General features: G+C 60.5%; 91 protein-coding genes (1 of these 91 cut by a window edge). 57 read left to right on the top strand and 34 right to left on the bottom strand.

Annotated elements, in window-relative coordinates:
* The 4 genes from rbbA to F3H58_RS12960 all read left to right on the top strand — a co-directional run.
* Window positions 1-2649, top strand: partial view of a ribosome-associated ATPase/putative transporter RbbA gene (gene rbbA / locus F3H58_RS12945; RefSeq protein WP_149742475.1) — the 3' portion only. Its footprint begins 120 nt before the window's first position; the window shows 2649 of its 2769 coding nt (coding positions 121-2769); its start codon lies off the left edge, out of view; the stop codon is at window positions 2647-2649.
* Window positions 2646-3764, top strand: coding sequence for an ABC transporter permease (locus F3H58_RS12950; protein WP_059756311.1), 1119 nt, complete (start codon window positions 2646-2648; stop codon window positions 3762-3764). The genes rbbA and F3H58_RS12950 overlap by 4 nt, the downstream gene beginning before the upstream one ends.
* 137 nt (window positions 3765-3901) lie before the next feature.
* Complete coding sequence (locus tag F3H58_RS12955; protein ID WP_188128902.1) at window positions 3902-4504, top strand: hypothetical protein; 603 nt, start codon at window positions 3902-3904, stop codon at window positions 4502-4504.
* Window positions 4505-4714: 210 nt separating this feature from the next.
* Window positions 4715-4861: a DUF1127 domain-containing protein gene (locus F3H58_RS12960; protein ID WP_003521716.1), complete on the top strand. Its 147-nt coding sequence runs from the start codon at window positions 4715-4717 to the stop codon at window positions 4859-4861.
* Window positions 4862-5294: 433 nt separating this feature from the next.
* Here F3H58_RS12960 and F3H58_RS12965 read toward each other — a convergent pair whose 3' ends face one another.
* Window positions 5295-5738, bottom strand: a complete 444-nt coding sequence (locus F3H58_RS12965) for a response regulator (protein WP_149742476.1) — start codon at window positions 5736-5738, stop codon at window positions 5295-5297.
* Between the two features lie 477 nt (window positions 5739-6215).
* Here F3H58_RS12965 and ftsZ point away from each other — a divergent pair, with 477 nt between their 5' ends.
* From ftsZ to F3H58_RS12980, 3 genes are all read left to right on the top strand, one after another.
* A complete protein-coding gene (gene ftsZ, locus F3H58_RS12970) occupies window positions 6216-7178 on the top strand; it encodes a cell division protein FtsZ (RefSeq protein ID WP_003521714.1) in 963 nt (320 codons plus the stop codon).
* A 387-nt stretch (window positions 7179-7565) separates the two neighbouring features.
* The gene (locus F3H58_RS12975) at window positions 7566-8264 is read left to right on the top strand and encodes a GntR family transcriptional regulator (protein ID WP_031234148.1); all 699 of its coding nucleotides are present in this window, start codon (window positions 7566-7568) and stop codon (window positions 8262-8264) included.
* Between the two features lie 109 nt (window positions 8265-8373).
* Complete coding sequence (locus tag F3H58_RS12980) at window positions 8374-9339, top strand: dihydrodipicolinate synthase family protein (protein ID WP_149742477.1); 966 nt, start codon at window positions 8374-8376, stop codon at window positions 9337-9339.
* 299 nt (window positions 9340-9638) lie between these two features.
* Here the strand turns inward: F3H58_RS12980 and F3H58_RS12985 are convergent, their stop codons facing one another.
* Window positions 9639-10676, bottom strand: coding sequence for an Ldh family oxidoreductase (locus tag F3H58_RS12985; RefSeq protein ID WP_149742478.1), 1038 nt, complete (start codon window positions 10674-10676; stop codon window positions 9639-9641).
* Between the two features lie 442 nt (window positions 10677-11118).
* On the opposite strand from F3H58_RS12985, the gene F3H58_RS12995 reads away from it, so the two are divergent.
* The 7 genes from F3H58_RS12995 to F3H58_RS13025 all read left to right on the top strand — a co-directional run bounded on the left by F3H58_RS12995 (window position 11119) and on the right by F3H58_RS13025 (window position 18045).
* Window positions 11119-11925 carry an ABC transporter substrate-binding protein gene (locus F3H58_RS12995; RefSeq protein ID WP_149742479.1) on the top strand — a complete coding sequence of 269 codons (807 nt, stop codon included), beginning with the start codon at window positions 11119-11121 and terminating at the stop codon, window positions 11923-11925.
* A 71-nt stretch (window positions 11926-11996) separates the two neighbouring features.
* Window positions 11997-12662: an amino acid ABC transporter permease gene (locus F3H58_RS13000; RefSeq protein WP_149742480.1), complete on the top strand. Its 666-nt coding sequence runs from the start codon at window positions 11997-11999 to the stop codon at window positions 12660-12662.
* Window positions 12663-12674: 12 nt separating this feature from the next.
* Window positions 12675-13328 (top strand): amino acid ABC transporter permease, encoded by a 654-nt coding sequence (locus F3H58_RS13005; protein ID WP_080818941.1) that lies wholly within the window; start codon window positions 12675-12677, stop codon window positions 13326-13328.
* On the top strand, window positions 13321-14043 hold the full coding sequence (locus F3H58_RS13010; RefSeq protein WP_149742481.1) for an amino acid ABC transporter ATP-binding protein: 723 nt from the start codon (window positions 13321-13323) through the stop codon (window positions 14041-14043). The genes F3H58_RS13005 and F3H58_RS13010 overlap by 8 nt, the downstream gene beginning before the upstream one ends.
* On the top strand, window positions 14043-15284 hold the full coding sequence (locus F3H58_RS13015) for an NAD(P)/FAD-dependent oxidoreductase (RefSeq protein WP_149742482.1): 1242 nt from the start codon (window positions 14043-14045) through the stop codon (window positions 15282-15284). The genes F3H58_RS13010 and F3H58_RS13015 overlap by 1 nt, the downstream gene beginning before the upstream one ends.
* A 12-nt stretch (window positions 15285-15296) precedes the next feature.
* Window positions 15297-17006 carry a cis-3-hydroxy-L-proline dehydratase gene (lhpI, locus tag F3H58_RS13020; RefSeq protein ID WP_149742483.1) on the top strand — a complete coding sequence of 570 codons (1710 nt, stop codon included), beginning with the start codon at window positions 15297-15299 and terminating at the stop codon, window positions 17004-17006.
* 10 nt (window positions 17007-17016) lie between these two features.
* Window positions 17017-18045 carry a trans-3-hydroxy-L-proline dehydratase gene (locus F3H58_RS13025; RefSeq protein WP_020009848.1) on the top strand — a complete coding sequence of 343 codons (1029 nt, stop codon included), beginning with the start codon at window positions 17017-17019 and terminating at the stop codon, window positions 18043-18045.
* Window positions 18046-18262: 217 nt separating this feature from the next.
* Here the strand turns inward: F3H58_RS13025 and F3H58_RS13030 are convergent, their stop codons facing one another.
* Window positions 18263-19285, bottom strand: coding sequence for a LacI family DNA-binding transcriptional regulator (locus F3H58_RS13030; protein WP_112637248.1), 1023 nt, complete (start codon window positions 19283-19285; stop codon window positions 18263-18265).
* A 157-nt stretch (window positions 19286-19442) separates the two neighbouring features.
* Window positions 19443-19763, bottom strand: coding sequence for a hypothetical protein (locus tag F3H58_RS13035; RefSeq protein WP_003505663.1), 321 nt, complete (start codon window positions 19761-19763; stop codon window positions 19443-19445).
* Window positions 19764-20057: 294 nt separating this feature from the next.
* On the opposite strand from F3H58_RS13035, the gene F3H58_RS13040 reads away from it, so the two are divergent.
* From F3H58_RS13040 to F3H58_RS13065, 6 genes are all read left to right on the top strand, one after another.
* Entirely contained in the window at window positions 20058-20861 is an 804-nt protein-coding gene (locus F3H58_RS13040) for a transporter substrate-binding domain-containing protein (protein ID WP_020811663.1), read from the top strand.
* A gap of 67 nt (window positions 20862-20928) precedes the next feature.
* Complete coding sequence (locus tag F3H58_RS13045; protein ID WP_003505665.1) at window positions 20929-21633, top strand: amino acid ABC transporter permease; 705 nt, start codon at window positions 20929-20931, stop codon at window positions 21631-21633.
* Window positions 21630-22289 (top strand): amino acid ABC transporter permease, encoded by a 660-nt coding sequence (locus F3H58_RS13050; protein WP_127757127.1) that lies wholly within the window; start codon window positions 21630-21632, stop codon window positions 22287-22289. The genes F3H58_RS13045 and F3H58_RS13050 overlap by 4 nt, the downstream gene beginning before the upstream one ends.
* The gene (locus F3H58_RS13055; RefSeq protein WP_149742484.1) at window positions 22270-23001 is read left to right on the top strand and encodes an amino acid ABC transporter ATP-binding protein; all 732 of its coding nucleotides are present in this window, start codon (window positions 22270-22272) and stop codon (window positions 22999-23001) included. Before F3H58_RS13050 ends, F3H58_RS13055 begins: the two co-directional genes overlap by 20 nt.
* A gap of 23 nt (window positions 23002-23024) precedes the next feature.
* Window positions 23025-23960 (top strand): 2-hydroxyacid dehydrogenase, encoded by a 936-nt coding sequence (locus F3H58_RS13060; protein WP_149742485.1) that lies wholly within the window; start codon window positions 23025-23027, stop codon window positions 23958-23960.
* Between the two features lie 229 nt (window positions 23961-24189).
* The gene (locus F3H58_RS13065; RefSeq protein WP_149742486.1) at window positions 24190-26364 is read left to right on the top strand and encodes a putative bifunctional diguanylate cyclase/phosphodiesterase; all 2175 of its coding nucleotides are present in this window, start codon (window positions 24190-24192) and stop codon (window positions 26362-26364) included.
* Window positions 26365-26387: 23 nt separating this feature from the next.
* On the opposite strand, the gene F3H58_RS13070 is transcribed toward F3H58_RS13065, so the two are convergent.
* The gene (locus F3H58_RS13070; RefSeq protein ID WP_149742487.1) at window positions 26388-26783 is read right to left on the bottom strand and encodes a hypothetical protein; all 396 of its coding nucleotides are present in this window, start codon (window positions 26781-26783) and stop codon (window positions 26388-26390) included.
* A gap of 41 nt (window positions 26784-26824) precedes the next feature.
* Here F3H58_RS13070 and F3H58_RS13075 point away from each other — a divergent pair, with 41 nt between their 5' ends.
* The 8 genes from F3H58_RS13075 (at window position 26825) to F3H58_RS13110 (ending at window position 37338) form a co-directional block, all read left to right on the top strand.
* Window positions 26825-27892, top strand: a complete 1068-nt coding sequence (locus tag F3H58_RS13075; RefSeq protein ID WP_149742488.1) for a porin — start codon at window positions 26825-26827, stop codon at window positions 27890-27892.
* 318 nt (window positions 27893-28210) lie between these two features.
* Window positions 28211-28840: a flavin reductase family protein gene (locus F3H58_RS13080; protein ID WP_149742489.1), complete on the top strand. Its 630-nt coding sequence runs from the start codon at window positions 28211-28213 to the stop codon at window positions 28838-28840.
* A 351-nt stretch (window positions 28841-29191) separates the two neighbouring features.
* A complete protein-coding gene (locus F3H58_RS13085; RefSeq protein WP_003521693.1) occupies window positions 29192-30127 on the top strand; it encodes a LysR family transcriptional regulator in 936 nt (311 codons plus the stop codon).
* A 104-nt stretch (window positions 30128-30231) separates the two neighbouring features.
* Complete coding sequence (locus F3H58_RS13090; protein ID WP_149742490.1) at window positions 30232-30711, top strand: formate dehydrogenase subunit gamma; 480 nt, start codon at window positions 30232-30234, stop codon at window positions 30709-30711.
* Window positions 30708-32264 (top strand): formate dehydrogenase beta subunit, encoded by a 1557-nt coding sequence (locus tag F3H58_RS13095; RefSeq protein WP_149742491.1) that lies wholly within the window; start codon window positions 30708-30710, stop codon window positions 32262-32264. The genes F3H58_RS13090 and F3H58_RS13095 overlap by 4 nt, the downstream gene beginning before the upstream one ends.
* 4 nt (window positions 32265-32268) lie before the next feature.
* Window positions 32269-35151 carry a formate dehydrogenase subunit alpha gene (gene fdhF / locus F3H58_RS13100; RefSeq protein ID WP_149742492.1) on the top strand — a complete coding sequence of 961 codons (2883 nt, stop codon included), beginning with the start codon at window positions 32269-32271 and terminating at the stop codon, window positions 35149-35151.
* A 74-nt stretch (window positions 35152-35225) separates the two neighbouring features.
* Complete coding sequence (locus F3H58_RS13105) at window positions 35226-35570, top strand: formate dehydrogenase subunit delta (protein WP_065657700.1); 345 nt, start codon at window positions 35226-35228, stop codon at window positions 35568-35570.
* A 115-nt stretch (window positions 35571-35685) separates the two neighbouring features.
* A complete protein-coding gene (locus F3H58_RS13110) occupies window positions 35686-37338 on the top strand; it encodes an OFA family MFS transporter (RefSeq protein WP_149742493.1) in 1653 nt (550 codons plus the stop codon).
* A gap of 89 nt (window positions 37339-37427) precedes the next feature.
* On the opposite strand, the gene F3H58_RS13115 is transcribed toward F3H58_RS13110, so the two are convergent.
* From F3H58_RS13115 to F3H58_RS13125, 3 genes are read right to left on the bottom strand one after another with little or no spacing between them, the layout of a single operon-like run.
* On the bottom strand, window positions 37428-38324 hold the full coding sequence (locus F3H58_RS13115) for a dihydrodipicolinate synthase family protein (protein WP_149742494.1): 897 nt from the start codon (window positions 38322-38324) through the stop codon (window positions 37428-37430).
* Between the two features lie 31 nt (window positions 38325-38355).
* On the bottom strand, window positions 38356-39237 hold the full coding sequence (locus F3H58_RS13120) for an SMP-30/gluconolactonase/LRE family protein (protein ID WP_149742495.1): 882 nt from the start codon (window positions 39235-39237) through the stop codon (window positions 38356-38358).
* A gap of 58 nt (window positions 39238-39295) precedes the next feature.
* Window positions 39296-40015: a FadR/GntR family transcriptional regulator gene (locus F3H58_RS13125; RefSeq protein WP_003521683.1), complete on the bottom strand. Its 720-nt coding sequence runs from the start codon at window positions 40013-40015 to the stop codon at window positions 39296-39298.
* A gap of 301 nt (window positions 40016-40316) precedes the next feature.
* Between F3H58_RS13125 and F3H58_RS13130 the strand changes: the two genes are divergently transcribed.
* The 12 genes from F3H58_RS13130 to F3H58_RS13185 all read left to right on the top strand — a co-directional run bounded on the left by F3H58_RS13130 (window position 40317) and on the right by F3H58_RS13185 (window position 56363).
* On the top strand, window positions 40317-42266 hold the full coding sequence (locus tag F3H58_RS13130) for an ABC transporter substrate-binding protein (protein ID WP_149742496.1): 1950 nt from the start codon (window positions 40317-40319) through the stop codon (window positions 42264-42266).
* A gap of 119 nt (window positions 42267-42385) precedes the next feature.
* Complete coding sequence (locus F3H58_RS13135; RefSeq protein WP_003521681.1) at window positions 42386-43372, top strand: ABC transporter permease; 987 nt, start codon at window positions 42386-42388, stop codon at window positions 43370-43372.
* Window positions 43373-43381: 9 nt separating this feature from the next.
* Complete coding sequence (locus tag F3H58_RS13140; RefSeq protein WP_003521679.1) at window positions 43382-44506, top strand: ABC transporter permease; 1125 nt, start codon at window positions 43382-43384, stop codon at window positions 44504-44506.
* 8 nt (window positions 44507-44514) lie between these two features.
* A complete protein-coding gene (locus F3H58_RS13145) occupies window positions 44515-46239 on the top strand; it encodes an ABC transporter ATP-binding protein (RefSeq protein WP_188128903.1) in 1725 nt (574 codons plus the stop codon).
* Window positions 46240-46281: 42 nt separating this feature from the next.
* A complete protein-coding gene (locus tag F3H58_RS13150) occupies window positions 46282-47469 on the top strand; it encodes a galactarate dehydratase (RefSeq protein ID WP_059756370.1) in 1188 nt (395 codons plus the stop codon).
* A complete protein-coding gene (locus tag F3H58_RS13155; protein WP_149742497.1) occupies window positions 47456-48322 on the top strand; it encodes an aldose 1-epimerase in 867 nt (288 codons plus the stop codon). Before F3H58_RS13150 ends, F3H58_RS13155 begins: the two co-directional genes overlap by 14 nt.
* A gap of 160 nt (window positions 48323-48482) precedes the next feature.
* Complete coding sequence (locus tag F3H58_RS13160; protein WP_149742498.1) at window positions 48483-49256, top strand: FadR/GntR family transcriptional regulator; 774 nt, start codon at window positions 48483-48485, stop codon at window positions 49254-49256.
* A 75-nt stretch (window positions 49257-49331) separates the two neighbouring features.
* Window positions 49332-50840 (top strand): ABC transporter substrate-binding protein, encoded by a 1509-nt coding sequence (locus F3H58_RS13165; protein ID WP_149742499.1) that lies wholly within the window; start codon window positions 49332-49334, stop codon window positions 50838-50840.
* A gap of 68 nt (window positions 50841-50908) precedes the next feature.
* The gene (locus F3H58_RS13170) at window positions 50909-51856 is read left to right on the top strand and encodes an ABC transporter permease (protein WP_020810606.1); all 948 of its coding nucleotides are present in this window, start codon (window positions 50909-50911) and stop codon (window positions 51854-51856) included.
* Window positions 51857-51868: 12 nt separating this feature from the next.
* On the top strand, window positions 51869-52741 hold the full coding sequence (locus tag F3H58_RS13175) for an ABC transporter permease (RefSeq protein WP_188128904.1): 873 nt from the start codon (window positions 51869-51871) through the stop codon (window positions 52739-52741).
* Between the two features lie 21 nt (window positions 52742-52762).
* Entirely contained in the window at window positions 52763-54547 is a 1785-nt protein-coding gene (locus F3H58_RS13180; RefSeq protein WP_149742500.1) for a gamma-glutamyltransferase family protein, read from the top strand.
* A gap of 4 nt (window positions 54548-54551) precedes the next feature.
* Window positions 54552-56363 carry an ABC transporter ATP-binding protein gene (locus tag F3H58_RS13185; protein ID WP_149742501.1) on the top strand — a complete coding sequence of 604 codons (1812 nt, stop codon included), beginning with the start codon at window positions 54552-54554 and terminating at the stop codon, window positions 56361-56363.
* A 39-nt stretch (window positions 56364-56402) separates the two neighbouring features.
* Here the strand turns inward: F3H58_RS13185 and F3H58_RS13190 are convergent, their stop codons facing one another.
* Genes F3H58_RS13190 through F3H58_RS13215 form a run of 6 tightly spaced genes read right to left on the bottom strand, consistent with a single transcriptional unit; the run spans window position 56403 to window position 61949 of the window.
* Window positions 56403-57212: an inositol monophosphatase family protein gene (locus F3H58_RS13190; protein WP_149742502.1), complete on the bottom strand. Its 810-nt coding sequence runs from the start codon at window positions 57210-57212 to the stop codon at window positions 56403-56405.
* Window positions 57209-58045: a glycerophosphodiester phosphodiesterase gene (locus F3H58_RS13195; protein ID WP_149742503.1), complete on the bottom strand. Its 837-nt coding sequence runs from the start codon at window positions 58043-58045 to the stop codon at window positions 57209-57211. The genes F3H58_RS13190 and F3H58_RS13195 overlap by 4 nt, the downstream gene beginning before the upstream one ends.
* Before the next feature lies 1 nt (window position 58046).
* Window positions 58047-59081, bottom strand: a complete 1035-nt coding sequence (locus tag F3H58_RS13200) for an ABC transporter ATP-binding protein (RefSeq protein WP_149742504.1) — start codon at window positions 59079-59081, stop codon at window positions 58047-58049.
* Between the two features lie 9 nt (window positions 59082-59090).
* On the bottom strand, window positions 59091-59915 hold the full coding sequence (locus tag F3H58_RS13205; RefSeq protein WP_149742505.1) for an ABC transporter permease: 825 nt from the start codon (window positions 59913-59915) through the stop codon (window positions 59091-59093).
* Between the two features lies 1 nt (window position 59916).
* Window positions 59917-60801: an ABC transporter permease gene (locus tag F3H58_RS13210; RefSeq protein WP_149742506.1), complete on the bottom strand. Its 885-nt coding sequence runs from the start codon at window positions 60799-60801 to the stop codon at window positions 59917-59919.
* Window positions 60798-61949, bottom strand: coding sequence for an extracellular solute-binding protein (locus F3H58_RS13215; RefSeq protein ID WP_003521661.1), 1152 nt, complete (start codon window positions 61947-61949; stop codon window positions 60798-60800). Before F3H58_RS13215 ends, F3H58_RS13210 begins: the two co-directional genes overlap by 4 nt.
* A 268-nt stretch (window positions 61950-62217) precedes the next feature.
* Between F3H58_RS13215 and F3H58_RS13220 the strand changes: the two genes are divergently transcribed.
* Window positions 62218-62400: a hypothetical protein gene (locus F3H58_RS13220; RefSeq protein ID WP_149742507.1), complete on the top strand. Its 183-nt coding sequence runs from the start codon at window positions 62218-62220 to the stop codon at window positions 62398-62400.
* Between the two features lie 48 nt (window positions 62401-62448).
* On the opposite strand, the gene F3H58_RS13225 is transcribed toward F3H58_RS13220, so the two are convergent.
* Window positions 62449-62652 carry a CsbD family protein gene (locus F3H58_RS13225; protein ID WP_080858073.1) on the bottom strand — a complete coding sequence of 68 codons (204 nt, stop codon included), beginning with the start codon at window positions 62650-62652 and terminating at the stop codon, window positions 62449-62451.
* A 180-nt stretch (window positions 62653-62832) separates the two neighbouring features.
* Here F3H58_RS13225 and F3H58_RS13230 point away from each other — a divergent pair, with 180 nt between their 5' ends.
* The 5 genes from F3H58_RS13230 (at window position 62833) to F3H58_RS13250 (ending at window position 69195) form a co-directional block, all read left to right on the top strand.
* Window positions 62833-63159 (top strand): GCG_CRPN prefix-to-repeats domain-containing protein, encoded by a 327-nt coding sequence (locus tag F3H58_RS13230; RefSeq protein WP_020810616.1) that lies wholly within the window; start codon window positions 62833-62835, stop codon window positions 63157-63159.
* A gap of 195 nt (window positions 63160-63354) precedes the next feature.
* Window positions 63355-64050 carry a superoxide dismutase gene (locus tag F3H58_RS13235; RefSeq protein WP_149742508.1) on the top strand — a complete coding sequence of 232 codons (696 nt, stop codon included), beginning with the start codon at window positions 63355-63357 and terminating at the stop codon, window positions 64048-64050.
* A 114-nt stretch (window positions 64051-64164) separates the two neighbouring features.
* Complete coding sequence (locus tag F3H58_RS13240; RefSeq protein WP_149742509.1) at window positions 64165-65157, top strand: Bug family tripartite tricarboxylate transporter substrate binding protein; 993 nt, start codon at window positions 64165-64167, stop codon at window positions 65155-65157.
* A gap of 457 nt (window positions 65158-65614) precedes the next feature.
* Entirely contained in the window at window positions 65615-67405 is a 1791-nt protein-coding gene (locus F3H58_RS13245; RefSeq protein ID WP_149742510.1) for an ABC transporter ATP-binding protein, read from the top strand.
* Window positions 67406-67587: 182 nt separating this feature from the next.
* Window positions 67588-69195 (top strand): ABC-F family ATP-binding cassette domain-containing protein, encoded by a 1608-nt coding sequence (locus F3H58_RS13250; RefSeq protein WP_149742511.1) that lies wholly within the window; start codon window positions 67588-67590, stop codon window positions 69193-69195.
* Here F3H58_RS13250 and F3H58_RS13255 read toward each other — a convergent pair.
* The 4 genes from F3H58_RS13255 to F3H58_RS13270 are packed head-to-tail and all read right to left on the bottom strand — an operon-like array spanning window position 69189 to window position 73784.
* On the bottom strand, window positions 69189-70139 hold the full coding sequence (locus F3H58_RS13255; protein ID WP_125146242.1) for a Csu type fimbrial protein: 951 nt from the start codon (window positions 70137-70139) through the stop codon (window positions 69189-69191). The genes F3H58_RS13250 and F3H58_RS13255 overlap by 7 nt on opposite strands.
* Window positions 70136-72574 (bottom strand): fimbria/pilus outer membrane usher protein, encoded by a 2439-nt coding sequence (locus tag F3H58_RS13260; RefSeq protein ID WP_149742512.1) that lies wholly within the window; start codon window positions 72572-72574, stop codon window positions 70136-70138. The genes F3H58_RS13255 and F3H58_RS13260 overlap by 4 nt, the downstream gene beginning before the upstream one ends.
* A complete protein-coding gene (locus F3H58_RS13265; protein ID WP_149742513.1) occupies window positions 72546-73265 on the bottom strand; it encodes a fimbrial biogenesis chaperone in 720 nt (239 codons plus the stop codon). The genes F3H58_RS13260 and F3H58_RS13265 overlap by 29 nt, the downstream gene beginning before the upstream one ends.
* A 21-nt stretch (window positions 73266-73286) precedes the next feature.
* A complete protein-coding gene (locus F3H58_RS13270) occupies window positions 73287-73784 on the bottom strand; it encodes a Csu type fimbrial protein (protein WP_149742514.1) in 498 nt (165 codons plus the stop codon).
* A 359-nt stretch (window positions 73785-74143) separates the two neighbouring features.
* Here F3H58_RS13270 and F3H58_RS13275 point away from each other — a divergent pair, with 359 nt between their 5' ends.
* Together F3H58_RS13275 and catB are read left to right on the top strand one after the other, a co-directional pair.
* A complete protein-coding gene (locus F3H58_RS13275; protein ID WP_149742515.1) occupies window positions 74144-76933 on the top strand; it encodes a bifunctional aconitate hydratase 2/2-methylisocitrate dehydratase in 2790 nt (929 codons plus the stop codon).
* A gap of 331 nt (window positions 76934-77264) precedes the next feature.
* Window positions 77265-77900, top strand: coding sequence for a type B chloramphenicol O-acetyltransferase (gene catB / locus F3H58_RS13280; protein WP_149742516.1), 636 nt, complete (start codon window positions 77265-77267; stop codon window positions 77898-77900).
* Window positions 77901-77964: 64 nt separating this feature from the next.
* Here the strand turns inward: catB and F3H58_RS13285 are convergent, their stop codons facing one another.
* Together F3H58_RS13285 and F3H58_RS13290 are read right to left on the bottom strand one after the other, a co-directional pair.
* Window positions 77965-78291 (bottom strand): tetratricopeptide repeat protein, encoded by a 327-nt coding sequence (locus tag F3H58_RS13285; RefSeq protein ID WP_149742517.1) that lies wholly within the window; start codon window positions 78289-78291, stop codon window positions 77965-77967.
* Window positions 78292-78372: 81 nt separating this feature from the next.
* Window positions 78373-79452 carry a LacI family DNA-binding transcriptional regulator gene (locus tag F3H58_RS13290; RefSeq protein ID WP_149742518.1) on the bottom strand — a complete coding sequence of 360 codons (1080 nt, stop codon included), beginning with the start codon at window positions 79450-79452 and terminating at the stop codon, window positions 78373-78375.
* A gap of 238 nt (window positions 79453-79690) precedes the next feature.
* Here F3H58_RS13290 and F3H58_RS13295 point away from each other — a divergent pair, with 238 nt between their 5' ends.
* The 8 genes from F3H58_RS13295 (at window position 79691) to F3H58_RS13330 (ending at window position 87911) form a co-directional block, all read left to right on the top strand.
* A complete protein-coding gene (locus tag F3H58_RS13295) occupies window positions 79691-80668 on the top strand; it encodes a substrate-binding domain-containing protein (protein WP_080858081.1) in 978 nt (325 codons plus the stop codon).
* 118 nt (window positions 80669-80786) lie between these two features.
* The gene (locus F3H58_RS13300) at window positions 80787-82277 is read left to right on the top strand and encodes a sugar ABC transporter ATP-binding protein (RefSeq protein WP_149742519.1); all 1491 of its coding nucleotides are present in this window, start codon (window positions 80787-80789) and stop codon (window positions 82275-82277) included.
* Entirely contained in the window at window positions 82270-83286 is a 1017-nt protein-coding gene (locus F3H58_RS13305; RefSeq protein WP_003521642.1) for an ABC transporter permease, read from the top strand. The genes F3H58_RS13300 and F3H58_RS13305 overlap by 8 nt, the downstream gene beginning before the upstream one ends.
* The gene (locus F3H58_RS13310; RefSeq protein WP_149742520.1) at window positions 83283-84278 is read left to right on the top strand and encodes an ABC transporter permease; all 996 of its coding nucleotides are present in this window, start codon (window positions 83283-83285) and stop codon (window positions 84276-84278) included. Before F3H58_RS13305 ends, F3H58_RS13310 begins: the two co-directional genes overlap by 4 nt.
* 1 nt (window position 84279) lies before the next feature.
* The gene (locus tag F3H58_RS13315) at window positions 84280-85128 is read left to right on the top strand and encodes a sugar phosphate isomerase/epimerase family protein (RefSeq protein ID WP_149742521.1); all 849 of its coding nucleotides are present in this window, start codon (window positions 84280-84282) and stop codon (window positions 85126-85128) included.
* A gap of 26 nt (window positions 85129-85154) precedes the next feature.
* Window positions 85155-85820 (top strand): nucleoside triphosphate hydrolase, encoded by a 666-nt coding sequence (locus tag F3H58_RS13320; RefSeq protein WP_149742522.1) that lies wholly within the window; start codon window positions 85155-85157, stop codon window positions 85818-85820.
* Window positions 85821-85886: 66 nt separating this feature from the next.
* Window positions 85887-86756, top strand: coding sequence for a D-psicose 3-epimerase (locus F3H58_RS13325; RefSeq protein WP_065657738.1), 870 nt, complete (start codon window positions 85887-85889; stop codon window positions 86754-86756).
* Window positions 86757-86915: 159 nt separating this feature from the next.
* Window positions 86916-87911 carry a hypothetical protein gene (locus F3H58_RS13330; protein WP_149742523.1) on the top strand — a complete coding sequence of 332 codons (996 nt, stop codon included), beginning with the start codon at window positions 86916-86918 and terminating at the stop codon, window positions 87909-87911.
* An 11-nt stretch (window positions 87912-87922) separates the two neighbouring features.
* Here F3H58_RS13330 and ehuA read toward each other — a convergent pair whose 3' ends face one another.
* From ehuA to F3H58_RS13385, 11 genes are all read right to left on the bottom strand, one after another.
* Window positions 87923-88702 (bottom strand): ectoine/hydroxyectoine ABC transporter ATP-binding protein EhuA, encoded by a 780-nt coding sequence (ehuA, locus tag F3H58_RS13335; RefSeq protein ID WP_065657740.1) that lies wholly within the window; start codon window positions 88700-88702, stop codon window positions 87923-87925.
* Complete coding sequence (gene ehuD / locus F3H58_RS13340; RefSeq protein ID WP_149742524.1) at window positions 88699-89391, bottom strand: ectoine/hydroxyectoine ABC transporter permease subunit EhuD; 693 nt, start codon at window positions 89389-89391, stop codon at window positions 88699-88701. Before ehuD ends, ehuA begins: the two co-directional genes overlap by 4 nt.
* Before the next feature lie 12 nt (window positions 89392-89403).
* Window positions 89404-90069, bottom strand: a complete 666-nt coding sequence (ehuC, locus tag F3H58_RS13345) for an ectoine/hydroxyectoine ABC transporter permease subunit EhuC (RefSeq protein WP_149742525.1) — start codon at window positions 90067-90069, stop codon at window positions 89404-89406.
* A 60-nt stretch (window positions 90070-90129) separates the two neighbouring features.
* On the bottom strand, window positions 90130-90981 hold the full coding sequence (ehuB, locus tag F3H58_RS13350) for an ectoine/hydroxyectoine ABC transporter substrate-binding protein EhuB (RefSeq protein WP_149742526.1): 852 nt from the start codon (window positions 90979-90981) through the stop codon (window positions 90130-90132).
* Between the two features lie 59 nt (window positions 90982-91040).
* The gene (doeB, locus tag F3H58_RS13355) at window positions 91041-92054 is read right to left on the bottom strand and encodes a N(2)-acetyl-L-2,4-diaminobutanoate deacetylase DoeB (RefSeq protein WP_149742527.1); all 1014 of its coding nucleotides are present in this window, start codon (window positions 92052-92054) and stop codon (window positions 91041-91043) included.
* Between the two features lie 4 nt (window positions 92055-92058).
* Entirely contained in the window at window positions 92059-93237 is a 1179-nt protein-coding gene (gene doeA / locus F3H58_RS13360; RefSeq protein WP_149742528.1) for an ectoine hydrolase DoeA, read from the bottom strand.
* Complete coding sequence (gene eutC / locus F3H58_RS13365; RefSeq protein WP_149742529.1) at window positions 93234-94247, bottom strand: ectoine utilization protein EutC; 1014 nt, start codon at window positions 94245-94247, stop codon at window positions 93234-93236. Before eutC ends, doeA begins: the two co-directional genes overlap by 4 nt.
* A complete protein-coding gene (gene eutB / locus F3H58_RS13370) occupies window positions 94244-95263 on the bottom strand; it encodes a hydroxyectoine utilization dehydratase EutB (protein WP_188128905.1) in 1020 nt (339 codons plus the stop codon). Before eutB ends, eutC begins: the two co-directional genes overlap by 4 nt.
* A 68-nt stretch (window positions 95264-95331) precedes the next feature.
* Complete coding sequence (ehuR, locus tag F3H58_RS13375; RefSeq protein ID WP_149742530.1) at window positions 95332-96780, bottom strand: MocR-like ectoine utilization transcription factor EhuR; 1449 nt, start codon at window positions 96778-96780, stop codon at window positions 95332-95334.
* 170 nt (window positions 96781-96950) lie between these two features.
* Complete coding sequence (locus tag F3H58_RS13380; RefSeq protein ID WP_149742531.1) at window positions 96951-98354, bottom strand: aspartate aminotransferase family protein; 1404 nt, start codon at window positions 98352-98354, stop codon at window positions 96951-96953.
* A gap of 13 nt (window positions 98355-98367) precedes the next feature.
* Entirely contained in the window at window positions 98368-99846 is a 1479-nt protein-coding gene (locus F3H58_RS13385) for an NAD-dependent succinate-semialdehyde dehydrogenase (protein ID WP_149742532.1), read from the bottom strand.
* 121 nt (window positions 99847-99967) lie between these two features.
* On the opposite strand from F3H58_RS13385, the gene F3H58_RS13390 reads away from it, so the two are divergent.
* Window positions 99968-100435: an Lrp/AsnC family transcriptional regulator gene (locus F3H58_RS13390; RefSeq protein ID WP_003521623.1), complete on the top strand. Its 468-nt coding sequence runs from the start codon at window positions 99968-99970 to the stop codon at window positions 100433-100435.
* Between the two features lie 23 nt (window positions 100436-100458).
* On the opposite strand, the gene F3H58_RS13395 is transcribed toward F3H58_RS13390, so the two are convergent.
* Both F3H58_RS13395 and F3H58_RS13400 read right to left on the bottom strand, forming a co-directional pair.
* The gene (locus F3H58_RS13395) at window positions 100459-101268 is read right to left on the bottom strand and encodes a cyclase family protein (protein WP_149742533.1); all 810 of its coding nucleotides are present in this window, start codon (window positions 101266-101268) and stop codon (window positions 100459-100461) included.
* Window positions 101269-101441: 173 nt separating this feature from the next.
* The coding region (locus F3H58_RS13400; protein WP_149742534.1) for an MFS transporter at window positions 101442-102078 on the bottom strand (637 nt) is incomplete at its 5' end.

The raw sequence follows: 102078 nt of genomic DNA on the forward strand, positions 1-102078 counted from the left end.
CGGATGATCGGGCTTATCGGGCCTGACGGTGTGGGCAAATCGAGCCTGTTGTCGCTCGTCTCCGGCGCGCGCGCCATCCAGAAAGGCAAGGTGGAGGTTCTGGGCGGCGACATGTCCGATCCCCGCCACCGCGAGGATACCTGCCCGCGTATCGCCTATATGCCGCAGGGTCTTGGCAAGAACCTCTATCCCACCCTGTCCGTCTTCGAGAATATCGATTTTTTCGGCCGGCTGTTCGGGCAGGGCGGCAGGGAGCGGCAGGCGCGCATTGCCGAATTGCTGAAAAGTACCGGCCTCGAGCCCTTCGCCGACCGCCCCGCGATGAAACTTTCCGGCGGCATGAAGCAGAAGCTGGGGCTCTGCTGCGCGCTGATCCACGATCCCGACCTGCTCATTCTCGATGAGCCGACCACGGGCGTCGATCCGCTGTCGCGGCGGCAATTCTGGGAACTGATCGATTCCATCCGGGCCGGGCGTCCGGGCATGAGCGTTATCGTCGCCACGGCCTATATGGAAGAGGCCGCCGGTTTCGACTGGCTGGTCGCCATGGATGGCGGCAAGATTTTAGCCACCGGCTCGCCTGCCGAACTTCTCGAGCGCACCTCCGCACCCAATCTCGATGCCGCCTTCATCGCGCTCCTTCCTGAAGAAAAGCGCGAAGGCTACCACGAAGTCCATATCGCGCCGCGCAAGGTGGCGGGTGAGGGCGATTATGCCATCGAGGCGTCGCATCTCAGCATGCGTTTCGGCGATTTCACCGCCGTCGACAATGTCAGCTTCAAAATCCCGCGCGGCGAGATTTTCGGCTTTCTCGGCTCGAACGGTTGCGGAAAATCCACCACAATGAAGATGCTGACGGGGCTTCTGGCCGCCAGCGAAGGCGAGGCCAAGCTTTTCGGGCACAAGGTGGATGCCAGCGACATGGCGATCCGTCACCGCGTCGGCTATATGAGCCAGGCCTTCTCGCTCTATTCCGAGCTGACCGTGCGGCAGAACCTCGATCTTCACGCCCGCCTGTTCAAGCTGCCGGAAGAGACCATTCAGCCGCGTATCGCCGAAATGGCCGAGCGTTTCGATCTCGGGGCGGTCATGGAGACACTGCCGGACGACCTGCCGCTCGGCATCCGGCAGAGGCTGTCGCTGGCGGTGGCGATGATCCATTCGCCTGACATTCTCATCCTCGATGAGCCGACCTCCGGTGTCGATCCGGTGGCGCGGGACGGGTTCTGGCAAATCCTTGCCGATCTCTCCCGCAACGACAATGTCACCATCTTCATCTCCACCCATTTCATGAACGAGGCGGAGCGCTGCGACCGGATTTCGCTGATGCATGCCGGCAAGGTGCTGATCAGCGATACACCTGACGCGATTACCAAAAGCCGCAATGCCGCAACGCTCGAAGAGGCTTTCGTCGCTTATCTCGAGGATGCTTCGGGCGTGAAAAAGGCGGAGCCTGCGGCAGCGCCCGTGGCGACGGCGCAGGTGCTGGCGACGCAACATGCCACCTCCGCCCGAAAGAGGTTCTTCGATTTCAGGCGCATGTTCAGCTATACCCGCCGTGAGGCGCTGGAACTGCAACGGGATCCCATTCGCGGCACGCTGGCGGTGCTCGGCAGCGTCATCCTGATGTTCGTCATCGGATACGGCATCAATCTCGATGTCGAGGACCTGACCTTCGCGGTGCTGGACCGTGACGATTCCACCATCAGCCGCGATTATGTGCTCGACATTGCCGGCTCCCGTTATTTCATCGAGAAGGAACTGATCCGCGATTATGCCGATATGGACCGGCGGATGCGCGATGGTGAACTCAGCCTTGCCGTTGAAATTCCCCCCGGTTTCGGCCGCGATGTCTTGCGCGGCAAGACGGTGGAGGTGGGCGCCTGGATCGACGGCGCCATGCCGCAGCGGGCGGAGACCGTTCGCGGTTACGTGCAGGGCATGCACCAGACATGGCTGGCGCGCAAGGCCGCCGAGATTTACGGCAGCGCGGCCACGCAAAGCAGCTTCAGCATCGAAACGCGCTATCGATACAATCCGGACGTCAAGAGCCTCGTCGCCATGGTGCCGGCGGTCATTCCGCTGCTGCTCATGCTCATTCCCGCCATGCTGGCGGCGCTCAGCGTCGTCAGGGAAAAGGAACTCGGCTCCATCGTCAATCTATACGTGACGCCGACCACGCGGCTGGAGTTCCTGATCGGCAAGCAGCTTCCTTATGTCGCCCTCGGCATGCTCAATTTCCTGCTTCTGACGGCCTTCGCCATCTTCATCTTTCAGGTACCCTTCACCGGAAGTTATCTCACCTATGCGACGGGAGCGCTGCTCTATGTCATCATCGCCACCTCCATCGGCCTTCTCATGTCGTCCTTCATGAAGAGCCAGATCGCGGCGATCTTCGGCACGGCCTTGCTGACGCTCATTCCGGCAACGCAATATTCGGGCATGATCGATCCCGTTTCGTCGCTACAGGGGGCGGGCGCCTTTATCGGCAACATTTATCCCGCCACCTATTTCATGACCATTTCGCGCGGCACCTTCTCCAAGGGGCTGGATTTCGCCGGGCTCTCCGGCTCGTTCCTGCCGCTTCTTATCGCCATTCCGTTGCTTCTCATTGCCGGCGCTGCACTTTTGAGGAAACAGGCGTCATGAAGCTGTTTTCGTCCAACATCTTCCAGCTCGGCATCAAGGAACTGCGCGGCCTTGCGCGCGACGGCATGTTGCTGCTGCTCATCGTCTACGCCTTCACGCTGCAGATCTACACCGGCTCCAGTGCGCTGCCGGAGACGCTGAACAATGCCGCCATCGCCATTGTCGACGAAGATCAGTCGCCGCTTTCCGGCCGCATCAGCACGGCTTTTTATCCGCCCTATTTCTCCCCGCCGAAGCAGATTTCCATTGCGGAAATGGACAAGCGCATGGATGCGGGCCTCGATACCTTCGCGCTCAACATCCCGCCGGATTTCCAGCGCAGGCTGATGGCCGGGCAACAGCCGGCCATCCAGCTCAATATCGACGCAACCCGCATGAGTCAGGCTTTCAGCGGCGGCGGTTATGTGCAGAGCATCGTGACGAGCGAAGTTCAGGAATATATCAACCGCTATCGCGGTGCGACTTCGGTGCCGGTGGACCTGACGCTACGCTCCCGTTTCAACCCGGAGCTCGACAAGTCGTGGTTCGGGTCGATCAACAACATCATCACCGCCATCACCATGCTGTCGATCGTGCTGACGGGGGCCGCGCTCATTCGCGAGCGCGAGCATGGCACGGTCGAGCATCTGCTGGTCATGCCGGTCACGCCGCTGGAAATCATGCTCAGCAAGGTCTGGTCCATGGGCCTTGTCGTGCTGGTGGCCTCCGCATTTTCCCTTTTCGTCGTCGTCAGGGGCCTGCTCGCCATTCCAATCGAAGGCTCGCTCTTGCTCTTCCTGCTCGGAACGGCGTTGCAGCTCTTCGCCATGACGTCGATGGGCATCTTCCTTGCGACCGTCGCAGGCTCCATGCCGCAATTCGGCATGCTGCTGATCCTGTTCCTGCTGCCGTTGCAGGTGCTCTCCGGCGCCATGACGCCGCGTGAAAGCATGCCTGATATCATCCAGTACATCATGCTCCTCGCACCCAACACCCATTTCGTCATTCTGGCTCAATCGGTGCTTTTCAGGGGTGCGGGGCTGGATGTGGTCTGGCCGCAATTGCTGGCGCTGCTGGCCATAGGCTCCGCGCTTTTCGTTTTCGCGCTTCGCCGTTTCAGACGTTTCCTGCGCTGACGGCAGCCGGATCGTGCGCTGATTCCGCCTGTTTCCGCGCAAGTTGAATTAATTGTGTTCGGTAACGGTATGTTCGCGTTCCGTGAATATGCCTATGAGGACGGCTGGGTAAGCGGGCTTTGTTCAGGAGTAGTAAAATGAATATTGCAGCACGTCTGTCACTGGCAGTCATGATCGCACTGGCGGCAACGCCATCTCTCGCGTCAGAAGATATGACGTCGGAGACGAGCGGAGCGATATTCGGTTTCGGCGGCGTCCTGACGAAAGAGGATATGCTGAAAAGTGCGGCCCTCATTCCGGTGGAATATGAGCGCAACGCCATTCTGGGCGGCGGCTATCAGTTCTACCCCTACCACATCGGCAACGTGAAACTCGGCGGCGAAATCGGCGTCGCCGCCAGGTTCGGCAAGGGTTTTACGGGTGAAGTCTGGGCGGGTCCGGTTGCACGCTACGAGCAGATCAGGCTCGGAGAGCGGCTGTTCATCACGCCGAGCTTCACGGCGGGCCTCAGCCTCGTGACCGATGCGCAGCCTGGCCACGAGCGGGAACAGGAAATCAAGGACAACGGCAATGCCAATGTCCTGTTTTATCTCGGGCCTGAGATCAACGTGTCCTTTAGCGAGGATTCCTCGACGGAATTCTTCTGGCGTCTTCACCACCGCTCCGGCGGCGGCAAGACGCTGGGCAACATGAAGGGCGCGACGAACGCCAATGTCTTCGGCGCCCGCTACAAGTTCTGAGCGGCGGGGGCGGCTCCAAGCCCGGCGAACCGTCTGAATTTTAGTCACGTTTCTTTTTCGTTGCAAAGGGGAACCCTTGCGTCTGGCGCATGGGTGGATTGCCTTATTCTGCCTGTTAATTCGTCATCGAAAAGCGCATATAGGGGGCATCAAAGGACGCCGGAACGAAAACGTTACTGACGTCACCTAAACCTCAGAAAGGGTAATGTCATGAACGTAGCACGCAGCTTCAATAACTGGCGCAAATATCGTCAGACCATCAACGAACTCGGCCGTATGAGCACCCGTGAACTGCACGATCTCGGTATCGATCGCAGCCAGATCACCAGCGTCGCCCGCGCCGCCGTTGGCAGGTAATCAAGGCGATATCGCCTCTTTTGAATGCCCAAACGCCCGCTCAGCGGGCGTTTTTGTTTTGGGGATATGGGATGCTTCCACCGCGAATATCCGCCAGATAATCCGGCGATGTCGAAGTCCGAGCCGAAGGGTGGGATTTTCTCGACGTCAGGCGATGAATATCGCCATGCAATGAATGCATATCTGTACTGCAAGCTTATGCCTGTCAAATGCGCAGAAAAATGTTATCTTCCAATCATCGAAAGGGATGTACCTCCTCCCACATCCTTTTGGTAAAGCGGGTGATCCTACTCCTCCTCCCAAAGGATTGCCCCGGGGACAGCGGTTTTCCTCCTCCCATATCGCTGTTCATCTTTTCGAAAAGCCTGCCGCACCTCCTCCCGCGGCAGGCTTTTTTGTTTTCAGAATTTTGCCTTTGTCTTCAGGAAATATCTCAGTCGAAAGCCATCATGCCGATGGGCGTCACGGCGTGGGCGCCTGCACGTTTGGCAAGGGCATAGGCGAGGCACTGCTCCACGGCATCCTGCGGCACGGGCTTGGCCATCACGCCGGCGCCGATGCCGAGATTGACGACGACTTCGGGGTTTGCCGTCATGAAGATCACCACCACGCCATGATCTTCGGAAAGCCGCCGTCCGATCTCCGGGCCGGTCTGTCCGTCGGCAAGGTTGACGTCGACGAAGGCGATATCGGCGCGGCTGCCAAGCGCCACGGCGTCTTCCAGCCGGTTGGCGATACCGATGACATCGGCCTCTTCTTCCGCCTGCAAAATGGAATCCTCTATATCCATGGCGATGAGGAATTCGTCTTCCACGATCAGCACACGCGGCTGTTCCGTGCGGAAACCCGGTTCGTTTTGCAAGACGTCTGCCAACATATGCCTGCCTCCATTCTGTGTTTCAGAGCAACGGATTGAAAACTGTATCGCGGTTGCCGATCATCCGAGGCTTCAACTAAACCCGGAGCGGCGGAACCGGTTCCGTTTTATTTCCCGCCGCTCCAGCGCGGTCGGCATGCAAACACTTCTCGGCGCAACTCGTTCCAAAGTGAGATAAACATAGTGAATGGAGTGTAAACGGTGTGCCTTTTCGGCTATCACCTTTCAAGAGCGAAGCAGTTGATTCGGTTCGGTTTTCATCCGGGGAAGGGGTCGGAGAACGTCGCCGTGGAGCATCTTTCGCCCCCTGGAACACCGTTCTTTCGCCATTATGGGGTGAAAGGCCGGCATGAAAATTCAAAGCGTTACAGCCTCTTTCCCCATCGGGGAGGAAGCGCTGGAACCTTGCCGATCATTCGCGTGCCGCAGTCAAAAGAACGGTGCGGGACCCGATGAGTTTAGAAAGAGAATAAGACGATGACCCAGTCTCCGCGCGCTACCATTGCCCGCAACACGCCCAATATCGCCGTCGTCGGCGTCGGTGGCGGTGGCGGCAACGCGATCAACAACATGATTGCCGAGGGCATCGGCGGCGTCGATTTCATCGCCGCCAATACGGATGCGCAGGCGCTGAAGAAGACCAACGCGCCGCGGCTCGTGCAGCTCAGCTCCGAGCTGACCGGCGGGCTTGGCGCAGGCGCCGATCCCGAGGTCGGCCGGCAGGCGGCGATCGATTCCCTCGACGAGATCATGGATCACCTGAGCGGTTATGACATGTGTTTCATCACCGCCGGCATGGGCGGCGGCACCGGCACGGGCGCTGCTCCTGTCATCGCCGAAGCCTGCCGGGCGAAGAACATCCTGACCGTCGGTGTCGTGACGCTTCCCTTCAGTTTCGAAGGCGCGCGCCGCATGCGGGCTGCCGAATATGGCTTCGCCAACCTGCTCAACACGGCAGATACCGTCATCGTCATCCCCAACCAGAACCTGCTGCGCATTGCCGATGCCGGCACGACCTTCGAAAATGCGCTGAAGACGGCCGACAAGGTTTTGTCGCTGGGCGTGCGCTGCATCACCGATCTCATCCTGCGCGAAGGCCTGGTCAATCTCGATTTCGCCGATGTGCGCTATGTCATGAAGAATGGCGGCCGGGCGCTGATGGGCACGGCGCAGGCCAAGGGTGAAAAGCGCGCATCGGAAGCGGCGGCCGCAGCCATTGCCAACCCGCTACTCGGCGAACCGTCGCTGAAGGAAGCGCGCGGCGCTCTTGTTTCCATTTCCGGTGGCAACGATCTGACGCTCTATGAGATCGATGAGGCAATGACGCTGGTGCGCGAGGCGGTCAGCGAAGAAACCGATGTGGTGATGGGTGCTTCCTTCGACCCGACGCTGGACGGCGCTTTCAAGATTTCTGTCGTTGCCACCGGCCTGCGCAATTGATGCTGGCTGAGGCGGCGCATTGCTGGGCGTTTCTTCTCCCCGCCGGGGAGAAGGTGGCCCGAAGGGTCGGATGAGGGGGCAACGTTGCCGTATCTTGCGACCCTTGCCCCCTCATCCCGCTGCCGCGACCTTCTCCCCGGCGGGGAGAAGAGACAAGCGGCGTGCTCTTCGCTTCTAAGGGAAATCATCCATTCTTAAGCGGCGACGCCGTATAAATAGCATCAACGCCACAAATCGCATGTTTGAAGCCGTCGCGGGCAATTTTCGCGACGGCTTTTTGTTGTTTTTGAACAATTATTCCGCCATTCGAAGAGGCTGCGGTGCTGCGCAGCGTTGATCGGGAAAAAATATAATAGTACTCTTTATGTCGACAAGAGGGATTTGATGATGACGGATATAATTGCTTCTGCCGAGCGCAAGCGCGGCTCCGGCGTGAAGATGGTCTATGATCTGCTACGCGACGAGATTCTCGATCTGGTTCTGCCGCCGGGCAGCCCCATCGACGAGGTGCAACTTGCCGAAAGGTTCAAGATGTCGCGCACGCCGATCCGCGAGGCGCTGGTGCGGCTTTCGGGTGAGGGGCTGATCGATACGCTGCCGAACCGTTCGACCATGGTGTCGAATATCGATTTCCTCAACATGCACACCTATTTCGATGCGCTGGTGTTGATGTATCGGGTAACGACGCAGCTTGCCGCGCAATATCACCGTCCGGAGGATCTGGCCGGAATCCGCGCCCATAATGCGGAATTCGCCATTGCGGTGGAGGAGCAGGATGCGCTGGCGATGATTTCCACCAATGCCGCCCTGCATCTTTCCATCGCCGAGGCCGGGCGCAACCCCTATTTTACCAGCCTGTTCAAGCGGCTGCTGGATGAGGGACGACGCATCCTTCGGCTTTATTACCAGTCCTATGACGATCGGCTGCCGAAGCGCTTCGTCGACGATCATGATGAGATCATCGCGGCGATCGCTGCGCGCGATACCGTTCTTTCCGAGAAACTGGCCCGCGAGCACGCCGAGCAGATCGTGCGGCAGGTGCAGAAACTGCTGGTGCGAAACGAGCGTTTGGAAATAAATCTGTAGCTTGTCGATTTCTTGTCGACAAATAAAATACAAGATTGTAATGTCCTTGTCGAAAGGGTGGCGCGGAGGTGCGTCCATTCCTGAAAAACATGTCCCTTAGGAGCTTGAAATGACGGCCAGCATTTTTTCCGGCGTGATTCCCGCCTTGATGACCCCCTGCAAGGATGATCGCACCCCTGATTTCGATGCGCTTGTTCGCAAGGGCAAGGAACTGATCGCCGATGGCATGTCGGCCGTCGTTTATTGCGGTTCCATGGGCGACTGGCCGCTCCTGACGGACGAGCAGCGCATGGACGGCGTAGAGCGCCTGGTGAAAGCCGGCATTCCGGTCATCGTCGGCACCGGCGCGGTCAACACGGCATCTGCCGTTGCCCATGCCGCTCACGCCCAGAAGGTTGGCGCCAAGGGTCTGATGGTCATTCCGCGCGTCCTGTCGCGCGGTTCGGTCATCGCCGCCCAGAAGGCCCACTTCAAGGCCATCCTCTCGGCTGCACCGGAAATCCCGGCCGTCATCTACAACAGCCCCTATTACGGCTTCGCCACCCGCGCCGATCTCTTCTTCACGCTGCGCGCCGAGCACAAGAACCTCGTCGGCTTCAAGGAATTCGGCGGCCCGGCGGATATGCGTTATGCGGCCGAGAACATCACCAGCCGCGATGACGACGTGACCCTGATGATCGGCGTCGATACCGCCGTCTTCCACGGCTTCGTCAATTGCGGCGCCACCGGCGCCATCACCGGCATCGGTAATGTCCTGCCGAAGGAAGTCATTCACCTCTGCAAGCTGTCGCAGGCCGCCGCCAAGGGTGACGCGGACGCCCGCGCCCGCGCGCTGGAGCTGGAACAAGCGCTCGCCGTTCTCTCTTCCTTCGATGAAGGCCCGGATCTGGTTCTCTATTTCAAGCACATGATGGTGCTGAAGGGCGACAAGGAATACACGCTGCACTTCAACGAAACCGACGCCCTGACCGACAGCCAGCGCGGTTATGTCGAGGCGCAGTTCAAGCTGTTCAACAGCTGGTATGCCGACTGGAGCAAGCTTCCGGGCGCCGTGCAGGCCTGCAAGGCTGCCTGAGATATTGCTGCTGTGAAAAAAAGGCCCGCGACTGCGGGCCTTTTTTGCATGTGATGAGGTTTGATGTCTCTCCTCCGTCATGCCGGTCCCCGGAACAGGCCCGAGGATGATCCGGCATCCAGCCACGGCGCGTCTGCGCCGTGAAAGGACTCTTCCGCGATCAAGGACTTGATCGCGCTGGACCCCGGATCTAGTCCGGCGCGGCGCGGGGATGCTATGCAGTCGCAAAAAGACGCTGAGTGACGTTGTCGCTATGACGCCCGCAATTGCGGGCCTTTTTCATTTCCCCATCCAAATGGTCAGGAAACCGCGTCCAGCCCCTTTTCCAGCAGCCGGTCTAGCCCGGCCATTTCGGCGGCGGTAAGCGTGATGCCTTCGCTTTCGGATTTGGCGCGGGCAGTGAAGCGGCGGCCCGAGGGCAGGCGGGCGCCCTGGCCGATAATGGCGTCGAACAGCACTTCCGCGCGCTGGAAGGGATCGCCGGGGCGGCCCTTGGCAAAGGCCTCAGGTGAAAAAGCGACGATCAATTCGCCATGGGTGGGGGCAAGCGTGGTGGTGCCGAGAAATTCGAGCGCTTCGGGGCTGGTGAGATCGCCGATCATGATGCCGGCGAGAAGCTCGATCATGGTGCCGATGGCCGATCCCTTGTGGCCGCCAAAGGGCAGCATGGAACCGGCAAGGGCCGCCTCTGGGTCGGTCGTCGGCTTGCCGTCGGCATCCAGAGCCCAGCCTTCAGGCAGGGGCTTTCCGGCCCGCCGGTGCAGTTCGATTTCACCGCGGGCCGCAACCGACGTCGCGAAATCGAAGACATAAGGGGAGGTGCCCTTGCGCGGCCAGCCGAATGCGAAGGGGTTGGTGCCAAGCAGAGGCTTGGTTCCGCCGGTGGGCGCGACGGTGGAATAGCTCGGGCACATGACCAGCCCGGCGAGACCGTTTTCGGTCAGCCCTTCGACTTCCGGCCAGAGCGCCGAGAAATGCGTGCAGTCATTGACGACGAGTGCTGCGATGCCCGAGCGTCTCGCCCGCTCCACCAGAACCGGCAGACCAAGTTCGAAGGCGGGGTTGGCGAAGCCGCCATGGGCATTGACCTTGACGATGGCCGTGCCGTCGTCTTCAGCCACTTCAGGTATCGCATCGGGCTTCACCTTGCCGGCCTTGACGGTGCGGAGCGCGCCTTCGATACGGTAGATGCCGTGGGACTTGCAGGCGTCCCGCTCACCGGCAGTAATGACGCGCGCCAACGCGCCCGACTGTACATCATTCAGCCCGGCCCTCAAAAAAATCGACTCGACCCGCTGGAAAAGTGCCTCAATGGTCAAGGTGGTCGTGTCGCTCATCATAGTCCTCCGATAGGGCTCGCACATTTTGAATACATAAAGTATACAAAGGTGTGAGTATTGCAACGTGTCTTTTCGATGAAGCTCAGTCAGAGCAGAAGGCCACCTGTCAAACACGAAGATACCTTAAGCCCTCATTCCTGTGCTTGTCACAGGAAACCGGTCGGCGCGCGTCTGCGCGTCGGAAAGCCTCTTTCAGCCCAAAGACTTGGGCTGGCTAGATTCCTGTGACAGGCACAGGAATGAGGGATGCTGGATGTTTCGCCCACCTTGTCCGCTCGCCGCGCGCCGGCTGGCCTAATCATCCGCGACACCTCATCAGTTCGCATGCGCACAAAATTCTTTTTGTATACTCCTTGTATTTTTATGTTGATTTATCGCTTCCATGGGGAAATAGTGACCGCGCCTTCAAGGGCAGACCAATTCTGGGAGCAAATCAAGAATGAAAAAATCGGTCATTTTCGCCGGCCTCTTGGCCGCCACTTCCGCTATCACCCCGGCCAAGGCCGACAAGCTGGACGACATCATCTCGTCCGGTACGCTGCGTTGCGCCGTCGTGCTCGACTTCCCGCCCATGGGCGCGCGTGATGACGCCAACAACCCGATCGGCTTCGACGTCGACTATTGCAACGATCTCGCCAAGGCGCTCGGCGTCACGGCTGAAATCGTCGAAACGCCGTTCCCCGAGCGCATTCCGGCGCTGATGTCCGGCCGCGTCGATGTCGGCGTTGCCTCGACCTCCGATACGCTGGAGCGCGCCAAGACGGTCGGCATGACCGTGCCTTACTTCGCTTTCGAAATGGCCGTTACCGCCAATGACAAGTCGGGCATCAAGTCCTTCGAGGACATGAAGGGCAAGACGGTCGGCGCTACCGCCGGCACATTCGAAGCCATTGCGCTCGAAAAGTCGGTCAAGGAGTGGGGAAGCGGCGAATTCCGTCCTTACCAGACGCAGGCAGACGTGTTCCTCGCGCTCAGCCAGGGCCAGATCGATGCCACCGTTTCCACCTCGACGGTTGCCCAGTCCAACGTCAAGGGCGGCAAGTTCGCCGGCATCTCCGTGGTCGGCAAGGCGCCCTATGACATCGATTATGTCGCGCTCTTCACCAACCGCGACGAATACGGCTTCATCAACTACCTGAACCTCTTCATCAACCAGCAGGTTCGCACCGGCCGTTACGCCGAACTCTACGAAAAATGGGTTGGCGGCGAAGTTCCCTCCCTCACCGTCAACGGCGTTTATCGCTAATCAGGACTTTTCGTAAACGGCGCGGTCACAGAGATCGCGCCGTTGATCGTTTCTGAAAAGGCGGGACGCCCATGTTCAATTATACATTCCACTGGAATCAGGCGCTGAAGGCTCTGCCGCAGCTTCTGGACGGTGCGGTGGTGACGCTGCAGATCGCCATTCTGTCGATGGCGATCGGTCTTGCCTGCGCCATCGTGCTGACGCTGTTCCGGCTCTCCGGCAACCGCATTCTCGGCGCTTTCGCCGCCGTCTGGGTGGAAATCGCCCGCAACACGCCGGCGCTGTTCCAGATTTACATGGCCCATTTCGGCCTTGGCAATTTCGGCATTCACCTCAGCCCCTATACGGCGCTTCTGGTCGGTATCGCCTTCAACAATGCCGGTTATCTCGCGGAAAATTTCCGTGGCGCGCTAAAGGCCATTCCCGATACGCAGACGCGGTCGGGCCGTTCGCTCGGCATGACCTCGATGCAGACCTTCCGGCTGATCATCCTGCCGCAGATGCTGCGCGTTGCGTTCCTGCCTGCCACCAACCAGATGGTCTGGGCGATCCTCATGACCTCGCTCGGTGTCACGGTTGGCATGAATACGGATCTCGCCGGCGTCACGCAGGCGCTCAATGCGCGCTCGTTCCGTACCTTCGAATTTTTCGCGCTCGCCGCGGTCATCTATTACGTGATCGCCAAGATCGTCACGCTCGCCGCTCGATTGCTGGCCGCGCGTCTGTTCCGTTATTGAGAGAGGTGAGCCATGTTTGAAACCGCTCTCACCTGGAGTGATCTCGCCTTCCTGGCCAAGGGTGCCGGCATGACGCTTGCCGTCACCGCCGTCGCCGTCACGGCGGGCACCGTCATGGGGATCATCTTCGGTATCATCCGTTTCCAGTTCGGCCCCTATTGGTCGCTGCCGCTGACCTTCGTGCTGGATATTTTCCGTTCCGTGCCATTGCTCATCCAGCTCGTTCTCGGCAATGCCTTCCAGTCGATCGCCAAGCTCGGCTGGCCGCCATTCACCACCTCCTGCGTGGTGCTGTCGCTTTATACGGCAGCCTATTGCACCGAGATCGTGCGCGGCGGTATCGACGCCGTGCCGTCCAATACGCGCCGTGCCTGCCGGTCGCTGGGCATGACGTGGTCGCAGGACATGCGCTACATCGTGCTGCCGCTCGCCACTCGCGTGTCGCTGCCCTCATGGATCGGGCTTACCCTTGGTGTGATGAAGGATTCGGCGCTGGTGCTGTGGCTCGGCCTCATCGAGCTTCTGCGCGCCTCGCAGATCCTCGTTACCCGCCTGCAGGAACCGCTGACGATCCTTATGATCTGCGGCGCCATCTACTTCCTTATCAGTTTCCCCATCGCCCGTTTCGGCGGGTATCTCGAAAGACGGTGGTCCCCCAATGATTGAGATCGAAAACGTCCGCAAATCCTTCGGCCCGCTGGAGGTTCTGAAAGGGATCAACCTCACCGTCAACAAGGGCGAGGTGGTCACCATCATCGGCGGCTCCGGTTCCGGCAAGTCGACGCTGCTGACCTGCATCAACGGCCTGGAGCCGATCGACAGCGGCAAGATCGTCATCGACGGCACGGAAGTGCATGCGAAGTCCACCGACCTCAACAAGCTGCGCCGCAAGGTCGGCATCGTCTTCCAGCAGTGGAACGCCTTTCCGCATCTGACGGTGCTTGAAAACGTCATGCTGGCGCCGCGCAAGGTGCTTGGGATTTCCAGGGAAAAGGCCGAGGAAATCGCGGTCAAACAATTGACCCATGTCGGTCTTGCCGAAAAGCTGAAGGTCTACCCGAACCGCATGTCCGGCGGCCAGCAGCAGCGTATGGCGATTGCCCGCGCGCTCGCCATGTCGCCGGAATACATGCTGTTCGACGAAGTCACCTCCGCGCTCGATCCGATGCTGGTGGGCGAGGTGCTCGACACACTGAAGATGCTGGCGGATGAGGGCATGACGATGATCTGCGTCACGCACGAAATGGCCTTCGCCCGTGATGTCTCGAACCGCGTTGCCTTCTTCCATCAGGGTGTGATGGCGGAAATCGGCACGCCGGACCAGCTGTTCGGCGCGCCGCAGCACGCTGAAACGCAGAAATTCCTGGCGAGCGTTCGGTAATGCCAGCCAATGATGTCATCGTCATCGGGGCCGGCGTCGTCGGCCTCTCGGCGGCAATTGCGGCGCAGGGCCGCGGCCTCTCGGTCACGGTCATCGACCGCGAGGGACCAGCGGCGGGCGCGTCCGCCGGCAATGCCGGCGCCTTCGCTTTCACCGATATCCTGCCGCTGGCATCGCCAGGCATTCTATGGAAGGCGCCGAAGTGGCTTCTCGATCCGCTCGGTCCGCTCAGCGTGCCGCCTTCCTATGCACTGAAGATCGCGCCATGGATGTTCCGCTTCTGGCGGGCCTGCGCTGCTTCGAAGGTGGAGCATTCCACCGCCGCCCAGACCGAGCTGATGGATCTCGCGAAGGCCGAGTTGGAGCCGTTCCTGAAAAAGACCGATACCATCGCCATGCTGCGCAAGGAGGGCAACCTCCAGGTCTATGAAAGCGAGGCGGAATTCGAAGCCTCGCTTCCCGGCTGGAAGGCGCGCGAGCGGCACGGCATCGAGTTCCGGCATCTCAATGCCGAACAGATGGCTGAGATACAGCCCGGCATCGCGCCGCGTTTCACCTGCGGCACGTTCACGCCCGGCTGGTATTCCATCGCCGACCCCAAGCTTTATACGCTGGCGCTCGCCGAGCATTTCCGCACCATTGGCGGCCGTATCGAATGCCTCGATATCGCTTCGCTCAGGCCGCTGGAAGACGGTGTCGAGGTGGTGAGCCATGATGGCCGCACCCGCAAGGCCGCCAGGGTGGTGCTGGCGGCCGGCGCCTTTTCGCATCGCATCGCCCGTTCGCTCGGGGAAAAAATTCCGCTGGAAACCGAACGGGGGTATAATACGACCCTGCCGTCCGGCGCCTTCGATCTGCGCACGCAGGTGACTTTTGGCGGCCATGGTTTCGTCGTCACGCGGCTTTCCTCCGGCATCCGCGTCGGTGGCGCGGTGGAATTAGGCGGACTGGAGCTTCCGGCCAATTTCGCCCGTTCCGAAGCGCTGCTGACCAAGGCGAAAGCCTTCCTGCCGGGCCTGAAAACCGAAGGCGGCAAGCAGTGGATGGGCTTTCGCCCCTCGCTGCCGGACAGCCTGCCGGCCATCGGGCAAGCACGGCACACGGCGCGGGTGGTCTATGCCTTCGGCCACGGGCATCTGGGGTTGACGCAATCGGCGGGCACGGCCCGCATCGTCGCCGATCTTCTGACGGGGCAAAAACCCGCCATCGATACAAGGGCATTTTCGCCGCAACGTTTCTGACGGGGATTTCCGATGTCTTCTTCCCTCTCGACAACAGCCGTTCCTGAAGCCCGCAGCATTTTGGCCGGTTCGGCTGAAGGGCCGGCGATCTCCACCACCGAAGCGCTGAGTTTCTGGGGCGGGGTCGATCCCGCCACCGGCCGGGTCATCGACGTGCACCACCCGTTGCATGGCATCTGTCTCACCGGCGGCGTGCTGTTCATGCCCACCAGCCGTGGCTCCTGTACCGGTTCGGGCGTGCTGCTTGATCTTATCCTGACGGGCCGTGCGCCCTCGGCGCTGGTCTTCTGTGAGGCCGAGGACGTGCTGACGCTGGGCGCGCTGATCGCCGCCGAAATGTTCGGCAAGCCTTTGCCGGTGCTGCGCCTCGACGCGGAAAATTTCGCCCGGTTCTCCAAAGCCGTTCATGTCCGTATCGATGAGACGGCCATCGAAGCCGATGGCGTTTCCCTTGCCATCACCCCGCCGGCGACGGCGCATCTCGATCTTCAGGATGACGACCGGGCCATGCTCGAAGGGCGCGATGGCATCGCCGTGCAGCAGGCCATGCGCATCACCGTCGCCATGGCCGCCCAGCAGGGTGCATGGGCGCTTGTCGATGTTATGCAGGGCCATATTGACGGTTGCATCTATGCCAGCCCCGCCAATCTCACCTTCGCGGAAAAAATGGCGGAGATGGGCGCGAAGGTACGGGTGCCGACGACCATGAACGCCATTTCGGTGGACAAGGCGCATTGGCGTTCGCAGGGCATGCCGGAGGATTTCGGCGACCCGGCCGCAAGGCTGGCGGATGCCTATGTGCGCATGGGCTGTCGCCCGACTTTTACCTGTTCGCCTTACCTGCTCGACAGCGCGCCGCAGGCCGGCGACATGATCGCCTGGGCCGAATCGAACGCGGTGATCTTCGCCAATACGGTGCTTGGCGCGCGCACGGCGAAACACCCGGATTTTCTCGATCTCTGCATTGCGCTGACGGGCAGGGCGCCGCTTGCCGGCGTCTATCTGGAGGAAAATCGCCGTCCTCAGCGCATCGTCAATGTGGCGCTGCCGCAGGGTGTGGATGATGCCTTCTGGCCGCTCGTCGGTTATCTGGCGGGCAAGGCCGCGCCGGATTGCATTCCGCTGCTGCGCGGCCTTGGCCCTGCGAAGCCGTCACGGGATGATCTGAAGGCGCTTTGCGCCGCTTTCGGCACCACCTCCGCTGCGCCCATGCTTCATATAGAGGGCGTAACACCGGAAGCCGGTCTTCCGCCTCTCGAAACGGCCGATATCGTTACTGTCTCACCCTCCGATATGGCCGCCGGCTGGTCGCTTCTCAATGAGGGACCGGAAGAGGTGCAACTTGTCGCCATCGGCAGCCCACACGCCTCGCTGGAGGAGTGCCACGCGCTTGCGGCTAAATTTGCCGGCCGCCGGCGTCACGCGGATGTCGCCGTCATCGTCACAGCCGGCCAGCAGGTCATCGATGCGGCCGTGCAGGACGGCACCCTGCAAAGCCTGCACGACAGCGGTGTGCAGGTGCTGCCTGATCTTTGCTGGTGCTCCATTTCCGAGCCGGTCTTCCCGACGAAGACCCGTGCCCTGATGACCAATTCCGGCAAGTACGCCCATTACGGACCCGGCCTCAGCGGTCGCGCAGTGCGCTTCGGCAGCCTTGCCGATTGCGTCGACAGCGCGCTGACCGGCCGTGCTGTTTCCCGTCTTCCTTCCTGGCTTTTCTGAGGAGTTTTGAATGCGCAGTATCAAGACCGTTCATGTCATTTCCGCCCATGCGGAAGGGGAAGTTGGCGACGTGATCGTCGGCGGTGTCAGGCCGCCGCCGGGCGAGACGATCTGGGAGCAGAGCCGCTTCATCGCCCGCGATGAGACCCTGCGCAATTTCGTGCTCAACGAGCCGCGGGGCGGCGTGTTCCGGCACGTCAACCTGCTGGTGCCGCCGAAACATCCTGATGCGGATGCCGCCTTCATCATCATGGAACCGGAAGACACGCCGCCCATGTCCGGCTCCAATTCCATCTGCGTTTCCACCGTGCTTCTCGATGGCGGCATCGTGCCGATGCAGGAGCCGGAAACCCATATGCTGCTGGAAGCTCCCGGCGGGCTGGTGAAGGTGCGTGCCGAATGCCGCAACGGCAAGGCCGAGCGTATTTTCGTGCAGAACCTGCCAAGCTTCGCCGCGAAGCTTGATGCCGAACTCGAGGTCGAAGGCCTTGGAAAGCTCAAAGTGGACACGGCCTACGGCGGCGACAGTTTCGTCATCGTCGATGCCGAAGCAATGGGTTTCAGCCTGAAACCGGAAGAGGCGCACGAGATTGCCCGCCTCGGCGTGCGCATCACCAACGCCGCCAACAAGGCTCTGGGTTTCGATCATCCCGAAAACCCGGACTGGCGGCATTTTTCCTTCTGCCTGTTCGCCGGCAAGGTGGAACGCACGGCCGAAGGCCTGCGGGCAGGGGCGGCCGTCGCCATCCAGCCGGGCAAGGTGGACCGCTCCCCCACCGGCACGGCGCTTTCGGCCCGTATGGCCGTGCTGCATGCACGCGGCGAAATGAAGGAAGGGGAAACGCTGACGGCGGTGTCGTTGATCGGCTCGACCTTCACAGGCCGTATCCTCGGGACCACAACAGTCGGCGACCGCCCGGCCATCCTGCCGGAAATATCCGGCCGCGGCTGGATCACCGGAATACACCAGCACATGCTCGATCCGTCGGATCCATGGCCGGAAGGGTATCGGCTGACGGACACCTGGGGTGCGAGGTAAATAAGGGCGTACAGGTCACTCAGGTGGCATATTGAGATATGTCGCGGCGCTGCGGCATTTTTCTTCTCCCCGCCGGGGAGAAGGTGGCCCGAAGGGTCGGATGAGGGGGCTACGTTAGCGATATTCGGAGAGCTTGCCCCTCATCCCGCAGCCGCGGACATCTCCCGGCGGGGAGAAGAAACAAGCGGTACACGCTCGTTCCAACAGGGCTAAAGCTTCACCGGCCCAACCGCTTCGTCGTCTCCCGCACGATAAGCTCGAAGCCGACATCCACCCGCGCACCCTCGGGAACAGCGGCATCCTTTTCTGCCTCCAATATCGAAAGCAACAACTCGCCCGCCCTGCGGCCGATCATCTGTGCGTCGACCCGTATCGTTGAAATCGCCGGATAGCATTGTCTGCCAATGTCAAAATCACCGAAGCCGAGAATGGAAATCTGATCTGGTACATGAATGCCGCGGCGATGACATTCCATCAGCGCACCGACAGCGGAAATATCCGACACGGCGAAGATGGCTTCGACATCGGGCGCCTTGGCCAACAGGGAGCCCAGCGTTTTCGCGCCGTGATCGTATGAGACCGGCGCGCTGCCCTCGCGGATGATGAGATCATCGGCGATGCCGGCTTCGCGCAGGGCAGACCCGAAACCGAGCAGGCGGCTTTCGCCGCGCCAGTCCTTAACGTCGCCATCGGCTCGGGAGCCAAGTGCGCCTATGCGCGTGAATCCAAGCGATATCAGGTGTTTCGCGGCGGTTCTTCCCACTTCGTAATTGGAGAAACCGACCGCGTGGTCGATCGGATGTTCGGGTACGTCCCATATTTCAACGATCGGGATACCGGCGCGCATCAACACTTCGCTAGCCATCTTGGTATGCACCGTGCCGGCGACGACGATGGCATCGGGGCGGCGCTCCATCATGGTGCGGATGACGCGTTCTTCTTCCTGCAGATCGTACATGGTGTAGCCGATCAGCAACTGGTAATCGGCGGCGCGCAGCGCATTGGCAAGCCCCTGTGCGCTATCGGCGAAGTTGGAGTTGGTGAGCGTCGGCAGGATGGCGGTAATGAAATTGGTGCGGCGGGAGGACAGCGAACCGGCAATCCGGTCTGGCACATAGCCAAGCTTCTCGATGGCTTTCATCACCTTCTGGCGGGTCTCTTCGGACACCAGGGCGGGATCGGCCAGCACCCGCGAAACGGTCATCTTGGAGACGCCCGCGAGTTTCGAGACATCGCTCATGGTTGCTTTTTTTGACGTGACTAACGCTGCGGCCAAGGGCGTGCGCTCCACCAAAGCATGTCTCCCTAAATTCGAACCGGTTCAGGACAAGACATACACGAAGACAATAAGGGAAAGCACGCCGTATGATTGCAGATCGATGCGGCGTGCACCGGATTTATGCGACGCGGCTATAGACGAGATGGTAAAAACGCCCGTCGCACATGCTCATCATCTCATCCGTCAGCACCCGACCTTCCAGCCGGACGGGGGAAACCAGCGCTTCCTCCACCGCCTCCATCGACGGATAGTCGATTTCCTGCACCATGATGATCGAGGCCGCGTCCGGGTCCGTGCGCTCGGTGCGCATCACCCGCACGGCCTGCGCATTCGGCATGCGTTTCCAGACCGGCAGCAACTTTTCCTCGACGATGCGGAAAAACTCCTCCTCCCGGCCGGGGTGAATCCTGCCTTCGAAAATTGCCGAGCGTGTATACATGTTTCCTCCCGAATGAATGCCGACCGAAACAGTTCTGTAGATCGGACTTGCAATGATACCGATAACATGCATTATTGATCCTGCCAAGAACGTGAAGCGGTGTCGAACAGAGGAAAATCGATAACCAGCCGAAATCATTGAATTTCATAGGAGATTCATCTGGTTTTGTGCTTTCGCGCCTTCTTGGGAGGAGTTTTTAGTCAATCGCGTTAAAATGTTATCGAGAACATTTTCCGGTTTGCGCAAGGCCGCTGTTCCATTCTGGGCAGCCACTATAAGGTTGGAGGAGAAACCATGAGCATATCCAGATTTCTGAAGAACATGACCGTTGCCGTCGGTGTTGCAGCAGCAACGCTTGCCGCCACCACGTCCGCCCATGCCGTCTCGATCAGCGAGATCACGGCGCGCGGCAAGGTCAAGATCGGTGTTCTGACCGGTGCGCCGCCGATGGGCATGGTGGATGAGAAGGGCAATCCTTCCGGTTACGACGTCGATGTCGCCAATCTCATCGGCTCTTACCTGTCGCTGCCGGTGGAACTGGTGCCGCTGACACCGCCCGCCCGCATCCCCGCCCTTCAGACCGGCAAGGTCGACTTCCTTGTTGCGACGCTTGCGCCGACCGGCGAGCGCGCCAAGACCGTGATGTTCACGCAGCCTTACAGCGCCTTCAACATGGACATCATTTCCGGCAAGGACCAGAAGTTCGAAAATCTCGACAGCCTCAAGGGCAAGCGCGTTTCGGTCAATCGCGGCTCTTCGCAGGAAACCGCGCTGCGCAAGGCCAATGTCGAAGGTCTCGAAATCGTCGTTTACGAAGACGATTCCACCAGCGCCCAGGCACTGCTTGCCGGCCAGGTCGATGCTGTCGCCCTGCCGTCCACGGTTGGCGAAGCGATCATCAAGCAGCGCCCGGAAGCCGGTCTGCAGGTTGGTTTCACCTTCTTCCAGCAGGGCAATTCCATGGCGACCAAGCTTGAGGACTTCGAGCTGCGCCAATGGCTGAACACCTCCATCTATCTCATGAAGATGTCCGGCGATCTCGACCGCATCTCGGTCAAGTGGACCGGCCGTCCGCTGCCGCAATTGCCAAGCTTCTGATTGAGCCTTTCAACGCGCCCGCCGGGAAGATTTTCGGCGGGCCCGGGAAATGTCAACGGAGTGACGCATGTCCTATACATTCCAATTCGGCGCGCTCGCCCAGTATCAGAACGAGATTCTGAACGGCATATGGCTGACGATCAAGCTGTCTGTCCTGTCCATCGTGCTCGGCTGCGCTTTCGGCATTCTTTTGGCCTCGCTGCGGTCCATCAATGGCGGCATCGTCCGCATCATCGTGGACGGTTATGTGGAAGTCATCCGCAATACGCCGTTTCTCGTGCAGCTTTTCATCGTCTATTTCGGCCTGCCGGGCCTCGGCTTCAGGGTAGGGGCGGATACGGCGGCGCTGATCGGCATGACGATCAACCTTGCTGCCTATTCGACGGAAATCATCCGCGCCGGCATCGAGGCGGTGCACAAGTCGCAGATCGAGGCGGGCGAGGCGCTGGGTTTCACCAAGTACCAGATCTATCGCCACGTCATCATCGTGCCGGCTATCGCCAAGGTCTATCCATCGCTGTGCAGCCAGTTCGTGCTGATGATGCTGGCATCGAGCATATGTTCGGCCATTTCCACCCATGAGCTTGCGGCCGCTGCGGCCTTCGTGGAATCGCAGACCTATCGCTCCTTCGAGGTCTATATCGTCGTCACGCTCATCTATCTTGCGCTGGCGCTTTCGCTGCGGCTCATCCTTGCCCTCGTCGGCATGTGGCTGTTCGGCCGTCGCGTTGCCCGCAAGACGATGACCGCCATGCCGGAGGTGCAGTCATGACTCTTCGAACTTTCGGCTGGAACGAATTCGGCTTCCTGCTGACCGCCCTGCAATGGACCGTGCTTCTGACGATCATTGCGCTTATCGGCGGCGGCATCGTCGGCTTCTTCGTGGCGCTCGCCCGCACCTCGAATTTCAAGGCGCTGCGCATTGCCGCCGGCACCTATATCCAGGTGATCCAGGGCATTCCGGTGCTGATGATCCTGTTCCTGTCCTATTACGGCCTCAGCCTTGCCGGGCTGGAACTGCCGCCGCTCTTTGCCGCCGGCGCCTCGATGACGATCTATACATCGGGATACCTCGCGGAAATCTGGCGCGGCTGCATCCAGGCGGTGCCGAAACAGCAATGGGAAGCGTCGGAATCGCTCGCTCTCACCCGCGCCCAGCAATATCGCTACGTCATCCTGCCGCAGGCGATCCGCATTTCGCTACCGCCGACCGTCGGTTTTGCCGTTCAGGTCGTCAAGAATACGTCCATCGCATCGATCATCGGTTTCGTCGAACTGGCGAGAGCGGGGCAGCTCATCAACAATGCCACGTTCCAGCCGTTCCGCGTCTTCGTCGCCGTGGCCGTGCTTTATTTCGTCGTCTGCTACCCGTTGTCCCAGCTGTCGCGTTGGCTGGAAAGGAGGCTTCATGCCGGAAGTAATCGTTGAAAACGTTCACAAGAGCTTTGGCGCTCTGGAAGTCCTCAAAGGCGTGTCGCTGACGGTCGGCCGCGGTGAAGTCTTCGCCCTCATCGGCCGCTCCGGCTCGGGCAAGAGCACGCTGCTGCGCTGCATGAACGGGCTGGAGAAGATCAATTCCGGCCGTATCGAAATCGCCGGTCATGCGATTGGCGAAGATGCCAGGGCGTTGCGCAAGCTGCGCACCGATGTCGGCATCGTGTTCCAGAGCTACAATCTCTTCCCGCATCTGACGGTCGGCGAAAACATCATGCTTGCGCCGCGCATCGTCAAGGATGTGGCGAAATCGGAAACGAAGGATATTGCCCGCGAGGTTCTGCAACTCGTCGGCCTGTCGGAGAAATTCGATTCCTATCCGGATCAGCTTTCCGGCGGCCAGCAGCAGCGCGTGGCGATTGCCCGTTCGCTCGCCATGCGGCCGAAGGTGATGTTGTTCGATGAGGTGACCTCGGCGCTCGACCCAGAACTCACCGAGGAAGTGCTGACCGTCATGGAAAACCTCGCCAAAGACGGCATGACCATGATCCTCGTGACCCACGAAATGGCCTTTGCGCGCCGCGTCGCGACCGAAACCATCTTCATGCACAAGGGCAAGATCTGGGAGCAGGGCCGTTCTTCCGAACTCTTCGCCAACCCGCAAACGCCGGAACTCCGGCAATTCGTCAAGGCCGATGTGAAGTAGTTCACCGGCGCAAAGGAAACTTCATGACCACTGAAATCGTGCAATTGTGCCCGCTCATCCCGGCGCTGGAAGAAGAACTCGCGCAGCGCTTCACCGTGCATCGCCTGTTCGAGGCTGCTGACAAGGCGGCGTTCCTTGCTGAAAAGGGTGCTTCAATCCGCGGCGTCGTTACCGGCGGCCATATCGGCCTGCCGGCGGATATCGGCGCTGCACTCCCCAATCTTGAAATCGTCGCCATCAACGGTGTCGGTTTCGACAAGGTCGATCTCGCCGAAGCCAAGCGACGCGGTTTCCGCGTTTCCAACACGCCTGACGTGCTGACCGCCGATGTTGCCGACCTAGCGCTCGGCCTCGTTCTGGCGCAGGCACGCAAGCTGCCGCAGGCCGACCAGCATGTGCGCACCGGCCAATGGCTGAAGGGCGATATGGGGCTTTCCACCCGCGTGGCCGGCCGCCGTTACGGCATATTCGGCCTCGGCCGCATCGGTCAGGCAATCGCAAAGCGGCTTGAAGGTTTCGATGCGCGCATTTCCTACACCGCCAGAAACCGCCGCGATGTCGCCTATGATTATTATGACAGCATCGAGGCGCTTGCCGCCAATTGCGACGTGCTGATCATCGCCGCCGCCGCTACTGCCGAAACCCGCCATATCGTCAATGCGGATGTGCTGAAGGCCCTCGGGCCCCAGGGTGTGCTTGTCAATGTGGCGCGCGGTTCGCTGGTGGATGAAAAGGCGCTGGTCGAAGCGCTTGCGAACGGCACGATCGCAGGTGCTGCGCTGGATGTCTTCGAGGATGAGCCGCGTGTGCCGGAAGCGCTTTTCGCCTTCGACAATGTCACGCTCGCGCCGCATGTCGGCAGCGGCACGCACCAGACGCGGCGCGCCATGGCCGATCTCGTTCTCGCCAATCTCGATGCCCATTTTGCCGGGAAAGAACTGCCGACGCCGGTGGTGTGACCGTCAACGAATTGCCGCCTGTGGCCTTGACGGCGCAGCTTCGGTTGCGCCGTTTTGATTCAAGCCGGCAGGGCTTCAGGGAGGCTGCTGCAAAAGGCGGGTTTCCCGGCAATCTCCCGTCGTTGTTCATATTTATATAAGACGTATAATCCTACTATTCTGCTTCCTTATAAAATGATGAGGCGGAGAGGTGCGTTCCAAAGGCCCGAAGACACCCGAAGAGAACCGGATGTCGCGAAAAAAGCGCGATCTCACGCCATCCGCCACTCCTGACATGAGCGAAAACACCAATCCTTCCGACCGGCACGCGCTTCTGGAAGCGATGATCGACCACGTGCCGGATTTTATCTATGCCAAGGATCTGGAAGGGCGCTTTCTTTTCGCCAATCGCGCCATCGTCACCGAAAACGGTTTTGACACGGTCGAGCAACTGATCGGGCTCACCGATTACGATATTAACGGTGAAGCGGCGCGACGTGCCGGCATTCCCGATACCGAGGCGCGGGTGATGCGCACCGGCGAACCGGATCTCGGTTACGAAGAGCGCGCAATGCGCGGGGATATCGACCGCTGGCTCATGATGTCGCGCGTGCCGCTGAAGGACAAGGCCGGCAATATCATCGGTGTGGTCGGCGCCTCGCGGGATATAACCCAGAAAAAGGCTTCGGAAAGACTGCTTCAGGCGCAGGCGCATATTCTGGAAATGATCGTCGCGGCGGCGCGCATCGAGGATTTTCTCGAGGAGTTCGTCAAGGCCATCGAAAATCTCGCGACCGGACTGGCCTGCGCGGTGCGGGTGTTCGATGCGGCGGAAGGGGAGCCTTCCGTTTATGCCTCGCCGGCACTGGCGCAGCAGGTGGGGCTGGCCGCGCTTGTTTCCAGCGTCAGCGATCCTGAGAGCCTTGTCCATCCGGCAGAAAATATTGCGTTTAGTTTCGATATTCCCGCCAGCGAAGGCAAGGCGCATGGTTTCGTCTGGTGCATGCTGGCCGGCCGCCAGCCGGATGCGGCGCTGGTGGAATTTATCGGCGCTGCGGCGCGCATGGCGGGTTTGGCGATCGACCGCAAAAGGGCGGCGGAGCATATCGCCTTCCTGGCGGACCACGACATGCTGACCCGGCTGCCGAACCGCCGTTTCCTCGATACGAGGCTGCCGGAAATACTGGCGGCGGCGGCAAAGGCGAACCGAAGGGTCGGTATCGGTTTTCTGGATCTCGACAATTTCAAGCAGATTAACGATACGCTCGGCCACAGCATCGGCGACGCGTTGCTGTCGAAAACCGCCGAGCGCATTGCGAAAAGCCTCCGGAAGAACGATCTCGTTCTCAGGGTCGGCGGCGACGAGTTCGTTATCATTCTCGAAGAGCGCAGGGACGATGTCGAAAACCGCCTGCAGCGCATCCGCGCCGCGGTCTCGCAGCCCTTGCGTATCGGCAATTACGATATCAAGGTCACATGCAGCATCGGCATGGCCTTTTTCCCGGAGCATGGGGAAACCACGGCGGAAATCGTCGCGGCGGCCGATCTCGCTATGTATGAAGCCAAACATACCGGGCGCGACAGCATTGCCACCTTCACCCCGAACATGGCGGATGATCTGAGAAAGAAGTTCACCCGCATCGAGGAACTGCGAAAGGCGGTAAAGAGGGACGAGTTTGTCCTATACTTCCAGCCGCAGGTCGATCTTGTCAGCGGCCGGATCAGCGGCGTGGAGGCGCTGGTGCGCTGGCAGCACCCCACGGAAGGTCTGCTCGGTCCTGCGGAATTCATCGGGCTTGCGGAAGAAACCGGGCTCATCGTCGAACTCGGAGAAAGCATTCTCGAAAAGGCCTGTCGTCAGGCACAGGCATGGGCCGCCGCTGGCCTGTCGCCCGTCAAAATGGCGGTCAATATCTCGCCTCGGCAGTTTCAGGGCGGGCTGGTGCAGCAGATCAGATCGGTGCTCAAGGAAACCGGCCTTGCGCCATCCCTGCTGGAAATCGAAATCACCGAGACGCTCATCATTCAGGATGTCGAAACATCGTTGCGGATCATGCGGGCCATCAAACAGATGGGTGTCAGTCTGGCGCTGGATGATTTCGGTATCGGTTATTCCTGCCTCGGCATGCTCAAGACATTCCCGCTGTCCTGCATGAAGATAGACCGCTCGTTCCTCACCCATCTGCCGGAAAAGACCAAGGACAGCGCCATCGTCTCGATCATGATCCAGCTTGCCGGATCTCTGGGCATCGATGTCATTGCCGAAGGTGTGGAAGCCGGCGATCAGGCGACATTTCTGCGGGATGCCGGCTGCCCCTACGGTCAGGGTTATTACTTCAGCCGCCCGGTGCCGGCAGAGGCGATCGAAGACATGCTGGCGAAGACGACGATATTCGCGACCGGCTTACCCGAAGGCCGCCTATAGGCTGCCTCGGGCGACCGGTTGTTTCAGATCGCCCAAATATGGCTTCCCGGGAGAGGCCGGGCGGACGTTTTGCCGCCTGCATCCTTTCCTGTTCCTCGATGAAAACCACTTTGCTTCCCCATGCCCGCGCGTGCTGACGCCTCCCGATCCGGACGGGACGGGAGCGTTTGTTGTTTTGGTGTCTTATAATTTAGAAATTTAAGACAATATTTAAAAGTAATAAATTCTATTATTTTTAAATTATAATAAGAAATATTATATTTTAAACTATTAAATTGTTGTAATTTTACTACGAAATTGAATTGTGTACTTTGTCTGTATTTGTATTTCGTCGATTTAAATTGCGAGTCTGCAGCAACTTCTGTCATTTGCTGAATCAGCGCAGGGAAGCGGGCGGCAGGGAAAAGACCAGCCCTCAAATTTGCGCATTCGTTGAAAAATTTTTGACTGGAGATTACAAATGAACATCAAGAGCCTTCTCATCGGCTCCGCTGCGGCTCTCGCAGCAGTATCCGGCGCACAGGCCGCTGACGCTATCGTCGCTGCCGAGCCGGAAGCCATGGAATATGTTCGCGTCTGCGACGCTTTCGGCACCGGCTTCTTCTACATCCCCGGCACCGAAACCTGCCTGAAGTTCGACGGTTACGTCCGTTTCCAGACGGACTTCGGTCGCAACCAGTCCGGCACTTCCGACTGGGATTCGTTCACCCGCGCTCAGTTCAACACCGACACCCGCACCGACACCGAACTCGGCGCTCTGCGCGGCTACATCGGTCTGCGCGGCCAGGCCGACAACGACACCGACCGTAACATCGTTCTCGATCAGGCTTTCATCGAACTCAGCGGCCTGAAGGTCGGTTTTTACTACAACTGGTGGGATGATGGTCTCTCTGGTGAGTATGACCAGCTCAGCTCCAACCGCACCCGTCTGAACGCTGTCCGTTACACCTACGACGCCGGCTCCTTCTACGTTGGTGCCGCTGCTGAAGAGCTGGAAGGCTCGCGCAAGGGTACGTCAGAGCTTGGCGTTTCAAAGGGTGGCAAGTTCAAGACCAACACGAACGATGTCGGCGTCAGTGCTATCATCGGCGGCAAGTTCGGCGGCGTTAAGGCCAACCTGCTAGGCGCGTACGACACCAACCAGGAAAACGGTGCAATCCGTGCAATCCTCACGGCTGACATCGGTCCGGGCACTCTCGGCCTCTCCGGCGTATGGGCTTCCGGCGCCAACTACTACTACGAAGAATCCGAATGGTCCGTTGCAGCTGAATACGCCATCAAGGCAACCGACAAGCTGACAATCACCCCCGGCTTCCAGTATTTTGGCACGATCGACATCGGCGCAAACAACGACTTCGTAGGCAACCGCGATGCATGGCGTGCTGGCGTAGCTGCTGGCTACAAGATTACTTCCGGCCTCTCCACGAAGGTCGCGGTAACCTATCAGGACGTCGACGGCCGCGAAGGTCGCGACAGTGGTGCTGGCGACAGCTGGACCGGTTTCGTTCGTCTCGAGCGCGCGTTCTAATAGTCTACAAAAAGCATAGTAGGGTTAGACAACTCAGATCCACCCCGTTTCCGAACGGGTGAGTCACTAGCTCCAGTCAAAGTTCCTGACATGATGTCAGGTTTGCTCCCCGGACCCCTCCAGGCCGGGGAGTTTTTGCGCTTATAGTCAATGCGTGGATGGCGGCTCCGTCCATTGGGTTGGAGAATGCGTGCGGGCTTGCTGCTCCTCCTTTGCTCCCAAATGTGATACAGCAAAATCGGCTATCCCGTGAGGAGGGCGATTGAGTAATTGTCTGCAATATGAAATATTATTGTATACAATAAATCAGGTGCTCCCATGGAATTCGATTTTACTGCGCTTGAGCCGCAAAGCCGTTATCGTTTGCTGACCAATTTTATCGGTCCACGGCCGATAGCGCTTGTCACGACGCGCTCGGCCGCTGGCCACAACAATGCCGCGCCGATGAGCTTTTTCAATGTTTTCTCCCATGATCCGCCGATCGTTGTTCTCGGCATCCAGCCGCGTGTGACGGGCGAGGAAAAGGATACGATGGCCAATATTCGTCGCACCGGCGAATTCGTCATCAACATGGTCGATATGGCTCTGTCAGAACAGATGCTCGTCTGCGGCCTCGGTTTCGACAGCGAGGTCGATGAACTTTCGATTGCCGGATTGACGGCCACGCCCTGCAGCAAGATCGATGCAAGCTTTGCGGCGGAATCGCCCTGCGCCTTCGAATGCCGTGTGGAGCGCCTGATCGATTATCCACGCCGCACTCTGGTATTGGGCGAAGTCGTGCACATGCATGTCCACAAGGATTGCCTCGATGCGGAAGGGCGTTATGTCGATCCGGACCGATATCAGCCGATCGCGCGCCTGCATGCCGATAATTACATCAGCTCGGATCGCCAGTTCGTCCTCAAGGCGCCTGCGATGACCGAGTTCATCAAGCCGGATGGCGAGTGAAGGTTCCTGCGGCTGAAGCGCCGAATACCTTTTGCCTGCCGCCGCAAACTCGAGAAAATGAGAGGGCAGGGCACCGGGGCGGCGATGACGATTGGTTTCGTTTCCCGGCGTTGTGCGGCAGGTCAGGCGAAACGACGGATGGGTCAATGCCGCGATAAAGCTGCGTCCAGTGTGGTTGGAGTGGTTGACCAAACGTCGCGCCCATGACTGCCCGCGCCTGACGGAACCCAGTCTTGTCACCCGGCACGGTTTTCAGGAAAACAACGGCATCCATTTGCGGGCTTCTCCGCCTCGTTCTAGTGTTCTCCTGCTCGCACCATCCGCAGGGTCGCGAGCGACGCGGGAGGACGCATGATCGACAAGCTGGAATTTTTCATTGCATTGGCGCGCGCAGGGCATTTTGGCCGCGCGGCGGAGGAGTGCGGCGTTTCCCAACCCAGTCTCTCGGCCGCGATCCGGCAGCTGGAGGACCAGCTTGGTGTCGTTCTTGTGGTGCGTGCAGCGCGTTATCAGGGGCTGACACCGGAGGGCCAGCGTGTTCTCGAATGGGCGCGTCGCATCGTCGCCGATACGCGCACCATGCGCGAGGAAATGCGGGCCGCGCGCAAGGGTCTGGCGGGCCACATCCGCCTTGCGGTCATTCCGACGGCCCTTGCGATGGTGCCGCGATTGACGGAATCCTTTCAGGCGCGGCATCCCGATGTGACCTTTTCCGTGACGTCACGCACCTCGCTTCAGGTCCTGAGCCAGATCGAAAACCTCGAGATCGACGCGGGAATCAGCTATCTCGACAATGAACCTCTTGGCCGAGTGACCACGGTGCCGCTCTATTCGGAGCGATATCACCTGATTGCAGCAGCCGGAACGCCGCTCGCCGATCAGGAAAGCGTTACCTGGAAGCAGGTTTCCGGTCTTAGGTTATGCCTATTGACTTCGGATATGCAGAACCGTCGCATCATCAACAAGCATATGGCTGAAGCGGGCGTAGAGGTGAAACCGACATTGGAGTCCAACTCCATGATTGTGCTGTTTTCGCATATCCGAACCGGACAATGGGCTTCAATAATGCCGCGTAACATAGCGGAATCATTCGGCTTTCCAAAACAGATCAGAATGATACCGATTACCGAGCCGGATGCGGAACATCTGGTGGGACTTATCGCGACCTATCGCGAACCACACACCCCGCTCGTTTCTGCGCTTCTTCATGAGGCGCGTCAGCGCGCAGCGGCGATGGCTTTTGATAGGAATTTCCTATCGGTTGACGAAAACACATTATTGACCTGATCCGGCCGACCTCGCCATTCTCCAGAACCATGCAGGGGCTGCGCTGGCACTGAAACATGTGCCGTTCGCCATACCTGCCCCTGTCGGTTTGGGAGGACTGGCTTATGAATATCCGTGCGGTTGCCGCAGATGAGGCGGCTCGTGTTTCCGCTATCATTGACGAACTTCTCCACCTGGAGGGGCCTTTGCTGCCCATTCTGCACGCGGTGCAGGAAGAATTCGGCTACATACCGGAAAGCGCCAAGCAGATCGTCGCATCCGCGCTGAATATTTCGCGCGCCGAGGTCCATGGCGTCGTGACCTTCTATCCCGATTTTCGAGATCATCCGTCCGGCCGGCATGTGCTGAAGCTCTGTCGCGCCGAGGCTTGCCAGTCGATGGGTGGCGAGCCTCTTGCGGACACCATCAAGAACCGGCTCGGCCTCGACTGGCACGAAACCGCAGCCGACGGTTCCGTCACGCTGGAGCCGGTCTTCTGTCTCGGGCTTTGCGCACAGGCGCCCGCGCTGATGCTGGATGGCGAGCTTCATGCGCGACTGGATGAGCACTGTCTTGGCGACATTCTGGCGGAGGCGGGCCGATGAGTGCCACCGTTTTTGTTCCAGGCGATTCCGCCGCGCTTGCCGTTGGCGCAGACCGTGTCGCCGAAGCAATCGGCCGCGAGGCGGCCAGCCGCAACCTCGAGGTTCATATTGTCCGCAATGGATCGCGCGGCATGCTCTGGCTTGAAGTGCTGGTGGAAGTGCGCACCCAACATGGCCGTATTGCCTACGGGCCGGTCAAGGCCAGCGACGTTGCCTCGCTTTTCGATGCGGGTTTTCTCACCGGCGGCGAGCATCGTCTCTGTCTCGGGCCGACGAAGGACATCCCGTTCCTGAAAAGCCAGACGCGCCTGACATTTGCCCGCTGCGGCGTTACCGATCCATTGTCGCTTGCGGATTACCGCGCCTATCAGGGCTTGAAAGGCCTCGAAAAAGCCGTCGCCATGGCGCCGGCCGATGTCGTTGCGCAAGTGACCGAAAGCGGCCTGCGCGGACGCGGCGGCGCGGGGTTCCCGACCGGTGTCAAATGGAAGACCGTCGCCGATGCGGTGGCCGACCAGAAATATATCGTCTGCAACGCCGATGAGGGCGATAGCGGCACCTTCGCCGACCGCATGATCATGGAAGGCGATCCCTTCGTGCTGATCGAGGGCATGGTGATTGCCGGCCTCGCCGTCGGCGCGACGAAAGGTTTCATCTATACGCGCTCGGAATATCCTTACGCCATCAAGGTCATGGAACAGGCGATCGCAATCGCCCGCCGCGAAGGCATCATCGGCCCATCCGTGCTTGGTTCCGGGCGGGCCTTCGATCTCGAAGTGCGCATGGGTGCCGGCGCCTATGTCTGCGGCGAGGAAACCTCGCTTCTGAACAGTCTGGAAGGCAAGCGCGGAACCGTGCGCGCCAAGCCGCCGCTTCCTGCTTTGCAGGGCCTGTTCGCCAAGCCCACCGTCGTCAACAATGTGATTTCGCTCGCCTCCATTCCGGTCATCATGGATCGCGGCGCGGCGTTTTATCGCGATTTCGGCGTCGGCCGCTCGCATGGCACCATTCCCATCCAGCTTGCCGGAAACATCCGGCATGGCGGGCTTTACGAGACCGCCTTCGGCCTGCCGCTCGGGCAGCTGGTTAATGATATCGGTGGCGGCACGATCACCGGCCGCCCGGTCAAGGCGGTGCAGGTGGGCGGTCCGCTCGGGGCCTATTTCCCGGTTTCGCTGTTTGACACGATCTTCGACTACGAAGCCTTCACGGCCGCCGGTGGCCTGATCGGCCATGCCGGCATCGTGGTTTTCGATGACACGGCCGATATGCTGCATCAGGCCCGGTTCGCGCTGGAATTCTGCGCTGTCGAAAGCTGCGGCAAGTGCACGCCCTGTCGCATCGGCTCCACACGCGGCGTCGAGACGGTGGACAGGATCGCGCTCGGCATCGAGCGGGAGAAAAATACGGCACTCCTCGCAGACCTCTGCAAAACCATGAAATTCGGTTCGCTCTGTGCGCTTGGCGGTTTCACGCCCTATCCCGTCATGAGCGCACTCCGGCATTTCCCTGATGATTTTGCCCCCATCCCACGTGTTGAAGCGGCGGAGTAAGACCATGGCCCTTGTAACAGAATTCGACTATGGAACCCCCAAATCCCACGCAACGGACATGGTGACGCTCACCATCGACGGCAGGCAGGTGACTGTCCCTGCGGGAACCTCGATCATGCGCGCCTCGCGCGAAGCGGGTATCGATGTTCCAAAGCTCTGCGCCACCGACATGGTGGATGCCTTCGGTTCCTGCCGCCTCTGTCTGATCGAGGTGGAGGGCCGCAATGGCACCCCCGCCTCCTGCACCACGCCTGTCGCCCCCGGTCTCGTCGTGCACACGCAGACGGAGCGGCTGAAGCAGATCCGCAAGGGCGTGATGGAGCTTTATATTTCCGATCACCCGCTCGACTGTCTGACCTGCGCCGCCAATGGCGATTGCGAGTTGCAGGATATGGCCGGCGCCGTTGGCCTGCGCGATGTGCGTTACGGTTACGAAGGCGACAACCACGTCAAGGTCCGCACCGGCGATGGCGATCTCAATGCCCGCTGGATGCCGAAGGACGAAAGCAATCCCTATTTCACCTACGATCCTTCCAAATGCATCGTCTGCTCCCGTTGCGTGCGCGCCTGCGAGGAAGTGCAGGGCACTTTCGCGCTGACGATCGAAGGCCGCGGTTTTGAAAGCCGTGTGTCGCCCGGCGCGCATGAGGCGTTCCTCGATTCCGACTGCGTTTCCTGCGGCGCCTGCGTGCAGGCCTGTCCGACGGCGACGCTGACGGAGAAATCGGTGATCGAGATCGGCCAGCCGGAGCATTCGCTGGTCACGACCTGCGCCTATTGCGGCGTCGGCTGCTCCTTCAAGGCGGAAATGCGCGGTGAGGAGCTGGTGCGCATGGTGCCGTGGAAGGACGGGCAGGCCAATCGCGGCCATTCCTGCGTCAAGGGCCGCTTCGCTTATGGTTATGCCACCCACAGGGACCGCATTCTCAACCCGATGATCCGCGAAAAGATCAGCGATCCATGGCGGGAAGTCACGTGGGAGGAAGCCTTCTCCCATGTTGCCTCGGAGTTCCGGCGTATCCAGGGTCAATATGGCCGGGAATCCATCGGGGGCATCACCTCGTCCCGCTGCACGAACGAAGAAACCTTCCTCGTCCAGAAGCTCATCCGCGCCGGCTTCGGCAATAACAACGTCGATACCTGCGCCCGCGTCTGCCATTCGCCGACGGGCTACGGTCTCGGCCAAGCCTTCGGCACTTCCGCCGGCACGCAGAATTTCGATAGCGTCGAGCAGTCCGATGTGGTGCTGGTGATCGGCGCCAATCCGACCGATGGGCATCCTGTTTTCGGCTCGCGGCTGAAAAAGCGGCTGCGCCAGGGCGCGAAGCTGATCGTCATCGATCCGCGCCGTATCGATCTCGTCCGCACACCGCATGTGGAGGCGTCCTTCCACCTGCCGCTGAAGCCCGGAACGAATGTTGCGGTGCTGACGGCGCTTGCGCATGTCATCGTCACGGAAGGTCTGTTCAACGAAGCCTTCATTCGCGAGCGCTGCGACTGGTCGGAATTCGAGGATTGGGCCGCTTTCGTTGCCGAGCCTCAGCATAGCCCGGAAGAAACCGAAAGCTTCACCGGTGTGCCGGCAGAAGAGGTGCGCGGCGCCGCACGTCTTTATGCCAGGGGTGGCAATGGCGCCATCTATTACGGGCTCGGTGTCACCGAACACAGCCAGGGGTCTACCACGGTGATGGCGATCGCCAATCTGGCCATGGCGACCGGCAATATCGGCCGCCCCGGCGTGGGCGTTAATCCGCTGCGCGGTCAGAACAACGTTCAGGGTTCCTGCGACATGGGATCTTTCCCGCACGAGCTTCCGGGCTATCGGCATATTTCCGACGATGCCACGCGCGACATCTTCGAGAAGCTCTGGGGTGTGAAGCTCAACAACGAGCCGGGGCTGCGTATTCCCAACATGCTCGATGCGGCCGTGGATGGCAGCTTCAAGGGCATCTATATTCAGGGCGAGGACATTCTCCAGTCCGATCCGGATACGAAGCACGTTTCGGCCGGTCTCGCCGCGATGGAATGTGTCGTGGTGCACGATCTCTTCCTGAACGAGACGGCGAATTACGCCCATGTCTTCCTGCCGGGCTCCACCTTCCTCGAAAAGGACGGCACCTTCACCAATGCCGAGCGCCGCATCAACCGCGTGCGCAAGGTCATGTCTCCGAAGAACGGTTATGCTGACTGGGAAGTGACGCAGAAGCTGGCGCAGGCCATGGGGCTTGCATGGAACTACGCGCATCCGTCCGAGATCATGGACGAGATCGCGGCGACGACACCGAGCTTTGCCGGTGTTTCCTATGACTATCTGGAAGAAAAGGGCTCGGTGCAGTGGCCCTGCAACGAGAAATTCCCGGATGGTTCGCCGATCATGCATGTGGATGGTTTCGTGCGCGGCAAGGGCAAGTTCATCCGCACCGAATATGTGGCGACGGACGAACGCACCGGTCCGCGTTTCCCGCTGCTGCTCACCACCGGCCGCATCCTGTCGCAATACAATGTCGGCGCGCAGACACGGCGCACCGAAAACGTCGTCTGGCATGAGGAGGATCGTCTCGAAATCCATCCGCACGATGCCGAACAGCGCGGCGTGAAGGATGGCGACTGGATCAAGCTCGCCAGCCGGTCGGGCGATACGACGCTGCGGGCGCTGATCACCGACCGTGTGGCGCCAGGCGTGGTCTATACGACCTTCCACCATCCCGGCACGCAGGCAAACGTCATCACTACCGACTTCTCCGACTGGGCGACCAACTGTCCCGAATACAAGGTGACCGCCGTGCAGGTATCGCCTTCCAACGGGCCGACGGAATGGCAGGAGGAATATGATGCGCTTGGCCGCCGTTCGCGGCGGATCAGCGGCAAGCTCGAAGCGGCGGAATAAGGAGGCCGGGTGCGCCCGGCCTTGTCACACACACACAGAGGCGTCGGCTGGCAGCCGGCGCGGGGGAAGAGGTTATGTTGCTCAACCACACCGATGAAAAGCTGGTGAGAATGGCGAACCAGATCGCGACATTCTTTCTGTCGCAGCCGGAAGATATTCGCATCGAAGGTGTCGCCACCCACATCAACAAATTCTGGGAACCGCGTATGCGACGCCGGTTCTTCGAGATGGTGGATGCCGGGGCCGGTGATTTTCTGCCGCTTGTGCTTGCCGCGTCGAAGAAGATCAAGCGGCCCGACGATCCGGCGGCCGATGCCGTGGGTCTCGGCGACGATGCCAAGGGCGCGCCGGGCGGCAAAGGACCAATTGCGGGTGAGTCCCTTTCGGAACCGAGCGTCCCGGAAAGCACAGAGGCTTGAGCGGCGCGACCGCAAAATCACACTTTCGGCCGGACGGGGGACGTTCGGCGATATCCGTGTTCGCCCGGCGGGGTGAACGTGACATGTCCAGACATCCACGAGGGAGGTAATGTCAATGGCAGTAGCAGGTGCGACAGCGGGAGAGGCGGCGCAAGCCGGGTTTTTGGACCGCGAACGAATAATCGCAAGACCGGGTTTCAATCGCTGGCTGGTGCCGCCGGCGGCCCTTGCCATTCATCTATGCATCGGCATGGCCTATGGCTTCAGCGTGTTCTGGCTGCCGCTGTCGAAGGCGCTGCCGGCCACGGACCCCAGTTGCTCCAGCCTCACCCTTCTGGGTGCGCTGTTCACCACTGAGTGCAACTGGCGCGTGGCCGATCTCGGCTGGATCTATACGCTTTTCTTCGTTCTTCTGGGCTGCTCTGCGGCCATATGGGGCGGCTGGCTGGAAAGAGTGGGGCCGCGCAAGGCCGGCTTCGTTTCCGCCTGCTGCTGGTGCGGCGGCATTCTGGTGGCGGCAGTCGGCGTCATCACGCATCAACTGTGGCTGATGTGGCTGGGCGCCGGTGTCATCGGCGGTATCGGCCTCGGCCTTGGCTATATTTCGCCCGTATCGACGCTGATCAAATGGTTCCCGGACCGTCGCGGCATGGCGACGGGCATGGCGATCATGGGATTTGGCGGTGGTGCGATGATCGGCGCGCCGCTTGCTAATCTGCTGATGAACAACTTCAAGACGGATGTTTCGGTCGGCGTCTGGCAGACTTTCGTGGTCATGGCCCTGATCTATTTCGTCTTCATGATGGCGGGCGCTTTCGGTTATCGCATTCCGCCGTCGGGCTGGCGTCCGGAAGGCTGGACCGCGCCGGCTGCCAAAAGCGCCATGATAACCCATCGTCATGTGCATCTGCGCGATGCGCACAAGACGCCGCAATTCTGGCTCATCTGGGCGGTGCTGTGCCTGAATGTTTCGGCAGGTATCGGCGTCATCGGCATGGCTTCGCCCATGCTGCAGGAAATCTTCGCAGGATCGCTGATCGGCTTGCCGGGTGTGGGTTTTGCGGATCTCGATGCAGGGCAGAAGGCGCAGATTGCGGCCATTGCTGCCGGTTTCACCGGGCTGCTTTCACTGTTCAACATCGGCGGCCGCTTCTTCTGGGCGTCGATGTCCGACAAGATCGGCCGCAAGAACACTTATTTCTGCTTCTTCATTCTCGGAATCATTCTTTATGCGCTGGCGCCGACGCTTGCGACGATGGGCAACAAGGCGCTCTTCGTTCTGGCCTTCGGTATCATCCTGTCGATGTATGGCGGTGGTTTCGCGACCATTCCCGCTTATCTCGCCGATATTTTCGGCACGCAGTTCGTCGGCGCAATCCACGGCCGCCTGCTGACGGCGTGGGCGACTGCGGGCATCGCCGGCCCTGTCGTCGTCAACTACATCCGTGAGGCGCAGATTGCGGCGGGCGTGGCGCCAGGACCCGCACTCTACACCAGCACCATGTATATTCTGGCGGGCATGCTGGCGATCGGCCTCGTGGCCAATGCCTTCGTGCGGCCGCTTTCGGACAAGTGGTTCATGTCGGATGCAGAGGTCGCGACGCTGCAGGCAAAGACGGCGGCCGCCAATGCCGGCCCGACAGGCTCCTTCGGCATCGGACGTGGCGGGCTGGACACCAAGGCGGCACTTGCCTGGGTTGCTGTCGGTATTCCGCTTCTGTGGGGCGTATGGGTTACCGTGAAGAGCAGCCTTGCGCTGTTCGGCTGAGCCATCAGGCCCTGAAAGCATATGCCGGCTGATGGCCGGCATATGATCTGATAAAATCGAAAACGTTCAGCTTGCCGGCAAGGCGTCCATCAACGCCAGCTGGCAAGCAGTCCTTCGAGTGTTGCGCGATCTTCTTTGTCCAGACGGGCAAGTCCCGGGGCGCGAACGGGGCCAACCGTCATCCCCAGAATTTCCATGGCTTCCTTCACAACGGTCACATTCGCGCCGTTGCGATATCGTGTCCGCAGCCGTTCGAACAATTCGATCTTTTCGATGATCTTCCGTGCGGCCGGGAAATCGCCGGCCGTCAGGGCGTCGTGAACCTGCAGGGAAAATTGCGGCGCGACATTGACGAGACCGGATGTGAAGCCACGCGCGCCAACCGCCGCGAAGGCAGGCGCCCAGCTTTCAGCCAGTCCACAGACATATAGGGCGCCGTTCGGATCGGAAGCGGCAATCGCGCGCGACAGAAGCATGATGTCGGTCGTCGCGAACTTGATGCCGGCGACATTCGGGTGGCTGGCGAGCCTTACCATGTCATCGACTGAAAAGCCGTCCGCCCGGACATAGGCGACCAGCGGCAATTCGCTGCCCTCCGCAAGGCCGATAAAATAGTCGATCTGCGATTGCGGGGCTGCAAAAGGGTCGACCGGCTGATGCGACATGACGGCGGATGCGCCCATTTCTTTCGCCTGACGGGCCATGGACAGCGCTTCGCGCTGCGAGCGTCCAATCGCCGCCGTAACCGGGGCTTTGCCGCTGACGCCTTTTATCGCAGCCTCATAAACCTTCAGAATTTCCGCGGGCGTCAAGGCGTAGAATTCGCCCGTATTGCCCGCCGCAACGATATTGTGGATGCCTGCCTTCGCGACGCGGGCGTAAACCTCGGCTGTAACACGGGTCTCCACTTCGCCGCTTGCATCGTAAGCCGTTACCGGAACACCGGAGATGCCCTGCAGGGCCTGGCGAAAATCGAATGTCGTCATCAACTGGGTTCCTTAAGATCAAAAGTCATCTTCAGATGGAGAATTTGTGAACGGGCGTGCCGGCGACCGGGGCGTCGAATGCGACAACCGTGCCTGCGGTGGTTATTCCGTCCGTCTCGGTGACGAGACTTGTGAGGTAGATTGTCTTGAGGTCGGGACCGCCGAAACAAGGCATGGTCGGCCCCTTGAACGGCAGCCTGTAGATCTCGAACAATTCGCCGTCCGGTGAAAAGCGGTTGAGACGTCCCGCCTGAACGCCGGCGCTCCAGTAACAGCCTTCGCAATCGGTCGCCGCACCGTCCGGCCTGCCTTCATCCGGCGCGAAATCGTGCAGGCGTTCGGCCGGGCCGATCCTGCCGGTCGCGGCGTCGAAATCGAATACCTGATACATGAGGCCACTGCTGTCGGAATGGTACATGCGCCTGCCGTCCGGGCTCCAGGCAAGCCCGTTCGATGTGAACATGTCGCCATCGATGATGCATTGGATGCCGCCATCCGGGGCGATGCGATAGAGGCGTGCATTGCCTGTCTGTATCGCGGCCTCGTCGCGGGTCCCCACCCAGAAATGGCCGTCCGGACCGACCTTTCCGTCGTTGAGGCGGCTGTCGGGCCGCCCGTCGTCCGGGTCGCAGAGAAGATCGAGCTTGCCGCTCGCGGGATCGAGAAGATGCACACCGGTCTTGAGGCCCGCCACGATCAAGCCATTGTCGCAGAGACCGAGACAGCCCACCTGGGCGGGCATTTCGTATCTGTCGAGTTTTCCGCCGGGATGCAGGCGAAAAATGGCAGGCGCGAGAATATCGACGAACCACAGATCGCCGGTTCGCTCGTCCCAGGCAGGCGATTCGCCGACCTTCAGGGGGGTATAGATCAAGGAACGGAGCTTCGGTTCTATGATGTGTGGCTGGCTCACTGGTTCCTCTCCCTCATCCGCCCATTATGATTCTATTTTCGACATTGCAGGGTGCGGCCTAGCTGCCTACGCCCTGAAACATGCGGGCGCGCGCCTTCAATATGTGGTCTTTCATCGCGTCATGCGCCGCCTGCTCGCGCCGCGCAAAAATCGCTTCCACGATGGCCGTGTGCTCGTTCTGGACTTCGCGTACATGCTGCGGCGTCCGCTTGAGGCTGAGGCTGCGTGTTACCGACTGGCCGATGGCGAAATGGGGCTTGAACCAGATCCGCACCGTGATGTGGAACTGGTTATGGCTCGCCTTCGCGATGGCTTCGTGCAGGGCGAAGTCTTCCTCCGCGCCGAGATCGTTGCGCTCGAGACACTGTTCCAGCGCTGCAATCGCCTGCTCGATACGCACCCTGTCCGCTGCCTGCCAGTTGCGCGCCGCAAGCTCAGCCGCGGAAGCCTCCAATCCGGCCCTGAACTCAAAAAAACGCTGCACGTCGGCCAGCGAGCCGACCGGCACCTGTTGCAACACGGAAGAATCCGGCTGCTGGCGTACATAGGAGCCGGATCCCTTTTGCGAAACGATAAGTTCGTCGTTCCGAAGCCGCTCCAGCGCTTCCCGCACAACCGGCCGCGACGCGCCAAACAGCGACGCCAGATTCTGTTCCGATGGCAACCGCTCGTTCACGGGAAACCGCCCGTCCGAAATCATGCCCACGATTTTTTCGTAGATGATGTCGCTCAGCCGAGTCTCGCCTCGAGCGGCGGCAGATGCAGTGTGATTGTCCATCAGCAGCCCTTCCGTTGCAAATCGCTGAAGTTAATGGGTTTCCTGCATTTCAATCGCAACAGAAATACCGGGGTTTTTGTGAGCGAGAGGGCTGTCCTGCCGATTTTTTCTTCAAGCCTGATCCTGAAAACCGGCCTACAAATAAAAAAGATGTAAAAATCTGTCAATACTTGTAATCATCTGAAAACGCTCATATGGTCTGCCCCTGCCGATGGAGGATCGGCGTGCTGGCTGGCCGGGAGGGCCGTCGCGGTTCGGTGAAAGCCGTCTCGCTGCCGGTGATTTTTTGGGAGGATTGTCGATGCGCGATGGCGAAGCATTTTCACTGGGCGTAACGCGCCGAACCTTTATGGCGGGTGTTGGCGGCGTGGCCGCCCTTTCCGTCATCGGGACCTCGGCGCGGGCTGCCGCCGGCAAGCAGGCGCCGGAACTGGAGGCGCTGGTAAAGGACGGCAAATTGCCGCCTTTGGCTGAACGTCTGCCGAAAAATCCGATGGTGGTGACGCCGCACGAGAAAATCGGCACCTATGGCGGCACATTGCGCCGTGGCCTGCGCGGTTCGTCGGACCATAACGGCATCCTGCGCATGGTCGGCAATCAGGGCCTTGTCCGCTGGAACATGGATTTCACCGAGGTTCTGCCGAACCTTGCGGTGAAATGGGAAGTCAACGACGATGCCTCGCAATTCACCTTCCATTTGCTGCAAGGCGCGAAATGGTCGGACGGCCACCCCTTCACCGCCGATGACGTGGTGTTCGCCATCGAGGACTGCATCAAGAACAAGGAGCTTTACAGCGCCACGCCGGCGCAGCTTTCCGTGGCCGGCAAGGCGGTCGATGTCGAAAAAGTCGACGATTTCACGGTAAAGTTCAAATTCGCAGCGCCGAATGCGCTTTATCTCGAAAACCTCGCCACGCCGCTCGGCCAGCATCCGACGCTGTTTCCCAAACACTATTGCAGCAAGTTCCTGCCGAAATACAACACGGCGCTCGATGCCGATGTGAAGGCGGCGGGTGTCTCCAGCTGGACCGAATTGTTCCGCGCCAAATGCGGCGATATCGAAATTCCGTCCCGCTGGTCGAATGTCGACAAGCCGACGCTTGATCCATGGGTGGTGAAGGAGCCTTATTCCGGCGGCGCGACACGCGTGGTCATGACCCGCAACCCTTACTTCTGGCAGGTCGATACCGAAGGCAACCAGTTGCCCTATATCGACGAAATCAATTTCGGCATTTCGCAGGATGTGGAATCGCTGATGCTGAACGTCATTTCCGGCAAGATCGACATTCAGGAGCGCCATATCAGCGTTCTCGCCAACAAGCCGACCCTGTCTCAGAACATGAAGAAGGGTGACTACCGTCTGCTGACTTTGGTGCCGTCTGCTGCGCAGCAATGCCAGATTTACCTGAACATCACCCACAAAGACCCGGCGATGCGCAAGATGTTCGCCGACAAGTCGTTCCGTCAGGCGTTGTCCATCGCGCTCAACCGGCAGGAAATCATCGACATCGTCTATTTCGGCCAGAGCGAGGGCTATCAGGCCGGGCCGCGCCCGACACATCCCTGGTATAATGAAAAGCTGGCGCGGCAATTCACCGAATATGATGCGGACAAGGCGAACGAGCTTCTCGACAAGGCCGGTTACGACAAGAAGAACGGCAACGGCATGCGGTTGCGGCCTGACGGCCAGCCCGTCTTCTTCTCGATTGACGTCATCCCGACGCTCTATCCCGATCTGGTCGATGCGCTGGAGCTGGTGAAGGCGCAATGGGCGCAGATCGGCGTCGACATCAAGGTCAACACCATCGAACGCGCGCTCTATTATACGCGCGGCGATGACAACGCCCATGATGCCGCCGTCTGGCCCGGTCCCGGCGGTCTCGATCCGATGCTCGATCCGCGCGATTTCTTCGCCTTCCACCCGCAGGGGTCCCGTTACGCCATTCCGTGGGCGCTCTGGTATACGTCCAACGGCCAGAAGGGCGAAGAGCCGCCGGAAAGCCAGAAGAAGCGCTTCAAGCTGTTCGATGAGGCGCGCTCGACGGCCGACCTTGCCAAGCGCGGCGAGAAGATGAAGCAGATCTTCGACATTGCGGCGGAAGAGTTCGAGACGATCGGTCTCTGCCTTGCGGTGGGCGGTTTCGGCATCATCCGCAACAATCTGCGCAATGTGCCGGAAACGGAACCCGACAGCTGGACCTGGCCCAATCCCGGCCCGGCGCTGCCGCAACAGTTCACCTTCACAAGCTGATATCGCCACATGGGCGTCGCTGCCGCAACGCGGCGACGCCTCTCAGGTTGTTTCGACCACCCACAGCCGTCTCCTTAGTGGAGGGCGGCGCGTGCGGATAATGTGATTGCGAGAACGACATGCTGCTTTTTATCGTAAAACGCCTGCTGTGGATGATACCGTCCCTGTTTGCCGTCAGTTTCCTTGCCTTTGTCCTGATCCAGCTGCCGCCCGGCGACTATGTGACGACCTATATCGCCACACTGGCCGCGTCTAACGAGGTCATCGACCACAATACGGCGGCGCAGCTGCGCGAACGTTTCGGCCTCGATGACCCGATGATCGTGCAATATCTGAAATGGATATGGGGCATCGTCAGCCGCGGCGATTTCGGCATTTCGTTCGAGTGGCAGCAGCCGGTTTCGGGCCTCATCTGGGAGCGCATGGCGCTGACGCTGGTTCTGGCCATTGCCAGCCTTCTCGCAACCTGGGCCATCGCGCTTCCCATCGGCGTCTTCTCCGCCGTGCGCAAATATTCGATTGGCGATTATCTTTTCACCGCCTTTTCTTTCTTCGGCCTTTCCATACCCTCGTTCCTGCTGGCGCTGGTGCTGATGTATGTCGCGGCGGTGGAGTTCGGGGCCGATGTCGGCGGGCTGTTTTCTGCGGAATACGAGACCGCCTCGTGGAGCATCGCCAAGATGATGGACCTCATGGCCCATATCTGGCTGCCGGTCGCCATCCTTGCCGTGTCTTCCACCGCAAGCCTCATCCGCGTCATGCGCGCCAATATGCTGGATGAATTGCCCAAACCCTATGTGACTACGGCGCGGGCGAAGGGGCTGTCCGAGTTCAAGCTGCTGACAAAATATCCGCTCAGAATTGCGCTCAATCCCTTCATCTCCACCATCGCATGGCTGTTGCCCAATCTCATTTCGGGCTCCGTGGTTGTCGCAATCGTGCTCAACCTGCCGACGGCCGCGCCGCTGCTTTTGCAGTCGCTGATGGCGCAGGACATGTATCTCGCCGGCGCTTTCGTGCTGCTGATCTGCGCGCTGACGCTGATCGGTTCGCTTATCAGCGACATCCTGCTTGCGCTGGTCGATCCGCGCATCCGGCTGGAATAGGAGAGCGCCATGAGCGATATCACCATGACCACCAATGCCCGGCAGGATCGCGCCGCCGTCGCTTCGCAGTGGCAGCTCATCTGGTGGGCCTTCAAGCGCCACAAGCTGGCCATGGCCGCCCTGTTCATCACTGTCGCCATGTATATCGTCGCGCTGGTGCCTGGCTTCTTCGCCATCAACGATCCGGTGCTGCAGAATGCCCGCGCCACCTTCCATCCGCCGCAGCGCGTTCATTTCATCGATACGACCGAGGGTTTCTCGCTCGGGCTGCATTATTATCCGCTGAAGCTGACCCGCAATCCTGAAACGCTGGCGGCCGTCTTCGTTGAAGATACGGCGAAGAAAATCCCGGTCCAGCTTTTCGGTCGCGGTTACGAATATTCCGTCTTCGGCCTGTTCACCACGGATATCCACCTGCTGGCCTCCACCGATAAAACGCGGCCGCTCTTCCTTTTCGGCGCGGATCGTCTCGGCCGAGATGTTTTCAGCCGCGTGGTGCAGGGCGCGCAGGTCTCCCTGTCCATCGGTCTTGTCGGCGTGTTCTTCTCATTGCTGCTTGGCGTCGTTCTCGGAGGCATTTCAGGATACTACGGCGGCCGCATCGATTTCGTCATGCAGCGTGTAATCGACTTCGTGCTGTCGCTCCCGACCATTCCCATCTGGCTGGCGCTGGCCGCCGCCCTGCCGCAGGGCTGGCCTGCCACGCTGCAATATATGATGATTACCATCATCCTGTCGCTGACCGGCTGGGCGCAGCTTGCCCGCGTCGTGCGCGGCCGGTTCCTGTCGCTCAGGACCGAAGAGTTCGTGGCTGCGGCGCGGCTGGATGGCGTGCCGGAAGGGCGCATCATCTTCCGCCATATGCTGCCGAGCTTTTCGAGCCACATCATCGCTTCGGTCACGCTTGCGGTGCCGGCCATGATCCTTGCGGAAACCTCGCTGTCCTTCCTCGGCCTTGGCCTTCAGCCGCCCACTATTTCCTGGGGCGTGCTGCTTCGCGAGGCGCAGAATATCCGCTCGATTGCAACCGCGCCCTGGCTGTTCCTGCCCGGTGTGGCGGTCGTCATTGCCGTCATGGCGCTCAATCTGCTCGGCGACGGCCTGCGTGACGCAGCCGACCCCTATAACAAGTGAGGCCCCGGATGAGCGATATTCTCTCTATCAAGCCAGCCAAACCCCTGCTCGAAGTCCGCAATCTGGTCACTGAATTTCCGGTCAGAACCGGCGTTTTCCGGGCGGTCAACGATCTGTCTTTCTCCATCGATCCCGGTAAAACGCTCTGCGTCGTCGGCGAAAGCGGCTCCGGCAAATCCGTCACCGCCCGTTCGATCCTGCAAATCATCGACAGTCCCGGGCGCATTACGTCCGGGTCGATCATCCTTAACCGCGCCGACGGCACCTCTCTGGATCTGGCGAAGCTCGATCCGCGCAGCCGGGCCATCCGCTCGGTGCGCGGCGCCGATATCGCGATGATCTTTCAGGAGCCGATGTCGTCGCTTTCACCCGTGCACACGGTCGGTGACCAGATCACCGAGGTCCTGCGCCTGCATCTGAAAATGAGCAAGGCAGAGGCGCGGGCCGAGGCCATCGAACTGTTGCGGCAGGTGGAAATCCCTAACCCCGAAAAGGCGCTGGATCGCTACGCCTTCCAATATTCGGGCGGCATGCGCCAGCGTGCCATGATCGCCATGGCGCTGGCCTGCAAGCCTCAGCTCCTGATCGCCGACGAACCGACGACGGCGCTCGATGTCACCACACAGGCCGAAATCCTCGACCTGATATCGCGGCTGCAAAAGGCCCATGGCATGGCGGTGCTCTTCATCACCCATGACATGGGCGTGGTGGCGCAGATTGCCGATGACGTGCTGGTTATGCATCACGGCGTCGCCAAGGAATATGGCACGGTCGACGAGATATTCCACAATCCGCAGGACCCCTATACCCGCATGTTGATCGGCTCCGTGCTGAAGCTGGAGCAGAAGGCGGAAATCCGGCTTGCGCGGCCTCCGCTCGATCTCACGGCCGCGCCGGTGCTCGAAGTGAATGACCTTTCCATGCATTTCGGCGAGATGAAGGCGCTGGATGGCGTGTCGATCCGGCTGCTTCCCGGCGAAACGCTCGGCATCGTCGGCGAAAGCGGCTCCGGCAAGACCACGATGGGCCGCTCGATCATGCGCCTCTACGATCCGACCGGCGGCGAGATGTTGTATCGCCGTGCGGATGGTACGGTGGTCGATTTGGCCAAAATCGAGGGCGCCGAGCTGAAAGCGGCGCGGCGCGAATTGCGCATGGTGTTTCAGGACCCGTTCGGCTCGCTCAATCCGCGCATGACGGTGGCGCAGGTCATCGGCGAGCCGTTGCTGGTCAATGGCATTGCCAGGGGGAGGGAACTGGATGAACGCGTCTGCGCCCTGATGGAGCAGGTGGGACTGGACCCTGCCGGGCGTGAACGTTACCCGCACGCCTTTTCCGGCGGCCAGCGCCAGCGCATCGGCATCGCCCGCGCCATCACGCTGAAGCCGCGCATCATCGTGGCGGATGAGGCGACGTCGGCGCTGGATGTCTCGGTGCGGTTCCAGGTGCTGGATCTTCTGATGCGGCTGCAGGATGAGCTGGGGCTCGCCTATATCTTCATCAGCCACGATATCGGCGTGATCAGATACATGTGCGACCGCGTCGGGGTAATGTATCGCGGCAAGCTGGTGGAAGTGGGAGACGCCGAAAAGGTCTGCAACGCGCCGGATCACCCCTACACGCAGGCGCTTCTTTCCGCCATTCCGCGCCCGGACCCACGCGACCGGGATCGCACCCGCAGATTCCGCTACGTCGAACCATCCGAAGTCAAGAACGGGGCCGTCGCGCGATGATGCCGGGCCTCGCACGCTGCAATTCATGAGGAAGACTTAAGCATGAAAATCGATCGCATGCGGGTATTCGTCACCCGCGACAAGGACCGTCCCCGCGTCATCGTCGCTCTCGATACCGATGACGGTTTGACCGGCTGGGGTGAATGTTACAATCACGGCCCCGATCTCGCCCTGCCGCCGGTGCTGGATTACCTCTACGGCTTTCTTGCCGGGCAGGACCCGACGCGGGTTGAATATCTCTACAATCTCCTGCTCCAGCAAAACCGTTTTCCGCCCGGAGCGCTCGGTCTGTCGGCAATCTCGGCGCTCGATCATTGCCTCTGGGATCTCGCGGCCAAAGCGGCGGGGGTGCCCGTCTACAAGCTGCTGGGCGGCGAAGTACGCGACCGTATCAAGGTCTATGCCGGTGTCTACACCGCTCCGGATGCGCCGGCGGCGAAGGAGGAGTTCGACCGTCTCAACGAGGACTGGGGCTTCACGGCCTTCAAGCTCAGCCCCTGGCGCGTCGATATTCACGCCCATCGCTGGGGGGAGGTGGTGCGCAGTTCGGCCGAATATTTCCGCTCGCTTCGCGAAACCGTGCGGCCCGACTACGACATCGCCTTCGACGCCCATGCCAAGATTTTCGAGCCAGCGGCCGCCCGCCAGCTTGGCAATGCGCTTGCCCCTTACGATCCGCTGTTCTTCGAAGAGCCTTTGCGTCCGGAAAATATCGAGATGTGGGGAGACCTGAAACAGGGCCTGAACTGCACGCTGGCAACGGGTGAAAGTCTCTATAATCGCAATGAGTTCCTGCGCCTTCTTCAAGTAAAGGGTGCGGATATCATCCAGCCCGACATCTGCGTTGTCGGCGGCATTTCGGAGATGCGCCGCATCGCCACGCTTGCGGAAGCCCATTTCGTCAGCATCGCGCCGCATAACCCGATGGGACCGCTCGCCACCGCCGTCAATGTGCACTTCTCTGCCGCTCAGCAGAATTTCCGCATTCTCGAATACCGGCTGCCGAAAGGGCAATGCTACGTCTATGGCGGCACCGATCTCGAAAAGCGCGAGGATGAAACCCGCTATGTCGTCGACCCCTACCTGCCGAAGGACGGATATCTGGAACTGAGGCCGGACCGCCCCGGCTGGGGTGTCGAGATGGACGAAAAAGCCATGCAGGAAGATGGCTATGTTCATTGGCAAAGACGGGTGCCGAAACGGCCTGACGGCTCCTATGCCTTCGCCTGAAACCGTTGCGATTGCCTGCGGGCGGCTCTCTGCCCGCCTGCGCCCCGCCTGGGGTGGCAGAATGACCCATCTGCGGCACTTCGACCACGGCGATATTCTGGTGCCGACAACGGAGCAGGAGTTCCAGCCGTTCAACTGGCCGAGGGCTGGCGCATATCCGCTGTTTCCCTATCACAACCGGCTCTATCGCGGTTCCTTCGTCCACGCAGGTATCCGCCATGACCTGCTGCCGCATCCGGCGCTTGCGCCTGACGCCATGCATGGCCCGGCTCACCGCCGGCCGTGGGAGATTTCAGACCTGTCTTCGGATCGGGTCTCACTGGTACTGGACTACGAGGCTGACGGGGAGTGGCCGTTTTCCTTCCGCGCCGAGCAGTTTTTCCTGCTGGAAGACGACAGCCTTACCGTGGAACTGTCGATAACCAATCGCGCGAATGGGCCTGCGCCGATGTCGCTGGGCTGGCATCCCTATCTGGCGGCCGGGCTCGGTTGCGATGCGCGGACGGACGCCAAACTGCAATATCCGCTGGATGCGCAGAACGTGCCAACCGGCCAGCCGCCGGCACCTCGCCCGAACCCCGCCATTCCCGACGCAACGGGATACACATTGCATTTCACCGATTGGTCAAGCGCGCAGGTCGACTTCGGCAGGTTTTCACTACGGCTTAAGGCCGATCCTGTTTTCGGCCATCTCGCCGTGCACCGCATGGAGCGCTATCTCTGTCTTGAGCCCGTTTCCATGGCCGCCGGAGCGCTTGGTTTGCCGCAGGCACCGCGGGAAGGGCAGGGTCTCGCGACGGTTGCCCCCGGCGAGCGCCTGTCGGGGCGCATCAGGCTCTCCATCGATCTTTAGGAGGGGTGGGTGCGTCTATGACGCCCACTCTTCATCTTCAAAAAAAGCCGTATGCCCATATTTTGAGCGCCAATTATTGCCGCTCAAAAATAAGCTTGACGACGGCAAAAATTTCTCACCAAATGAACCAATATAGGATTGGTTCAGTAAATGGTGCGACTTGACGGTGAACCCCAACGATAACTCCAACTACGCGCTGGCGAAGTTGCGGGAGTACATTCAGACACAGGATCTTGCGAAAGACCGTCGCCTGCCGACGGAGCGGGCCTTCGCGGAAACCTTCAATGTCGGCCGGCGTGCGGTCCGTCGTGCTCTTGAGGTTCTGGAAGCCGAAGGTCTGATCTGGCGACGGCAGGGGGCGGGAACCTTTGTGGGTGAAAAGCCGGACGATTGGTCCGCTCAGGTCACGGAACTGGTCGCCGGCACGGATATCATGGAAATCATGGAAGTGCGCCTGCGCATCGAGCCGCAGCTAGCGCAGCTTGCGGCCATGCGCGCCAAACCCGCCGAGGTGGAGCGCATGCGCGCCCTCGTTCAGAAGACCGGCCAGAGCACGGATGCCGACGCCAAGGAATTGTGGGATGGTTCGCTTCACCGCCAGATCGCCCAGAGCGCCGGCAACAAATTGTTCCTGTCCATCTTCGATGTCGTCAACCGCATTCGCCAGGACGATGCATGGCAGTCGATACGGGAACTGGCGCGCCGCAGCGGCACGAACGGCCAGGCTTCCTTCGAGCAGCACATAGCGATCGTCGATGCCATCGCCGACCGCGACCCCGCAAGAGCCGGCGAAGCGATGCGCCAGCACCTTCTCATGCATCAGGAAAGGCTGATCCGCGCCACCTCGCTCGGCTTTCTGGAGGAGAAAACCGCAGAAGACATTGCCGCCCGCAGCACGGGCGATGCCGATAATCCGCTCACGCCGGCCTCATAGGCAGCAGAGCAGACCTGCCGACCTTTCCGGGCCGGCCAATCAAAAAACAAAGATAACCAGACCAGAGGATAGAACATGAAGAAAATCAAGACATTGACTGCCGCCTTATTGGCCGGTGCATTCCTGTCCACGCCGGCCATCTCGTCCGAATTGCGCATCGGCCTTAATGATGACGCCGACGTTCTCGACCCCGCGCAATCGCGCACTTTCGTCGGGCGTATCGTTTATACCGCCATGTGCGACAAGCTCGTCGACATCTCGCAGGACATGAAGATCGTTCCCCAGCTTGCCACCGAATGGGCCTGGTCCGAGGGCGGCAAAGTACTGACGATGAAGATCCGCGACGGCGTGAAATTCCACGACGGCGAGACACTGGATGCGGCGGCTGTGGTTGCCACCATCGAGCGCAACATGACCCTGCCGGAATCCCGCCGCAAGAGCGAGCTTTCCTCGGTCGAAAAGGTCGAAGCCACCGGGCCGCTGGACGTCAAATTCACCCTGAAGACGCCTGACGTCACGCTGCTGGCGCAGCTTTCCGACCGCGCCGGCATGATCGTCGCGCCGAAGGCGGCCAAGGAACTGGGCGCGAATTTCGGTTCGAAGCCGGTCTGCGCCGGGCCGTTCAAATTCGTCGAGCGCATCCAGCAAGACCGTATCGTGCTCGAGAAATTCGCCGATTATTGGGACAAGGACAAAATTCTGGTCGACAGGGTCGTTTATCTGCCGATCCCCGATACGACCGTGAAGCTTGCCAATCTTCGCTCCGGAGACCTCGATATTGCCGAGCGCATCTCGGCCTCCGATGCCGAATCCGTCAAGAACGACGCCAATCTGACCTATGCGGATGTCATCGGGCCGGGCTACATGGCCATGTATGTCAATATCAACAATGGTTCGCGGGCGGATAATCCGCTCGGCAAGGACAAGCGCCTGCGTCAGGCCTTTTCCTATGCGATAGACCGGGAAGCGATTGGCCAGATCGTGTTCGAGGGCACGTCCAAGGCAGGCAATCAGGCCTTCCCGCCCACAAGCCCGTGGTTCAACCAGAATCTGCCGGTGCCGGCGCGCGATATCGACAAGGCCAAAGCGCTGATGAAGGAGGCGGGTTACGAAAAGCTCGACATTGAGCTTCAGCACGCCAACAACACGACGCAGACGCAGATGATGCAGGTCATCCAGTCGATGGTCGCGGAAGCGGGCTTCAACGTCACCCTGAAGGCCACGGAATTTGCGACGCTTCTGTCCGAACAGACGGCCGGCAATTACCAGCTCAGCCGTTCCGACTGGTCGGGACGTATCGATCCGGATGGCAATCTGCATCAGTTCGTCACCTGCAAGGGCGGCATCAACGATGTGAAATATTGCAATCCCGAGGTCGACAAGCTGCTGAACGAGGCCCGCGCCTCGACCGAGGATGCGGTGCGCAAGGAAAAATACGATGCCGCAAGCGTCATCCTCAACGATGACATGCCGATCATCTATCTCGGTCACCAGCCCTATGCCTATGCCATTTCCAACAAGGTCAAGGGCTGGGCGCCGTCGCCGGATGGCATGATCCGCCTTCTCGGCGTCTCCAAGGACTGAACGCTTCGCATGCGCCGCACGGCCTTGCCGTGCGGCCCTCACGAATTGGCACGAACGAGGGCCATGCCATGCCTGTTTATATCGGCAAGCGACTGCTGGTCGCGATCCCGACGCTTCTGATCATCTCCATCTTCGTCTTCTCGCTGCAGAAACTGCTGCCGGGCGATCCGGTTCTCGCCATGGCTGGCGAGGAGCGCGATCCGGCGACAATTGAATTCCTGCGGGAGAAATATCGCCTGAACGACCCTGTGCCGCTGCAATATGTCAACTGGCTGGGCGGCGTGGTGACGGGCGACTTCGGTATTTCGCTGCGCACCAACCAGCCGGTGCTGGAGCTTATCGGCCAGAAGCTGCCGGTTACCATTCAGCTGGCTGTCATGGCGATGTTCTTTGCCATGGTCATCGGCATTCCCATCGGCATTCTGGCCGCCGTCAAGAAGAACACGTGGATCGATTACACGGCCAATATTGTGGCGCTTTCCGGCCTCTCCATCCCGAACTTCTGGCTCGGCATCATGCTGATCCTGCTGGTGTCGGTGAAACTCGGCTGGTTGCCGGCATCCGGTTATGAATCGATCTTTGTCGATCCCGTCCGTTCCATCGAAACCATGATCATGCCGGCCTTCGTGCTGGGCAATGCGCTTGCGGCGACGCTGATGCGCCATACGCGTTCGGCGATGGTGGCGGTGCTCAGTTCCGACTATATCCGCACCGCCCGCGCCAAGGGTCTTTCTCCGCGCGAGATCATCCTGTCGCATAGTTTCCGCAACGCGCTTCTGCCCGTCATCACATTGCTGGCGCTGCTCTTCGGCGAATTGCTGGCCGGGGCGGTGCTGACGGAGCAGATTTTCACCATTCCCGGCTTCGGCAAGATGACGGTCGATGCGGTGTTCACCCGTGATTACGCCGTCGTGCAGGGCATCGTTCTTTGCACAGCCGTCGGTTTCATCCTCATGAACCTTCTGGCCGATATTGCCTATGTCCTGCTCAACCCCCGCCTCAGGGCGACGATCTGAGGCCCCGATATCATGACCTTTCTCGATCAAAACCTTTCCGTAGCGGTAACGCGGCCGGAAAGCCGCGCCTGGAAGAAGATGAAGCGCAACAAATCGGCGCTTTTCGGCATGGTTATCGTGCTGTTTTTCGCCGTCCTTGCCATCGCCGCGCCGATCCTGCCGATTGCCGATCCGGTGGCGACCAGCTGGTCGGCCATCCGCAAGGCGCCCTCGGCCGCCCATTGGCTCGGCACCGACGATCTCGGCCGAGACATCCTTTCCCGCATGATCTATGGCGCGCGCGCCTCGCTGATGGCGGGCGTCGTCTCGGTGATGATCGCCGTGGTCATCGGCGTGCCCTTTGGCCTGATTTCAGGTTATTTCGGCGGCTGGGTGGATATGGTCATATCCCGCATCACCGAAGCGTTGCTGGCCATGCCGTTCCTCATCATGGCGATTGCGCTTGCCGCCTTCCTCGGCCCGAGCCTCACCAATGCGATGATCGCCATCGGCCTTTCCGCCATGCCGATTTTCGTGCGGCTGACGCGCGGGCAGGTGCTGGCGGTCAAGACCGAAGATTATGTCGAAGGCGCAAGGTCCATTGGTCTCAACCACATCGACATCATGACGCGTTACATCCTGCCGAATGTCTTCGCCCCCATCATCGTGCAGGCGACCCTGACGGTGGCGACCGCCATCATCGCGGAGGCGAGCCTTTCTTTCCTCGGCCTCGGCCAGCAGGCGCCGGCGCCCTCCTGGGGCTCGATGCTGAATACCGCGAAGAATTTCCTCAGCCAGGCACCGTGGATGACGATGTGGCCCGGCATCGCCATCTTCCTCGTCGTCATCGGCTTCAATCTTCTGGGTGATGGCCTGCGCGACGCGCTCGATCCGCGCGAAGCATGATCTTTTACAAGGAATATCGGAATGAATGAATTCACCACACGCCCTGAAATCCTTGGCACCTTCGGCGTCGTCACCTCAACGCACTGGATCGCGTCGGCCGTTGGCATGGCGATCCTCGAAAAGGGCGGCAATGCTTTCGACGCGGCCGTCGCCACCGGTTTCGTCCTCCAGATCGTTGAGCCGCATCTATGCGGCCCCGGCGGAGATATGCCCGCCGTGTTTTATTCGAAGCAGAAGGACAAGGTGGAAGTCATCTGCGCACAGGGCCCGGCCCCGAGCGGTGCGACGATTGAACATTACACGTCGGAAGGGCTGAAGCTGATCCCCGGCGACGGGCTGCTCGCCACCGTCATTCCCGGCGCTTTCGACGGCTGGATGCTGATGCTGCGCGACTATGGCACGATGAGCGTGCGCGAAGTGCTGGAACCCGCGATCTATTATGCCGAGCACGGGCATCCGACATTGCCGCGCGTCTCCGCCACCATCAAGGGTCTGGCCGATTTCTTCGAGAAGGAATGGCCGACATCCCATGAGACGTGGCTGCCGGGTGGCGCGGCACCCGAGCCTCACGCCAATTTCCGCAATCCGGTTCTGGCCGCAACCTATCAGCGGATCGTCGCCGAAGCCGAAGCGTGCTCCGGCCGTGAAAACCAGATCGAGGCGGCACGCGATGCCTTTTATCGGGGTTTCGTTGCGGAAGCTATCGACGGTTACGTAAGGACAGCGGAAGTCATGGATGCCAGCGGTGCTAAGCACAAGGGTGTGCTGACGGCGCAGGATATGGCCGGGTGGAGCGCAACCGTCGAAGCGCCGCAGACGCTCGACTATCACGACTGGACGATTGCCAAGACGCCCGCCTGGGGGCAGGGTCCGGTTCTGCTGCAATCGCTTGCGCTTCTGAAAGGCTTCGACATTGCGGCCATGGACCCCTCCGGTCCCGAATTCGTCCACACCATCGTCGAAGCCATGAAGCTCGCTTATGCCGACCGCGAGGTCTATTACGGCGATCCGGAATTCGGCCAGATCCCGACGGAATATCTCCTGTCGGAAGGCTACAATGCCGGACGCCGTGCGCTGATAAGCGGCGAGGCCTCGCTGGAGCTGCGCCCCGGCACCGTGCCGGGTTACGAAAAGCAGGTGGACGCCACCATGGCCATGCTGGCCGAGATGAGTGGCACCGGCACGGTCTACGAGCCGACCATGTCGCATCTGACGGAGAAGCGCGGCGATACGGTGCATATCGATGTCATCGACCGCTGGGGCAACATGGTCTCCACCACGCCGTCGGGCGGCTGGCTGCAATCTTCGCCCATCGTGCCCGGCCTCGGTTTCGCGCTCAATTCCCGCGCCCAGATGTTCTGGCTGAAGGAAGGCCTGCCGACCTCGCTTGCACCGGGCAAACGCCCGCGCACCACGCTGACGCCTTCGCTTGCGCTGCATCAGGGGCGTCCCGCGATGGTTTTCGGCACGCCGGGCGGCGATCAGCAGGACCAGTGGCAACTGCCTTTCTTCCTGCGATATGCCCATCACGGCAAGAACCTGCAGGCCGCCATCGACATGCCGCTGTTCCACACCGCGCATTTTCCGGGTTCGTTTTATCCGCGCACCAGTTCGCCGGGTGAAATCACCGTGGAGAGCACGGTGGGCGAAGCGACCGTGCAGGAGCTTCGCCGCCGCGGGCACCGCGTCACGGTTGCCGATGCATGGTCGGTCGGGCGGCTCACCGCCGCGCGTCGCGATGCGGACGGCCTGCTGCGCGCCGCCGCAACACCGCGGCTGATGCAGGCCTATGCGGTAGGGCGGTGACACCATGGAGACAAAACCCGTCCTTTCCGTCCGTAACCTCACCACCTCCTTCCTCGTAGATGGCGCGTGGAAGAGCGTCGTGCGCAACGTGTCCTTCGATGTCGCGCCCGGCGAAACCGTCGCGATTGTCGGTGAATCCGGCTCCGGTAAATCGGTGACGTCGCTGTCTCTCATGCGCCTGCTTGCCCCGGCCTCCAGCCGGATCGAGGGTGAAGTGCTGCTCAACGGGCGCGATCTTCTTGCGCTTTCCGAAAGAGAAATGCGCGGCGTGCGCGGCAACGATATCTCGATGATCTTTCAGGAGCCGATGACCTCGCTCAATCCGATCTTCACCATCGGCCGCCAGATTTCCGAAGTCCTCATCCGGCACAAGGGGCTTTCGAAGCAGGAGGCGCGGGCGGAGACGGTGCGGCTTTTGGAAAAGGTTCGCATTCCCAACGCCTCCGGCCGTTTCGACGAATATCCGCATCAGTTTTCCGGCGGCATGCGCCAGCGCGTGATGATCGCCATGGCGCTCGCTTCACGGCCGAAACTGCTGATCGCCGACGAGCCGACGACGGCGCTCGACGTCACTATTCAGGGCCAGATCCTCGACCTGATAAAACTGCTGCAGGAAGAGGAGGGCATGTCGGTGCTCTTCATCACGCATGACATGGGCGTCGTGGCCGAAATCGCCGACCGAACGATCGTGATGTATCGTGGCGATGAGGTCGAGACGGGACCGACCGAGGACATCTTCCGGCGCGGCAAGCACCCCTATACGCGGGCGCTGCTTTCAGCGGTGCCGAAGCTCGGCTCGATGCGCGACCGGCAATGGCCGACACGGTTTCCGGTGCTCGACATGAAAACCGGCCTTTCGAGCGAGCCGCAGGAGGTGGCGGGGACGGTTGCGAGCGGGCAGACGCCGGTCCTGTCGGTCCGAAACCTTGTGACGCGTTTTGCCATCCGCTCCGGCCTGCTGGCACGCCAGACGGGTGCGGTTCACGCCGTCGAAAACGTCTCCTTCGATCTGTTTCAGGGCGAAACGCTGTCGCTGGTGGGTGAATCCGGCTGCGGAAAATCCACCACCGGCCGCTCGATCATGCGGCTTGTGGAGCCGACGGCCGGCGACGTGTCGCTCGATGGTTATGACGTGATGCGGCTCGATACGGTCGGCCTGCGCAATATGCGCAAATCCGTGCAGATGATCTTTCAGGACCCGTTCTCCTCGCTCAATCCGCGCATGACGGTAGGTACGGCGATTTCCGAGCCCTTTATCAAGCACAAACTCGGCAGCAGCAGACAGGCGAAGGAAAAGACTGCCGATCTTCTCGAAAAGGTGGGCCTGTCCGCCGATATGGCCAGCCGTTACCCCCATGAATTTTCGGGCGGCCAGCGCCAGCGCATCGCCATTGCCCGTGCGCTTGCGCTCGATCCGAAGGTTATCGTCGCCGATGAAAGCGTCTCGGCGCTCGATGTTTCGATCAAGGCGCAGGTCTGCAACCTGCTGCTCGACCTGCAACAGAGCCTCAACCTCGCCTTTCTGTTCATCAGCCATGACATGGCGGTGGTGGAACGCGTCAGCCATCGTGTGGCGGTGATGTATCTCGGCGAGATCGTCGAGATCGGCCCGCGTGCGGCGGTTTTCGACAATCCGCAGCATCCCTATACGAAAAAGCTGATGGCCGCCGTGCCGGTGCCGGACCCGGCAAGGCGCGGGATAACGCGCGGCATATCCAATGACGAGCTGAAAAGCCCGATACGGGCCATGGGATATGAAACGCCGGTGCGAAACTACAGGACGGTGTCGCCAGGCCACCTGGTGCAGGTGGCCTGAGACGATTGTTGCGGCATGGATGCTCCGAAGAGGAAGCCGTTATGCGGGGTTCTTGGGCGGAACGCCGCGCAGGTGCTCCATGAGATAGGCATGGGTCGCGGCATTGGCGACGATCAGCGTACCGGTCTTTTCATAGAACTCCGGTCCGCGGCCCCACCAGTCGGTCACGATGCCGCCGGCCTCCTGCACCAGCAGAATGCCGGCTGCCGTGTCCACGAAGCCCGTTTCCTCGTAATAGCCGGTCAGCCGGCCGCAGGCGACGTAAGCGCAGGAATTGGCGGCGCTGCCGACCACACGGACCGCGCCGATGGGCGCACGAATGGCGTCGAGGCGCTGATAGGCGCCGGGATAAAGCTGGAGATTGGGCGTGGGCAGGCCGGTGCCGACGCACATCAGGGCGACATCGGTGCTGGCGTTGACCCGCAGGCGCTCGCCGTTGAGATAGGCGCCGTCTCCCTTGATCGCGGTGAACATCTCGTCGGAAACGGGATTGTAGACCAGCCCGCAGATCGTTTCATTGCCGCGGCGAAGCGCGATGGTGATGGTATAGTGCTGGCCGAAGAGGAAATTGGTGGTGCCATCGATGGGGTCGACCAGCCAGCGGTGATCCTGATCCGCCCCTTCGACGGGCGCGAATTCCTCGCCGGTCAGTCCCCAGGGATATTGCCCGAGCAGACGGTCGCGGATCAGCGTTTCGGAATCCCTGTCTGCATCGGAAACGAAGTCCCCCGGTCCCTTGACGCCGATCTCAATGTCGCGGAAGCGCCTGAAATGGTCGAGCGTCAATGCGCCGGCTTCGCGGGCGGTGGCGACCATGTGGTCGAGGATGGCGCTGTAATTGACTGTCATCGGCTGAAAATCTCGGCGAGCCCTTCCGGATCATCGGTGGTGATCTGGTCCACCTTAAGCCGCAGGAGGCGTTTCACCTGTTCTATGGATTGCGGTGTGACGCTGTTGATCGTCCAGGCGTCGACCCGACGACCGGCGGCATGGATGGGGGCGATGATATCGACACCGGCATCCTCGGCGGCAAGCACGATCTCGTGGGCGAGGTAGATCATGTCCGCATCGGGTGCTGTGGCAAGGGCGTCTTCGATGAAGCCCGGATAGTCTCCGCTTGCCTTCAGTGCGGCTAGCGTGCCGCGATGGCAGGGATCATATCCGGTGCGAAGGTCGGGGGCTGAGCCGGCAAGCGTGGCGATGGCGTCGAAATCGCCGCCCGACAGGATCACGGACTTTGCTATTGGCGAAACGCTCGCCCCGAAGCCGGCGACCACCTGCGGAGTAAGCGCTTGCCGGTCTTCCTTGAAATCGAGCTGGAGCAGGGCGTCAGGATGAACGGCGCCCTCGGCAAGCAGGGCGCAAAGGTCTTCGAGCAGCATTACCTTCGCATCGATGGGCAGGCCGTCATTGTCGCGCAGGTGGAGCTGACGCAGGGTGGCGGCGGATGTGTCGCGCACCCGGCCGGTGCCGGTGGTCTCCCGCTCCAGCGTCAGGTCATGCAAAACGGCGCAGCCGTGATCGGCGTGAATGACGAGATCGACCTCGATGCTTGCACCGAGCCGCATCGCCTCGATGATGCGCTCGCCAGTGAAGACCGGATCGTCAGCGCGGCGGCGGGCGCGATGCCATTTGAGCCATGTTCTGTGGCCGTCGCGGTCGATAAGGATCGGCTGGTTCATGTCAGCTCCGGTAGATTGGGCGGTTGTCGCGATAGGCCGTGACGGCACGGGGCGAAATCTGTACGCCCTGTCCCGTCTGGAACATATCCGGGTGGGCGACCATGGATTTGATCCGTGTACCATCGGCGAGATCGAGGTCGACAAGGCCGTGGGTGCCATAATCCGTCACCCGGTGCACATTTGCTTCCGGCGTTTCGGAAATCGTCAGATCGATGGCTTCCGGGCGAACGGCGAGAATGGCCGGTCCGTCGGAGACGGGGAGCGGCAGGGTGAAGTCTGCGCGCATGAAGGTTCCGTCTGAAACCGCGCCCTCTATCAAGTTCATGGTGCCGATGAAGCCGGCGACGAAAGGGGTCTGCGGTTCGCGGTAGATGACGTTCGGCCGGTCGATCTGTTCGGTCTTGCCGTTCGCCATCACGACGATGCGGTCGGCCATGGAGAGGGCCTCATCCTGACCGTGGGTGACGAACAGCGTGGTGATGCCGAGACGCTGCTGAATATCGCGCACCTCTTCCCGCAGCCGCTCGCGCAGATGCTGGTCGAGGCTGGCGAAGGGCTCGTCGAGCAGGAGTATTTTCGGTTCGAGAACCAGCGAGCGGGCGAGCGCCACGCGCTGCTGCTGGCCGCCGGAAAGCTGGCTGGTGGCGCGCTCGCCATAACCGGCAAGCCCGACGAGTTCGAGCACCGCCTCCACTTTCTCTCTGATGACGGCAGCCGGCATGCGGCGCAGCTTGAGGCCGAAAGCGAGGTTTTTGAAAACGTTCATATGGCTCCAGAGCGCGTGGCTTTGAAACACCATGCCGGTCGGCCGCCGCTCTGGCGGCAGGTGGGTGACATCTTCGCCATCGATGGTGATCTGCCCGCCCGTCGGTTGCTCGAAGCCGCCGACCATGCGCAGCAGCGTCGACTTGCCAGAACCGGAGGGGCCGAGAAGGCAGACGAGTTCGCCATCGGCGACATCGAGCGAAAAGCTGTCGACTGCCTTTGTCCCGCCGGAATAGGTTTTTGTGACCTGGCGGATGTGAAGTACGGACATGATGATTTCCTAACCGCCGAAACCGCGGGCGAATGCGCCGCCACCGATGACGCGGCGGGCGAACATGAGGGCAATGAAGGACGGCACCCAGAGCAGGACGGACAGGACCGCGCCATACTGGATGACCATCTGGTTGTTGATGTAGCTGATCATCAGCACCGGCATCGTGCGGATGCCCGGCGCGCCGATCAGCCATGCGCCTTCCGTCTCGTAAAAAGTGCCGACAAAGCTCAGCAGCACGGCGGCGGCGATGGTCGGTCCCGCCTGCGGCAGCGTAATCGACCAGAAGACCCTGAGCGGACTGGCGCCAACATCGCGGGCCGCCTCTTCCATGCGTCGGTCGACGGCCTGAAATGCCGCCACGGGAATCCAGATCATGAACATCAGCGTGCCGACGAGCTGGATGAGAACGACGCCCCAGAAGGTGCCGATGAGGTTGAGCTGCAGGAAAATGGCGGCAATCGCGACCAGAAGCCCGAATTTCGGGAAGGCGTGGCCGGCAAGGAAGGAGAAGAACAGCAGGTTGCGGCCGGGAAAGCTCATGCGCGCAAAGGCATAGGCGGCGGGAAGGCAGATCACCGCCGAAAGCAGCGTTACCACAGTCGTCAGCCGCAGGCTAAGCATCAGCGCGTTCCACACATCGGCGCGGCCGAGCGTCTGGCCCCAGAAGCGGAAACCGAACTGCTGGGGAATGACGTTGGGAAAACGCCAGACCTCGGTGAATGCCCAGGTGCCCACCACAAGCAGCGGCCCGACGATGGCGACGGTGAGAAGGGTGGCGAAAAATATGCCGGGCCAGTCCATGCGCGTTTGCGCCGGCGTGAGGGTCGTCATGTCATTTCCCCTGGTTGCGTGCGACCGAACGCACGTAGAACAGGCCGAATGCGATGCAGAAACCGAAAGCGATGACGGCCTGGGTCATGGCGCCGATGGGATCCTGCACTTCGCGCAGCGTGCGCTGCATGAAGGGGCCGAGCATTTCGGGAGAGGCCGGTCCGAGAAGATAGGGCAGGGTGAAGGAGGAAAAAATGCCGAGCACCGAAAAGGAAAGCGCCACCAGAATGGAATTGGAAATGCGCGGCAGGATGATGTGCCAGAAGACTTGAAGCGCATTTGCGCCCACATCCCGCGCCGCCTCCACCGACTGGTTGGCGACGCTGCCAAGCCCTGCGAGCAGGATCAGAACGGTCAGCGGAATATTGTCCCAGACGAGACCGATGACCGGCCCCCACGGCGTGAGATAGGGCGTGCGGATTTTCGGCAGGTCGACCGCATTGAGCAATATGTCCACCATGCCGTTGGGTCCGAGAACGCGGATGAAGGCGAAGGCGAGGATGATCGAGGGCACGAACATCGGGAAGATGGCGAGCGCCTGCACATAAGCCGAAAGGCGGCCTTGCGAAAAGCGCAGGTAGAGCGCGATCGGCAGGCAGATCGCCAGCAGGAGTATCGCGCAGACCATTGTCGTCCACAACGTCACGGCAAGATTGTCGAGGCTGTAGCGGTCCGAGAAGAAGAAGCCGTAGCTTGAAAGATCGAAACCCGTCTCGCCGTTCGCTCCGGTGCGCCAGACGGTGCGGCCGATGGCGTTGATGGCAGGCCAGATGACAAGCCAGATCATCAGGAACACGGGGATGGCGACGAGCAGGAGGCCGACTGGCCTCCTGCCTGCCGTATTGTCGATGAGCGGGCGAACCGCTCCTTCCGCAACCTCGGTCACGACTTGCGGTCGACGTTGGGAGCGACGTTGCGATACCAGCCATCATTGATGGCGGTTTCCCATTTGCCGGCCGGGAAGGTCGGAATGGTCTGCGGGATGATGTCGGCGAAACGCTTGCGCAGTTCGGCCGGCACATAGTCCCAGGAAACGCCGGGAAAACCGCCGAGTTCGGTGAGGATCGCGCCCTGGATTTCTTCCGACAGCACGAAATTGGCGAGCTTCAGGGCAGCATCGCGATTGGCGCCGTTGGCAAGCACCACGGCGCGCGAGAAATCACCGCAAAGCGCCAGATCCTGAAGCTGGACGAGGCCGGTTTCTTGCGGCAGAACGCCCTGATCGATGGCCTTCAGCACCTGATCGGACCAGACAGGGGTCATGGTGACGACGCCCTGCGAAAGCAGCTGCAGCGACTGTGTGTTGCCGGAGGAATATGCGCCCTTGTCATAGAGCGACGGGGCGATGTCGTTCAACAGCGCCCATGCTTTGCCGAGAGCCTTGTCACCGGCTTCCTGGGTGTAATTGTCGACCGTGAAGGCCTTGGGGTCGAGGCCGTTGGCCTGATGGATGGCGCGGCGGACGAAGTTTCCGCCGGAGCCGCCCTTGTCGGGACGGTTATAGACGAACTGGCCGGGATTGGCCTTGATCCATTTGACGAGTTCATCCCAGGTCTTCGGTGCATCCGCCGGCTTGAGCTTGCTGGTGTCATAGGCGAGCAGAACCTGGCTGCCGCGATAGGGCAGACTGTATTCGCTGCGGATGGCAAGCGGGTTGACGCGCGAATAGTTGGAGAGGCCGGCTTTCGCCATGTTCACATAGATGCCGGCATCGATGCCGCCGGTGGGCAGCAGCGGATCGGCCGTTTCGAAATAATCGGCCTGCGGATCGGTGCCCGTCTGCTTTGCGGCGATGGCGCGCTCGCCGATGGCCGTGATGCCCGCGCTGTCGCCGGCATCGACGAGGTTGAGCTTCAGGCCGGGATTGGCGGCTTCAAAGGCGGGCTTGATCGTATTGGACCAGAAATCGAGGATATTCGTATCCGAACTGGTGTACCAGTCGATCGTGCCCGGAGCGGCGAAGCTCATGCGCGGTGCAAGGGCGAGACCGGCGGCGGCGCCTGCGGCGGACATCATAAAGGTGCGGCGTTTCATCTATGTCTCCGATGTTTTCGGCGCGAGTGGAACTGCTGAGCGCTGACCCCGGGAAAGATGGGGAAGGCTCTGGCCGGTCGTTGCACAGCCGTGCATTTTTTGAACGGGCCGGCGGCGGTTCTAATGTCTTTCCATAACGCTTTCGTGACGGTTGCTGCCGACAGCACCGCCGGCGCACACTGTCCGGGTGGCCGTTCGAAAGCAGGCCCTACACAAGGCGTTGTCGGGCAGATAGAGTGATCGCGATTGGATTGGAGGGAGGGGAGCGATGATCGCAGCCTATATCGACGAATTTATCATGTTCTTTGCCGGCCTGTGGATGACATGTGTCGGCTTCGGTTATCTGCCGTTGTCAAAAAACACGGTCAATCAGCCGCCGGTTGTTCGTCACTTCAAATGGATGGGGCCTCTGCTGATCGTTATTGCTGCCGTTCTGGCCGCGGCCAGCTGACCGGAGAATCTTCCGCAAAGAAAAACCCCGCCGAGGCGGGGTCTTGTCTTACCAGGGCTGACGTCCATACCAGTCGTCGATGTCTTTCCTGGCCCGGTCCTTTTCGTAACCGTAGCGCTCCTGAATCTTGCCTTCGAGCTGTTCGCGCTTGCCGTTGATGACGTCGAGGTCGTCGTCAGTGAGTTTGCCCCACTGCTCCTTGACCTTGCCCTTCATCTGCTTCCAGTTGCCTTCAACGCGGTTCCAATCCATTGGTGCTCTCCCTTTTTTTGGCTTGCACCGGTAAATGTCCAAAGCTGCGCTGGGTTCCCTCCGGCGGCCGGAATGTTCGGCGTAACTGTGGCCTGCCGCCACGAAAAGATCACGATTCATTCAGCCGCAGTTCACCCGGCGGGGCGCTAAATCCTCTCATCCCACAAGGAGGGAGATAAGATGCGCAAGATGATTCTAACCGCCGGATTAATTCTCGGCGCCCTGTTCGGCACCGGCGCCAACGCCATGCCTGTCGGTCAACCGTCTGCACCTTCGGCATCCCACATTCAAAAGGTGGATTATGCCTGCGGACGCGGCTTCCATTTGACCCCGCGCGGCTATTGCCGTCCGAACGGACCGCGTTATGAGCGCGGCTGGGACCGGCGCGACCGCTGGGAAGCTCGCCGTGAATGGCGCGAGCGTCAGGCCAGACGGGAATGGCGTGAGTGGCGCGACCGCAGAGATTATCGCGACTACCGCGATCGTCGCGATTATTATCGATACTGATCGGGCAAGGCCCTCTCCACGTCGAGAGGGCCTTTCTCATATGGGTCGGTGAGGTCCATCGACCCTCGGGGAGGGTGTGAATACAGCGTCCCCGCTGCAAATCAGCATGGGCTTAGACAGAATTGCCTTCAATGTGAGGAAACCCGGACGGCAGTTCGGGGTTAGTGCCGTATCACCGTTCATAAGGAGGATACGATGGACATCACCAGGCGCACCATTCTCACCGCCGGCGCAGCAACCGCCGCCGCTGCAATCTTTCCCCACCCGCACGTCGCGCGTGCCGCGCTGCCCTTGACGCAGCCCAAACTTCCTTTCGCCGAGGCCGATCTCGCGCCAGTGATTTCGGCGAAAACGGTGGGTCTTCATTACGGAAAACACCACAAGGCCTATTACGACAAGCTGAATGCGCTTGCCGCCGGCACGCCCTATGCCGACATGGAGCTGGCGGATATCGTGACGAAATCCGCCAAGTCCAAAGAGGCGGCGGACGTCAAGATCTTCAACAATGCCGCACAGGCGTGGAACCATGTCGCCTATTGGGATCAGTTCGTACCGGGCGGGCCGAACCGGCCGACCGGCGATCTCGCCGCTTCGGTAGAGGAGACCTTCGGTGGCTATGATGGTTTCATCAAACGTGCGGTCGATGTCTCCGATACGGTCTTCGGCACCGGCTGGGTTTGGCTCACGCGCGGCGATGACGACCGGCTCGCGCTGATCGGATATGAGGACGGCAAAAATCCCGTCGCTGTCGGTCGCCCAGCCTATCTCGGCATCGACATATGGGAGCATGCCTATTACGTCGATTATGAAAATCGCAAGGCCGACCATATTCGCGCCGTGCTCGACAAGCTGGTCAATTGGCGGGTCGTCGAAGAGCGCCTGAAATCATAACGATCCTCTTTCTCCTGAAACCTGCAGGGAGTGGCCGGCCGCCTGCGGGTTGCCCTGAGGTGCATTTGAGCTACTATGCGCCCATGGCGAGGAGGCCATGTTACAGGAGGGTTCATGATTTACCGGTCTTCAAAACGGCGCATGGTGCTGAAACTTGCCGCTGCGGCGGTTTCTTTCGGCATGCTGGGAACGGCTGCGGTCGCGCAGCAGGGCTTCCCCGATCGAACGATTACTCTGGTCGTTCCTTTCGCGGCGGGCGGCTCTACCGATGTGGTCGCGCGTGTTATCGCACAGAAGATGGGTGATGAGCTCGGCCAGCAGATCGTCGTTGAAAATGTCGCCGGGGCCGGCGGCAATCTCGGCGCTGACCGCGTGGCCCGCGCCGATCCCGACGGCTACACGATCCTGATGGGCACGGTGGCCACCCACGCTCTCAACCCGCTTATTCTCAAGACCAAGCCTTACGATCCGGAAAAGGATTTTACGCCAGTTTCGCTGCTCGTGGTGGTGCCGAATGTGCTGGTCGTCAATCCGAAGCTCAACGTCAACAGCGTGGCGGAACTGATTGCTCTCTTGAAGGCCGAGCCGGACAAGCATGCCTATGCTTCTTCCGGCAATGGCACCCCGCTGCATCTTTCCGGCGAGCTGTTCAAGAGCATGGCCGGTGTCAGCATGCAGCATGTTCCCTACAAGGGCGCAGGCCCGGCGCTTAACGATCTGCTCGGCAACCAGATTTCCATCATGTTCGACAATCTGCCGTCTTCGTCCGGACATATCAAATCCGGCACGTTGCGGGCGCTCGGCGTCACGACCAAGGAGCGCGCCTCGTCCTTCCCGGATCTGCCGACAATCGCCGAGACGGTGCCGGGTTATGAGACCTACACCTGGAATGCGCTCTTTGCGCCTGCCGGCACACCGGCTGAGGTGGTCGACAAGCTGAATGCCGCCGCCAAGAAGGCGCTTGCCGATCCGGGGGTTGCCGGACGCATGGCGGAATTCAGCGCCAAGATCGTCGCCTCTTCGCCTGATGAGCTGAAAACCCACGTTGCGGCGGAAATCGCCAAGTGGGGACCGGTGGTCAAGGATGCGAATGTGCAGATGGACTGACCGGTAACGGCAGATACCATTCCGATTTTCCGCCGCACATCCTGCCGGTTGCGGAAATAAGGACCTGACAAAGCCGTGGCCGATGCCGCTGTCGCATCGGCCACGATTTATGTTGTCGCACCCGGCCGGTGTGGCGATTCCGCATCACTCACCAGCCGGTTGCAAAAACCCGCTTGGCAAGCTTCAACCGCTGAGTTACAAATTTCACTACCGCGTCAGATCGAACAAAGGGAGGCGTTGCATGACACCAGCATTCTTCGAAACCCTCCCGCAGGGAATGACCCGACACTAGGTCATATCCATTCGCGGCCCGCCTTGAGCGCGCCCGACATGCGGTTTTACTTTCCCCCATAGCCCGATTGATCTGACGGGATCACTTCGTCTCCCGCCCGGGCTGTGCCATCCAACTTCCGTTTTGAGGACCGGTCGCCGATTATAGGGCGCTGGGCTGGTAAAAATGACTCGCAAGAAGCTCGATTTCCGCGCCGATGCCTATCGACATGTGCTCGGCTTTGTTTTCAACCATTGGCGTCATCGGCCGGCGCTGGTGGGTTTCATCATCGTTCTGGTGATTGCCAGCACGCTGGCCGAAGTGATGGTGCCGGTCTTTTCCGGCCAGATCGTCGATGCCATTGCCGGTGGCAACGGGGCAGACAAGGCGCTGCGCGCCTTCGTCATCGTGGTGGCGCTGGGGCTGGTGAGCGTGGTGCTGCGCTGGTTCATCTTCAACGGCATCATCCGGCTGACACTGAAAATCATGGCGGATGTCGCCAATAACGGCTTCCACAAGGTGCAGCGTTTCTCCACCGACTGGCATGCCAACAGCTTCGCCGGCTCCACGGTCCGCAAGATCACGCGCGGCATGTGGGCGCTGGATTCGCTCAACGACCTGCTGCTCGTCGCGCTTTTGCCTTCCATCGTCATGCTGGTGGGCGCCACCATCGTGCTCGGCAGCTACTGGCCGGTCATGGGCCTGATTGTCGGCCTCGGATCGCTGATCTATATCGGCGTCACGGTCGGCCTTTCCATGGGGTATGTGTCGCCGGCGGCAAGGCTTGCCAATGCCTGGGATACCAGACTTGGCGGCGCGCTGGCGGATGCCATCAGCTGCAATTCGGTGGTCAAGGCCTTTGGTGCCGAGACCCGCGAAGAAACGCGGCTGGGCCATGTGCTGGTGAAGTGGGATAACCGCACGCGCAGGACATGGAAGCGTGGCACGCTGAACGGCACGATCCAGAGCTTCATGATGGTCTCCATGCAGGCCGGCATTCTGGGCACGGGCCTCATCATGTGGCAAAAGGGGCTTGCGACGCCGGGCGACATTACCTTCGTACTGGCGATGTTCTTCGTGTTGCAGGGGTATCTGCGCGATGTGGGGCAGGATATCCGCAACCTGCAACGCGCCGTCAACGACATGGAAGAGCTGGTGCTGCTGGACAAGATGCCGCTCGGCATCGAAGACAGGCCGGATGCCGGACCGATCAGGATCGGAAAGGGCGAGATCGTCTTCGATCACGTCACCTTCCAGTATGGCGCGCATCCAACGCCGCTTTACGATGACTTTTCGGTCACCATCAAGGCCGGTGAACGGGTGGGTCTGGTCGGCCATTCCGGTTCGGGCAAGACAACATTCGTCAAGCTCATCCAGCGGCTTTACGACATCAAGTCGGGCGCGATCCGCATCGACGGCCAGAATATCGCAGGCGTCACGCAATCGAGCCTGCGCGGCCAGATCGCCATCGTGCAGCAGGAGCCCATCCTGTTCCACCGCACGCTGGCGGAAAACATCGCCTATGGCCGGCCGGACGCCACGCGGCGTCAGATCGAGCAGGCGGCGAAACAGGCCAGCGCCCATGATTTCATCATGTCCCTTCCCAAGGGTTATGAGACGATGGTGGGTGAACGCGGTGTCAAGCTGTCCGGCGGCGAGCGTCAGCGTGTCGCCATCGCCCGTGCTTTCCTTGCGGATGCGCCGGTGCTGATACTGGACGAGGCCACTTCCAGCCTCGACAGCGAAAGCGAAGTGCAAATCCAGCAGGCGATGGAGCGGCTGATGGTCGGCCGCACCACGCTCGTCATCGCCCATCGGCTTTCCACCGTCAGGGCGCTGGACCGGCTGCTGGTCTTCGACAAGGGCAGGATTGTCGAAGAGGGTGACCATCAGGCGCTGATCCGCCTCAACGACGGCATCTACCGCCGGCTGTTCGAACGGCAGGCGCTGGAGCTGACCAAGGGCCTGGTGGCCTGAAAAAAACCAAACGCCGGGGGTATCCTCCCGGCGTTCCCTTCCCGAACATTGACCCCGCGCCACGAACACGCCGCTTTTTTCGCGTATGGGCGTGTTCTGCGCAACACCAACAGGACGGTGAACCATGGATTTCCACCCGATCACAAAGCCGCAACGCCTTGTCATCAGGGGAACCCATATCCATGCCGCATTCCATAACTCTCTCGGACCTCTCGTGGTCGACACCCGACGGTCATCCGCTCTTTTCTAACATCAATCTTCGCTTCGGACCCGAACGCACCGGCCTCGTCGGGCGCAACGGTGTCGGCAAGACGACGCTTCTGAAACTGATCGCCGGCGAACTGTCGCCGTCCGCGGGCACGGTGTCCGTCTCGGGCAGCGTCAATCTCCTGCGCCAGAGCGTGCAGGTTGTGTCCGACGAGACCGTCGCCGACCTGTTCGAAGCGGGCGAGGCGCTGGACGTGCTTGCCCGTGCGCAGGCGGGAACGGCCACTCTGGAAGAGCTTGAAGGCATCGACTGGATGCTGGAGGAGAAAATTGCCGGGGCGCTCGCGCAGGTCGGGCTGGACGCCTTGCCCTCCACGCCGCTTTCGGCGCTATCCGGTGGACAGCGCACGCGGGCCGCACTTGCCGCTCAAATTCATGCAGCGCCGGATTTCCTGATCCTCGACGAACCGACCAACAATCTCGACCGGGACGGACGCATTTTCGTTGCCGATTTTCTGGCGGGCTGGCGCGGCGGAGCGATCGTCGTCAGCCATGATCGAGAGCTTCTCGAAACCCTCGATGCGATTGTGGAAATGACCACGCTCGGCGCCACCCGTTACGGCGGCAACTGGAGCCAGTACCGCGCACAAAAAGCGCTGGAGCTGGCCGCCGCCGAACAGGACTTCGCGAATGCGGAAAAGCGTCTGTCCGAGGTAAAACGCCGGTCGCAGGAGGCGCTTGAGCGCAAGGCCCGCCGCGATAGCAGGGGTGCTGCAAAAGCGGCGAGGGGAGACATGCCGCGTATCCTTGTCGGTGCGATGAAAAGGCGTGCCGAAAAGACGAGTGGCGACAACGCCAATCTGGCCAGCCGCCTGACAGCCGAGGCGACGGAAGACCTGAAGACGGCGCGTGAGCGGATCGAAATCCTGCAGGGGGTCAGTGTAACATTGCCGCCCAGCGGGCTGCACGCGACAAAAACCGTGCTCAGCCTGCAAAATCTGACTGCAGGGTATCAGGCCGAACATCCCGTGCTTCACGATCTGTCCTTCGAGATCATCGGGCCGCAACGCGTTGCCGTCACCGGTCCGAACGGGTCTGGAAAAACGACGTTGCTTTCGGTGATCACGGGGGACTTGCCGCTATTCGAAGGGGCGGTGCATGTCGGGGTGAAGGCTGTGTTTCTCGACCAGCAGGTCAGCCTGCTCGATGCGAGCCTGTCCATTCGCGACAACTTCCTTCGGCTTAACCCTAAGGCCGGGGAGAATGCCTGCCGCTCCGCGCTTGCGCGCTTCATGTTTCGTGCCGATGCCGCCTTGCAGATCGTTTCAACGCTCTCGGGCGGGCAGATGCTCAGGGCCGGTCTCGCCTGTGTTCTGGGAGGCCCGCAGCCTCCGCAATTGTTGATCCTCGATGAACCGACCAACCATCTGGATATCGATTCCATCGCGGCCGTGGAGGCTGGCCTTCAGGCCTATGACGGCGCCTTGCTGGTGGTCAGCCACGATGAGGCCTTCCTCGCCGCCATTGGCATCGAAACGCGGCTGGAACTTGGGAAGTCAGAGATGCGTTCGGGCGCTCAGTAGTTCACCGTCACGACGACCGTATCGGAGTAGTTTCCCGGCGCTGGCGTGTTCTGCGCCGGGACGCGGCCATAGACGGTCAATGTCTGCAGGCTGCCCGTTCCGGTGCCGGTGGCTATCTCGCCCGCCGCACTTCCCCAGACGTTCGTGCGGTTCACGTCGCGGTAGAGACCATAGGTTATCGATCCGCCCGCCTGCACCATCTGGCGCGCGGCGGGCGGGCTGTTGCTCAGGCCGCCATTGAGCGCCACACTGTAGTTCAGATTGGTGGTGCAGGTCAGATTGATCGCTCCGGTCGCATTGACTGCCGTGTTCAGCACGCCGTGACTGCCGAAATCGATGTTCTGGGCCGAGATGATGCATGTCGGCGCCACTGCGGCCGACACGTTGAACGGCACCTGCGTGGGGTTCTGGTTCACGGAAGAGCAGCTCGGTGCAAGCAGGGTAAAGGTCGTATAGGTGAAGCTCGTTTCCGCGCCGGCGAAGCTGGAAAGATAAAGGCCGCGTGCTGCCGAGGCCTGACCGGCGTTGATCCGGCCATAGACCGTGCGGCTCGTGGTGTTGATCAGGAGCGGCAGTGCCATGTCGATTGGCGGAGGCGAGCCGAGTGCGGGCTGCGTGACCGATCCCCATGAGGTTGTCCGCGCCGAGTTCTGGTAGAGCTGGTAATTGAGGATGTTGCTGCCCTGAAGCATGCGACGGATGCCGCCCGACTGCCCGCCGCTTCCGGCATTGATGTTGGGGCAGATGCGGATGGAAAGCGCCAGCGACAGGGGGTTGGAGCAGGTGACTGACAATGTCGCCGTCGTGTCCACGGCGCTGCCGCTTGCCAGATTGACGAAGCCGAAATTCATGTCCGACATGCTGAAGGTGCAGCTTTGCGCCAGTACCGGTGAAGCCGGGAGGAAAGCGGCGATGGCAAGGGCGGTACGGGTCAGGACCTTCATGGAATGCTCCTGCATAGGGTTTCGAAAGTTGCGCGTGAATTGCCGGCAGAAGGCACGGTGATCTGCGCTTCGCATTCGCCCTTCGTCGGCTGTTTGATGCGGAGCCGATGCGTCTCGCTGATATTGTCGAGATAGGCCTGTCCGTCATAACCGACGATGAAATCGCGCTTGCCGTCGATTTTGCCGGTCGATCCGGTTTCGATGAATTCGCCGCTCTCGTCTTTCAGCGTCACCAGCGCCACCTGCCCCTCGGTTTCCACCTTGAAATTGACCACCGCGCCGGCCTGTTGTGTCGGCCTGACGGTCTGTTTCGTCCGGTCGATGCGGGCGTCGACCGGAAGATTGCTCGGGTCGAGCGTGATGTTGTTGACGTCATAGGAACGCAGGTTCGGGAGCAATATCTTGCCGCGGCGGTTGGTCTGGCCGATGGGGCGGTTTTCCAAAAGGATATCGACGCCGGGCGCGCCCGCATCCACCACGGCGAAAGCGTCGTCGATCCGGTTGCCGACAAAGACATCGCCGCCGGCGAGCGCTATCGATCCTTCGATCTGCGCATAGGCCTGCGTCGTGCGGTTAAATTGATCGACGCCGGCCGAAACGCGTGCGGCGCTGCCGCGGTAACTGCCGGAAGCGGAGGCGATGTCGTTGCCGCCGGTCGAGCCGCGCAAACGCCAGCCATAACTTCCCTCGGCCTGCTCTTCGGATTTGCCGACCTCAGCCGTCAGCGAATATCCATCCGCATCCGACGACATGCCGGCCGAGCCGGAGACGCCGCCGCCGAACGACCAGGAGAGGCCCGCAAAGATGCCGTAGGATTTGTTGTCCTCGAGGTCCTTGTAGGCGGTGATGAAGATATTGCCGTTCTCGCCGAACGGCCGCGTGGCGGAAAGGCCGAGCAGCCGGGATCGCCTTTCATCGAAGGTTTCGAGTTCCGTATAGGAGAAATTGAGGCTGGTCTCATCGAAACCGAGCTGGGTGGAAACGGAAATCTGGTCGAGTGCACGCGGCGGCCGCGCGCTCAGCAGCCCGGATGCCGTGCGGATATCGGACAGGTCGGCGGAGACGGAGGCCATATCGTGATAATCGCCGAATGTCCTTTGCGACCGTGCGTGAAATTTTACCCCCAGCAATTCCGCTTCGACGCTTGCGGAAAGCTGATAACCGCTTTCCGCGCCAAAGCGGCTCGATGCGCCCGAAACCGCCGCCAATCCCTGCGCTCCAAGGGTGAAGACGCCGCCAAAGCCGATATTGTAGAAATTCTCACCGCCTTCCGCATGGCCTTCCAGCGTCAGACTGTCCGACACGCCATAACGCAGCGTCGCAGACCCCAGTGGTTTGTCATCGTAATCGAAGGACGAGGTTCCGTAATTGCGCCGGGCAAAGCCAAGTTCGGCCGAAAAATCGATGAGGCCCTGCGCCAGCAGATCCGGTGAAGCATAAAAGGGCGTTTCGGACACGGTTTCGCGCCCCAGCGCATCCCGCACCACCAGCCGCGCATTGCCCGCGCCGCTGATGACAGGGAGATTGGTGATCGAGAACGGCCCTTCGGGAACATCCTGCGACAGGCGGCGGACATTGTTGACATAGACGTCGACGGTGGAGGGCACGGCAGCGGAGCCGGCAAATTCCGGCATCGGCATGGTGACGATATCCGGACGCAGGTCGAAATTGCGGCGTATCTGCAGGCCGCCCAGCCGTGTCGGGCGTGTCCAGCTCAGCCCGCCGGTGATGAGATCGCCGGCCCGATAGCTCGTCAACGTGTCCTCGTCCGAATAGCTCCAGGTGGTATCGAGACGCTGGGTATCGAACTCCGACAGGCGCGATGTGCTCAGAACCTGCGATGAGGACAGCACGCCGAGCGGACCGAAGGCCCTGCTTTCCAAAAGGGCCGAGACGCCGTTGAAATCGGCGATATCAGACCATTTGTTGCCGCCGGAGGAACCATAGATCGTGTAATTCACCAGACCTCCAAAATCGCTCGTGGCCTTTTCCCGGGTCTCTTCGTCCTGCTTCTGCGCAATCTTGCCGGAGGCGTCGATCACCCTGTTCGCCCGCGCCGCCATCGGCAGGGTGAAATGCATGGACTGGCTGCCTTCATCGTAGCGCGGCACCACATCCGGCAGCCGGGAAATATCGATCCAGCCATCATCGCCGGCAGCGCTTTCAACCGGGGAAATCCCGATATTCGTGAGCTGTTCCGGCTCGATGAGAAACGATCCGGCGTCGTTTTGACGAAATGTGGCGATCAGTTCTGTCGAAACATCGTTGATGTAGACTTCGAGCTGCAACTGTCCCGCTTCTTTTGCGGCAAAAGAGGCCGGTTGCGCCGCAGGGGGAATATCCTGCGCCACGGAGAAACTGCCCGATGAAATGACCGTCAGAGCGGCAATCGTCAAAACGGCAAGATCAGCCGCCCGAGACGCGCGCCGTCGCATTGACGGGGCCGCCTTCGCTGTCTGCCGAAATCTTCAGCGTGCCGCCGCCTTTCTTGCGGCCCGTTGCCGGAACCACAAAGCTTGCGGCGGATCCGCCAAGCACATATCCCACCAGCCCCTGCTGCCGGGCAAGCGCCTGCCCGTTGCTACCGGAAAGCATCAGGTTGGCGATCCTTATCCTCTTTGCGCCCGTATTGGACACCGAGACCCGGTAGCCATTGCCCTGCGGCGTTATCTTCCAGGCCGGTTCTGCGTCGCCTGTGGAGGCGGGTGAGAAGAAAACGGGTATGGAGTGGCGCACCACCAGATTGACCGTGCCGGATTGCGGTCTTCCCGCCGGCGGCAATTCGTCGACGATGACGCGGTAACTCTCTTCGGCCCTGAGCGGCGCCTTGGAAAGGCGGACGATGCGGATGAGGTTTTCCGCGCCTCCCTTCAGTTGCGTCATCGGCGGGCTGGCGACGACGTCCTGCGCCGCCGTATAGACGTCCTGCCCGTTCTGCTGGGTCCAGCGGAATATCCTGACCTGAACGTTGATCGGGGTTTTCGCATCGTTCCAGATGCGGAGGCTGGAGGCCGCCGTGGGCGCTTTCAGATCCAGAAGCACGGGTGCGACCCGTAGCGATGCAGACTGTGAAGGTGAAACACTCAAACCGGCAAAAAACGCAGCCGCTAAGGTAAAAACACGCATGCGCGATCCTCCCTGTGGCGATCAGTAGTTGAGCGTGGCCGTCACCGTATCGGTATAGACGCCGACCGCGGGTGTCGTCTGGGCAGGAACGCGCCCATAGACCGTGAATGTCTGCGGCGCCCCGGTTCCGGTTCCCGTTTGCCGGTCCGTTCCCACGGTGTTCCCCCACACCGTGCTACGTGCCGCAGTTGTATAAAGCGAGTAGGAAATGGTCGCACCCGCAGGCGATGTCATCAGACGGTTGGCGACCGTCGCGCCCGAGCCGGCGCCGGCGCTGAGGCCGAGACTGAAAGGGGTACTGGCCGTGCATTGCACGACAATGTCGCTGGTCGCATCGATATTGCTGCCGATCACACCATTCGTGCCGAAATCAAGGTTGCCGGCAGAATTGATCTGGCATGCGGCCTGAATGGTGATCTGGACGTTGAAATTCGTCGTAGCGACCTGGGCGACGCCGGATGCCGGGGTGAGAACCAGCGCCGCAAATGATAACAAATAGCCTGATGCTGCAAACTTCATGCTGCCTCCCCAAGCTGCTGCGCTGATGATTTTTCGATGCGCAACATGGAATTACTCCAATAACGGGTAATTAGAATAATCTAATACTCGTACCGATTTGGTTAATAAATTCTTAATGAGGGATGCCTGAAAAACCACTGGCTGAAATGCAGCATCCGCCACAATCAAAGGTGTCGCGACGTGGTTGCAAAGCACAGGATCGACGCTAAATCCCGTCTACGAGTTTTTTACTGAAATGCGACATCTTGTCAGCCGGCCCCGGTTGGCGTACTCGAAATCGATAGAAACCCGGGCCGATCAACAGTACCGTTCGGTGACGCTGTGTTCGGCCCCATAGACATCATGACGTTGGGATTGCGATGAACCTTTACTTGGATTACCTGGCTGAAATCAAAAGCAGAGAACCACAGGGTCTCGCGCCCAAGCCGATCGATGACGGTGCGTTGACCGCCGAAATCATCGAACTGATCAAGGATGCAGGCAGCGAACACCGCGCCGATGCCCTGAAGTTTTTCATCTATAACACATTGCCGGGAACCACGAGCGCCGCCGGCGTGAAGGCTGCGTTTCTGAAGCAGATCATCCTCGGCGACGTCATCGTCCCTGAGATCACCCCGACCTTCGCGCTGGAACTGCTGTCGCACATGAAGGGCGGCCCGTCGATCAAGGTGCTGCTCGACATCGCGCTCGGCAACGATGCTGCAATCGCCTCCAAGGCGGGTGAAGTGCTGAAGACCCAGGTCTTCCTTTACGATGCCGACATGTTCCGCCTGCGGGATGCCTACAAGGCCGGCAACGCCATCGCCAAGGCCGTGCTGGAAAGCTACGCCAAGGCCGAATTCTTCACCAAGCTTCCGGATGTCGAAGACGAGATCAAGATCGTCACCTTCATCGCCGCCGAAGGCGATATTTCCACCGACCTCCTGTCTCCCGGCAATCAGGCGCATTCGCGCTCCGACCGCCAGCTGCACGGCCAGTGTATGATCTCGCCGGAAGCGCAGGCGCAAATCGTCGCGCTGCAGAAGCAGCATCCGGACAAGCGGGTGATGATGATCGCTGAAAAGGGCACGATGGGCGTTGGCTCCTCGCGCATGTCGGGCGTCAATAACGTGGCGCTGTGGACCGGCAAGCAGGCCAGCCCGTACGTGCCCTTCGTCAACTATGCCCCGATCGTTGCGGGCACCAACGGCATTTCGCCGATTTTCGCCACCACCGTCGACGTGACGGGTGGCATCGGCATCAATCTGAAGAACTGGGTGAAGAAGCTCGGTGAAGACGGCAAGCCGATCCTCAACAATGACGGCAACCCCATCCTTGAGCAGAAATATTCGGTCGAGACCGGCACGGTCCTCAAGATCGACGCCAAGAATCGCAAGCTGCGGGACGAAAACGGCACCGAGCTGGTCGACCTCGCTTCGTCCTTCACGCCCCAGAAGATGGAATTCATGAAGGCGGGCAGCTCCTACGCCATCGTCTTCGGCAAGAAGCTCCAGACTTTTGCCGCTGAAACGCTTGGCGTCGAGGCGACCCCTGTCTTTGCACCGAACAAGGAAATTTCGATCGAAGGCCAGGGCCTCACGGCCGTCGAGAAGATTTTCAACCGCAACGCCGTTGGCGTGACGCCTGGCAAGGTGTTGCACGCCGGCTCCGACGTTCGCGTCAAGGTCAACATCGTCGGCTCGCAGGATACGACCGGTCTGATGACCGCGCAGGAACTGGAAGCGATGGCGGCCACCGTCATTTCGCCGCTGGTGGACGGCGCCTATCAGTCCGGCTGCCATACGGCGTCCGTCTGGGACAAGAAGGCTCAGGCCAACACGCCGAAGCTCATGGCCTTCATGCACAATTTCGGCGTCATCACCGGCCGTGATCCGAAGGGCGTCTATCACTCCATGACGGACGTGATCCACAAGGTGCTGAACGACATCACCGTTGATGACCGGGCAATCATCATCGGCGGCGACAGCCACACCCGCATGTCCAAGGGCGTCGCCTTCGGTGCGGACTCCGGAACCGTCGCGCTTGCGCTCGCCACGGGCGAGGCGACCATGCCGATCCCGCAGTCGGTCAAGGTCACCTTCAAGGGCACGATGCAGCCCTACATGGACTTCCGCGACGTTGTGCACGCAACGCAGGCGCAGATGCTGCAGCAGCACGGCGACAACGTGTTCCAGGGCCGTATCATCGAAGTTCATCTCGGAACGCTGCTTGCCGACCAGGCTTTCACCTTCACCGACTGGACGGCCGAAATGAAGGCCAAGGCGTCGATCTGCATTTCCGAAGACGAGACGCTGATCGAGTCGCTGGAGATCGCCAAGTCGCGCATCCAGATCATGATCGACAAGGGCATGGACAATGCCGCACAGACGCTTAAAGGCCTGATTGCGAAGGCGGATCAGCGCATTGCGGAGATCCGTTCCGGTGAAGTTCCAGCATTGAAGCCTGATGCGAATGCGAAATATTTCGCTGAAGTCGTCGTCGATCTCGATGTCATCAACGAACCGATGATCGCCGATCCAGACGTCAACAACAACGACGTTTCGAGACGCTACACGCACGATACGATCCGTCCGGTTTCCTATTATGGCGCTACGAAGAAGGTCGATCTCGGCTTCGTGGGCTCGTGCATGGTGCACAAGGGCGACGTGAAGATCGTCGCGCAGATGCTGCGCAACATCGAAAAGACCGAAGGCAAGGTCGAATTCAAGGCTCCGCTCGTCGTTGCCGCGCCGACCTACAACATCATCGACGAGCTGAAGGCGGAAGGGGATTGGGAAATCCTGCAGAAATATTCCGGCTTCGAATTCGATGATATCAATCCGAAGACAACGAACCGGACCGAATACGAAAACATCCTCTATCTGGAACGCCCGGGCTGCAACCTGTGCATGGGCAACCAGGAAAAGGCGGCGAAGGGTGACACGGTTCTGGCAACCTCGACGCGTCTCTTCCAGGGCCGTGTCGTTGAAGACAGTGCCGAAAAGAAAGGTGAATCGCTTCTGGCCTCGACCCCGGTCGTGGTGCTGTCCGCCATTCTGGGCCGTACGCCGAGCATCGAGGAGTATCGTTCCGCCGTCGAGGGCATCGACCTGACGAAGTTCGCTCCGCCGAAGACGACGCCAATCGATTCCCAGTCGGTGCATTACTGAGATCGTGATTGTCGCCGTGCTTGGGCTACAGGCTCCGCGATGGCGATGCACTGAAAACGCCGAATGAACGTGGACAGCGGGGAGAAATCCCCGCTGTTTTTTATGGGTGGCGGCGCTCCGACCAGACCATTGGAGACTGGCGACATGTCTCGGCTTGGCCTTCGCCTCTTTTTGCGGTAACCAGACTGAATGATAAAAGCATCGAGTATCACCTGCATTTAGCTCCCGCCGCAGCGCGAGGAGCATCGAGCGAAAAGCCGAAAGGCTTGGCGCTCGGCGTCGGCTTGTCTGAAGGCAAGCGAATGCGAACATATGCAGTGAGATTACTCCAATGGAAAATTACTTCGAAAGCCCGTTCCGGGGCATCACGCTTGACAAGCAGGTCAGGAACCCGAACCTCGTGGTCGGGAAATACAGCTATTATTCCGGCTATTATCACGGCCACAGTTTTGAGGATTGCGCCCGTTATCTGCTGCCGGATGAAGGCGCGGACAGGCTGGTGATCGGAAGCTTCTGCTCGATCGGTTCGGGTGCCGCCTTCATCATGGCCGGCAATCAGGGCCATCGCAACGAGTGGATCAGCACCTTCCCGTTCTTCTTCATGCCGGAGGTGCCGGAATTCGAGAATGCCGGCAACGGTTATCTGCCGGCGGGCGATACCGTCATCGGCAACGATGTCTGGATAGGCTCGGAAGCGATCATCATGCCCGGCATCACGGTCGGCGATGGCGCCGTGATCGGAACGCGGGCGCTGGTGACGAAGAATGTCGAACCCTATGCCATCGTCGGCGGCAATCCCGCAAAAACGATCCGCAAGCGGTTCGATGACGACAGCATCGCCCTGCTGCTCGAGATGAAATGGTGGGATTGGCCGGTGGCGCGCCTGAAGGCGGCAATGCCGCTCATGACCAGCCGCAATGTCGCCGAGCTTTATCGGTTCTGGCGATCCGATAAGCCGCAGCCGTAAAAATGCCCGGCCCGTTTCATGGAGGCGGGCCGGCGCTTTCGGGTGATATGGGTGAAGGCTCTCGTCAACTGACATCCTTCAGGGCGCGTGACCGCAAACGTCGCAGCCGGACCTCCATCTGCCTCTTTGCCTGAATGTCGCCACGCCTGACGGCCACCGCGATGCCTTCCAGCCACGCCGCAATGGCACCGTCGTCATCTCCCAGCCGTGTGCGACATTCGCCGAGTCCGGCCCAAACCGCCGAATAGTCGGGATCCTGCCGGATGGCCTCCTGGAGATGAAGCGCTGCATCTTCGAAGTGCCCGGCCGCCTTGAGCGTCTTTGCGATTGAAAAGCGCAGGAGCGGACTGTCCCGTCCGTCTTCCAGCATCCTCATGAGTTTTTCGATCATCGTTGTCCCGTTGCAATGGTGAAGCACCATGCAATCGGTACGACCTCAAGCGCGGTTGAGGTCAAGCGGGATTTCGCGCGGTCACTTCGCCAGGCGACGCAATGCAACCGGGTCCCATATGTCGTCGAGCGGGCCTTCGAGAGCGGTTCGCGGGGGAATGAGCTTCGGTTCGATGATGGTAACTTCCGGCTCGGTCCGGTTCTCTTCCAGCAGTTCGAAACCCTTTTCGAGCATCTGCGCGATATCGGGCTTGATCATATAGACCGGGAAGGGAAGGAAGGATGCGAAAGGGTCGTAGTCGAAGCAGCCGACAACGATGTCGCCGAAGGCCTCGCCATCATGACGCCCCATGAAACGCAGCAGGCCTTCGAAATTGATCGATGAATTGACGAAGAAACAGCGGGGCAGGCGGCCCCTGCGCTCGAAGAAACGTTCGAATGCCAGCTCCGTCATATGTGGTGAATAGCCGGTGATCTCGATATCGTCTCCGCTCTCCGCCCCGAAATAAGCGGCCTTGGCGGCGTGGAAGCCGTCGATACGCTCGCGGCTGGCGTGGTCATCATGACCGCCGAACAGGATGACGTCGTCAGGGCCGAGAGGCCCGCCTTTTTCCGCATGGGCAAGGATCGCCGATGTCAGTATCTCCGCACCGTGCCTGTTATCGGAAATGACCGAGGGTACGAATTTGCCGGGAAGGTCGATATTGACATGCGGCAGTGCTGCGCGGGCGCAGACCTGGTGCACGCCGTCGGGATCGGTCGCGCCTGCAATGAAGAGGGCATCGATGGAATAGGCGATCAGGGTCTCCACGGTGCGGCGTTCTTCTTCAGGATCGCGCCGCCCGGAGACCACCATGGGCGACAGGCCGCGTTTGCGTGCCTGCCCCTCGAAGGTCTGCGCCATCGATGAAAAGAACCGGTTGTCATAAATGGGCACCAGAAGCCCGACGAGACCGGATTTCGAACTCCTCAGACCGCGGGCCTGCAGGTTGGTGGTGTAGCGATGCGCCTTGGCGAGCGAGAGAATCCTGTCGGCAGTCTCCTCCGAAATCCGCCGTTTGCGCCACGATCCGTTCAACACCGCGCTCACTGTCGAGGCTGATGCGCCCGACAATATCGACAAGTCATAAATGGTGGCTTTCTTGGAACTTATAGCCGTCACTGCGATCTCCCCAACTGATTCCGATTATTAGAGCACACATCCCCTTGACGGAAGGGCGCTTCATGTTATGGTTATTGCACCATCGATTGTGCAACTTGGCAATATCGATTGTGCAAGATGGTTGCTGTGGGAGTGGCAAGGGAGAGTCTCGAATAAGCGAGATGAGAAATTTTGAACGCGCCAGATGAAAAATGGCTGCGGCGGGTTTCGTTTGCCTAATTTTTTGAGGAGGAACATCATGAAGAAAATTATTGCTGCAGCGGTCGGCCTGTCGCTCGCGTTGCTCTCGTCCACCGCCTTTGCCGAAGGGCCGAAGGTGGGCGTTGTCGTCAAGATCGGCGGCATTCCGTGGTTCAACGCCATGGAGGCCGGCATCAAGGAGCAGAGCAAGAAGCTCGGCGTTGACGGTTTCATGGTCGGCCCGACCAGCGCCGATCCCGCCCTGCAGGTCCGCGCCATCGAAGACCTGATCGCCCAGAAGGTCGATTTCATCGGTGTTGTGCCCAATGATGCGAAGGTGCTGGAGCCGGTGCTGAAAAAGGCCCAGGCCGCCGGTATCAAGGTCATCACCCATGAATCGCCCAAGCAGCTTGGCGCTGACTGGGATTTCGAACTGGCTTCCGCCAAGGGTTTCGGCGAAGCGCATGGTAAGCTCTTGGCGGAAAAGATGGGCGGCAAGGGCTCCTATGCCGTCTTCGTCGGTTCGCTTACGGTTCCGCTTCACAATGCCTGGGCGGATGCCGCCATCGCCTACATCAAGGCCAATTATCCGGACATGAAGCTCGTCGGCGATCGCTACGGTGTCGCCGAAGATCTCGACAAGAGCCGTTCGACGGCGCTTGACCTGATGTCCGCCAATGCTGACCTGAGCGGTTTCCTCGCCTTCGGTTCGCAGGGGCCGATCGGCGCCGGGCGTGCCGTCGAAGAGCGGCGCAAGGATGGCAAGGTCTTCGTCATCGGCCCGTTCTCGCCGGGGCAGGGCGCCAAGCTCATCAAGTCCGGCGCGCTGACGGGCGGCTTCATGTGGAACCCGAAACAGGCCGGTGAGGTCTTCATCACCCTCGCGGACCGTATCGCCAAGGGTGAGACACCCAAGGCCGGCGACAATATCGAAGGTCTCGGCACCATCAATCCCGAGGGCAACACCATCGTCGTCGACCAGCTTTTGAAGATCGACAAGGAAAGCATCGACAAGCTCGTTTCCATGGGCCTCTGATCCTCCCCAAGGCCAAGGGCGTCGCGCGGGGTGTAATACGCGCGCGACGCCTCATCAGGAAAAACATGCCGAGCGCCACGTCTGCAATGCTGCCGCGGCGAAGGAGATTTACATTATCATGAGCGCAGAACCGCTCCTGTCCCTCAAAAATGTCAAAGTCACCTTCGGCGGCGTCCGCGCGCTGAAGGGCGTTTCTTTCGAGGTCAATCCGGGTGAAGTGCATTGCCTTGCCGGCGAAAACGGCTGCGGCAAAAGCACGCTGATCAAGGTCATAACGGGCGTCTATACGCCCGAAAGCGATGCCGAACTTTATTTCGACGGCAAGCAGATCACTGCGATGACCCCAACGCTTGCGCAATCGCTTGGCATTCAGGTGATCTGGCAGGATCTGGCGCTGTTCGATGAAATGACGGTGGCTGAGAACATCGGCTTCCAGTATGCGGTGAATGGAAAATACGGGCTGGTCGACAAGCGCGCCATCGAACAGGCTGCCGAAAAGGCGCTGGCCCGGCTCGGCGTCGAGATCGATCTTGATAAGCCGCTCAAGGAACTGCCCATCGCCCAGCGTCAGATCGTGGCGATTGCCCGCGCACTGGTCGGGGAAGCGCGGCTGGTTTTCATGGATGAACCGACCGCGTCGCTCACGCAGTCGGAAACGGATTACCTGATCGACATCGTCCGCAACCTGTCGGCCTCCGGCGTCGCGGTTGTGTTCGTCTCGCACCGCCTTGCGGAAGTGCTTGAGATTTCAGACCGCATAACCGTTTTGCGGGACGGCTCGCTTGTCGGCGTCTTTCCCGTTGAAGGCATGACCCAGTCTCGGGTGACTGAGCTGATGACCGGCCGCAATTTCGACAGCGCCGTCATCGCCGCCGATCACGATGACAAACCCGTCGTTCTCTCGGTGCGCGGGCTGAGCCGGGCCGGCGAGTTCGAGGATGTTTCGTTCGATCTGCGGCGGGGCGAAACGCTTGGCATAACCGGCCTCTTGGGAGCCGGTCGCACGGAACTGGCTTTGACGCTGTTCGGCATGCATCGGCCGCAGTCGGGTGAAATCCTGATTGACGGCAAGAGGGTGGATTTTCATTCCAACCGCGATGCGATCCGGGCGGGCGTCGCCTATCTTTCCGAAGACCGGCTATCGCTTGGCCTCAACCAGCCGCAATCCATTGCCGACAATCTCGTCATGGCGTCGCTCGACCGGCTGTTGAGCGGCGGCCTGATCTCACCCTCTAAAAAGGCGGATGTCGTTTCCCGCTGGATTTCAGCGCTCGGGGTGAAGATCGGCCTGCCGGAAGATCCGATCCGCACGCTCTCGGGTGGCAACCAGCAGCGCGTGGCGATTGCCAAGTGGCTGGCGATCGGGCCGAAAATCCTCATCCTCGATGCGCCGACCGTGGGGGTCGATGTCGGCGCCCGCGCCGGCATCTTCGAAATCGTCCGCAAGCTCGCCGCAGAAGGTCTTTCGATCATCGTGATCTCCGACGAGCCGCCGGAAGTTTATTTCAATACAGACAGGGTCATCCACATGGTCGAAGGCCGGTTCCACGCCACCTATGATCCGCGACGCCTGTCGCTCACCGAACTGGAGGCCGCCATCTATGCGTAGGCTCATCCTCGGACATACAACCGAATTCACGCTGCTTGTGGTCATGGTGCTGCTCTGCACGGGACTGTCCTTTGCGACCGACCGCTTTCTCACCATTTCCAATGCATTCGACGTGCTGAATGTCTCGGCGGTCAATATCATCTTCGCGGTTGGCCTGCTCGTGGTGCTGATATCGGGCGGTATCGATATCTCCTTCGCGGTCGCGGCCTCCGTCGTCCAGTATGTGACGGTGCTGGCGCTCAATGCGCTCGGCGGCGGCAACTGGGCGGAAGGTTTCATCATTGCCGGCGCGGTTGGCCTTGGTCTCGGTTTCGTCAACGCCTTCCTCGTCTGGCGGCTCAACATCATTTCCATCGTCGCGACCATCTCCACCTTCAACATCTTCTTCGGGCTGTTGATGTTCTTCACCAAGGGCGTGTCGATCTACGACCTGCCCGAATGGCTGTCGACGCGGGTGGTGTTTTACGAGCGCGAGATGTCCGATGGTTCCTGGGTCGAGCTGACGCTGCCCGTCGTGGTCATGATCCTCTGCTGCTTTGCCACCTGGTTCATGATTTCGCGCACCACCGTCGGCCGCAAGCTTTATGCATTCGGCGACAATCCGGAAGGCGCACGCCGCTTCGGCATCAATATCGGCGCCATGCATTACATTTCCTTCGGCTGGCTCGGTCTGATGGCGGGCATTGCCGGGCTCATGCAGGCGCATTACGCGCAGGAAGTGGTGCCGAACGCGCTTTATGGCCGCGAGCTGGATGTTCTTGCCGCAACCGTGCTTGGCGGCGCGCGGCTTGGCGGCGGCAAGGGCTCCGTCATCGGCTGCGTGCTCGGGGTGCTGATGGTGTCGATCACCCAGAACGGCCTTAACCTGATGGGCGTTTCGCCCTTTGCCTTCAAGATGATCGTCGGTGCCATCATCCTCATCGCCATCACGCTCTCTTCCACCCGCTTCGACAAGCTTTTGCCGAGTGCCTTACGGACATCCGCAAAGAAGGGGAGCGCACAGCGATGAGCAGTCTCGTTCGGAAATTCAACTCGATTTTCGGTGCCGACATGGCCGGGCCAGTGCTTGCCTTCATCGCTGTCATGCTCATTTTCGGAACCTTTGCCGATAACTTTCTCTCGCTCGCGACATTCGGTTCGGTCGCCTTCCAGCTGCCGGAACTTGGCCTGCTGACACTGGCGATGCTGCTGCCGCTGCTGACGGGCGGCATCAATCTGTCTGTTACCTTCGCCGCCAATCTGTCGGGTCTCGCCGCAGCCTGGGTGTTGCAGGCCCATGGCGGGGTGGATGCGCCGCCGAGTGCATTCCTGTTCGCCTGCCTTGCCGCACTTGTCACCGGCGGCGCTGCCGGCGCGATGACGGGGGCGGCGATTGCCTACACCCGCGCGCACCCCATTCTGGTGACGCTGTCGATGATGATTTTCCTGCGCGGCCTTGGCGAGTTTCTCACCCGTGGTGGAGACGTTTCCGGTTTCCCTGCCTACATGGCGCCGCTCGGTCACGGCACGCTTCTCGGCCTGCCGGTCCCGCTTCTGATTTTCATCGTCTGCGTCGGCCTCTGGCATGTGCTGCTGACACGAACCAAGCTCGGCTTCGGCCTGTTGATGATCGGCTCGAACATCGAAGCCGCGCGTTATTCCGGCCTCAATACGCGCAAGATTCAGGTTCTCGTCTACACGCTCTCGGGCCTGATGTGTGCGGTTGCCGGCATCATCATGCTTGCCCGTTTCAACTCCGTCCGTGTCGGCCACGGGGAATCCTATCTGCTGATCACGGTGCTGGCGGCCTTTCTCGGCGGCATCAATCCGTTCGGCGGTTTCGGTCGGGTGCTGCCCGTCTTCGTCGCCCTCATCGTTCTGCAACTGCTGTCGTCCGGCCTCAATCTTCTCGGGGCCAACCAGCATCTGGCAACGGCGCTCTGGGGCGTGCTGATGATTGTCGTCATGGCGGCGCGCGGCCTGTTTTCAAGCTACTTCGCATCTCTCAGAAAGAAGGTATGACGTGAAAGGCTTCGGTGTTCACGCAATGATGTGGTCCCTGAACTGGGACCACGAAAATGCCAGACGGTCCATCGCCGCTGCTGCGGATTACGGTCAGGATTTCATCGAGATTCCGCTTATCGATATCCCTGCTGTCGATGCAAAACACACGCGCGCCCTGCTGGAGAAATACGGCTTGCGCGCCGTCTGTTCGCTGGTGCTGCCGGAGCCCGCCTGGGCGTCCGTGCGCCCCGACGCGGCAATCGACCATCTGAATGCTGCGCTCGACAAGGCCGCAGAAATGGGCGCGGAGGCGCTGACGGGTGTTACCTACGGCGGCACCAATGAGCGAACCGGATTTCCGCCGACGCAGGGCGAATATGACAATCTGACAAGGTCGCTCTCCAGGGCTGCCGGTCACGCAAAAACACTCGGCCTGCAATTCGGTATTGAGACCGTCAACCGCTACGAAAACCATCTGCTCAATTCCGCCGAACAGGCGGTGGCGCTGGTGGAGCGCATCGGTGCCGACAACATCTTCATCCATCTCGATACCTTCCACATGAATATGGAGGAAAAGGGCATCGCCAACGGTATCATCGCCGCCCGCAATCACCTGAAATACATGCATATGTCGGAAAGCGACCGCGGCACGCCGGGCTGCGGCAATGTTGCCTGGGACGAGGTGTTTTCGGCGCTCGCAGCCATCGGCTTCAAGGGCGTGCTGACGCTCGAAAGCTTCGCCGCGATGCCCAGGGAGATGGCCGGTGCGATTTCCACCTGGCGGCCAGTTGCGCCCAGCGCCGATGAGGTTCTCGACAAGGGCCTGGCATTCCTGCGCGACAAGGCAAACCAGTACCGCATTTTCTGAAAGCACTCATTATCGGGGCAAGCACCTTGAGTAAAATTGACGATAATGCCCGCGAGATTGCGGGCCTTGCCCTCCAGCGACTGGAAGGGTCAAAGGGCCGGCGTGTGATGATTGCGATTGCCGGTGCGCCAGGATCGGGAAAATCAACCATTGCCGAATGCGTGGTCGATGCGTTGAACGCAGGCGAAGGCGTATCGGCCGCAATGTTTCCGATGGATGGTTTTCATTATGACGATGCCGTTCTGGAAGAGATGAAGCGCCGTCCCTTCAAGGGCGCCATCGATACGTTCGATGCCCACGGCCTGCGCCACATGCTTGAACGCCTGAAGGCCAATGAAGACGATGTCATTGCCGTCCCCGTCTTTGACCGCGCCATCGAAATCGCCCGCGCCGGTGGCCGCCTGATCCCGCAATCCGTCGATATCATCGTCTGCGAAGGCAATTATCTCCTCGCCGGCCAGTCGCCATGGGATCGCCTCAAGCCGATCTTCGATCTCACGATTTTCGTTGATGTCGACGAAGACGATCTGCGTGCGCGGCTGAGAGACCGCTGGCGAAGCTTCGGTCTCGGCGAGGACGAGATCAACCGGAAGGTGGAGGAAAACGATCTCCTCAATGGCCGCTTCATCACGTCCACAAGCACGGAGCCGGATATTCGCATCGGAAATCCGGGAAGCAGTTCCGCGTCCTGAACCTGCCTGAAGGGCTGCGCCTCCCTATTCAAAGTCAAGCGAAACAGAAAAGCGAAAGAGACCCCCATGAAACACGGCATCTATTACTCCTACTGGGAACATGAGTGGAGCGCCAAGTTCGGCCCCTATATCGAGAAGGTCGCCAAGCTCGGTTTCGATATCATCGAAGTCGCCGCCCACCACATCAATGAATACAGCGACGCCGAACTCGCCGTCATCAGGCAAAGCGCGAAGGATAACGGCATCATCCTCACCGCCGGCATAGGCCCTTCGAAAACGAAGAACCTGTCGTCAGAGGATGCCGCGGTTCGCGCAGCCGGCAAGGCGTTTTTTGAACGTACCCTTACCAATGTCGCCAAGCTAGACATCCACACCATCGGCGGCGCGCTGCATTCCTATTGGCCAATCGATTATTCGCAGCCGGTCGACAAGGCGGGCGATTATGCGCGCGGCGTCGAAGGCATTCACGGCATCGCCGATTTCGCCAATGATCTCGGCATCAACCTGTGCATCGAAGTCCTCAACCGCTTCGAAAACCACGTTCTCAACACGGCGGCCGAAGGCGTCGCTTTCGTCAAGGATGTCGGCAAGAACAACGTGAAAGTCATGCTGGACACCTTCCACATGAATATCGAGGAAGACAGTTTTGGCGAGGCCATCCGTACGGCGGGCCCGTTGCTGGGGCATTTCCATACCGGCGAGAGCAATCGCCGCGTACCGGGCAAGGGCAGAATGCCATGGCACGAAATCGGCCTCGCCCTTCGCGATATCAATTACACCGGCGCGGTCGTCATGGAGCCTTTCGTCAAGACCGGCGGCACGATCGGCTCCGACATCAAGGTGTGGCGCGATCTCAGCGGCGGCGCCGACCTCGCGAAAATGGACGAGGATGCCCGCAATGCCCTGGCATTCTCCCGTTTCGTGCTTGGCGGCTGATGCCCCATGAGCGCATTGACCGGGCGGCGGCTATCTGTCGCCCGGGCAGCCACTGCCATGTTCGCCCGCCATCGCCGAGTTGAAAAGACAACCGCTTGTGGGCTAAAGCACTGATGTCTCTTCGGGATCAAAACGATCCGCCCAAGACCATTGGTTTGCATGATCCCTGTCGCACTCCCGTCCGTCGAAGCGTTGCTTCTCCTTGCCTTCTTGCTCATCACGACCTTCGTATGGATCGTCTGGACGCTCCTGCTGTTCGTACGATATGTGGCAGGCCGCTGGAAGCGCCCGATGATCCTGCCCTATGGGCTGGTAACCGCCGTCGCGCTTTTCACCCTCTTTCGGTTCGGTGATTTTTATCTGCAGATGCGCGCCTACGACAAAGAGAGGACGGCAAGCCATCGGCCGGAACTGCTCGAGCCGGCGCGCCTTGGCCAGATCGATATGCCCAAGGGCACCAAACTCGAACTGGCCATTGCCAATAACAGGGAAGCCTTCGACCGGGCCGTGTTTCCGCATCCGGTGCGGTTGGCGGATATCGATGCCGTCGAGATCGCCCGTTATATCGCGATAAAAACCAACGATAATTATGAAACAGTGGGCTTTACCCCGCAGACCATGCGGATCACCGGCAACGGCGTGACCACCCAGAACGGCTGGCGCTGCGACGCGACGCAACCGGTGGAGTTCGATCTTTCGCCCGATGGCGGCATCTCCGCTTTCAGCAATTGCACTCTTTCGGATGGCAATGTTGTCGACGGCATCCCCCTGCCGAAAGGCACGTCCCTGCGCTCCTCCACAGGCAATGTCTATATCGATGGCTTCGTCGATTCCGATAGATGGGTTCTCGATACGGCTCAGGGCCAGACCATTCACATCGACAGTTTCGATCTTTTCGAGGCAACGCTTGCCCTTGATGGCGAGCGAAAACTCCACGAGATCAAAAGAGGTGTCCTGTCAAAAGACGCAACGTTCGGGACGCTTCACCATGCCGCCGGAACAAATATTCGTTACAATCCCCGGCATCTTCGCAACGACTATCCCGGCGCGTGGTTGATAATCGCGCCTCTGCCGGCTTCCGATACTCCACCGGTGCCATCGGATGATATCGTGCAGGGCAGGGACGGAAAGGTTCTGTCCAGCCCTGCCGACTGATTGCACGAGGGTCACCGTAAGACGGAAGCGAGAAATTCGCGGGTGCGGTCTTCTTTCGGCTGGCCAAAAATCTCGTCCGGTTTCCCCTGTTCGCAGATGCGGCCCTTGTCGAAGAAGCAGACGCGGTCCGAGACTTCCCGGGCAAAGCGCATTTCGTGGGTGACGAGAAGCATCGTCAGGTCGTGCTCATGGGCCAGATCGCGGATGACGGACAGCACTTCGCCGACCAGTTGCGGGTCGAGCGCCGAGGTCGGCTCATCGAAAAGCAGGACACGCGGACGCATGGCAAGCGAGCGGGCAATGGCGACACGCTGCTGCTGCCCACCGGAAAGCTGCACCGGATAATGATCCTTCTTATCCGCCAGCCCGACCATCTTCAGCAATTCGATTGCGCGCGCCTCCGCCTCCGCGCGGCCGATGCCCAGAACCCGCACTGGCGCTTCCACGATATTGCGAAGGACGGTCATATGGGGAAAGAGATTGAAGCTCTGGAAAACCATGCCGACATGGTTCCTGATCTGGCGCAGATGCTTTTCAGAGGCTTTGAAAGGTCCTTTGCCTCCCGGCTCATGGTAGGACATGTCGGCAAGGGTCAGCTTTCCCTCCTGGAATGGTTCGAGCGTCATGAGAATGCGCAGGACGGTTGACTTGCCGGAGCCGGAAGGACCGATGAGGGTGACTTTTTCGCCCTTCGCCACGCTGAAATTGAACTGGTCGAGCACCGTCAGAATGCCGAAGCGTTTCGTGACATCGGAAAATTCGATCAGTGGCTGGTTGGTGTTGTTGGTCATCGCAAGGGTATTCCTGCTTTTGGAAGTGCCCTTTGCAGGCGGCTGAGGCCTGCCGAGCAGATTATGGTCAGAAGGAGGAAGATCAGGCCCACAAGCGTCAGCGGCACCAGATATTCGAAGGTGCGCTCGCCGATCATATTGGCAAGCCCCATCATCTCCAGCACGGTGACGACGGAAAGCACCGGCGTTTCCTTGATCATGGCGACGAGATAGTTGCCCATGGCCGGGACGATGCGCGGAATGGCCTGTGGGATGATGATATCCCGATAGGTCTGCATGTGTGTGAGATTAAGCGCCGTCGCCGCTTCCCATTGCCCGTGATGCACCGCCTCTATGCCGCCGCGATAGACCTCGGACGTATAGGCGGCATATTGCAGGCCGAGCGCCAGCGCGCCGGTCAGAAACGCCGGCAGGACAATGCCGAAATCCGGAAGCACGTAATAGAGAAAGAACAGCTGCACCAGAAGCGGCGTATCGCGCAGGAATTCGACAATCAGCGCGGTCGGCCAGGGGATCATCCTGACGCGGCTGCGGCGCAGCAGCGCGAAGACGAGCCCCAGAACCAGCGCGATGGCAAAGCCGGCGGCGGCGGCTTTCAGCGTCACCGTAAGCCCGATCAGGATGATGGGCAGGATGGAGGTCGTGTAGGTGAGCCAGGTGGTCGTGTCCCATTCGTAACCATACATCATGAGAAGATATCCTTACGAATGGCGCGTGCGCGGGAAGACGTTGCCACGGCGCACGAAGCGTTCGATCACCCGGATGACGACCATCAGGATCAGCGACATCGCGAAATAACAAAGCAGCGTGATCGAATAGATGCTGGCGCTATCCAGCGTCAGGTTGCGGATCGACTGCGCCGCAAAGGTGAGGTCGGCAATCGAGATCAGCGACACGAGCGAGGAAAGCTTCAGCGTCTCGATGGCCAGATTCCCGAAAGCCGGCATCATTTCAACGATCGCCTGTGGCAAGGAAATGCGAAAAAGCGTCTGCATGCGTGTGAAGTTGAGCGCGCGTGCGGCTTCCAGCTGCTCCACCGAGACGGAGGACAGCGCGCCGCGAACGATTTCCGCTCCGTAACCGCCAGCGTGGGCGGCAAGCACCAGCACGCCGGTGGTAATCGGATCGAAGCTCAGCCCGACCAGCGGCAGGGCATAATAGAACCAGAAGAGCTGCACCAGCAGCGAAGTGCCGCGGAACACTTCCGTGTAACAAAGCGCGATGGTCGACAGGATCGGTCCACCCTCGACGCGCAGAATGCCGAAGAAAAAGGCGAGCACCGTGCCGACGACAAGGGCTGCGAGCGTAATCGTCATGGTGACGATGGCACCTTGCCATAACATCGGCAGATAGGCGGTCATGTCCATCTGGCGTTTTCCCGAGTTTCCGAGGAACGGCGCCCGGTTATGGCCGGGCGCCGGCTGGCATTATTTGCCGGCGCAGAGATCGGCGACCTTCTTTTCGGCCGCCGCCGCGATACTCTGTTCGGACAGGCCGTATTTGGCGAGGATTTTCTTGTAATCGTCGGTCTTGCGGAATTCGACGAGTGCGGCGTTGAAGGCGTCACGCAGCTCCTTGTCTTCCGGCCGGAAAGCGAAACCGCCGTAGTTACGCACGGGCGCATCCTTCACGACCGGATCGGTGAAAGGCTCGACCTGCTCGACATTGGCCTGACCCTTGGCGAGTTCCGAAACCGTCAGTTCCGTCGCGGCGTAGGCGTCGGCCCGGCTCTGGACGGTGGGAATGGCATCGGCGTTGGCGGGGATGAAGACGATCTGCTCTTCCTTGACGCCGACCGCCCGCAGGAAGTCGACATTGTTGGCGCCCGACACGACGGCCACCTTCAGCGAGGGGTTCTTGGCGATGTCGGCATAGGTGGTCAGCTTCTTCGGATTGCCCTTTTTCACCAGCAGGCCTTCGCCATAGGACGAATTCGGCTCGGTAAAGGCAACCTGCTTGCAGCGCTCGGGCGAGATGTTCTGTTCTGCGGCTGCAAAATCGAAGCGACGGGCTTTAAGGCCGGGGATCAGCGTGCCAAAGGGCGTCACTGTCCAGTTGACCTCTTCGATGCCCATCGATTTCAGAACCGCATTGGCCACATCGGGGCCGATGCCGGCGGAGGTGCCGTCGGGTTGCATGTAGGAATAGGGCACTTCATTGGCCGTGGCGGCGCGGATATAGCCCTGGCTTTTGACTTCCTCGACAGTCAGGGCGCTGGCGGATGTCACGCCGATGGTAAGGGCGAGGGCGGAAAGCCCGGCAAGTCTGGTAATGTGCATGTTCTTACTCCTCTGGTTGGGTTGCGCGGTCCGTTTTCGGATCTCACGATGATTTTTGGCTAGGTATTCTCCGTGACCGTGGCGATGACGGAAAGGCAGTCGCCGGCTTTGATGAGGCCGGGAACGTGGCGCGCGGCAAGCACGCCATTGATGGAGGCGCGGTAATCGACCGGCGCGAGGCCGGTTTTGCCGACGGGATAAACCCGGGCGATTGTTTCACCCGCCGTGACCGCGTCTCCCAGATCGCGGACAAAAGCGACGAGGCCGTCGTCTTCGGCAAAGGTGAAGCAATCGCTGGACGGCATGTCCAGCCAGCGGCTTGGCGCAGGTGCCGGTGCGCCGGCGAGGATGCCGGCATGGCGCAGCAGATTGACGGTGCCTTTCCGGGCGATGTCGATCGATCTTGCGCTCGCCGTGCCGGCTCCGCCGAGTTCGGTCGTGACAAAGACCTTGCCCATTTCCTCGACCGTTGTGTCGAGCATGCCGACGGCATCGATTTCCAGCATCTTCATCGAATAGGGCGCCGCAAAAGCCGCCACCGCTTCAAAACACCGGGCTTCCTGTGTCTTGTCGGGCAATTCGTGGGCTGCGGCATAGGGCAGGAAATCAAGCGTCCTGCCGCCGGAATGAAAATCGAGAACGATATCCGCAAGCGGTATCAGATGGCGGGTCGCGTAGTCGGCGATCTTCTCCGTCACCGTACCATCAGGGCGGCCGGGAAAGCTGCGGTTCAGGTTTCCCTGGTCGATGGGCGAGGTCCGTGTTCCCGCGCGAAAGGCCGGATAGTTGAGCGCCGGCACGATGATGACGCGCCCGTTCACATCCGCCGGATCAAGCGTGTGGGCGAGTTCGAAAAGTGCTGCCGGTCCCTCATATTCGTCACCATGATTGGCGCCGGTCAAAAGGGCTGTCGGCCCTTCGCCATTGGCGATGACGCAGATCGGGATCATCACCGAACCCCACGCGCTGTCATCGCGGCTGTATGGCAGCCGCAGATGACCGTGCTGCACGCCCTTCGCGTCAAAATCGACGGAGGGCGTGATCGGCGAGGGGCGATGCGCGGTCTTCAACATGGTCTCAGCCTTTCACGAAGAGTTGCCGCGGCACATTGGAAAGGCATTCGACACCGGTTTCAGTGATGGCGATGCTTTCGGTGATTTCGAGGCCCATGTCTTCCAGCCAGAGACCGGTCATGAAATGGAATGTCATGCCGGGCTTCAGCTCTGTGCGGTCGCCGGGGCGAAGGCTCATGGTGCGCTCGCCCCAGTCCGGCGGATAGGAGAGGCCGATGGGATAGCCGGTGCGGTTGTCCTTGATAATCCCGTATTTTTTCAGGACGGCGAAGAAGGCATTGGCGATGTCCTCGCAGGTGTTGCCCGGCTTTGCGGCGGAAAGACCGGCTTCCATGCCCTCAAGCGTTGCTTTTTCCGCATCGAGAAACGCCTGTGTCGGCTTGCCGAGAAAGACGGTGCGCGACAGCGGGCAATGATAACGTCGGTAAGCGCCGGCGATTTCGAAGAAAGTCCCTTCGCCTGAGCGCATCGGCTTGTCGTCCCATGTCAGGTGTGGCGCGGACGCGTCTGCACCCGAAGGAAGCAGCGGCACGATGGCGGGATAGTCTCCGCCGAATTCGGCGGTGCCGCGAATGCCGGCATCGTATATTTCTGCCACGAGATCGCATTTGCGCATGCCCGGCTCAACGACATCGACGATACGCTTGTGCATCAGCTCGACGATCTTGCCGGCCTTGCGCATATAGTCGAGTTCGGTCGGGCTTTTCACCGCGCGCTGCCAGTTCACTTGACCGGCGGCATCCTTGAAACGGGCGTTCGGCAGATGTTTCTGCAGAGACGCAAAGGCGGCTGCCGAGAAATAATAATTATCCATCTCGACACCGACCGTCAGGCCAGACCAGCCGCGCTCCTCGATTATCTCAGACAGCAGGTCCATCGGGTGACGTTCGGTCGATTGAACGTAGTGATCCGGATAGCCGATGATATTGTCATGGGCGAGATAGGCTGTGCGCCTGGCGCCGTTGGCATCCTGTTTGCGGCCGTACCAGATCGGCTCGCCCTCCGGCGGCACCAGCACGCATTGGTGCACATAGAAGGACCAGCCGTCATAACCGGTCAGCCAATGCATGTTGGACGGGTCGGTGACGACCAGAAGATCGATCCCGGCCTTTTCCATGGCCTTGCGGGTTTTGGACAGGCGCGCGGCATATTCCTCGCGCGTAAAGTTCAGCGTTACGCTCACGCTGCGTCTCCCATTTTTATGCTGTTTTCGATGGTTTGACCGCTCTTGGCTTCCTTTGCGCGGGCAAAGGCGAGATTGGCGATAGCCGTGTCCTGCACGCCGGTGCCGGTCAGATCGGCAAAGGTGATGTCCTTGCTCGACATGCGGCCCTGCACCTTGCCGGCAATGACGTCCCCAAGTTCGGCGAAGTGCTGATCCGACGCGGCGTGGCCGGCGGCGATGGCATGATGCAACTCACCGAGAATGCGGGTCTGCGAGATGCGGTCCGCGACATAGCGCGCTCTGGCGAATACGGCTGGATCGATCTCGTTCTTGTGTTCGGCATCCGATCCCATGGCTGTCAGATGCTGGCCTTCTTCCAGCCAGTCGGCAAAGAGGATCGGCTTTTCGGCTGGTGTCGTTGTCACGATGATGTCGGCGCCCCGCGCGGCGGCCTGAGGATCGGCCATGGCGGTGACTTCGATGCCGTGTTCGCTGGCGAAATCGCCCGCAAGTCTCTTGGCCTTGTCATGGTCGCGTGCCCATATCCGCGCCGATCTGATCGGGCGCACCAGCATCACGGCTTCAAGCTGCAAACGCGCCTGCATGCCCGCCCCGAATATTGCGGCGACGGAGGCGTCTTTGCGGGCCAGATGCCGCGTCGCGACTGCACCGGCCGCGGCGGTTCGCACATCGGTAAGATAGCCGTTATCGAGGAGAAGGGCCTCCACCAGTCCGGTCTTTGCGCTGAAGAGGATCATCAGGCCATTGAGGCTGGGCAGACCGAGTTTCGGATTGTCAAAGAAACCGGGGCTGACCTTGATGGCGAAACCGTCAAAGCCCGGCACATAGGCCGTCTTCACATCCACTTCGCCGCGAAATTCGGGGATATCGAGCCGCAGGATCGGCGGCATGGCGACGGCTTGCGTTGCGAGCGCCGCAAAGGCCCGCTCCACGCAGTCGACAGCGGAAAGGTCGAGCTTCACGACAGCCCGCAGGTCTTTTTCGGTCAGGATGGTGATGCGGCTCATGCGGCTCCCCCGTCGATGATTGTTCTGTGGACCGCCGGATCGATATTTCCGCCCGACACGATGATGGCGGTCGGGCCGCTGATGTCGATCTTGCCGGACAGGATGGCAGCGAAACCAACGGCGCCCGCGCCCTCCACCGTCAAGCCTTCTTCGCGCGCCGCATGGCGGATGCCGGCTGCGATCTCGTCTTCGGAAACCAGCACGATCTCATCGAGAAGCGTCTGGCAAAGCGCGAATGTCACGCGGTTCTCCAGTCCAATCCCGCCGCCCAGCGAATCCGCCAGCGTTTCTTCCTCAAGGACGGCGACGGGCCGACCGGCTGCGACCGACGCCTGCATCGCTGCACCCCGCTCCATGGAAATGCCGATGACCCGTACCCGTGGTTTCAGCGCCTTCACCGCAACGGCGATACCGCCCGCAAGGCCGCCGCCGGAAAGAGGAACGAGCACCGTCGTCAGTCCCGGCATGTCTTCGACAAGCTCGAGACCGATCGTGCCTTGACCGGCCACGACGTCAGCATCATCGAATGGCGGGATTGCGGTCAGGCCACGGCTTGCAGTCAGGCGCTCCGCTTCCTCCTGCGCGTCATCCTGTGACCTGCCGACGATCCGGATCTCCGCACCGAGCGCGCGGATCGCCTCCACCTTGTTCGCCGGTACGAGTGCCGACATGCAGATCGTGGCGGGAATTCCGAGCTTGCTGGCCGCATAGGCCACGGCGCGGCCGTGATTGCCTGTCGAGGCGGTGACGAGGCCGCGCCTGCGTGCCTCATCGTTAAGCGAGAGGATAGCGTTCATCGCGCCGCGCAGTTTGAAGGCGCCAATGGGTTGAAGGGTTTCAAGTTTGAGATGAACGGGATGACCACAGCGTTCGGAGAGATTGTCCGAGAGAACCAAAGGTGTTCGCTCCACCTGTCCGGCAAGCCCCGCAGCCGCCTGCTCTATCGCGGCCAGCGAGACCGGAAGCAGGGTTTTGTCGGCGGATATGGACAGGTTTTCGCTCTTCATGATTGTCATGTTGAGAGCGAAGTAAAATCATGTCAATTGTTATATTGTAATGATTCAATGATTTTCGGGCGGCCGCCTCAGCCGATTGAACCGATATCGTAGACTGGCGGCAGTTGCTCGAGGGTCTGCCGCACGGTGGTCAACGCCTTGACGAGGCTTGGGTGATTGAGGCGGCCGCCGAGGCATATGCGGATGCCGCCGCCATGGCCGAGGCCGGCGATGAATGGTTCCGACGGCGTGACCGCGACGTTCTGGTTTGTGAGCGCGCGCACCAGGCCGTCCTCCGTCCAGCGCGGTGGAACCTTCAGCCAGGCGCAGAAGGAGAGGGGGTGGCTCGAGGCGATATGGTCGCCCAATATGTCCGTGGCGATCTTTTGCCGCGCACGCACTTCGGCGCGCTGGACATCCAGCAGCCGCCCTGCGGTGCCGTTTTCGACCCAGCGCGTGGCGATTTCGGCCGTGAGATAGGTTCCGCTCCAGCTCGATACACGCAGGATAGAGGCGGCGCGGATGGAGTATGCGGGCGGCACGACGAGATAACCGACGCGCAGCCCGGTCAGCACCGTCTTGGTAAAGCTGGTGACGAAAAAGCCCAGATCAGGCAGCATTTCGGTGATGGATGGCAGATCATCCTCGATGATCGGGCGATAAACTTCGTCCTCAATGACAAAGACGCCGTACCGTTCGGCAATCGCCGCAATCGCCCGCCTGCGCTCCGCACCCGAAACATGCCCGGTGGGATTGTTGAGGGTGGGAATGAGCACCAGCGCTTTGACGCCTCCGGCTGTACAGGCGGCCTCCAGCGCGTCCGGCAGAATGCCCTCTTCGTCGGTGGGCAGGCCCTTGAGGCTGAAGCCCAGAATGTTCGACAGGCCGATAATGCCGTGGTCGGTGAGGTTTTCGCAGAGAACCACGTCGTTCGAGCGGATAATGCAGCTCAAGGCAAGGAAAATGCCGTGCGCAGCACCGTTGGTGACAAGAATACGCTCCGCGCCGGCGGTCACGCCCATCATGCCAAGCCAGATCCGTGCGGTTTCGCGATGGCTGTCGAGGCCCGCGACCGGCCGGCAGGGGCGCATGAAGCCCGAATTGTCACCATCGGCCAATTCGCGAAGGATGGTGCGCGAGGCGTTTTCATGGTCGTCGAGATAAACGCCGCGGATAATGGAGAGATCGAGCACCTCGGTCGGGCTGTGATCGAGCATCATGCGGCCCGCCCGGTCCGTCACCCGTGTCTTTACGAAAGTGCCGCGGCCGATTTCGCCGCTGAGATAACCCAGCCGCTCGGCCTCCTTGTAGGAAAGGCTGACGGTCTGGACGGAAAGGCCGAGTTCGCGGGCAAGATCGCGGTGGGTTGGCATGCGGTCCATCGGCTTCAGGACGCCGGCATCGATATCGGCAATGATGCGTTCCGTCAGGGCGGAATGTTTGGTTTCGCCCTTCTGCTTGGCAAGCGACGGCCGCCATGCCACCGGTTTGGTTGCGGAAACCGGATCGGAGCTGAGCGGATTGGCTTGACGACGCATGAAATTGTCTCGTTTTTGACGAAGGTAATTTCATGACATTATGCACGCTTCTGCGAAAAGATGAAGCCTTATGCAGCGCAGATGACAACTGCGCCGCAAATAGGCGCAGTTGTCATGCCATTGCTGTCGAAATGGGCAGCAGTGGTGACCGTTGAACGCCGAGGCTGGCGTCAGATTTTTTCGCCGGCCCGCACCAGATCATCCATGACGCTGCGCACGGCCGCTTCGGCGATGGCGATGATCTCGTCCACCTCCGCCTTCGTTGTGACAAGCGGCGGTGCAAAGCCCAGAATATCGCCATGCGGCATGGCGCGCGCAATAAGGCCGCCGTTGCGCGCCGCCTTTGAAACGCGCGCACCGACCGTGAGGCTGGGGGCAAAACGTGTCTTCTTTTCACGATCCGCCACGAATTCGATGGCTCCCATCAGGCCCACACCGCGCACCTCTCCGACGATTGGGAGCTGCGCGAACCTCGCCTTCAGCTGCTCCTGAAAATAGCTGCCGACGGCACGCGCATTGCCGGGCAGGTCTTCCTTTTCGACAATGTCGAGCACGGCATTTGCCGCAGCCGCACCGATGGGGTGGCCGGAATAGGTGTAGCCATGGGAGAAGGCCCCGACGCGATCGGCGCCTTCCTCCATCACCCTGTAGACTTTCTCCCCCACGATGGCGCCGGAGAGCGGGAAATAGGCCGAAGTCAGGCCCTTGGCGACGGTGATCAGATCCGGCTCGATGCCGTAATGTTGCGAGCCGAACATGGAGCCTGTACGGCCGAAGCCGGTAATCACCTCATCGGCAATCAGCAGGACATCGTATTTTTTGAGAACGTCCTGTATCGCCGGCCAGTAGCCTTCCGGCGGCGGTGTGATGCCGCCCGTGCCAAGCACCGGTTCGGCAATGAAGGCGCCTATCGTGTCGGGGTCTTCGCGCAGGATGAGCTCTTCCAGTTCGTCGGCGCGCCGTTTTGAGAATTCCAGTTCGGTTTCACCGGCTTCCGCACCCCAGTAATGGTGCGGAACGCCAGTGTGCAGCACGCCGGCGCGCGGCAGGTCCATGTGGTCGTGATAAAAGCTCATGCCGGTCATGGAGCCGGAAACCACGCTGCAACCGTGATATCCCCGTTCGCGGGAGATGATTTTTTTCTTCTGCGGCTTGCCGCGCAGGTTGTTGTAATACCAGACGAGCTTGGCCTGGGTCTCATTGGCGTCCGAGCCCGACATGCCGTAAAAGACCTTGCTCATCTTGCCGGGCGCCATCTTCACCAGCCGGTCGGAAAGGATCGCCAGCTCGTCTGTCGTGTGGGCGGCGTAGGAGTGATAGTAGGCGAGCCGATAGGCCTGACGGGAGATGGCCTCCGCCACCTCGGTGCGACCGTAACCGACATTGACGCAATACAGACCTGCAAAGCCATCGATCAGCTGTTTGCCATGCGCGTCCTGAATGCGGATGCCCTTGCCGGTTTCGACGATGGTCGGTTCACCGAGTTTGCCGCTGGCGAAATCCTTCAGCTGCGTGAAGGGATGCAGAACCGCATTTCGATCCATTTCCGCGATGTTTTTGATGTCGATGGTCATAGGCGAGTTCCTTTCAGGCAGCCAGGTTGCCGAAGCAGACATATTTGGGTTCGAGATATTCCATGAGGCCATGACGCGAGCCCTCGCGGCCTAGGCCGGATTGTTTCCAGCCGCCGAATGGAATGGGCGCGCCGGTGAATTTCGGGGTGTTGACGGCAACCATGCCGTATTCCAGCTGATCGGTCAGGCGCATCGCCCGGCCGAGGTCGTTGGTGTAGACATAGGCGGCAAGCCCCATTTCCGTGGCATTGGCGCGGCGGACCACCTCCCGCTCGTCATCGAAGGGCAGGATGGCGGCGACCGGACCGAAGGTTTCTTCGCGCGCGATCAGCATGTCGTCTGTCACATCGGCCAGCACGGTCGGGGTGACGAAATTGCCGCCGAGCGGGCTGTCCTGCCCGCCGCAGACGAGGCGCGCGCCGGAAGAGAGCGCCTGTGCGATCTGCTGACGGCACTTTTCGGCAACGGATGGTCGTGTCATCGGCCCGATGTCGATACCGGGTTCAAGGCCATTGCCGACGGTCAGTCTGGAGGTCGCATCGGCAAACCGCTCAATGAAGCGGTCATAAAGCCCGCGTTGAACATAGATGCGGTTTGCCGCAAGGCAGTCCTGTCCCGATGTGGCGAATTTGGCGGCGAGGCAGCCTTTCACGGTCTGGGACAGGTCCGCATCGGCGAAGACGATGAAGGGTGCGTGGCCGCCAAGTTCCAGCGAGGCTTTTTTGATGGTCGCCGCTGATTGCGTAAGGAGGAGCCGTCCTACCTCGGTCGAACCGGTGAAGGAAAATGCCCGTACCTCGGTATGCTCCAGCAGGCGGCGCGCGAGCGGCGCGGCTTCACCCGGCAGAACCTGCAAAACGCCGGCCGGCATGCCCGCCTCCTGCGCAAGTTTTGCCAGTGCCAGTGCCGAAAGCGGTGTTTCCGGTGCCGGTTTGACGATCATCGTGCAGCCGGCAGCAAGGGCCGCGCCCGCCTTGCGGGCGATCATGGCTGAGGGAAAGTTCCAGGGCGTAATGGCCACCGTGACGCCGATCGGCTGCATCCGCACGGAAAGATTGCCGCCTTTGAGGTGGCTTGGAATTGTCTCGCCATAGGATCTCTCGCCTTCGCTCGCAAACCAGTCGAGAAAGGCGGCCGCATAGGAAATTTCGCCGAGCGATTCCGCAAGCGGCTTTCCCTGTTCGGCGCTGATGATAACAGCCAGGTCGCGGGCATTGTCACGCATCAGCCGGCCCCATGCCCGCAGGATATCGCCGCGTTCCACGGGCAGCATGTCCCGCCACCGTAGAAGTGCTCTGCCGGCGGCCTCGACTGCGGCGTCCACATCGTTCAGGGAGCAGGAAGAGACATCGAGCAGATGATCTCCGCTTGCCGGATCGACAACGCCCAGCGTCTCCTTGCGCGCCACCCATTGCCCATCCAGAAAGGCACGATGCTCGATCAGCTCCCGTCGGTGAAGGTTTTTAAGCGCTGCGCTGGCGATAGCTTCCATCGGCAAGTTCCCTTTTCGTTTGCCAGAAGCTTAACTGCGCTGCATGATTGATCGACAGCGTTTAAGCACGCTTCGACGCAGGAATAATGCTTAGTTCGACATTGAGATGCAGGAATCCCGCATGACCCAGATTGACCGAGCCGACCGTGCACTGCTTGACGCCGTGCAGAAGAACAATCGCCTGACGTCGGAGGAGCTCGCCAAAATCGTCAATCTGTCGCCAACCGCGTGCCAGCGTCGGTTGAAGCGTCTGCGTGATGAAGGGGTGATCGAAGCCGATGTGGCAATCGTTTCGCCCAAGGCCGTCGGGCGCGGCATCACCATGATCGTTCTCGTCTCGCTGGAGCGAGAAAGGGCCGATATTGTCGATCGTTTCAAGGCCGCCATTCGCGCCACGCGGGAGGTCATGATCGGTTATTACGTGACGGGTGACGCCGATTTCATCCTGGTGATCACGGCCAAGGACATGGAAGACTATGAGGCCTTCACCCGCCGGTTCTTTTACGAGAACCACGATATCAAGGGGTTCAAGACGATGGTCGTCATGGACCGCGTCAAGGCCGGCTTCGCCTTTCCAATCGATCCATGAGTGAAGGGAAGGGCTGTCCGGAATCAGACCAGGGCCAGAATCCGGGCCGGGCCGCCCGTTCCGCCGCGGTGTGCCGGCGCGCCGACGATTATGGTCGCTCCCTTGACCGGCAGAGCCTCGAGGTTGTTCAGCCCTTCGATGCCGTAGCGCCCCGCCGGCAGCCAGGAATTGTGAACCGCGAAATCTGCGGAGTTGCCCGGATCCAGCGAAAGCGTGTCGACGCCAATGGCGACGGTATCGAGCTTGAGCAGAAGGTCGGTCGCCGATTTGCCGAAACCGGGGAAGGCGAATTTTCCGGCGTCGTCATTGCGGAATGAGGGGCTCTTCACTTTGGTTGCCCAGCCGGAGCGCAGGGCCACGATTGCACCTGCCGGAATGTCGCCATTCGCAGATATCCAGCGTTCGATGTCTTCGGCTTCAATGGTGGAATTGGCATCGTCTTTGGCGCGGTCGGTGATGTCGACGATGACAAGCGGCGCCACAAGTTTCTGCGGCTCCAGCTGGTCGACGCTCGCTCCATCCGCGCTGAAATGGAAAGGCGCATCGATATGGGTGCCGGTATGTTCGTAGATGGTGAGTTTGTGGAGCTGATAGCCGTCCTTGGCGATCTCCGCTGCCCACTCGTATTCGATGCCCGGTTTGCCATCGAATGTAGGAAATGTGGAATCATAGGTATGGGTGAGATCAACGACCTGCCGGGGCGATTGCGCCAGCACCGGCGCCGCCAGGCTGCCCGCCGTCATGGCCGTTAAACCGGCCGCGGCGCCCTTGAACAGCAGGCGTCGTGACAGCATGTTCCGTTTTACGGTCTCGATCACGCAATTGTTGCACATGCCTCAGTCCCTCCATTGAGAAATCCCTGGTCTCAAGCGTAGCGCAAAGGTGGAGTGACGCAAGGCAGGACCTGCCCCAATTTTTAACCTGTTGCAGGTGGCGGCTCCGGAAATTAGCCGCTCATCCTGTTGCCGCGGGCGTCATGTCGCCCGCGGCCCAGGAGTGGCAGGGATCAGTCGCGACGCTGCACGACGGCGAGTGCGACCGTCAATGCGGCGAGGACGGCAGTGAGAGCGAGCGGCGCGGTCGCACCGTAGGAGTCAACGATATAACCGCCGAGTACCGCGCCAATGCTGATCGCCACCTGGAAAGATACCACCATCAGGCTGCCGGCTGCCTCCAGAGCATCGGGTGCACCACGGGAAAGGTTGGTCGGCAGCACGACCGGCCCCATGCCGAATGCAAGGCCCCAAAGTGCGACGAGAGCAAAAGCCGCAGTCGTATGAGCGCCCCAGATAACGAGGGCGATCGTCGCAAATGCCATCACCGCGGCAGTGACGATGAGAGCAACCCGGATACTGGCGTCAGCCATCCGGCCTCCGACGACATTGCCGATCACCGAGGCAACGCCAAATCCGAGCAGGGCGAGTGCAATCGGCGTGGTGTCAAGAAGCGTGACCTTTTCGAGGAAGGGACGCACATAGACCGAGCCTGCAAAATGCCCCGTCATCAGCAACAGGATGGCAAGCATACCGAGCTGAACGCTGCGGCGCCGCGTCAATCCAAGGACATCGGAAAGACTGTTGCTTGTGCTTGCCGGCAGTGACGGCAGGCTGAGTATCTGAAGCAGCATGGCAACTATGGCAAGT

The organism is Rhizobium sp. NFACC06-2, assembly GCF_900101425.1.
In the GTDB taxonomy this organism is placed as follows: domain Bacteria; phylum Pseudomonadota; class Alphaproteobacteria; order Rhizobiales; family Rhizobiaceae; genus Agrobacterium; species Agrobacterium leguminum.

Excerpts from the sequence above, each read along its gene's own strand:
- F3H58_RS12950 (WP_059756311.1), top strand. The coding sequence starts at position 2,646 with ATGAAGCTGTTTTCGTCCAACATCTTCCAGCTCGGCATCAAGGAACTG.
- F3H58_RS12955 (WP_188128902.1), top strand. The coding sequence starts at position 3,902 with ATGAATATTGCAGCACGTCTGTCACTGGCAGTCATGATCGCACTGGCG.
- F3H58_RS12960 (WP_003521716.1), top strand. The coding sequence starts at position 4,715 with ATGAACGTAGCACGCAGCTTCAATAACTGGCGCAAATATCGTCAGACC.
- F3H58_RS12965 (WP_149742476.1), bottom strand. The coding sequence starts at position 5,738 with ATGTTGGCAGACGTCTTGCAAAACGAACCGGGTTTCCGCACGGAACAG.
- ftsZ (WP_003521714.1), top strand. The coding sequence starts at position 6,216 with ATGACCCAGTCTCCGCGCGCTACCATTGCCCGCAACACGCCCAATATC.
- F3H58_RS12975 (WP_031234148.1), top strand. The coding sequence starts at position 7,566 with ATGACGGATATAATTGCTTCTGCCGAGCGCAAGCGCGGCTCCGGCGTG.
- F3H58_RS12980 (WP_149742477.1), top strand. The coding sequence starts at position 8,374 with ATGACGGCCAGCATTTTTTCCGGCGTGATTCCCGCCTTGATGACCCCC.
- F3H58_RS12985 (WP_149742478.1), bottom strand. The coding sequence starts at position 10,676 with ATGAGCGACACGACCACCTTGACCATTGAGGCACTTTTCCAGCGGGTC.
- F3H58_RS12995 (WP_149742479.1), top strand. The coding sequence starts at position 11,119 with ATGAAAAAATCGGTCATTTTCGCCGGCCTCTTGGCCGCCACTTCCGCT.
- F3H58_RS13000 (WP_149742480.1), top strand. The coding sequence starts at position 11,997 with ATGTTCAATTATACATTCCACTGGAATCAGGCGCTGAAGGCTCTGCCG.
- F3H58_RS13005 (WP_080818941.1), top strand. The coding sequence starts at position 12,675 with ATGTTTGAAACCGCTCTCACCTGGAGTGATCTCGCCTTCCTGGCCAAG.
- F3H58_RS13010 (WP_149742481.1), top strand. The coding sequence starts at position 13,321 with ATGATTGAGATCGAAAACGTCCGCAAATCCTTCGGCCCGCTGGAGGTT.
- F3H58_RS13015 (WP_149742482.1), top strand. The coding sequence starts at position 14,043 with ATGCCAGCCAATGATGTCATCGTCATCGGGGCCGGCGTCGTCGGCCTC.
- lhpI (WP_149742483.1), top strand. The coding sequence starts at position 15,297 with ATGTCTTCTTCCCTCTCGACAACAGCCGTTCCTGAAGCCCGCAGCATT.
- F3H58_RS13025 (WP_020009848.1), top strand. The coding sequence starts at position 17,017 with ATGCGCAGTATCAAGACCGTTCATGTCATTTCCGCCCATGCGGAAGGG.
- F3H58_RS13030 (WP_112637248.1), bottom strand. The coding sequence starts at position 19,285 with ATGAGCGATGTCTCGAAACTCGCGGGCGTCTCCAAGATGACCGTTTCG.
- F3H58_RS13035 (WP_003505663.1), bottom strand. The coding sequence starts at position 19,763 with ATGTATACACGCTCGGCAATTTTCGAAGGCAGGATTCACCCCGGCCGG.
- F3H58_RS13040 (WP_020811663.1), top strand. The coding sequence starts at position 20,058 with ATGAGCATATCCAGATTTCTGAAGAACATGACCGTTGCCGTCGGTGTT.
- F3H58_RS13045 (WP_003505665.1), top strand. The coding sequence starts at position 20,929 with ATGTCCTATACATTCCAATTCGGCGCGCTCGCCCAGTATCAGAACGAG.
- F3H58_RS13050 (WP_127757127.1), top strand. The coding sequence starts at position 21,630 with ATGACTCTTCGAACTTTCGGCTGGAACGAATTCGGCTTCCTGCTGACC.
- F3H58_RS13055 (WP_149742484.1), top strand. The coding sequence starts at position 22,270 with ATGCCGGAAGTAATCGTTGAAAACGTTCACAAGAGCTTTGGCGCTCTG.
- F3H58_RS13060 (WP_149742485.1), top strand. The coding sequence starts at position 23,025 with ATGACCACTGAAATCGTGCAATTGTGCCCGCTCATCCCGGCGCTGGAA.
- F3H58_RS13065 (WP_149742486.1), top strand. The coding sequence starts at position 24,190 with ATGTCGCGAAAAAAGCGCGATCTCACGCCATCCGCCACTCCTGACATG.
- F3H58_RS13075 (WP_149742488.1), top strand. The coding sequence starts at position 26,825 with ATGAACATCAAGAGCCTTCTCATCGGCTCCGCTGCGGCTCTCGCAGCA.
- F3H58_RS13080 (WP_149742489.1), top strand. The coding sequence starts at position 28,211 with ATGGAATTCGATTTTACTGCGCTTGAGCCGCAAAGCCGTTATCGTTTG.
- F3H58_RS13085 (WP_003521693.1), top strand. The coding sequence starts at position 29,192 with ATGATCGACAAGCTGGAATTTTTCATTGCATTGGCGCGCGCAGGGCAT.
- F3H58_RS13090 (WP_149742490.1), top strand. The coding sequence starts at position 30,232 with ATGAATATCCGTGCGGTTGCCGCAGATGAGGCGGCTCGTGTTTCCGCT.
- F3H58_RS13095 (WP_149742491.1), top strand. The coding sequence starts at position 30,708 with ATGAGTGCCACCGTTTTTGTTCCAGGCGATTCCGCCGCGCTTGCCGTT.
- fdhF (WP_149742492.1), top strand. The coding sequence starts at position 32,269 with ATGGCCCTTGTAACAGAATTCGACTATGGAACCCCCAAATCCCACGCA.
- F3H58_RS13105 (WP_065657700.1), top strand. The coding sequence starts at position 35,226 with ATGTTGCTCAACCACACCGATGAAAAGCTGGTGAGAATGGCGAACCAG.
- F3H58_RS13110 (WP_149742493.1), top strand. The coding sequence starts at position 35,686 with ATGGCAGTAGCAGGTGCGACAGCGGGAGAGGCGGCGCAAGCCGGGTTT.
- F3H58_RS13115 (WP_149742494.1), bottom strand. The coding sequence starts at position 38,324 with ATGACGACATTCGATTTTCGCCAGGCCCTGCAGGGCATCTCCGGTGTT.
- F3H58_RS13125 (WP_003521683.1), bottom strand. The coding sequence starts at position 40,015 with ATGGACAATCACACTGCATCTGCCGCCGCTCGAGGCGAGACTCGGCTG.
- F3H58_RS13130 (WP_149742496.1), top strand. The coding sequence starts at position 40,317 with ATGCGCGATGGCGAAGCATTTTCACTGGGCGTAACGCGCCGAACCTTT.
- F3H58_RS13135 (WP_003521681.1), top strand. The coding sequence starts at position 42,386 with ATGCTGCTTTTTATCGTAAAACGCCTGCTGTGGATGATACCGTCCCTG.
- F3H58_RS13140 (WP_003521679.1), top strand. The coding sequence starts at position 43,382 with ATGAGCGATATCACCATGACCACCAATGCCCGGCAGGATCGCGCCGCC.
- F3H58_RS13145 (WP_188128903.1), top strand. The coding sequence starts at position 44,515 with ATGAGCGATATTCTCTCTATCAAGCCAGCCAAACCCCTGCTCGAAGTC.
- F3H58_RS13150 (WP_059756370.1), top strand. The coding sequence starts at position 46,282 with ATGAAAATCGATCGCATGCGGGTATTCGTCACCCGCGACAAGGACCGT.
- F3H58_RS13155 (WP_149742497.1), top strand. The coding sequence starts at position 47,456 with ATGCCTTCGCCTGAAACCGTTGCGATTGCCTGCGGGCGGCTCTCTGCC.
- F3H58_RS13165 (WP_149742499.1), top strand. The coding sequence starts at position 49,332 with ATGAAGAAAATCAAGACATTGACTGCCGCCTTATTGGCCGGTGCATTC.
- F3H58_RS13170 (WP_020810606.1), top strand. The coding sequence starts at position 50,909 with ATGCCTGTTTATATCGGCAAGCGACTGCTGGTCGCGATCCCGACGCTT.
- F3H58_RS13175 (WP_188128904.1), top strand. The coding sequence starts at position 51,869 with ATGACCTTTCTCGATCAAAACCTTTCCGTAGCGGTAACGCGGCCGGAA.
- F3H58_RS13180 (WP_149742500.1), top strand. The coding sequence starts at position 52,763 with ATGAATGAATTCACCACACGCCCTGAAATCCTTGGCACCTTCGGCGTC.
- F3H58_RS13185 (WP_149742501.1), top strand. The coding sequence starts at position 54,552 with ATGGAGACAAAACCCGTCCTTTCCGTCCGTAACCTCACCACCTCCTTC.
- F3H58_RS13190 (WP_149742502.1), bottom strand. The coding sequence starts at position 57,212 with ATGACAGTCAATTACAGCGCCATCCTCGACCACATGGTCGCCACCGCC.
- F3H58_RS13195 (WP_149742503.1), bottom strand. The coding sequence starts at position 58,045 with ATGAACCAGCCGATCCTTATCGACCGCGACGGCCACAGAACATGGCTC.
- F3H58_RS13200 (WP_149742504.1), bottom strand. The coding sequence starts at position 59,081 with ATGTCCGTACTTCACATCCGCCAGGTCACAAAAACCTATTCCGGCGGG.
- F3H58_RS13205 (WP_149742505.1), bottom strand. The coding sequence starts at position 59,915 with ATGACGACCCTCACGCCGGCGCAAACGCGCATGGACTGGCCCGGCATA.
- F3H58_RS13215 (WP_003521661.1), bottom strand. The coding sequence starts at position 61,949 with ATGAAACGCCGCACCTTTATGATGTCCGCCGCAGGCGCCGCCGCCGGT.
- F3H58_RS13220 (WP_149742507.1), top strand. The coding sequence starts at position 62,218 with ATGATCGCAGCCTATATCGACGAATTTATCATGTTCTTTGCCGGCCTG.
- F3H58_RS13225 (WP_080858073.1), bottom strand. The coding sequence starts at position 62,652 with ATGGATTGGAACCGCGTTGAAGGCAACTGGAAGCAGATGAAGGGCAAG.
- F3H58_RS13230 (WP_020810616.1), top strand. The coding sequence starts at position 62,833 with ATGCGCAAGATGATTCTAACCGCCGGATTAATTCTCGGCGCCCTGTTC.
- F3H58_RS13235 (WP_149742508.1), top strand. The coding sequence starts at position 63,355 with ATGGACATCACCAGGCGCACCATTCTCACCGCCGGCGCAGCAACCGCC.
- F3H58_RS13240 (WP_149742509.1), top strand. The coding sequence starts at position 64,165 with ATGATTTACCGGTCTTCAAAACGGCGCATGGTGCTGAAACTTGCCGCT.
- F3H58_RS13245 (WP_149742510.1), top strand. The coding sequence starts at position 65,615 with ATGACTCGCAAGAAGCTCGATTTCCGCGCCGATGCCTATCGACATGTG.
- F3H58_RS13250 (WP_149742511.1), top strand. The coding sequence starts at position 67,588 with ATGCCGCATTCCATAACTCTCTCGGACCTCTCGTGGTCGACACCCGAC.
- F3H58_RS13255 (WP_125146242.1), bottom strand. The coding sequence starts at position 70,139 with ATGAAGGTCCTGACCCGTACCGCCCTTGCCATCGCCGCTTTCCTCCCG.
- F3H58_RS13260 (WP_149742512.1), bottom strand. The coding sequence starts at position 72,574 with ATGCGACGGCGCGCGTCTCGGGCGGCTGATCTTGCCGTTTTGACGATT.
- F3H58_RS13265 (WP_149742513.1), bottom strand. The coding sequence starts at position 73,265 with ATGCGTGTTTTTACCTTAGCGGCTGCGTTTTTTGCCGGTTTGAGTGTT.
- F3H58_RS13270 (WP_149742514.1), bottom strand. The coding sequence starts at position 73,784 with ATGAAGTTTGCAGCATCAGGCTATTTGTTATCATTTGCGGCGCTGGTT.
- F3H58_RS13275 (WP_149742515.1), top strand. The coding sequence starts at position 74,144 with ATGAACCTTTACTTGGATTACCTGGCTGAAATCAAAAGCAGAGAACCA.
- catB (WP_149742516.1), top strand. The coding sequence starts at position 77,265 with ATGGAAAATTACTTCGAAAGCCCGTTCCGGGGCATCACGCTTGACAAG.
- F3H58_RS13285 (WP_149742517.1), bottom strand. The coding sequence starts at position 78,291 with ATGATCGAAAAACTCATGAGGATGCTGGAAGACGGACGGGACAGTCCG.
- F3H58_RS13295 (WP_080858081.1), top strand. The coding sequence starts at position 79,691 with ATGAAGAAAATTATTGCTGCAGCGGTCGGCCTGTCGCTCGCGTTGCTC.
- F3H58_RS13300 (WP_149742519.1), top strand. The coding sequence starts at position 80,787 with ATGAGCGCAGAACCGCTCCTGTCCCTCAAAAATGTCAAAGTCACCTTC.
- F3H58_RS13305 (WP_003521642.1), top strand. The coding sequence starts at position 82,270 with ATGCGTAGGCTCATCCTCGGACATACAACCGAATTCACGCTGCTTGTG.
- F3H58_RS13310 (WP_149742520.1), top strand. The coding sequence starts at position 83,283 with ATGAGCAGTCTCGTTCGGAAATTCAACTCGATTTTCGGTGCCGACATG.
- F3H58_RS13325 (WP_065657738.1), top strand. The coding sequence starts at position 85,887 with ATGAAACACGGCATCTATTACTCCTACTGGGAACATGAGTGGAGCGCC.
- F3H58_RS13330 (WP_149742523.1), top strand. The coding sequence starts at position 86,916 with ATGATCCCTGTCGCACTCCCGTCCGTCGAAGCGTTGCTTCTCCTTGCC.
- ehuA (WP_065657740.1), bottom strand. The coding sequence starts at position 88,702 with ATGACCAACAACACCAACCAGCCACTGATCGAATTTTCCGATGTCACG.
- ehuD (WP_149742524.1), bottom strand. The coding sequence starts at position 89,391 with ATGATGTATGGTTACGAATGGGACACGACCACCTGGCTCACCTACACG.
- ehuC (WP_149742525.1), bottom strand. The coding sequence starts at position 90,069 with ATGGACATGACCGCCTATCTGCCGATGTTATGGCAAGGTGCCATCGTC.
- ehuB (WP_149742526.1), bottom strand. The coding sequence starts at position 90,981 with ATGCACATTACCAGACTTGCCGGGCTTTCCGCCCTCGCCCTTACCATC.
- doeB (WP_149742527.1), bottom strand. The coding sequence starts at position 92,054 with ATGTTGAAGACCGCGCATCGCCCCTCGCCGATCACGCCCTCCGTCGAT.
- eutC (WP_149742529.1), bottom strand. The coding sequence starts at position 94,247 with ATGAGCCGCATCACCATCCTGACCGAAAAAGACCTGCGGGCTGTCGTG.
- eutB (WP_188128905.1), bottom strand. The coding sequence starts at position 95,263 with ATGACAATCATGAAGAGCGAAAACCTGTCCATATCCGCCGACAAAACC.
- ehuR (WP_149742530.1), bottom strand. The coding sequence starts at position 96,780 with ATGCGTCGTCAAGCCAATCCGCTCAGCTCCGATCCGGTTTCCGCAACC.
- F3H58_RS13380 (WP_149742531.1), bottom strand. The coding sequence starts at position 98,354 with ATGACCATCGACATCAAAAACATCGCGGAAATGGATCGAAATGCGGTT.
- F3H58_RS13385 (WP_149742532.1), bottom strand. The coding sequence starts at position 99,846 with ATGGAAGCTATCGCCAGCGCAGCGCTTAAAAACCTTCACCGACGGGAG.
- F3H58_RS13390 (WP_003521623.1), top strand. The coding sequence starts at position 99,968 with ATGACCCAGATTGACCGAGCCGACCGTGCACTGCTTGACGCCGTGCAG.
- F3H58_RS13395 (WP_149742533.1), bottom strand. The coding sequence starts at position 101,268 with ATGTGCAACAATTGCGTGATCGAGACCGTAAAACGGAACATGCTGTCA.